We start from the raw sequence: 115,343 nt of genomic DNA, 5'->3' as shown, positions 1-115,343 counted from the left end.
ATCGGGCGCTGACGATCAATGCGGCCAGCTATTCCTCCGTCAGCACCATCCTCAAATCCGGCCTTGATCAAGCTCCACCAGCCGCCGAGCCGGTCAAGCCAGCCCCGCCGCATGGCAACATCCGCGGCAGTTCCTATTACCAGTGAAGAAAGGAAGACACTTGAATGCTCACACATCCAACCCTCGACCAGATGCACGCACTCGGTCTATCCGGCATGGCAGCAGCTTATCGTGAACTGGCCAATCGGCCCGAGGGCAGCGATCTCAACCGCGACGAATGGCTGGGTCTGATGCTCGACCGGGAGATGGCCGTGCGCGGTGACAAGCGCCTGACCAACCGGCTTGCAATCGCCAAACTGCGCTTCCTCGACGCTTGCATCGAGAACATCGACTTCGCCGCCCATCGTGGCCTTGACCGCAGACAGCTTCTCTCCCTGGCACAAGGCGAATGGCTCAAACTTGATCCTGACCGGACAAGCGGGAACCGGCAAAACCTGGCTTGCCTGTGCCATCGGCCGGCAGGCGGTCCGCCTCGATTATTCCGTTCTCTATGTCCGGATGCCTCGTCTCTTCGAGAATTTGGCCCTGGCGCGCCTCGACGGTCGGTTCCCTCGATTGGTCAACAAGCTCGCGCGTGTTCAACTGCTCATCTTGGATGACTGGGGAACCCATGCGCTCAGCGATCAGCAGCGGCTGGATCTCCTGGAAATCTTCGAAGAGCGCTACCGCAGGAAATCAACTCTGATCACCGCCCAACTCCCCGTGGCGCAGTGGCACGAGATGATCGGGGAACCAACCATCGCTGACGCCATCCTCGATCGCATCGTTCACAACTCTCACCGAATTGCGCTCGAAGGCGATAGCATGAGGAGGCAAAAGCAAACCTCGCTCTTGACCGAAACGCGAAACGCCGAAATCAATAACAAATGACATCAACCAGGCGAACGAAAGTCGATCCCGCGAGACTGTCCGCGATTTAGTGAAACGACTGTCCGGGATTTACCGGAAATCGCTGTCCCGTTAATCCGAAATCCGCACTCCGACCAGTGTTGACAATCTCAAGGCGGTGTTCACGCTGACTCTCACTATAGATGTCCATACCCGCAGTCAGCTATGTTTCAGGAGATCTCTCAAGGCGGCCTTCCACGTAAGCGTACTGAGCAACAGGAGTTTCTCCATGGAGAGTACATTGGAGCTTCTCACGATCAGGAAGTCTGGACGTGAGGTTCACGGGAATTGTTCGGATGAGGTTAAGGCGCAGATCATTTCGGAGAGCCTTCGGCCAGGTGCGATGGTGAATGAGGTCGCTGAGCGACATGGCCTGAAGCCGAACCAGCTGTCCATCTGGCGGACGATGGCTCGGCAGGGCAAGTTGGTTCTTCCCGCACCCGAGGATGCGGTAGAATTTGCAGCGGTCATCGTTGATCCACCCGTTTCGGAAAAGCCAGCCGTCCCGAGATCATAATCGGGTCCGTCACCATCCGCCTTGAAGAAGTGTCAATGCCGTTCGAATTTTCCCCAAAAGTGCCGAAGTAAAATTCCCCACTTACGCCGACGTAGACGGCACGAATGCGTGACCATTTTTCGGTGGCCGTCCCCGTGGTTTTTCTGGTGGCGCGAAAGCGGGCGGCGTGATGAGGGCTTTCGAGCGAAAAGGCTCTGGCATCAGTTCCGCATGTTGTCGCAGGCGGTAGCTTGATCCTTCGATCTGAATGACGACGGCATGGTGAAGGAGCCTGTCGAGCAGCGCGGTGGCGACGACGGGATCGCCAAAAACGTCGCACCACTCGGCGAAGCCGCGGTTTGAAGTCAGGATCATAGCGTCGCGCTCGTAGCGAGCATTGACGAGTTGGAAGAAGAGGTTGCCGCCGCCGGCGACCACCGGCAGGTATCCAATCTCATCGACGATGAGCAGGCTCGGCCTGCAGAAGAAGCGGACACGTTCCTGTAATCTGCCTTCCCGTTCAGCACGCGCGAGCGAGGCGATCAGATCGGCAAGCGTCGTGAAGTAGACGCTTTTGCCGGCCTTGACGGCTTCGACGCCCAGTGCCGTGGCCAGGTGGCTTTTGCCGATTCCGGGTGGGCCGAGGAAGTGAACAGCTTCATGGCGCTCGATGAAGCCGAGCTGCGCCAGCGTGAAGACGCGATCTCTATCGAGCGACGGTTGGCAGGTGAAGTCGAAGCCTGCCAAGGTTTTGATGGTTGTGAGCCTGCCCATCCGCAACGCCGTCTTGATACGGCTGTTCTCACGCAATGTCAGTTCTTCCGATAGCAGAATGTCGATGGCCTCCGGCGCCGCCAATCACGGCTCTCTTCCCGCCCACCTTCTGCGAGTCGAGGAGATCGTCGAGCCGGAAGCCTAGTCTCCTCTCGGCCGAGAATATAAAGGTCAAGTGATGCAGCCAATCGATAACACGATGTGGGAATAGAACAGCGCTTACGCTTTACGTGCGGTCCTGGTCGGATGGTCATCGTACGCTCGTCCGATCTCTGTTGAGAATGACGCCGAGAATACGATTGGTTGATCAACGGGAGTCGAGCTAGGCAGGAATGTCGATAAGATGCCGAAAATTCATGGTCGTGCTCAGAGTTGAGCCCGAAAAGAAGAGGCTCATCGTGACGCTAAGTCGTCACGGCACATGCATCCACCAAGAGGCAGTTCACTTGGGCATAAAAAATGTCCTCATAAAGAGGTGCTGCCCCATTCGACAAAGCTCGATGAACTGTATACTAAAATCGGGTCCGAGATGTGCTTTTTTGTTGAGTTCGCGGCATGATTCACGAGAGCTCTCGGCGCAAATGGCTATTGTTTGTGGGAAATCCGGCGGTCTTCAACTGGCGCCGTTAGAAGGATCTTGAATGCGTTTTCTTGGAACAAGCGTATCGCTGGTAGACCTGTCGGATCTAAGGACGCACTCTTGCCTGGTGGAAAGGACGTCGCCTGGCATTTCCTTTTTTGGGCTGTGAACTAGATGGACATTTTCCTGAAGAAAAGAAAAGCCAACCGCGGAGTCGCGTCACGAGTTGGCAACGCAATCGAGCGCGAGGCTGCTCGAATATTTGATAGCTCGTGGTATTTGGCCACATACCCGGACGTCGAAGGTTCGCATTTGGCTCCGTATCTTCACTACACCAAGTTTGGTTGGCGTGAAGGGCGTCAGCCAAATCCTCTGTTTGACGGACAATGGTATCTGGCCGCTAATCCCGACGTAAGAGATGCCGGGCTGGAACCGCTGGCACATTACGTCACGACAGGTTGGCGCGAGCACCGTCGACCCCACCCGCTCTTCGACGCGCAATGGTATCTCGCACATAATCACGACGTCGAGGAGGCAGGATTAGAGCCGCTGGCGCACTACTTGCAGTTTGGATGGCGTGAAGGGCGTCAACCAAATCCCCTGTTTGACGGACAGTGGTATCTGGCCGCTAATCCCGACGTAAGAGATGCCGGGCTGGAACCGCTGATGCACTACGCCGGTGAAGGCTGGCGCGAAGGTCGCCGGCCTCATCCGCTGTTTGACGCCGGTTGGTATTTTAGGGAAAATCCAGACGTTGCGCGCACTGGCGGAAATGCGCTGATTCATTATATCGAGTTTGGTTCGAGTGAAGGGAGGACCCCGCATCCCCTTTTTGACCGTAATTGGTACCTCGCCGCTAACCCCGACGTGAGCGTTGCGGGGATTGATCCACTGGCTCACTATCTCAAATTCGGGTGGCGTGAGGGACGTTCACCGCATCCGTTGTTTGACATTGAGTGGTATCTAGCGTCGAATCAAGATGTTGCTCAAGCCGGTCGTGAACCGCTGTCCCATTATACTGAATTGGGCTGGCAAGAGGGACGCGAACCACACCGCGTTTTTTTAGGTCGCCAATATCTCACAAAAAATCCGGATGTCGCAAACTCGGGTCGAGAGCCACTTTCCCACTATGTGGAGTTCGGTTGGCGAGAAGGACGCTCGCCACATCCCCTGTTTGATCTAGCTTGGTATCTTTCAGCGAATTCCGATCTTCGGATCGCCAACGTGGACCCCTTGTCCCATTACTTGCGCATGGGATGGACTGAGGGACGCAAGCCAAACCCCTATTTCGTACCTCACTGGTACAGATCGGAGTACCCCGCAGGAAACGTTGAGCCACTCTCTCATTACGCCTCAGTTGGTGAGGCGAATGACTACAAACCGTGCCCATATTTTGATCCTCGATGGTACCGTGAAAACTACAAAGACGTGGCTGTAGGGGCGCTCGAGCATTTTGTTGGGCAGGGGGCCTTGGAGCGTCGTCGGCCGAACGCGGCGTTTGACTCGGATTGGTATACGACAGAGTATCAACTCCCGTATGAAGTATCCCCGCTTCAGCATTTTATGGAGATTGGGGAGGTGTCAAACTTGCGTCCCAATCGCGTCTTCGACACGAGATGGTATAAAAGAGAGTTCGCCGCAGAACTAGCCAATACCGGATGTGCTCCATTCGAACACTACCTGTTGTATGGACGTATCAAGGGTGCTTACAGATCAGAGTTGGAAAAACTCGCCGGTCGCGAGCGAAGCGGAGGGGCGGATTATAGCCCACTTAATCCTATTACTCTGATCGAGGCAGCGGTAGAGAATATTGTGTCCCTCTACTTCGGCAGCGAGCCGTACATCATCTTCTTGTCAGTCGTTGATCCATTCACCTCTCCTTCAGGCGACGGATATGTGCAGCGTCTGCGCTCTATCGACTCCCGTTTCAAGGACTGGAACCGGCTGTATGTTTGCCAAAGTGGACAAGGCGATGGAGATAGCTTCGTAAAGCATGAAGAGGGTGTATTCGCCGTCTACTTGTCAGATAATTTTGCCGGGGAATTAGTGGAAGGTCTATCGAAAAGGGCGGCGGCTGTCTATGCGCATACGATCTTCCCGCTCCACGACGCCAATGCGTTTAAAGCGTTCTGCAGTTGCAACAAGCGGATTGTAGACTTGCATGGCGTAGTACCCGAAGAGTTAGAACTTCAAGGTGACCCGAGGAGAGCAACACAGGCCCATGAACTCGAGCGGGAGGTTCTTCTAATAGCAACAGACGTTGTTTGCGTCACGCACTCAATGAAGGATTGGATAGTAGCAAAGTATCCTATGCTTCAAGATACCGTTCTTTTGGTCGTGCCTATCATCATAGATTTCCCGCACCTTATGACTGTAAATGAAAGGGCGAACATACGTGATCGGCTAATTTATGCTGGCGGCGTCCAAGAGTGGCAGTGTCTGCCTTTGACAGTGGCTCACGCCGTCTCAATCGATCTTAGTGTAACGATTGTGACACAAGATATTGAGGCTGTGCAAAGTATGTTGCTGAAATATCCTGAACCCGAACGGGAGAATATTTCGGTAAAAAGCGCTGGAGGTATAAACGAGGTTTGGAAAGAGTATCTGAAAGCTGACTTCGGCTATGCGTTGCGAACGAACTCCGTCGTCAATCGCGTTTCATGTCCGACGAAGATCGTCGAGTACTGCGCAGCCGGGGTTATACCGATACTTCACTATGAAGATATCGGCGACTTTAGACGTTTAGGACTTGGCTATGTCACTCGCGAATCTCTTTCTAAAAGTCTTACGCAACAAGAGCGCATGGCGATGATGGAAAATAACCTGAAGGTATTTCATCAAATGCGCGCACAGCACTTTGAGGGGATTAGGCTCCTTATCTCTAACATAGTTGGGTCTTTTCATTGAAATCGGGATGCCGCGGACATGGTAGTCCCCCCGGCAATTAACGGACTTCAAAAGTAGATTTTTCTCGATATGATCGAAGAGATTTTGATGAAGACGAGAAGATTCAGCGAACCGCAAATCCTTGCAATCCTACGCTAGGCGGAGGGCGGCGTTCCCGTGCCTGATTTACGCCGGGAGCACGGGATGAGCACGGCGTCGTTTTATAAATGGCGAGCCAAATACGGCGGCATGGACGCGTCGATGATCAGCCAGATGAAGGCTCTTGAAGACGAAAACCGTTGGCTGAAGAAAATGTAATGCTAAGATGAGCATGCGGGCGGAACTGCTCAAAGAGGCTCTTGGAAAAAAGTGACGCGGCCATGTCAACGCCGGGAGATGGCCGGGAAAGCGGTGGCGTTACGCGGGGTGAGCATTGCACTCGCCTGCCGCACCTTTGGTGTCAGCGAAACATGCTATTGTTACAGTGCCAAGCTGAACGAGGAGAAAGAGCAGATCGCCGATCTCCTGATCGTGTTGACGCGGGCGAAGAAGAGCTGGGGCTTCGGCCTTTGCTTTCTCTACCAGCGCAATGTCCGGGGGCATCGCTGGAACCATAAGCGGGTATACCGCATCTATCGCGAGCTGGAACTGATACGGCCAGAGCATCCGGCTTCTCGCGCCTCAGCCGCTTGCGGGGTTTGATCCTGAAGTTACCGGAGAAACCAAACCTGGTCTGGTTATGGACTTCATGGCGCATCGTCTTGAGGATGGCTGCGGATTTCGGATTAACGGGACAGCGATTCCGGTAAATCCCGGACAGTCGTGGAATGCACCCCTCAACTGAGACATATTAAGTAGCGGACAATTTCTCGAATACAGGAACTGGAGATGGCAGGCAATTCCGCCTGTTGAACGTTCTGGATGCGTTTTCCGAGGATGCCGGACGGCTATTCCAATCTTCAGCGAGGCGCTCGACATCGTGCCGGCGGTTGTCCGGGTGAAACGGACGCTCCGGCCGCGCTATGCCTGCCAGGCCTGCGAAAGCGTCATCGTGCAAGCGCCCGTGCCGGCGCGTGTGATGGACGGGGGCATGGTGACCACGGCCTTCGCTGCCCATGTCGCCGTTTCGAAGTTTGCCTGGCATTTGCCGCTGCATCGCTAGGCCCAGATGCTTGGTAAGCGCGTAGGGACCCCCACGTATCATTTGGTCCGCTGATCGGGGATTTTCTGCATGAATCATGCGGAGAATCCTATGAGCGACAGTGTGAATCAGCCGCGAACATTCGAGGTTTTGACGGCGGCGCCGGTGGGGGCGCGACGCAAGCCGCGCGACTGGCCGGACGAAGAGAAGGAGCGCCTGATCGCCGAGACGTTGTTGCCTTGCGCCAATGTCTCGGCAAGCGCGCGTGCTGAGGGATTGGATCCTTCGCAGCTTTACGGATGGCGGCGCAAGGCACTGTTATCAGGCTTGGTTGCGCCCCTGACGGAAGCCGCGAAGGAGGAGGTCAAGTTCGCGCGCGTTGAGTCGGTGGCAAGCTCTACGGTGGAAATCGTCATCGGTGATGTCGTGGTGCGCGTCGCCGGCGATATCGAGTCGGATCACCTGGCGAAGATACTGCGGGCGGTCCGCAAGGCATGATCGCGTCCGGCGTCGTCGTCTACGTGTCGTGCCAGCCGGTCGACTTCCGCAAAGGTGCGGCATCCTTGATGGCTCTGGTCAGAGATGGCGGTCTCGACCCGTTCAACGGAGCGCTTTATGTGTTCCGGTCGAAGCGGGCGGACCGTGTTCGCATCGTCTGGTGGGATGGCAGCGGCGTCTGCCTCTAATCGAAAACGCTCGAGGAGCAGAGCTTTTGCTGGCCGGGCATATCGGCCGCCCGGATACGTCTGGACCATTCGCAATTAATGGCGCTTCTGGCCGGTCTGGATTGGAAGAAGATCCAGCCAACCAAGGTCAGGCGGCCGCTGCTGACGGGCTGATCAGGACTGCGGCAAGATGAATCATGCTGCTGTAATGATTGGGAAAGCGGCTGTTCTTGTGCTCTATTTGACCTCATGGATTTGCCCCTTAGCGACCTGCCGGACGACGTTGATGCGCTGAAAGCGATGGTCCTCGAGCTGGCGCGCGAACAGGCTGCGAAGGAGGCCCGGCTGAAGGCGGCCGAGGCTGAGATCGCGCGGTTGGAGGCGGTTGAGAAGAGCGCCAACGAGCGGATTGCCAACCTGACCTTGATCATGAAGGTTTTGCAGCGCACGCAAAATGGCAAGCGTTCTGAGCGGCTCCGCCTCGGGGTCAACGACGAGCAGGTCTCCTTTGCTTTCGAAGAGGTCGAAACCGGCCTATCGGCAATCCGCAGCGAACTCGACCGCGCGGCCAAAGACAAGCCGAAGCGAGCACCGCGTCCGCGCAAGGGTTTTGTCGCCCATCTCGAACGCATCGAGGAGGTCATCGAGCCGGAAATTCCGGCCGGGTGCGAGGGGCTGGTAAAGGTTCTGATCGGTGAGGACCGCTGCGAACGTCTGGACGTCGTGCCGCCGAAGTTCAGGATTATCGTGACGCGCCGTCCCAAATGCGCTTTCCGGGGCAGCGATGATGTGGTCCAGGCCCTGGCGCCGGCACACATCATCGAAGGCGGCCTGCCGACGGAACGGCTGCTCGCTTATATCGCCGTTTCCAAATACGCCGATGGTCTTCCTCTTTATCGGCAGGAAGCGATCTATCTGCGTGGCGGCGTCGAGATCAGCCGATCGCTGATGGCCCAACGGATGGGGCATCTCGGCTTCGAACTGCAGATGCTGGCCGATTATATCCTGGAGAGGGTCAAGGAGGGCGAAAGGATCTTTGCCGGCGAGACGACCCTGCCCACTCTTGCGCCCGGTTCGGGCAAAACCACCAAGGCCTGGCTTTGGGCCTATGCGCGCGACGATCGCCCCTATGGTGGGACCAGTCCGCCGATGGTGGCCTATCGTTTTGAAGACAGCAGAGGCGCGGATTGCGTGACGCGTCATCTCGCCGGATTCAGCGGTATCCTGCAAGTGGATGGCTACTCGGCCTATACCAATCTCGCCAAGACGCGGGCGAAAACCGGCAGCAACGAAACGATCCAGCTTGCAGGATGTTGGACACATCTACGGCGCAAGTTTTACGATCTGCACATTAGCGGTGTCTCTCAGGCCGCCACAGACACTGTCCTGGCAATGACCGAGCTCTGGCGCATCGAAGATGAGGTTCGCGGCAAGGATGCCGACAGCCGCTCCACGCTTTGCCCGGGAAAGTTTGCAGCCATTGTCGCCAGTCTCTTCGGTCTTTGGGAAAAAGAGCTCGGCAAGGTCTCCGGGAAGTCCAAGACCGCTGAGGCGATCCGCTACGCGCTCATCCGGCGCGAGGCGCTGGAGCGCTTTTTAGCGGACGGTCGCATCGAGATCGACTCCAACATTGTCGAACGCGCGATCAGGCCCCAGACAATTACGAGGAAGAATAGTCTATTCGCCGGAAGCGAGGGCGGTGGACGAACCTGGGCGACGGTGGCCACCGTCTTGCAGACCGCCAAAATGAACAACGTCGATCCGCTCGACTGGCTCTCGCAGACCTAGACCCGCATTGCTCAAGGCTGGCCAGCATCCGAAATCGAAGCCCTCATGCCCTGGAACTTCAGGTCAGACGCTGTCAGCTAACCGCTTACGATGCTTGCCTCCTGCGGCGTGATCATCGATCGCGGCACGCTCGGCGCCTGGGTGACGCGAGTTGCGTGGTGGCTCGAGCTCCTCTACGACGCTCTCCACCCTCATCCAGGCCGCCAAGATGAACGAAGTCGATCCACTGGCGTGGTTGACGCAGACGCTCGAGCGCATCGCGGCCGGTTGGCCGGCGAGCGATATCGACGCATTGATGCCCTGGAACTTCAAGAAATAACGGTCTCACATTCACATCACCGCTTACGGTAGACTCCTTCATGCCTGCCTTCATCGATGGCTTCTCCAAGACTCCAGGCATCATCAGCAATGAAAAGCTGGGGTGTTCGTCGTTCGTCGCGCTCACACAATGGATGGCCCAGGAGCGATATTGACGCGCTCATGCCGTGGCACTACGCCGCCTGACCGGCCCCAGCTTGTGGCTTACGGTGGAACTCGTTATGGCAGACGATATGAAACGCGGTCTATATTATCGGCCTCTCGACCAAGCGAAAATGCCTTCGCCGGACGCTCACAAATAAACAGCCCTGGAACCAAGAGAAGCGACGGCCTCACGTCACCGCTAGCGGTGGTCAGTGCAAAGCCAAGCCGAACGCACCGAGAATGCGATCTCGCCGATCCATAGGCTGGCGCAATTGCAGATGGCGCAATGCATGGGTAAGCTAGACGCTGTGAACCAACTCTATATCCTGCTATCTTTGATGCTCGCGAATAGTAGACACCCGATTCCCCATACGACCAATAGGCCCAAGAATACAACAAAAGTGTCCAGCACGGGCCTGGGTAAAAGCGCGCTTTCAGGTAAAAGCGGGGGGACCACAACGACAACGTACAATTGTTGCGCAATAATCCGTCTGCGAGCTTGTTCATAGTCCGAGCGCGCAAGCATGTAGATCTTCTCTGAAAACTCCTCTTGAAGCTTAAGGAGCTGATAATCTTTCAATTGCGAAGAAAGCGTGTCGCTAGACATTCCCGTCAATTTTTCTGAAAACTGTTGGATCTGGTCATCTATGACTTTTATTTTTGTCTCAAGGTATTTATCTCCTGGGCGCTCGTTTAACCCAGAAAGACTGCCTACGTCAATTTGAGCTTGCAGTTGTATTTTTTTCAGCGAAAGCTCAGTCACCGCGGACGTCATCTGCTTGACGGTCATCACCGGATCAATGCTGCCAGACTTCTGTTGAAAATTGAGGAGCGCCGTTCGGACGCCGGCAAGATCGGATGCCGATCGGGTGACCTCTTGGCGAGCGCGAAGTAAAGCGTCATTCTTTGTACGGTCCGAAATGCGGTTGATCAGCTTCTCGCTGTTTTCAACAAGTTTGAGAGCAAGATTGTAAGTATCGTCGTTGCTATATGCCCGAACGCGCATCGTAAGAATATTGGATACCGTATCTATAGACACCGTAATGTGTTCTCTCCAGTATTCCCAAATCTCTTCCTTATCTGCACCTGTCCCCAACCGTGAAAACCAATCGATGTCGCCGCGAGAAAAATACTCGCTCACGATGGGTTTCCCACCGAGATCTTCAATTACAATTCTACTCTTCAAATAATCAGAGATGATCTGAGTGTCTTGCCCAGACGAGAGTGACGATCCCAAATCAAGCTTTTTGAGGAACGAACTTGCCAAGGATGACGAGGCTTCCCCGGACGATGCTTCCTGCGATTTTCTGACCGTAAGCTTTACTTCGGTAACGTAAACGTTGGATGCTAGAGAAATGTAGTAAAAGAGTACCGCAGCGGTCGGTATGAGGACTACGAACAAAAACGATCGGAGCACCCCTCCAATACCGCCGGACCGCGTTGTGGAAGGGTTGCCCGATCCCGCGCTTGAGGCAATGTGGTTCTCACCGTTTCGCCGTTCTAGTACTTTGACGAACCTTGTCGTCGTCGCAGCAACTGCCGCACTTATTCCCGATGGGGGTTTGATGCCGTTCAACGTTGCAATTTTGTGTGAAATTTCACGCGGAAGTAATCTAAACATCGGCGTTCTCGGCGTTTTTCCATGCTTCCTTTGCGAACGAATAAAGCGCGACGTCTTCATCTAGTAGATCTAAGACCAGCCCCATTGTCGACAGACGTTTACCAAGTTCCAAAGCGGCCTGGAGTTCGTCTAAAGTTTGCGAGGGGGGGATAATGTTTCCTAGTCGCGCATTGACCATACCGGCAAACTGTTCGAATTGCTCTCTCGACCCAACAATGGAAAATTGAGCTAAATTGTCGAGCGCTACGCTGACATTGCGTCGCTGTATGTCTTCCTCCGGCAGGGAACCATAAAGCCTAGTCATAGGTGATCGAAAAACCTTTCGAATGGATGGCGACATCGTTCGAAAAGCCATGAGCAGCGATTTGTCGTCGGAGAAGTCGACTGCCGCTATTTTTGGAAGGACCTCTGAGTAACTGGAAAGCGCCGCATGGCTGCTAAGCGGGCTTTTCCCCGGATTCTTTGCTAAATGCCATAAGAATAGGAGCTTCTCGGCCAGTTCGTCAAATGGATCTCGGAGCAATGCGCACGAGACGAAATCTTGCTCTAGTGCAAGTGCCCCATAACGCATCCAGTTCAGGCTACCACTCACAAAAATTGAGTTGGAAAATCTGAGCGACAAAATTCCACTTAGTGTTTCGAGTGAGAGTCTTTCCGAAAGGGGATAGCTCATAGCGAAACGGTGCGACAACGCACGCATCAACTTCATTTGAGGAAGGAGACTTGAATCCGCGATTAAGAGTTTACCATCCTTGTGTTTTTCCGGATTAAAGCGCCGATAGATCGTAATTCCGCTGTCTGCCTCAACAACGCTTACATCTTCCAGCCGGCCAAGTTCGGGCACTGTAAAGCTATCAATGTGAAAACCAGCGAGACCTGTGCTATGCATTCCCAGATCACGTAGGTCAGTTCGCAGTACATTGGCTTTGAATTGTATGTCCTCTCGTGAAGCGACCTTAATGACCAACTCTGGGGTCTCTCCTGGATTGTCCGGTATAAGCCAGCCAGAGATCACCGAGCCATTATCAATATCGATGAAAAATTGCATAAAATTTCACCGAATTATGCCGTATGGTCGCGGGCTAACATTGCCGCACCAATGACCATAGCCCACAACACTGCCGTCGCAAGCGCGATTGTAATGACCATCAGGAACCGTCTGGGGTATAGCGCCTCCTGAGGTAACGATGGTTGCACGTGGGTAAGAATGTAGGATCGTTGCCGCTCCAATGTCATACGCGCTACCTCGAACACAGCCACGGATTTCTGGTATTCGGCCTGAGATACTTTCAGGTCGGTCTCGGCTTCGGCTAAACCCGCACCTCTGGAGGCAATGCTCGATTCGGTTGTTGAACCAGCAATCGATTGTTCGTACTTTTGAATCTGTTGGCCAATTGCGGTCGCCTGATTTCTAAGCGTCCCGAGCTGAGGAGCCCTCCCGGAGTCGCTGTCCTCGAGTGCGCTTATCTGAACATCTAATTTCGCTTTTTCGAGTCTCAGTTTTGTGAGTATCTCAGTATTAGCTGCTGCCGCTGAATTGACGTCGAGGATGCCGGTCGAGTCTCTCATTTCCTTGAGTTTCGATATGGAATCACTCAGACGACGCTTGGTCGTCTGTACTTCGGCTTCCGCCTCGCGCAGTGCATTCTCCTCCGTCCTTCGCGTTAGGCTGTTTACCATATGTTCTGCAACTCTTAGTATCTCTTTAGTAAGATTAAGACTATCAGTCGCATTGAATGCTCTGACTCTCAAAGTAGTCAATCCTGAGCTTCTTTCCACGGAAATGTCGACCTGCCCCTTCCAGTACTTAACAAGGTCTTCTGATGTCGGGTTCGCCTCAAGGCTGGCGATTGGGTCCCACCGCTCTGTCGTAAACAACTTAATCAGATTAAACGATTTGCCGAGCTGGCTGATGATTGCGCCACTTTTTACGTATTCAGCTATTATCGCTGCATCTGTAGCTTGGCCACCTCCCAGTAGAGCAGATAGACCGGCCATCGGACTCGAGCCAGATGTATCTGCAGAGCGGATCGAAAAGCGTGCTTCTGATACATATTGATCAGATGCAAAAAACGAATAGTACATTGCAGAAAGTGTTGTTGGAATGACGAACAACATTACAAGGGAACCGACAGCAAACAGCCTAAACAGTCGATCGCCTTTACGCGCTCTAAAGCCTCCGCCACCACTTACAATCGGTCGGGGTGTCCGTGCCTTCCTCGCTGCCTTTCGAAATTCAACTGATATAGCCTTTGCCCGACGAAGACCTTCATTGACGGCTAGGCGCCGTTCTTCTTCGACGGCAATATCTTGCATCATCTTAAACCTACTGGTTGAGTTTGTTGTACAACTCTATGGCGTCATCGACGTTCGAAAATTCATATGCAACGCCGTGCGCCAAGACGATAGCTCTGCTACAGTAATCGCGTATTGTTTCCATGGAATGAGAGACCATTATAACGTCGGATCTGGCTCGCCTTCGTGAGAACTCCTCATGGCATCTCGCCTGGAACCTCGCATCACCGACTGCGGTGACCTCGTCGATAAGGTAGCATTCAAAGTCGATGGCCATAGAAAGTCCAAAAGCAAGCCGTTGCGCCATCCCAGAGGAGTACGTGCTATAGGGTTCGTCGATATATGCACCAATTTCGGCAAAGTCTTCGACAAAGTCCGTTGCCGCCTTTGGGTCATGACCGTAAATCCTTGCGACGAAACCAATGTTTTCTCGCCCTGTCATTGCGGGATGTAGGCCCCCTGAGAAGCCGAGTGGCCACGAGATCCGTGCTGAACGCGTTATTCGACCGGAGTTAGGTAGCTCTGTTCCCGCAAGCATTCGCATGGTCGTGGACTTCCCGGCCCCGTTGATTCCTAATATTCCATACGATGTTCCGGATCGGAACGTCAGATTCACATGGTCCAGAATGACTTTCGCGCTACCGCGAATCCGGTAGTATTTGAAGACGTCGTCCAGCTGAATCATGGCGCTAACAACTTGCCTCTCAGGAAACGCTCTCCAAGTAAGCCTAAGAAGAAAGATACGGTCGCGACGGACAGGAGGTACGTTCGAGACAATGCATCGTCACCATAACCTTCATAGTAAGCTGACCTTAGCCATTCGACGCAGTGAAACAGGGGATTGAACCACATCAACTCTCGAGCGTCGGCCGTAAGGGCGGAAGGGACGGCAAAAACTCCCGCGGTCATATAAAGGATGATCATAATCATAACAAACGTGATGTTCCACATCCGAAATATTGAGGCAAGGACCACGTTGAGGAAGCCGAAGGAAAGCGATAGGTATATCGTAGCGAGTAGGCCCGACGCCAGGGTGACCTTATCAATTGGGGTCACATCCACAGATATCAGTGTGAGTGCTGCGTATGCTAAGATCACGACCACAAAAGCGGTCAAGAACTCAATCACAGCCCTCGAAACGATAACATCAAATGGCCGTACCACTGGAAAGAGGAATAGCGGACGGTTAACGTCTAGTGCCATCCCCATCATTCTAGCTGGATAAAGGCAAACTATATAAGGTAGTACCCCTGTCGATACAAACACGGCGGGATCGCCCCCAATCGGTGCGACTTTGTTCACGAATGCCATAATGGTCACAAGCACGGTTAGGTGTACAAACGGCCAAGCGATTGCGAGCAAGTAGCCAATATGAGAGCGCCCGAAGCGCGTTCTCATATCTCGTAGTATCAGTGCGCCGATAACGTTCATCCGCGATTGAATGCTGGTTGAAGGCATTGTACGAGCACCCAGCTGCTTTGCATGCATTTGCATCTCAGTATTTTCGGCTGGTGCGTGGTGGAAATGCAAGCGAGTAATCTTCGTACGCCAGCGTCAAGTTGTTTGAGTACCATGGGTCGTTAACGAGCCTTTCGCCCCATCGCTTGTGCATGTAGTTAACCTCCTTACGAAACCTCTGCACCTTCTCCGGCGTATTGTCTTTACCCCTGGTGAGGCTTTCATGGTGAACGAGCGTCGAAAATGGCGTGAAAACATTGCGGTAGCCAGCCTCGATGGCTCTAAGGCAAAGGTCAACGTCGTTAAATGCTACTGCTAAATTAGCCTCGTCGAGGCCGCCCACTTCTTCAAAAACTTTCTTTGTCATTACCATGCACGCGCCGGTGACGGCGGATACGTTCCGATGCAGGCGTAAGTTTGAGAAATACCCTGGGTGATTGCTTTTGTAGTATTTATATGGATGCCCCGCGACTCCGCCGATGCCTGTAACGACTCCAGCGTGTTGGATTCTGCCCTCCGGGTACAGGAGTTTAGGTCCAACGCAACCGACGCCGTCTTGCAACGCGATTGATACGAGTTCCTCAAGCCAGTCCGGAGATAGGACTTCAATGTCATTGTTGAGCAAGCATAATACGTCACCGGCCGCGATTTTAGCTGCATCATTGTTCAGTTTTGAGTAATTGAAGTCGCCCGGTTGGTTGAGTACGGTTGCCGCGCCATTACCTGACAAATAGTTCAAGTATGAAATTGCTTCTGTCGATGTGGATCCGTTGTCAACCAATATAATCTCATACCTATCGTACGTCGTATTGTGGAGGATTGAGTTTATACATTTCTTTAGAACGTCAATATTATCTCGTGTTGGGATAATTATGCTTACTAGAGGTCGGTGCGTCGGCAACCTGTGCCGCGTTCGATAATATGGGACATCGTCAAGCACCACCACCTGCGCATCCAAATTTAATCGCGAGATGTGAGCTTGAAGCGCGCGTTGGCCAGCAACAACCGCGTAGGCCTTGTTTTGGATGGAGTGGGCCGTTGAGCCGTTGGTTGCGCGCCAATGGTAAAGCACAAACGGAATGTGTATAATGTCGCGATCGGCTATACTTTCAACGATACGCAGATTCAGATCGTAATCCTGACTGCCGTCGAACTCCTTTCGCCACTTACCTACCCGGTAGATGTTGGCTGCTCTGTGTACGGTAAAGTGGTTTAAATAGTTCTGTGCCCTCAGCAGTTCGAGCGAGAAGTCTGGCTTAAAGTACGGCTGAAAGCGATTACCGCGTTCGCCGATCTTGTCTTCGTCCGTATATATCACTTGGACGCTCGGGTGCGCGCGTATGGTGCGGGACACTACGGCGAGTGCACTTTGGTGCAAGACATCGTCCTGATCCAGTAACCCAATCCATTCTCCAGTCGCGAGATCAAATGCCGTATTTGTTGCCTCGCTAATGTTTCCATTCTCGGACCGGAATGCGGTTTTTATGCGAGCGTCCGCCGACGCTAGCTCGGAAATCGCCTCTCGTACGCTGTGCGAACTGGAGCAGTCATCAACAATGCAGAGTTCCCAATTTCCATACGTTTGCTTGCGTACGCTGACAATTGCCGCCCTCAATTCCTTGAGGTCAGGGTTGAAGACGGGCATAAGTATCGAAAATAAAGGCGCATTTGAGGGGTGTTCAATTGAAGCTAAGTCCGGCTCTGTATCATACAATTTAAGCCAGTTTGAATATCGACCTCTTCGCCTTCGCAAGGCCCTGAAAAACAACTCTTTGTAAACACTGCAGTACTCGAGAAATTTCGTTAGGCAATTGCGATACATCTGAGCCATCATACATCTTACTTAGTTCTCCAGTGCGACGCTGGCGATCCCACCGGTTCGATTGCCATTGGGGTAGCGTGAAACGCGACCGGCTTCGGGGAGTTAGCGCTGTATAGCCTGGGTCACCGTTCCATTCAATGTCAGCTTGAGTTGAAGCAGAGCGACCCATCTGTAATGGCGCCATTGGGAGCGTCGTGAGTGAGTGGCGCAACGAAGTGCCGCGGCGTGCCATCTCGCTGCCGCACCAGCTTCCCGCTGGCTGTGTAGGAGGGCTGAGGCTCGAGGAGCTCAGTTGTAGCGGAACAGTAGTGTCCTGAACCCTCCTTGATTTGCTCATTGTAGCCGGTTTCGAGGCGCGCCTCGGAAAACCGGGGCGCGCTGTCACCGATACTCCGTCCGATGGCCGGGAGAGGGATTTCTGATCAAGATCCTGGAATGCCGGTGTCGTCGATCGCCGAGCAAGCTGGCATCGACCGTAAGACTGTTCGCAGATATACAAAGCGTGGCCAGGAGGCTCGCTCCTATGACCCACAGTGAGACCCGGTGGCTACGCAGCGGTGTAAGATTTCCTGATCGACGGGCAGCTAACGGCCAGACAACGATTTGAAGTCCGGTTTGATGCTCCGTCCAGGCACAGGTCGATTTCGCTGCGATCCATGTCCTTTCACGGGCGAGCCGATACCGCCGGGGACCGACTAGCTGCTCTCTATGGCGCTAAGAATAGCCACGTATCTGGGCACGTTTTGTTGTGCCCAGAACCTGCCGCTGTGCTTTGATACTAGCTGGTCGCTTTTGAAGCGATCGTCGGCACACCGAGGGGATACTCGACGATTGGATGAAGACGGCACTGATTCGCGAACGTCGGGAGTAAGATATCGTCTACAAAGCTCGTTCGCTCCAAAGCCCCGATCACGCCGCGAGCCTACTCGCCACGATGGAAGCCCGGAGGACGATCACCAAAAAATGTCACACATTGATGCCGCCTACGTCGGCATCTAGGGAGTGCGCTCCGCATTTAGAGTACGCCTTTACGCAAAGACGCGATCAGGGACGCACTCCCAGCTTTCGAGGAAACTTGAGCGGCGTTGATAGCTCTCCCATATTTCCTCTCGGAAAGGCGCCGACGGACTGAAGCGTGAACCGATCGCGCTGATTTTTATGCCGAGTGTCGCCCGGCCCCGGTCGCGGTTGGATATCGCGCCCCGAACCCAAGCAATTGACACCCCCGCCCATGCTCCCCTAGCATCCCTCTTGCCGAGGGGCGCGCAGTGACTGCGCTGAGATGGCGGTGAGCCAGACCCTTGAACCTGATCCGGATCATACCGGCGTAGGAACGGCGAGGGCCCTTCTGCTCACCAGCCGTCTTTGCGCTTGTCGACCGGATCTCCGTCCATTTCCGGGAGGTCGCTTTGCTCGTGTCTGTCCTTGACTCAAACCGAAAAGGCTCAGGCCTCAAGCAGGTGGGGCTATGACCGCGATCGCCGTCACCATCGCAGGCTCGGATTCCGGCGGCGGCGCCGGCATCCAGGCGGATCTGAAGACGTTCTCTGCGCTCGGCGTTTATGGCGCAAGCGTGATCACTGCGGTCACGGCGCAGAATACCCGTGGGGTTTCTGCGGTTGAAGATATCTCCCCGACTGTCGTTGCGGCCCAGGTCGACGCGGTGTTTTCGGATCTCGCCGTTGGAGCGGTGAAAATAGGCATGGTCTCGCGGCGCGAGACGATCGCGGTGATCGCGGCTGGTCTGAAGCGCTACGACCGGCTGGCTGTCATCGACCCGGTGATGGTGGCAACCTCCGGCGATCATTTGATGCAGCCGGACGCGATCGCGACGCTCAAGGAGGAGTTGCTGCCGCTGGCGCTCATTCTGACACCGAACCTGCCCGAGGCGGCGCTGTTGACCGGAGGCCCAATCGCCGAAACCGAAGCGGAGGTCGCGCGTCAGGCAGAGATGCTTCTGAAGCTCGGTGCGCGTTCGGTGCTGATGAAGGGCGGACATGCCAAGGGCAAGGACGCGATCGATATTTTCTATAGCGGGGAGGATGTCCTCAACCTGTCGCGGCCGCGGATCGAAACCAGGAATGATCATGGCACCGGGTGCACACTCTCGGCAGCAATCGCCGCGGGGCTTGCCAAGGGTATGCCGATTGACGATGCGGTTGTGGCAGCCAAAGCCTATTTGCATGACGCGCTGGTGGCGGCCGATGGCCTGACCATCGGCCAGGGGCATGGGCCGGTGCATCACTTTCATCATTGGTGGGGCAACGACAAAGAGTCGGGCGCCGAGGCTTCGAACGTAGCCGAAGCCCAGGGCGCTCTTGGTCGTGCTTGGCGATCTGGCTGAGCAGTGTGGGCTCCGGGCCTATCTCAGGCGACTGCGGCACTCGGCGCAGCCGGTTGCTCGCCCTTGAGCATTTTGCGGTAGAGCGCGACATGCTCCCGCGCGCAATCGACATGGCTCGTCGGTCGCCGCAGCGTTGCCCGCAGATTGTCCCACGCCCGCGGCGCGCCCAACACGTCGATCAGGCGGTCGGCCAGATCCTGGGCGCTGCCGGCGCGGAAGTGATAGCCGTCCAGCCGGTCGCGAACCTTCTCGGCCATGCCGCCGATGTCGGAGCAAATGATCGGCCGGCCGTGATGAAGCGCTTCCTGGATGACGACGGGCGAATTTTCCCACCAGACGGAGGGCATCACCACCCAGTCGACCGAGCGCATCAGTCGCGGCATGTCCTGGTTCTGGTAGGCGCCGTAGAAGCGGACGCGGCGACCGGCGTCCTCGATCAGTTTCGCCACTTTCTCCTGATAGTCCTTCGGCTGACGCTCGAGGTTGCCGCCGAAGATCATCAGCGAGGAATCATCGCCCCAGATGTCGTCGGGCACCCGTGATACGGCGTCGATCAACACGTGAACGCCCTTGAACGGCGTCATCTGTCCGAAATAGGCGAAGCGATTGCGCCGGGCCGTCGGCGACGGCAGTTCACGGGCCGGCGCCTTGTCGCCCATGACGATGCCGTTCTCGATGACGAAGATCTTTGCGGCTTCGAGCCCCCACTCGACATAGCGATTGGCGAGAAAGGCACTCGGCGCGATAAAGGCATCGGCGAGATTGAGCATGCCGCGCACGAACTGTTCGCGGCGAACGAAGCGCGACACCGGGATTTCGGGGAAGCACGTGTGACAACTGATCGGTGAGGCGCCGTTGCAAAGCTGGCCCGAAAGGCGTTTCACCATTTGCCCGTGATTGTGGCAGATCGGCAGATACTCGTGGAACGTCACGACGATGCGCGCATTGGGCAGGGCATCACGAACGGCGTAGAGCGCTTCCAGGCCGAAGCCGAGGATATGATGGAAGTGAACGACATCAGGCTTGATGTCGCCGACGAAGCGCAAGAGGTCGCGGCGGATCGCTTCCGTATCGCCGTTCGACAGGAAGAAGTGGTCGAAGTCTTCGGCGTGGTAGAGCACTTCGTCCATGGCGAGACGCAGGCTCATCAGCGCGGAGGCGCCATGGCGCGGAACCGGATTGCCGACGCGGGCGAGGTAGATCGATTCCACACCCGACAGGCCATTCAGCGCCTTGTGAAGACCATGCGAAGCGATTTCCGCACCTCCGAGCGAGTGGGTCGGGTGGCCATGGGAAACCACAAGTACGCGGAGTTTTTCGCTCATGCGTCAGTCTCCTCAAAGAATGTTTGGGCGGTTTCGGAGGCGGGCATCCATCGGGCGCGGAAGAGCGTCCGGTCGACACGCTCCACGAACCGGGCGGTGGCGGCAGAGCCCGCTGCGGGCACCTCGTCCGATCCGACCATCTGCAGGGAAGGAAGCCAGTAGGCTTCGTAGCCCTTTCCGCTGAGGCGAAGGGCGAGATCGAGGCCCTTCAGCGCTGCGCCGAGATAGGTCGGCGACAGTCCTGCGTCCTCCATCAGCGCTTCGCGCGGCAGGATGCAGCAATCGAGCGATGCGGATGCAACCTTCGTCAGCTTCAGACGATTGACGGCGCCGACGGGATAGCCGGCGTATCGGCTCGATTGCAGGTGGTCGGGACGATCGAGCGACGTGCTGCCGGCCCAGCGGATCGAGTGATCCTCGTAGGCAAGGGTCGGCGAGATGATGCTTCCCGTCTTTGCTTCGTAGGCGGCAACGAGTGCCCGGTACCACCCGGCATTGGCTGGCGTCAGCGACGCGGAAAGCAGAACGACCGCGTCGCCGTTCACGCTTTCGGCGGCCGCTTGCGCCAGGTCGCATGCATCGCCGGCTCCCTCGACGGAGACGAGCCGCAGCGGCAAGCGATAGAATTCCACGAGTTGACGGATGTGGACTGCGTGCCGTCGGAACTGCTCGGCCTGGAGCACGAGCGCGATCGGCACGCGACGCGTTTGGGGATCAAGTGCGAGCAGCCCCAAAAGCGGTGCGAAATCCGTCTCGGTTTCTCCGGCGACAAGAAGGATGGCGGTACCCTCGGTCTGGTCGAAGGGCCCGATGTCGACGGTGGTTTCCACAGTTGGTGCACTGCTCCGCGCCGCCGTCAGGAACGGGACGATCTGCCGGTCGATGATATCGGGCAGGGCCCAGCTTGTCGGATCGATCGAGCCAAGCAGCCGTAGGGCGGCGGCGCGTGCGGGCAGCCGCACCGGGAAAAGTGGCATATAGGCGCGGCGGGCATCGCGAAGGGTGAGTTCAAGGTGAACTGGTCCGTCCGCCTCGTCACCAAGCGCCTCGACCTGAGCGATAAAGCCATGGGATCGGCGGTAACCGAAAATCGCGCTGTTGAATTCCGGGCGATCGACGAAGGCCTCCTCCACGTCGGACCGATCGGTTCGGGTCCAGCTTGTGTCCAGCCGTGTTCCGCCACCCTGTCGGCAAAGCCGGACGCTTTCCACGTGGCCTTCCGCGTCCAAAAGCCAGCCCGAAATCAGGAAGGCACCATCCTCACGCTGGTAGAGGGCATCCACGCCAAGGCGGACAGGAACCGGAAGGCTTGAGATCGTTTCGGTGCCATCATATCCGCTCGCGGCATCGCGCAGGCGAAGCATGACTTGCGGCGAGCTCTGGCTCTGCAGCAGCATCGCGCGGATATGGCCGGGCGTCTCGAGCGGACCGGTCACGACCCGGCGTTCGTGGAGCCCGGCATACCGCCAGGCGCCACGGCCGCGATAGAATATGCCCTTGATGTCGCGCGCTCGGGGCAGGTCGTTTGCGGACAGGAGGCCGACAAAGCCAGCCGCACCGTCAGGCGCGTCGTTGCGCTGGAAAATGGCGACGTTGCAATCGGCCAGAAAGGCGTCGTCGCTCTTGACGATCGCCCGGCAGACGCCGGCGGGCAGGTCGTGCGCCCATCCTTTCAGGGCGATGCTGCCGTCATGCCCCTCGCCAAGGAGCTCGATGTACCCGTCGCTCGCAGCTCCCGTCTTGAGAAGGGGCGTGATGGCTGCGAGCCGTTGATCGGCATGTGGCGGCTTGATCAGCACGTCGACCAGGCGACCGAGCACGTGTACCAGCTGCGGACCGGCAAAATCCTTCAGCATCGCGGTCACTTCAACGATCGAAGCGGCGCGTGGCGCAACCATGTAGCGTTTGCCGTTACCGGCCGTGCCGAAGCGCAGGGTCGTCGGCAGACGATCAGAGCCTTCGAGCGGTAACAACGCGGCAAAGCCATGCGTGGTGGAAGACTGAGGTGCCGCCAGCCGCCAGCCGACGACCGACGCCGTCACCTGGTTTGACGCATCTTCGTTGATCTCGACCGACAACTGATCGGCCATCGGACCACCGGTGCCGACGACGAGCAACAGTGTTTCGTCGATCGGGCAGGCGATGATGCGACCACTGCGCGCGATGCGGCCAAGCGGAGCAGGGCTTGCGGAAAGGCTAAGTTCCGTACTGGGCATGAGATGCGCCTCAGGTCCGAAGGAAGACGGAAAGGATCGCGCCTGCCGCAAAGCCTGCAAGGACAAAGAGAAGCAGAAACGCCGGCTTCAGGTCGCCGTTCGAGCGCTGCTTCAGTGCGTTGAGGCTCTTTTCCATGCCGGCGATCACACCGTCCATCCGCATCAAGTGGACGTCTAGATCGGTCAGGCGTTGGGTGATCTCGCCGCGGAGGTTCGCGACATCGTCGCTGATCGCCGCAAGCCCAGGGCTCTCGGCTTCATCGCCGTCGTCAACTCTCGACCGCTGCGCGGAACGTTGCGAGACCTGCAGTTGACGCTGTGCCGCCATCAACACGTCGAGCTTGTCGAGCACCTTTGCAAGCGGCGCCGCAATCAGCGCCTCAGCGGCCTGTTCATCGGGTTTGGGAACACGAAGCGGCAGTTCGCCGCCTTTGCCGGTCGCCGCAAGCACGACGAGTTCACTGCTGCGCGCGCTCGCCATCTCAGGCAACGCGATTTCAAACGCGTGGTTGCCGTCGCCAATCCCGTTGCGCTTGAGATCGGGCCGGTTGCGGTCGGCGAGCGCCTCGGCGATCACCTTGCCGTCGAGAAGCACGCGAATGGCAAGCCGCTTCTCCGGGGTTTCCGGGTCGAAGGCCCACCCAAAGACGCGGCCCTGGTCGATCGCGTCCACGCGGCCCTTCAGCGGCTTTGCATTGTTCTGCTCCGGTGCGACGTCCGGTTTGTCGGCTGCTACAGACATGGTCTTCCCTCTAGGCGGCGACGGTTTCTCGGGGCTCGATCGCGTCGATGAGCGTGAGATAGCGCCGGGCCGTGGTATCGATATCGTTGGGCTTGCAGGCATTGGCCGAAAGGCGGCGCCGAAGGTCAGGGCTTTCCGCCATGCGACGCATGGCGGCGGCCAACGCACGCGGATCGTTCGGCGAAACGGTGATGCCGTTGACGCCGTCCCGCACCATTTCGGCCATGCCGCCGATATTGCTGGCGATCACCGGTTTGCGCTGGGACTGTGCCTCGCCAATGACGAGCGGCGCGTTCTCCCACCAGATCGAAGGCACGATGGTGCAATCGACCGCCGCAATGAGGTCGCCGATGTCTTCGCGCCTGTAGGCGCCGCGCTGCTGAACGGAGGGCGCCGTCTTCTTGAAGAGCCGGGCGATCTCGTCCTTGAAACTGTCGGCCTGGAAGGGGGCGCCCCCGTGCACCCGCAGCTCAAAACGCAGGCCCTCGTCGATCAGCTGCCGCGCAGCCTCGAGAAGCACGGACGTGCCTTTCCACGGATTGAGATTGCCGAAATAGCCGAAGACCGGCCGATCGTTCTCCGGCTGGCCCTTGCGCGACGGCGCGTCTCGCGGCGGCAGACCGTTGGCAATCACGTCGATCTGCTCGCCGTTAAGACCCCAGTCGATGAAACGCTGCCTCAAGAACTGGCTCGGCGAGATGAAGCGATCGACGGTTCTGAGCAACGCCTTCAGATGCTGTTCGCGCAGGACGAAGCGGTCGAGCGGAATATCCTTGAAGCAGCTATGGCAACGGTCGGGGCTGGACTTGTGACAAAGCTCCTTGCCGCTCGTGCGCACCATCAAGCCGTCGTGGTGGCAGAGCGGATAGTAGTCGTGCAGCGTCATCACGATCCGGCAGTCGGGCAGGGTGCGGCGGACGATGTGGGGAAACTCAGCGCCAAGCAGCAGCAAATGGTGGATATGAACCACATCCGGCCGGAAATCGCGCAAAAGCTCGGTAAGGTCGGGCACGACTCCATAGAGGTCGATCTGGCTCATGAAGAAGCGATCGAAATGGCCGGACCACAACAGCACCTCGTCGCCTTCGGGGCCGATCGCCTGAAAGCTCGTGCCGGGCCGCACCTGGCGGTGGGTCTGGTTGGTGGCGCCGAGGAAGAGCGCCTCGTGACCAGCCCGCTGATAGGCGCGGAAAAGGTCGTGCGCGAAAATCTCCGTGCCGCCGGGGTGGAGTGCGGGATGATTGTGCGCGGCGACCAGAATGCGCTTCTTCATCCGCTGACACTCCGGCGTTCGGCGACGAAGACATCCTGGTAGTGTCCGGCACTTTGGCCGCGCCAGTGACCGAGCGATTTCAGGACCGTCGTGAAGCCTGCCCGCTCCAGCGCCCGATCGAGGAAGCCGTCGTCGAAACCGACGGCGGCAAGCGGCGGCAGGCCGGGAACGAACCAGCAGGGGCCGTCGCCGCTGCGAACGAAGGCAAGACGGGGATCCCGCCGGCCGTGTTCGTCCTTTGCAGCGATGCTGTCGACCACGAAGGCGGTAACGAAGAGGCGTCCGCCGGGTTTCAGCATCCGGTTGATCTCGCTGAAATAGACGAGCACCTCGTCCGGCGGCAGATGGGTGACGATCGACGTCATGATGGCGAAGTCGAACTGGCGATCCGGGTAAGGCAGCTTCAGCGCCTTGCCGTTGATCCTGCCTGACGGGTTGTAGAGTTCGTGGGCGATGTCGACATGCTGGAAAGTGAAGTTCGGATAGACCGGCGTGACGGATTGACGGCACCAGGTGACGCCGCCTTCCACCGGGTCGATACCGACATAGCGCCCGTGATCCGCATCGAGATACTGCGTCAGCGGAACGGCCATGCGGCCGATGCCGCTGCCGATGTCGAGCACGCTGCTTTTCGGTTGCAATCCGCCCATGCGGATGAAGTGGCCGAGAAACTCCGCGCCGACAGCCCGGTAGTTGCCATCTCCAACGAAGACGCTGTTTTGGTCCGGCTGCGGCAGGAAACGATTGGTAAGAACCGTCTGAAGCATGCCTTCGATACGGTCTTCGTTCTGTTGCCAGGCCGGCTGCAGGTTGTCTGCGTGGCGAAGTGCGGGCTGGTTCATGCGGCGCTCCTGGCGGCAGGCTTACGGGTGCTCGGCGGTGCCGCCTCTTCGGCGCCGAGGTAGGATGGCATCAGGGTGGTAATGTCTTGGTTCCAGCGCTCGGTATGCAGCCATGCATTGTACTGGCTGGCGACGCCGCGCGTGTAATCCTGGCTGCGGCTGATCGAGCGCCGCTCCAGATGATAGAGACAGGCTGCAGGCTCATAGACGATGTCGAAGCCGGCCTGGCGGATCTTGAGGCAGAGATCGCTGTCCTCGTAGTCGCCGATCACGAAGTCCTCGGCATAGCCGCCGACGAGGTCCCACACCTCCTTGCGCATCACCTGGCAGGCGCCGGTGACGCCGGGCACGCTGCGCATTTGCTGCGCCGGCGCATAGGCGCCCGGCATGCCTTTGTAGAAATGGTGATTGAGCCAGATGTCCTGCTTGTTGCGGGCAAAATAGAGGCCCGCATGCTGCAGCGAGCCGTCCTCGAACAGCAGCTTCGGGCCGATGGCGCCGATCGACTTTTCCTTCAGCACCGGCAGCGCAAGCTTTTCCAGCCAGCCGGCCCCACAGGGCACGACGTCCGAGTTGAGCATGACGATGACAGAACCGCGGGCAAAGCGTGCGCCGGCATTGCAGGCGCGCGCATAGCCGCCGTTGCGGTTCATCACCACGAGCTTCATCGAAAGCCCGTGAAGCAGATGGAAGCCGCCGAGCAGATGCTCCGTCTCGTCGTGGATCTCCGGCGAGTCGAGCACATAGATGATCTCGGCATTGGCCGCGACGAAGGGGTCGGTCGCCAGTCCCGACAGCTGGAAGCGCAGGAAGTCGAGCACGCGGTAGAGCGGAACGACGATCGAGATGAGCGGCGCGGCCATCATCGGGCCGAAGTCCTTGGTCTGATCGACCCTGATCGTCTTGCCCAGTCGCTGCTCCACGTCTCTCAGCGCCGGCGCAAGGATCGTGCGGAATGCCTGGTCGTTGGCGTGCTGAGGTGGAACGGCGCGCAGGATGCGGTTGCGTTGCGTTGCCGGATCGAAGGGTTGCGGTTTCGGCACCAGCGGCTTGACCGCGCCGGACGCCAGCCGCAACTGGAAGCGCGGCTGGAGAAGGGGGCCAAGCGGGTCGCGCATCGGCAGCCAGCTGACAAAACCGGTCACGTCGGTCTTGGAGCCGTCCTCGGCACCGCGGGCCCAGCCTGGAAATTCATACCAGTTGCCATCGAGCGGCAAGGCCGTGCCGTCTTCCTGGAGATAGTCGATGCCGGCAAGGACGCCGTTTGCGTCGCGTGTCCAGCCGCCGACGAGCAGGCCTTCCGACATGGCAAGGGCGAGGTCGATCTCAGCACCCGGATGGACTGCGGATTTACCCGCCTGCTTTGCTGGCAGGGCTGAGCGAAGCTGTAGGTCGATCGCAAGGGCCGTGCCGCTTTCCGGAACCTCGCTCAAGGACCGCACGATGAACTCGCGCAAGCCCGGCGCTGCGCCGTGCTCGAGCCACCATTGCTGGAGGTTGGGATAGCGGGAGCCGCGCGGCGAAAGCTCGCGCACGGCGATACCGCGCTTTCCCATGATGATGAGCGAGAGCGCCTGCGGCGCGCGCGGCGATTCAAGAACGAAATGGCAGCGGCGCTGGCCGCGATCGGTTCGGCCGGTCACGCCGAATTGCTGCGGCAGCGGCAAGATTGCCTCGGCGCCGAGCGCATAGATCGCGTTGATCTCGCCGAGTTCGGCATTGACGGTCGTCTCTGCCAGGTAGCGTCCATGCGCGAGCCGACAGGCGATCGTTGCAGGGCGCTGCCCAAGGTTCAGGGCGTGGATGACGTCATCGACGAGGCCGATAAAGAACTCGTCACGCGACAGGCGAAACGCGCTTCGCCAGACCGTGAGCAGATTGTTGAGAAACTTGAGACGACCTTCGGGCTGAAGATCGGAAAGCTGTGCCGCCAGATCGAGGAAGGGGAGCTTGGCGGTCGGTTCCAGAACCACCGTCTGCAGAACCTCGCCGTCCGCTGCGATTTCGGCGAGTTCGCGCTCGTTTCCGGGGCGCATCGCCCAGAAGATCCGCTGGCCCCCTTGGGTGCGCGGAAGCGCCATGCTGACGAGAGGTACGAGGGACCGTGACGCGGAAAGGGCGTATTTGGTCTTCGCCGAGAGTTCGGAAGGTGTGTCCCAGATCAACACAGCAACGTCGAGGCCGAGCCTGAATGCTGCGGCGCTTGTGAAGTCGAGGCCGAAGCTTCTGATACGGTCGTCTGCCGTCACGCGCTACTCCTGAAGGACGAAAAGGGAGGGCGCCCCACGGGAGGAAGTGGGGCGCACCAGTCAATCTCAATGGATCGTGAAGTAGTGGTTCGGGTTCGCCTGGATGTCGTCGGCGTCCGCATTGACGAGCGTCAGCGTATCGCCATGGCCGAAGTCGATGACCACGTTGCCACCAACCTGGGTGACGCGCGATGCCAGATCTTCCGGCGACGAAATGTCGAGGCCGTTGATGTCCTTCGAAATCTGCAGAAGGTCTTCGCCGGGCGTGAAGTCGAGGATGACGTCGTTGCCGCCACCACCGTCGAACACGAACACGTCGCTGCCCTCACCGCCGGTCATGACGTCGTCGCCCTGGCCGCCGTTGATGATGTCGTTGCCGGCACCACCGAACAGAATGTCGCTGCCACGGCCGCCCATCAGCAGGTCGCTACCGTCGCCGCCAATGAGAATGTCGTTGCCGTTGTCGCCGTAGAGCAGGTCGTTGCCCTGGCCGCCGAACAGGACATCGTTCCCGTTGTCGCCATGGAGAACATCGTCGCCCCAGCCGCCGAACAGGGTATCGCTGCCGTTACCGCCGAACAGCATGTCATCACCTTCGTCGCCGAAAATGGTGTCGTCGCCATTGCCTCCGTTCACGAAGTCATCGCCACCACGGGCATGGATGAAGTCGTCGAAGCGTGAGCCAAAAAGGGCGTCATCATACGCGCCGCCTTCCAACGTGGCCATATGCTACTCCTCTTAGTTGTTGCTTACGTCATCTTGGTTGTTGCTTGCGCTCATCCCCGGTCTCAAACCGGTGGCGAGCGCGGCGACATTGCACTGCAAAAAAACATATGGCAACAGCAAAAAAGAAATAAAAACAGCTGTACTGTATTATTATATGCTACCTACGATGTATATCTTGTGTCAGTTTGATGATTATCCCTGAGATCTAAGGGGAGATAGTTTTGTTATTACTTAGAAATAAATTCAAAATTAGAAACAAATTGCCGGCGAAATTGAATTTCGCCGGCGCAGGTGGTGTTGGAGCTCTCTCGATCAGTCTTCGCGGAAGGCTCGATTGAGGCTCTCTGCAATCGGCGAGACCATGTAATCGATCGCCGAGCGCGGCTTGTGCACGATCAGCACTTCCGCAGGCATGCCGGGATAGAGGCGGATGTCCGGGTTGGCGGTGAGCGACGCCGGCGCAATGCGGGCGCGCGCCACGTAGTAGGAGACGTTCGACTTGTCATCGACCGATTGGTCGGCTGCGACGTAGCTGATTTCGCCGTCGAGCGGCAGGTGCGAGCGCTGGTTGTAGGCGGTCAGCCGGATCTGCGTCTTTGAGCCGATGCCGATGCTATCGATGTCTCGGGTGCCGACATGCATCTCGACGAGAAGCGGCTCGTCCTCGGGGACGATGTCGAGCAAGGGCTGGCCGGCAGAGACCGCGCTGCCGGGTGTACGCAACTGAATGTTGGTGACGATGCCGGTCTGCGGCGAGCGGATTTCGAGGCGGCTCAAGACGTCCTTGGCCGAGACGAGCCGCTGTCCGACATCGGCCAGTTCGAGACGCGCCGTCGTGATCTCGCCGGCGATCTCCGACTGGAAATCGTTCTCGATACCGGTCAGCCCGAGTTCCGCTCCGGCTTCCGCCTTTTCGGCCTGGGCCTTGTTGCCGGCAAGCTCACCGCGCGAAGCGGCAAGTTCGCTGAGCTTGGCATCGATCTCGATCAGCTTGGAGCGCTGGGCAAATTCCTTTGCAACCAGTGTCGCGATCGCGGTGCGCTGCTCATTGATCAGTTCGATCTGGCGGTCGGTCGCCCTGATCTGCTCGGCAAGCGACTTGGCCCTTTCCGAGTACTCTTCGATGGTCTTGCCCTGAACCTCGAGCCGGCCGGCCTTTGCTTCGCGCCGGCGGTCGAAGAAGTTTGTCTCCGCCTTCACCGCGTCGTCGGCAGCGGTTTCCGCGGTGCCCATCAGCTCGTCAGGGAAGTCTATCTGCGCGGCCTCCGTCTGCTCCGCCCTGAGGCGGGCAAGCTTTGCAATCAGACCAAGGCGCCGGCTTTGCAGTGCCTCAAGGTCGGACCGGGCGCGGGTGTCGGCAAGCTTGACCAGCGGCTGGCCGAGCGTGACGCGATCGCCTTCCTGGACGAGAAGGCGGTCGAGGATGCCGCCTTCGAAGTGGCTGACGGTCTTGCGCTTCGAATCGACCACGATCGTGCCGCTTGCGACCGACGCGCTGCTGAGTTCCGTCGAAAACGCCCAGCCGAAGAAGCCGCCGAAGGCGACGAGGATCGTCGTCAGGCCCGCAAGGACCACGCCGCGCAGCGGCGCGGTGGCACTGCTTTCCGCGTCCGCATCCAGCCCATGCAGCGGGTGGGGCCGCTCGGGGATCGCGGGCAGGTTCGCGCGGTCGTCCTTGGCCACGAGTGTGCGCGCCTCGCGAGAGGCTGGCAGGTTCTGTTTGTTCGTCATGCGGATACGCCTTCCCGTCTCGGCTCGCCGGGTGTCATGGATGCGACCACGTCGGTGCGCGGGCCGAACTGGGTGATGCGCCCGTTTTCAAGAACGAGCAGTTTGTCGGCGGCCTGCATGATCGTCGGCCGGTGGGCGATCATGATGACGATCGCGCCGTCGTTGCGCGCCCGCTCGATCGCGCGGATCAATGCGCGCTCGCCGATGGCGTCGAGATTAGCGTTCGGCTCGTCGAGAACGATCAAGCGAGGGTGGTCGTAAAGGCAGCGGGCAAGGGCGATGCGCTGGCGCTGGCCGCCCGAAAGCGTCAGATGCCCGTCGCCAACCGGGGTGTCGTAGCCGAGCGGCAGGCGCCCGATCATGTCGTGCACGTCGGCAGATCGCGCCGCCTCGAGCACCTTCTGGGGTTCGCCTTCCTCCATGCGCGAGATGTTGTCGCGGATGGTTCCCTCGAGCAGCGAAACGGACTGCGGCAGGTAGCCGGTCATCTGGCCGAAGGACGAGCGTTCCCACAGATAGACATTGTTGCCGTCGAGGAAGACGCCGCCGGTGGTCGGCTTTTGAATTCCGACGAGGAGCCGGGCAAGCGTCGACTTGCCCGCCGCAGAGGGGCCGACGATGCCAAGCACTTCGCCGGGCGAGAGCGAGAAGGAAACGCCCTTGATGATCGGCACATCGAGGCCGGGCGCTGCGTAAACGAGCTTATCCACAACAAGATCGCCCTGCGTGCGGGGCTGCGGCATCGTCTGGCGTACGGCCAGATCCTGGTTCAGCGCGGTCTCTATCCGGCGCCAGCTTGCGATGGCGAGAACCCACTGGCGCCAGTTCTCAATCATCGAATCAAACGGGGCGAGCAGGCGTCCGACGAGGATGGTCGTCGCCATCATGGCGCCGGGGGAAATCTCCTGTTTCATCACGAGGATAGAGCCTGTTGCCAGTGCCGCCGCCTGGATCATGAAACGCAGCGAACGGGTGATCGAAGCCATCGCCTTGCTACGGCTTCCGCTGGTCTCCAAAGCGTCGAGCGCGTGCAACTGCGCGGTGCGCCAGCGGCGGGCGAGTGCTGGCAGCATGCCCATCGCTTCGATCGCTTCGGCATGGCGCAAGCTCGAACCAATTTTCGAGACGGCCTCGATATTGGCTTGATTCGCCTCTTTCATCAGCCGGCGAGTCAGCAGGTCAGTCAGCAATCCACAGCATACGAGCAGAGCAATGGAAACGGCACCAAGAAGGCCGAACATCGGGTGCAGCGCAAACAGCACCCCGAGAAAGATCGGTGACCAGGCGGCATCGAGCGGGGCGCTGACGGCAGATGTCGTGAGGAAGCTTCGCAATTCGGCCAGGTCCCGCAGCGACTGGGTCGCCCGGGTCAGCCCTTGATCGGCGGCCGCCTGCACGGCGGCGGTCAGCACCGGCAAGTTCAGCCAGCGCACGACCGCACTGCCCATCGCCTGGAATGTCAGAGCCCTGATGTATTCGAGTATGCCGTAGATCACGAGCGCGCCGATGACGAGAATCGTCAGCATGGTCAGCGTGTCCATGCTCTGGCTGTTCAACACACGGTCATGAACTTGCATCATGTAGAGCGGTGTCGAGAGCTGCAATATGCCGATGCAAGCACTCAGCAGGGCTGCATAAATAAGTGCCAAAACGAACACGCGGCGTGCCTTCAAAATAAGCAGCCGTGGATCGTTTGCTCCATTTTGCGCCTTCTTTGGCCCAATTTGGTTCTTGCTAATCATATTGCCTCGTTTGCTGTCACGCGTGGCGATTTTCTGGATAAGTTCATTGGGGTCTTGAGGAAGCTATTTTGTTGGTTATCACTTAAATCACAGTGTTGCCGTGATAAGTGTGACACAATAATGGTGGAATGCTCAAGATAGTCGTATTCGGGGGGAGTAAAGGGGGCGAAAAATTGCTTCAAAATTTGAAGTAATTTTTGAATATCGTAGTAATGCTCAGTTGGAGAGAGGGATGAATCAAAGGATTCTCTATCCGTTCGCAGATTTTGGCGGCGCTGTTGCCATCCGCCCCGGGGATGACGCAGTTGGAAGTGCCCCTGAACATGACAATATTGACCAGGAGAGCGAAGCGTCCGTGGTCACATATTTCGAGCTGGCACGGATGATGGAACGGGCCAGCCGGCGCTTTACCGGCCTGTTGCGTGCCGAGCTGACGAAGCTCGGTGTCGACGATATCGGTCCGGCGCAGGCGATGGTCCTTCTGGCGATCGGCGATGCGGAAGTGTCGGTGGCGGAGCTTTTGGACCGTGGACACTATGTCGGCTCCAACGTTTCCTACTACCTGAAGCAGTTGGGCGACGGGGAGTATATCGACCGGGCTGCCTCCCAGCGCGACCGGCGCTCGGCCCGCATCAAGCTTTCGGACAAGGGCAGGCAACTCTGCGATGCCCTGCGCAAGGCGGCCGGCGCCTATGAACGTGTCCTCAGCCACGGCGAGCAGGACCGGCGCAATCTCGAAACCGCATTTCAAACGCTGCACCGGCTCGAGCTGGTTTGGGGGAATGCAACGCGCTACGGCATCTGAGATGCCCGCGCACAGGCTGTCCTTTCAACGGCTATAGGCAGGGAATATGCACGTAGCATTTGTACACCGGCGCGGCTTCTGCCAGTTCGCCGCTCTCGCGTCTCATTTGGCGCAGACGGGAAATGAAGTGACACTCGTGACGGAAACCGTTGATCAGCGGATTCCGTCAACGCGCGTCATTCGCCACCGAGCAGAACCCGGCCCGCAGGCCAATTCGCAGATGGCAAGGCACCTCGGTGTGCCTGACCATCATGTCCGGATCGGTCACCGGGTCGCCGAAACCTTCGATGCCATGGCCCGCCAGGGACAGGTGCCCGACGTTATCGTCGGGCACATCGGCTGGGGTGGTATGACCTTCGTCAAGGATGTGCTGCCCAACGTTCCGGCGCTCGGCTATTGCGAGTTTTTCTACCGCTCCGAAGGGGCCGATATCGGTTTTGCCCCTGACGACAAGCCCGACCAGGACACGCGCAAGCGGCTGCGGTTGCGCAACATGGCGCAACTCCTGACGCTGGATGCGATCGATGGCGGCTTCAGTCCGACCCAATGGCAAAGGAGCCTTTATCCGGCGGAACACCGCGCACGCATCGGCGTCTGCCACGAGGGCGTCGATACCCGCGTCTTCCGTCCTGACCCGTCGGCGTCGTTGAAGCTTCCGGACGGGCGGGTGCTGAAGGCGGGCGATCCGCCGATCGTGACCTTCGTCGCCCGTGATCTCGAGCCCTATCGCGGCTTCCCGCAGGCGCTGGAGGCAGCGGCAAAGGTCGCGAAGCGCCATCCCGACGCGCTCTTCGTTTTCGTCGGCGGCGATGGCGTCAGTTACGGCGCCCCGCCGCCCGGTGGTGGCTCCTGGAAAGACTACATGCTTCAGTCACTGGATATCCCGGCCGACCGGTTCCTGTTTCCAGGCGTCGTGCCGCACGGCGTCCTGAGACAGCTGTTCCAGATTTCGGCCGCCCATATCTATCTGACCTATCCTTTCGTGCTTTCCTGGTCCGTGCTGGAGGCCATGGCCTGCGGCGCGCTCGTCATCGGTTCGGATACGGCGCCGATGCAGGAGGTGTTGAGTTCCGGCCGCAACGGCCTGCTCGTTCCCTTCTTCGATACGGATGCGCTGGCGGAGGCGATCTCCGGCGCCTTGCAGCAGCCGGAGAAGTATTCCGAGTTGCGTGCAGCGGCCCGCCGCACGGTCGAACAAAGATTCCGCCTGGGCGATTGCATTGCGCGGCAGATGACGTTGCTGGATAAGGCAACGGGAAATCCCGGATCCACTCAAATATTACGGGTCTCATCTGCATAATACTTCAAAACCCGAAGTATTATTTCACGAAAAACGCAAATATAACTTATTGTGCAGTGCAAATAACCTTGATATGCTTTCTCTAGGTCGTTGAATTCGCCGGTTTATTTCGTATCGGCGGATTCAACTACAGAGAGAATTCGGTTGTATTGAGGGTGGCGCGTGCAAGGGTTGGTGTCTTCTGGCGTGAGGTATTCGCAGGCGAAGAGAAAGCTGGTGTTGGCCTCGGATCACGATAGGGCGAGTGTCCAGGGCAGTGGTATCGAGCACCTGGTTCATTTTCTTCCGGCAGGCGATCGGCCTGATGCGACCCTCGAAAACGTATTTCCGTTGATCGGGCTTGCTTTTTCAAGGGAGGGCGAGGCGGATCTCGCCGACGGCATCGTCTCGTTGCGGGCGCTTGGCACCGTCCCGGAGATCCCGATCAAGCGCTTGAGCGCCGAGGCCGTCAGCGAAAGTGCTGGGCTCATTCAGGCACTGGTCGACGGTGGTGTCGGGCGGCTTGCCCGGTTTTCGTCGGCAATCACCTCTGAGCTTGCGCTGCTTCGCCGTGAGCGCGAAACGCTGCTCGAAAACTACCGCGCGCTCGAAGATGCGTTCCAGGCACGCAACTGGGAGCCGGTCGCGGAAGTCTTTGCGCATGATCCCTATGTCGATCCCAAGGATGAAGGTATCGGCCATCTGATTGCCAATGCCTTTGTCGAGCAGCTCCTGCCGGTCTCGAGCCATGGCGTTGCCGGCATCGCCCTACACTTCAACTCGGTCCCGCGGGATGGCGGCGAGCTGGTCGTCGTCCTGAGTTATGTCGAGAGCGGCGAGGGGGTTGCCGAGTGGGCGGTGCCATTCTCGCAGCTCGTCCCAGGCTGGAACTTCTTTGCCCTGCCGCGCACCTGCGGGGGTGGCGCCAAAACATTGCGGTTGCGCGTTTCGACGACCGGTAGCGAAACGATCGGGCTTTCGCTCGGCTATCCCATCGCCAGCGAGCATTATACGGCACGGTCTGAGACCCGCCACGCCGACCTTGATCTGCGCCCTCTGGCGTTCCGCGTCTATACCGGCCTGCCCGGCGTCAAGCCGACGCGGATGCCGAACATGATCGCGCCGACCGCACTGCTCGACGGCCACTTCATCGAGGACTATCGCCTGTCGGTCGATCTGCTCAGCCAGATCGTCGACGTATCGGTGACGCCCGTCGTGCCGGAGTTCCAGACGGTACGCTTTCTCGAACACGAGCACGCCGTCGTCTGCCATCCGCTTGCAAATGGCGTGTCGGCCGGCGCCGTCGGTCGCGCCGTCGAGCCCGGCACCATATCCTTCTCCGCAAGTGCTGTGGTCGACCATCCCAAGGGCGCCCCGGCGGCCGTCAGCTTTCTGCTCGCTCCAGCGGGCTCGAACGCGCGCTCTGAAGTGGCCGAGCTTGCCCGCAAGGGATCGGTCAAACCTTCGGCCTTCTTCAGTGGTTGGCGCGAAGTCACCAATGAGCAGCCGATCAGCATCAATTTCCAGCTCGACGAGCCGGTGCGCCAGCCCATGGATCTGATGATCCTCAGCCGCGCGGTAACCGACTCGGTCGATTTCTCCTGGCTCAAGGTGTCGGGCTTCCGGATGGTCAAGCAGTCGGGTGGTGCGTCTCATGCACAGCAATAGCGATCCAAGGGACCTCGTTGCGATCGCCATGCCGCTCTATGGCCACGCGGCGCTGGCGCTCGAAGCGCTCGAATCCGCGCTCGCCTCGGATCTCGAGGGCTGCCGTATTGCCATCGTCGTTTCGGTCGACGGCGACCCGCGGCAGGAAACCTTCGATCAGCTGTTGCTTTATTCTGCGGCCCACCCCGATATCCATGTGGTCTTCGGGCGCAACGCCGGCCCCGGCGGCGCGCGCAACCGTGCCATCAACTACGTGCTTGAAAATCTGCCCGAGGCGAAGGCTGTCTATTTCCTCGACGCCGACAACCGCGTCCTGCCGGGCACGATCGAGACACTCTATCGGCGTCTGCATGAAAGCGGCGCCGGCTGGGTCTATACCAACATCGACACCTTCTCGGTGAGCTGGCGGGCCCACTACGGCAACCAGTATTCCAGGCTGGTCCACTGCATCACGGACAACATCTGCGACACCGGCTCGATGATTTCGATCGAAGTCTTCCAGGAAGGCGTTCGGTTCAACGACGACCGGCAGAACGGTTTCGAGGATTGGGAGTTCTGGCTTTCCTGCGTCGAGCACGGCTTCGTCGGAACGCCTTGCCACGACACGACGTTCGAATACCGCCTGCGCGCCGAAAGCCGTTTCAAGGAAGCCAACCGCGACCGCGCGACCTCCGTGAGCTTCCTCAGGAAGCGCCACAAGGCTCTGTTCCAGCGGCCGATGCTCGTCGATTTCGAGCATGAGGAGTGCCCGCGTTATCTCTTTGCGCGCACCGAAGACGCGGCGATCTCGTTCTTCACCGATCCGACCAAGCAACCGAAGCGACTGCGGCTCGACGACATCATCCCGGCCTTCTGGGCAAGTACCGGCGAGCCCGACAACGTGCACTTCCCGCCATTCGTCATGGCCGGCAGCGGTGCGACGATCGATTTGCTTTTGCGCTCGCGCATGCTGCCCAACGTGCTTTGCCACCTGGAGCGTTTGAGCGAGAAGGCCAATGTGGTCTTCGTGCATCTCGGCAACGACGCGACGCAGCGCAAGATCGAGCCGACATTCCTCGACGCCGGCGCCCAGCATCTCGGCCAGCCGGATCTCATTTTCATTTCGACGGCGCTCCTGCGTGACGTCATCCGCAACAACGCGCTCGACTGGTTCGCCTCGATCGGCACGCAGCAGGTCTGGCCGACCTCGGCGGTGCTCAATGTGCGCTTCCCGTTCCCGCGCGCCCTTCCGCGCCGCACGCTGATCACGCCGCAACAGGTGATGATCAATTGCGTCAACGCGATCGCCACCAGTCCGCTTCGCCGCACGGCCGGCCGTCGCTGGACCTGGCGACCCGCACGGCTCATGCCCTATTCCGACCTGCACAAGGCCTTGCGAACGGAAATCGGCGGTTCGCCGGTGCTGCCGCTCGGGCATAGTGAAGCCGGCAAGAAGACCGCGGCACTTCTCGTGCCGAACGCGTCCTTTGGTGGCGCCGAGAAGGTCATCTATGCCGCCTCGCGCGAGCTCAGGGCCGCAGGCTACGAGACGCATCTGTTCGTGCTCGGCACCAGCCGCATGGACGTGATCGACGAGTTCGATTCGAGCTTCGACTATGTTCACTTCTGGGATCAGGGCATCCCGGCCTGGGGCGGCTCCGGCTCGTTCCTCGGCCAGGATTTCATCGCCGACCACCATGAAGTCGACTGGGGTGCGCTGAAGGGCCAGCTTTCGGGCTTCGATCTCGTCATCAACAACCATGTGATGGCGATGCATCCGCTGATCGCGCGGCTGCGCTCGGAAGGCACGCGCACGGCCTGCTATCTGCACGTCGTCGACAACACGCCGTTCAAGCGCCCGGCCGGCCAGCCTTTTGCCGCCATCGCCCACGAACATTGCTACGACGCCTTTCTGACCTGCTCGGAACAGCTGAAGTTCTACCTGCACAGCTTCGGCGTGCCGCTCGAAAAGATCTTCGCCGTTCCGAACGGCGCAAGTTTCTCCGTGCCGCCCAAGGTGCTTGCAGACGTGCTGCAGGTGCGGCGGATCGAGCGCAAGGACGACCGGTTGCGTCTGCTCTACATGGGCCGTCTCGACCAGCAGAAAGGCATCGATCGGCTGGCTGCGACGATCTCCGAATTGCGCGCGGCACACGTGTCGTTCGACGCGCGGGCGATCGGTGGCGAGATCCTGGCGGACGCTTCGTTCTCCTGGACGGACCGGCTCAAGGAGTTGGGCGTCGACGTGCGTCCTCCGGTCTTTGCCAGCCGCGACCTGATCAAGGCGCTCGGCTGGGCCGATGTGCTGATCATGCCTTCGCGCTGGGAAGGTGCCCCGCTGATGATCGCCGAAGCCCAACAGCTCGGCTGCGTGCCGATCGCAACCGCGGTTGGGGCCGTCGACGAACTGATCGTCGATCGCGAGGACGGCATCCTGATCGACGCCTCCTCGGATCCCCAGGTCGTGCGCGACATGGTGAAAGCTATCGCCGAGGTCTCCCGCGATCGCAACCTGCTTGCGCCGATCATGGAAGGGTGCCTCAGAACCGCGGCCCGCCGCGGCTGGGTGAACTCCTTTTCGGAGTTCCTCGGCTGGTGCGATGGCGCCGTGAACAATTCCTCGCTTTCGCGCGCCAAGGTCATCCGGGCGCGTGAGATATCCAATACCGGCGTCGCAGCTGCAGGCTGATCGACCCGTACGACTTTTCAAAGAGAAGGGACTTACGCATGCGTCCAAGAATCCTCCTGACGGGTATTCCTGGTCATTACACGCGCCTCGCAAACGGCGCCAATGGCCTGTCGGTTTCCTATTCGGAACGGCAAAAACAGCCCGAATCCAAGGACGAGTTTCTTCAGGAGCTTCGCAACATCAGCAACACCGGCAACTATCTGATCGGTGAGGGCGCTCTGCGTGCTATTGCGCCCCACGCCAAGCAGATCCCGTTCTGGCATCTTTACAACGCCCACAAGAACGGCACCGGTTTCGATGAATTCAACAACAACTTCGACATCTGCGTGTTCACCTGCGCCAATCTGTTGCGCAAGGGGCTTTCTGCGGATGCCGAGGCTGATGTCTTGAGCAAGCTCAAGATGCCGATCGTCATGCTCGGCATCGGCCACCAGAACCGCAAGGACCTGGAAACAGGCCTGCCGGAGGGGACGAAGCGTCTGCTCGATGTTCTCAAGGACCGCGAGCACTATTTCCTGACCCGCGGCTACGAAACCGCCGGCTACCTGAAGGACCAGGGATTCAAATACGTCCGGCCAACCGGCTGCCCCTCGGTCTATTTCGCGCCGAACAACATGCGCGCCTCGATGAAGAAGTTGCCCGACGTCAAGATCGGCCAGGCAAAGACGATCTTCTCGGGCTATCTCGGCGCCAATCACGACTGCATCGTCGATGCGATCGCGCTCAACCCGGAAGGCGCCACGCCGCAATACATCATCCAGGACGAATTCCTGCACTTCGACATGAAGGTCGAGCCGGATGCCGATGGAAGGGTCTTCGATTCAAGCTCGGGCAAGATGCTCGGCGAACTCACTTTTCCGGGCGCCGAACGCCAGAAGGTGCCGTTCGATGTGCGCACCTTCTTCGATACCAACATGTGGCGCGCCTGGGCCTCGCACATGGACTTCAATTTCGGCCGTCGTTTCCATGGCTCGATCATTGCCATGCAGGCGGGCGTGCCGAGCCTGATGGTGGCCGTCGACGACCGCATGCGCGAAATGCTGGGCTTTACGGGCCTGCCGTCGGTCGACGTCCAGGAGCTCGAAAAAGCGGAAAACCGCGCGGAGTTCGTAGCCAGCCATCTGGCCGGGCTGAACGCCTCCGAGCTGGTCGATCGCTATTCCGATCGCGAGCGCAATTTCCGCACGGTGCTGCGCGAGATCGGCATCGGCCTCTAAACCCGGATGCCTTGGGCACGTTCGACCCGAGGCGCTCAATTCATGAAGTTCGGGCGGCGTGGTGAGGATTGCAGATCCGCTTCCTCGTGCCGCCCTCGCTCTTCCTCAACTCTGTCGGCCAGTCCACAAACCAGGTGTATCGATGCGTATCCTGCTCACCGGAATTCCCTCCTACCTCCAGCGTACCGTCGCGCGCGTTTCCGGTGCGACGGTCCATCACAAGCCCTATTTCGACGACATCCGAAGCAAGAAGGATCTGGTCGACCAGGTCAAGAAGATCGCCAACACCGGCAACTACCTGATCGGCGAGGGTGCAGCTTACGCCTTGCGCGGTCATGACGTGACCTATGTGCCGTTCTGGCATCTGGTCAACAGCCGCGGCGCCAACGACGTCTACGATGCCCTGAACAAGGAATTCGACATGTGCGTGTTCGCCTCGGCGAACCTGCTGCGTCCGGGATACTCGGCCGATCTTGAAGCCGACGTGTTCGAAAAGCTGAAGATGCCGGTTCTGGTGATGGGTATCGGTATCCAGAAGCGTGAGGGTCTGAAGGAAAACCTGCCGGCCGGTACGTTGCGGTTCCTCGAGGTATTGAAACAGAAGGAAAGCTTCTTCCTGACCCGCGGCTATTTCACCGCCGAGTTCTTGCGGGCTGAGGGAATGAAGTTCGTCAAGCCGACCGGCTGCCCCTCGCTGTTCTTCGCTCCCAACGAGATGCGCCACTCCTTGACCTCGCTTGCCAATGCCGATTTGGCGTCGTCACAGAAGCTCGCGCTCGGCGGCTATCTCGGCAGCGTTGCCGACACCATCGTCGATGCCCACGCACTCCTGAAGCCCGAGAGCGTGGCAAGCTACGTCATCCAGGACGAAATCGTCGCCTATAACCTGACGCTGCCCGTGGATGACAACGCGCCGGTCTATGACCGCTCCAGCGGCCGCATCACCGGCAAGACGGAATACAAGCATCAGGAAAAATGGCAGCGGCAGAACGAACTGATGGTGTTCTTCGACACCAACCAGTGGCGCGCCTGGTCATCGACCCGGGACCTCTGCATCGGCCGGCGTTTCCATGGCTGCGTCATCGGCATGCAGGCGGGCACGCCCTCGCTGATGATCGCCGTCGACGACCGCATGCGGGAGATGCTCGAATTCATCGGCTTTCCCTATATCGAGGCGGGGGTCTGGAATCGCGAGGCGGACAAGAAGGCGCATCTCGCCAGCTTCCTGTCGAAAATCGATGCGCAGGCGGTTACCGAACGCTATTCGGCGTGCGAGGCGAACTTCCAAAGTGCGCTGAAACAGGTTGGCATTTAATCGGCACCTGACCCGGGCAGCGCCGTTGGCGCTGCTCCTTGCCGCCCTGGTCTCCTGGGCGGCATTTTCGCATGGTGCTCCGGCGTGGGCGGCCGAGACTGCAGCTGCACGCTTCGGCGTCAACCGGCTCAATCTCGCCTGGCTGGAGCACGCGGATCAGGAACGCATCCTTCGCGAAATTGCCGACAGCGGCGCGACGCATGTGCGGCTGTCGCTGTCGCGCCCCGTCGACAAAAGCATCGACGCGCTGGAGATTGCCAATCGGCTCGGTCTGCGGATCCTGCTCGAGATCCAGCTGTCGAACAAAAGCTATTATCCGGACGGTGTCCGGCCGCGCACCGGCTTCGGGCGCATCTGGGATATCAACCGGTTGTCCGATCTGGATCTTGATCGTTACCGCGCCGGCCTGACGGCGGCGCTGCAGCGCATCGATGCCCTCGGCATCCGTCTGGATGCGGTAGAACCCGGAAACGAGATCAACCTCGCCGGCTATAACGGCGACCTCGCCGTCTACGAGAAGCCGGGCCAGGCGACGCCGCGACATCTCGGCGAACTCACAGATCCTGAGACCTTCGGAAAAGGTCTCGACAACTATGTCGAGGCGCTGAAGATCACCCGCGACGCCGTCAGAGCGAGCGCCAACAGCGAGGCGATCATCGTCTCCGCCGGGCTCTCCGACATGGGGCCCAAGGAAGCAGACCGGCAGGGGATGGAGCGGCTGGATCCGGGCGAGGTGATTGCGCTTTTGAAGGCGCGGGGCATGGACGCGCTCGTCGATGCCTATGGCATTCACATCTATCCGGCGCGCAAGGATAAGGCGGCGATCACGTCGATCGTCACCAGACTTCTCGATTTCTGCGCGCCTGCCGACCGGGGGCGGCCCTGCTGGGTGACGGAATGGGGGATTGCCAACACGGCGCGCAGTTGCCCCGTCGACGATCGTGAACGCGAAGGGGCGATGTCGGCCATGCGGACGGTCTTCGAGCGGTTTGCCGAGGAAAAACGCCTGGATGCCGCCTACTACTACGACTGGGACACCCAGCAGAATTACCGGTTATGGCGCTGCGGTGCGCTAAGCCCGGCCGGCGTGCTCGCGATCGAACCGGCCAAGGACGGTTGAAAACCGTACAGGTCGCGCGGGCCGAAGCGTTCGGTGTCGGATCAGCGCCGCGTTGCGCGGCTCGTCGCCGGCTCAAGCCCCTTCCCGCGGTAGGTGACGGGAATGCCGAGTTCCTCGTGGGTCCGCGCCAGCGTTTCCAGCCACGTCGCCAGTTCCTCCGGCACCTTTTCGTCTCCGGTCTCCATCGCCTCGATCCATGCCAGGTTGCAATGGAGGGCGCTTGCCAGATTGATCGGCGTCCAACGAAGAACGAGAAGGCATTGGGTGAAACGGGCGGGTGTCATCGGTCGTGCTCAAGGTTGCATGTGGAACGGATGAAGCAGGCTTTACACGTCAAAATAAGTCAAGGTGATGACTTGCCGCGGCCAAAAGCCGTGATCTTTTCGTGAGTTAGAATTGATTGGGCAAAATGCCGCAGCGCAGCATGCGTTTGGCGCCTTTCACACGGCATTTGCCGGGAACGCCTGGAACCGATTGCCACGCCCAAGAAGCCAAATCGGCAAAAATGCGGGACTGACTGTCGCTCAGCAGGGGGTTCTCTGCCCCGAACCGGTGCGAATCGCGCGCCTTTGAGGTTGAATGGCCGCAAATTCCGAGGACCGATTCGGTCCTGGACAAAGCGCTGAGGCGATCAACCGTTGCATGCACCCCTCTACCAGACCGCGATCAACATCGCCGCGAAGGCCGCGTTCTATCTGTCGCTCGCGATGCTGCTGCCGGCCGCCGTCGATCTGTTCTATGGCCACCCCAACTGGAGGGTGTTTGCCGGTTCGGCCTTTGCGACCGGCGGGCTGTCGCTCCTGGCGATCGCTGCCACGCAGGGCGGCTCGCCGCTGTTCAGCCGCAAGATGGGCTTTCTCGTCGTCAATCTTCTCTGGATCGTCGTCTCGCTGGTCGGCGCCATGCCCTTCTGGCTGTCGTCGCTGAAGCTCGATTTCGCCAAGGCCTTCTTCGAATCGGTGTCCGGCATCACGACGACGGGATCGACCGTCATCAGCGGCCTCGACCATGCGCCGCCAGGCATTCTTCTCTGGCGCTCGATCCTGCACTGGCTCGGCGGTATCGGGATCGTGGCGCTCGGGCTCTTCGTCATGCCCTATCTTCGGGTCGGCGGCATGTCCTTCTTCAAGATGGAGTCCTCGGACACTACCGAAAAGCCCTTCGCCCGCATCGTCACCTTCACGCGCGCCTTCATCCTGATCTATGTCGTGATGACGGTGACGTGCACGATCATCTTCTCCTATCTGGGCATGAGCCGCTTCGACGCGATCAACCACGCGATGTCGACGGTCGCGACCGGTGGCTTTTCCACCCACGATGCCTCGCTCGGCTACTTCAACAGCCTGCCGATCCTCTGGGTCGCAACCTTTTTCATGACGCTCAGCAGCCTGCCGTTTTCCGTGCTCATCCTCTTCATTGTCCGTGGCCGGCTCGACACGCTGAAGGATCCGCAGATCATCGTCTTTCTGTCCTATCTGACGGCCCTCGCGCTCGCTGCAAGCCTCTACCAGCGGATCGTCAACGGGGTGTCTGCGCACGAGGCGTTGGCGCACGGCTTCTTCACCGTCTCCTCCATCCTGTCGACCACCGGTTTTGCCAGCGACGATTACATGCTCTGGGGTGAGTTCATTGTCGCGCTTGCCTTTGCGGCCACCTTCATGGGCGGCTGCTCCGGCTCGACGGCGGGCGGCATGAAGGCCTACCGCTTCATCATCATCTTCAATTCGATCCGCGCCGGCCTTTTCAAGCTGATCTACCCGAACGCGATCCACACCGTGCGCTACGGAAAAACCTTGGTCGATATCGACGTGCAGCGCACCGTGTTCATGTTTTTTACGGCCTACATGTTCATCTGGGCTTTCGGCAGCCTGGCGATGGGCGCCATGGGTTACGATCTCGTCACGGCGGTATCGGCGGTCGCAACGGCGCTTTCCAACGTGGGCGCCGGGCTCGGCCCGATCATCGGGCCGGCCGGCAATTTCTCCACGCTGACCGACCCGGCGCTCTATCTCCTGTCGCTCATGATGCTGCTCGGCCGTCTGGAGATCCTGACGGTGCTCGTCATCCTGACACCGCTCTTCTGGAGGAACTGAGCGACAGGTCGAAACGAGGCGCGCCCTGTCAGGCGGCCTCGGTCTTGCGGCGCGTGCCGGCGCTTTCGATGTAGTACTTCTCGTAGCGGTGGCGATAATGCTCGGCACCGCCAAAGTCGCTGTACTTTGCCAGCTCCTGCATGTCGGTCTTGTTGATGATCACGCCGAGGATCTTGGCGTTGATCTGCGGTTCCGAATGCAAGAGGTCGCGCACCAGCCGCGACGGCGTCCGTCCCCATTCGGCGACGAAGAGGAAACCGTCCGCAAGCGGCGAAAAGGCCTTGGCATCGACGACCGGGGCGAGGGCCGCAAGATCGACGACGACGTAGTCGAACGACTTGCGGGCGTTGTCGATGAGCTCGGCCATGGCCGGCGACGCGAGCAGCTCATGGCTGTCATAGGGCCCGTTGCCGTCCACAGCTTCACCGCCGACCGGCAGGATCGCAAGTTTCGTCTGCTGGTCGATCTTGATGCCCGCCGGCCAGGATGCCTGCCCGGTCAACGCTTCAACCAGACCCGCCTTCGGCGGCGGATTGATCATCTTGCTCAGACCTGGCTTGCGGATATCGGCATCGATCAAAAGGGTCTTCTTGCCGCTTGCAGCGAGAAGCGCCGCAAAATTCGCGGCGATGATCGACTTGCCTTCATCGGGCACCGCCGAGGCGATGCCGATGACGCGCGAGCCGTTGCCGGTCAGCATTCTGTCGCAGGCGAGCTTGGCGTTGCGGAAGGTCTCGGTGAAGGAAGAGCGGGGAGCGTCGAGCACGATACGGCTGAGCCGCTCGAAAGACGGAGCCCCTTGTGTGACCGGCGGCGGCATCTTGTTCTTCATCAGCTTGGCGCGAACGAGATCCGTCGTTCCCGGATGACGCGGGCCGACCAGCGGAATGTAGCCGAACGACCGGTGACCGAGGATGGCGCGCACGTCGCCTTCGAGCCGGAACGTCCGCTCGCGGAATTCCTGGAACGCGGCAAACGCGCCGCCCGCCATCAGGCCGAGCACGGCCGAAAGCGCCAGCACCATGGTCTTCTTCGGGCTCGACGGCGAGGTCGGGACGCCGGCGCTGGAAATCACCCGCGCCTTCGCAATCGGGAAGGAGCGCTGCTGCGAGGCCTGCTCGTAGCGGTTCAGATAGGTTTCATAGAGCGTCTTCAGTGCGGCCGCCCTCTGCTCCAGTTCGCGCAGGTGCACGAGCGAGAGATTGGCGTTCGCGTTGCGGCCGGTGGTGCCTTCGATGTTTTCGCGCAGCGACGCTTCGCGTGAGCGCGCCACCTCGTATTCGTTGCGGTAGCTTGCCGTCAGTTGCTGCAGTTCCTGGAAGATCTGGCGGCCGACATCGGTCTTCTCCTTGCGCAGCGACACGGCCTGCGGATGATCGGCTCCGAAGCTCTGGCTCACATCCTGTTCACGCTTGCTGACTGCAAGGTAGCGCGTGCGCAGCTCGCGGATAACCGAGTTGTCGCCTTCCTTGGCGGAGATCGTCGCGTTCTTGACGGCCGTCTCCGGTCCCTGGTCGACGATCGCCTGGAACTGCTTGTAGCGCGCCGAAGCGCTTGCGCTATCGGCCTGGGCAATGATCAGCTGACTGTTGAGATCGGCCAGCTGCTGTTCCGACATGAGTTCGCCGCGCGCCAGCGTCAGGCCGTTTTCGCTGCGGTATTTTTCAACCTCGAGCGACGCGGTCTGCGTGCGCTGCCGAAGGTCTGCAAGACGTTCCTGCAGCCAGACCGACGCTCGTTCCGTCGCCTCGAAATTGGCGTTGAGCTGGTCGTTGAGATAGGCGTCGGCATAGGTGCGAACGATGCCAGCGGCGAGCTGCGGATCGCTCGAGCGATAGGCCAGCGAAACGACGGAGCTTCGCGTCACGCGTTCGACGGCCAGTCCCTGCTGCAGCAGGGCCGCTGCCTTTTGCCTCCGACCGTTACGGGCCATATCCTCGGAAATCTCCGGTCCGCTCGAGAAAATGCTCGTAACCGACTTCAGCCCGTCCTTGACGACGTCGAACGGCGAGCGCGGCGGATTGAGGACGGTATCGTTGTCGGCAAGGTTCATCTTGTCGACGACACGGAGGGCAAGTTCGCCGGATTTCAGGATTTCCACGGCGCTGGCAATCTGAGTGTCGAGCAGGGCGCTGTTTTGCGGCGGCGCCTGCTCTTCGGCAAATTTCGACAGGTTCTCGTCGAGAAGGACCTGCGTTGCCGATGTGTAGAGTGGTGTCGCGAAGACTAGGTAGGCGACACCGAGGGCGATGAAGAGCGCCACGAACAGGCCGACCATTCTGGCGCGACGCAAGACGACCGAAAACAGACGATCGAGGTCGATGAAGCCGTCGGGCTCCTCCACGTTGCGCGGTACGACACTGTTGAAGGGGAGACTTCTTTGGTTCATTGGGTCGCTCTGTCCGTTTCCCTTTGGTCCGAAGGCTGGCGCCTCTTCTTTTCAAAAGAGGCGCCGAAGCCAGTTATGCGGCGCGGATGCGGCCTTCGTGAGACAGGACCATGTCCTTGACCGAAGCATAGACCGCGTCGCCGAGATCGGAACGCGCCAGCGCGAAGGCGACATTTGCTGCGATGAAGCCTTCCTTGGAGCCGCAGTCGAACGTGCGTCCATCATAGGGATGGGCGTGAAACGCTTGATTTTGTGACAGTTTCAGCATGCCGTCGGTCAACTGGATCTCGTTTCCGGTGCCGCGCGGCTGGTGGGCGAGGATGTCGAAGATCTGCGGCTGCAGGATGTAGCGACCGTTCAGATAAAAATTGGACGGGGCTTCGCCCATGCGCGGTTTTTCGACCATTTGGGTGACTTCGAACCCATAGGGGACGGCGGCACCCTTGCCGACGATGCCATATTTCGAGGCATCTTCCGGAGCGCATTGCTCGACGCCGACGACGTTGCCGCCGGTCTGGCGGTAGAGGTCGACAAGACCGGCCATGCAGCCGCGTCCGCCGTGGCAAAGCATGTCCGGCAGGAGCAGCGCGAAGGGCTCGTCGCCGATGAGATCGTGAGCGCACCAGACGGCATGGCCGAGACCGAGCGGCGCTTGCTGCCGGGTAAAGCTGACGGAACCCGCGCGCGGCAGCATCTCCTCCAGTTCGGAAATCTGGGCGTTCTTGCCGGAGCGGGTCAGCGACGAGATGAGTTCAGGCGTGTCGTCGAAGTGGTCTTCGATCGCCTGCTTGTTGCGGCTGGTCACAAAAACGATGTGCTCGATGCCCGCCTCGCGGGCTTCATCGACCGCATATTGCACGACCGGACGATCGACGATCGTCAACATCTCCTTCGGTATCGCCTTCGTCGCGGGAAGAAACCGCGTTCCATTGCCGGCGACCGGGATCACAGCTTTCCTGACGGTCCTGATACGGTCCATGGTCTTATCCTTTACTTACGTGCGGGCTTCCGCCCGAGGTGGGTCGTTCGGCCGCCACCGTCGAGGTGGCAGGCGTCATGCGTGCGATTGGCGCAAGCAGCCGGCGCAATCGCACGGCGATCGGCATTCTGAGGTGCCGAAGCGCTCTGGGGTTGGTCAGAGCCACCCGGGTGGCTCCGGCCAGCGATCTGGATTTCAGGTGTTCGACGAGGCGAAGGAAGGCGTGCGCTTCCACGAGGCTTCTCTCGCGCCGGCGCTGCATCGCCATCGCCTCACCATCGAGCGTGTGCCTGGCTAGGAATTCCCGGTCGGCCGTCATCATCGCTTCGATGTGGCGCAGTTCGAGCACGCGCGAGATCGAGCCTTCTCTGATGTGATAGCAGTAGCCCGCGGAGGGATCGATGGCGCAGCGGCCGCCACGGGCAAGCGCCGAGGCGAGCAGGATGTAATCCTCGCCGATCCGGATCGTCTCCTCGAAGCGCAAGCGATGGTCGTTGAGGAACCGACGCTCGAAGATCGGCTTCATGTAGCCGAAATTGAAGGTCGAGCGGAAAAGTACGTTCGAACCGATGAAGGCCGCAAGCGTCAACGTCCGTCGGCGCTCAAGCTCGGCTTCGGGAAACATGCGCTCCAGCCGCCCATCGAGATTGAGGACGTCGATGTTGTCGACCACAATCGAAGCCCCGGTTGCGGAGGCGAGACCGATCATGCACGACAAGCGCTGAGTGCTGACAGTGTCGTCCGCGTCGAGAATGGCGATCCAGGTGCCGCGCGCCGCTTCTAGGCCGGCATTGCGCGCGCCTCCAGGCCCGCGGTTTTCGGCAAGCCGCAGCAGCCGCACGCGCGGATCAGCGAGTTCTTCGACGACCGTACAGGTCTCGTCCTTCGAGCAATCGTCGACGACGATCACTTCGACGTCGACCTCCTTCTGCGCAAGCGCACTGTCGATGGCGCGTCGGACCGTTTCGGCAGCGTTATAGGCCGCGATGACGAAGCTGACGTCGGGGGCGCGTTGCGTCATCAGGCGGTCGCCGCTCCGTATTGCTGCAGCTCGCGCACGCCGATGAGGCCGCTGACGACGCCTGCATGCATGATCGCGCGCAGCGCATAGCGCGAGCGGGCGACCGGCGAGCCAAGCAGCAGCAGACTGGCGACGGCGCAATAGCCTGATTTCGCCGTCGCGCGGACGATTTCGGCAACGCGGCTGCCGGCTTGGCCCGGTTCACCCAAGAGCCGGCCATGGGTCTGACCGGAACGGAAGCGCCGTTTTGCCAGCCAGGCAAGCCGCGCGCGTTTCTCCGGTACCGGTTCGAAGACCAGCGCATCGGGTGCATAGGCCAGACGCCCGCCATCCGCATGCATGTGGCGGAAGAACTCCGTATCCTCGCCGCCCGTCTGCCCGAGCGCCAGGTTGAACCGCCTGTTGAAGACGACTGGGCGGGTGAGATCGATGAGGACATTGCAGGTGTAGCCCGTGCGGATCTCGCCATCGACCCAAACCGGCCGGGTCGAATGAAAATCGCCGCGGCGCATCCAATTCGGGGCAGACAGCGCGTACTCGGCGCGAACCGGACCGAGCACCACATCGGCGCGGGTCGTCTGCGCGGTATCGAGCAATTGCATGAGCCAGGTCCTCGACACCGTCTCGTCATCGTCGACGAAGGCGAGATAGTGCCCGGTGCTGTTGTCGAGACAGGCGTTGCGGGCGATCGAAATGTTCGACGCCGGGCAATGCACGTAGAGGATCTCGCAAGGCATGGTCGGGCGCATCTGGTTGACGAGTGCCTCCGCACTCGGCGTCACGTCGTTGTCGGCGACGATAATGCGGATCGCAACATCTGCAGGCACGGTGATGAGCGCGAGGGAATGCAGCGTTTCTGCAAGTTCCGGCCGGCGAAACGTGCACACCGCTATGTCGATCTGCGTCGGCGCGACGGTGTTGGTCATCGTGCCACCCTCCGGTTACGTGTGGTCAGCAATTCCCGCCAGAATCCGGCCGACCAGGCAAAATGCATGACCATTGCCGAAACGGCGGCGAGCGGGCCGTAGGGGTTCTTTTGGCCGAGCGCCATCCACATGCCGTAGCCAATGCAGGCCGCAGCCCAGAGCACGACCGGAACGACCGCAAGCCAGCTGACGACCGCGAGCAGCGCGCCGACGGCGACCGGAGCGACGGCCAGCGGCAGCAGCTGCCTGAGGCTCGGCCAGGCGCGGTGCTTCAACACATTGCGCGCACGTCCGCGGCCATAGGCGAAATACTGGCGGAAGAGGGGGCCGACCTTGGCGCGGGGGTAGTAGACCATGCTGGTCCGGTCGGTCATCCAGATGCGGTAGCCTGCCTGACGGAAGCGATAGTCGAACTCCGCATCTTCGTTGTGGCTGAAGATCTCGTCATAGCCGCCGATCGCCTGGAAGGCGGAAATTCGCATCAGCGCATGGTGACCGTGATCGGCCCAGTGGCTCGTCGCGCCCAGCCGGTGCTTCGCTCCGCCATTGCCGAGCTTGGAATTCTGGGCGTAGGCCGTGGCCTTCTGGAAGGGCGTGAAGCCAACCGTCTGCATGGCGACGACGACCGAGTCCGCGCCGGTCTGAAGCGCCTCCTCGACGAGACGCTCGCAGTAATCGTCCGGATATGTGCCGTGCGCATCGATGCGGATCATGTAGTCGAAGTCGGCGCCGTGGCGCGCGACGGCGAGATTGATCGCCGCGCTCTGGATGCGTTTCGGATTGTCGAGCACCAGCACGGCCGTATCCTTCTCGGCCAGACGCGCCGCGATCTCGCGGGTGCCGTCGGTGCTGCCGCCGTCAGCGATCAGAATGGCACCGTTGAGGCGCCTTGCCGCGGGTAGCAAGGCTTCGACGAGGCCTTGCAGATGTTCGGCCTCGTTGAGGCAGGGAATGACGATGAGAATACGCATGCTCATGACAATCCACCTTCGTTTTGGGGCGTTGAGGCATTTTGATGTGCTTGCGGGAATTCCAGCGCGACGCGCGGCGGGGCGGCGGACGTAACGGCCGACAGGCGGCGCACGAGACCCTCGCAATCGCTGCGATTGAAGATCCAGGTTTCCGGCGCGCAGGCTGCGATCCGCCGGGACGTGGCGTCGTAAATCTCTGAGGTCATCGACCCCATGAGCGCGGCAAGTGCGGCGGGATCAGCTTCGTCGAGCAGCACGCCAAGGCCGCGTATGGCCAGGAACCGCGCGGTCTCGGTGCCGCGCAGCGCGATGGGCACCCGCCCAAAGCGGCAGCCTTCATAGAGCCGGTTCGGCAGCAGCCATTTGGAGTTCTGGCCTTCCTCGAAGAAGTCGATTGCCCAGGTGAAGTGCACGTCGGAGTAGATCGCGCCAAGCTCTTCCGGGCTGCGATAGGGGCCGTGGAACGTCATGAAAGGTTCGTTGCGGATGATGCCGTCGAAGTCGTCGAACTCGCGATAGGCCGGCCGGCCGCGAAGCACGATTTCGAAGCGGCCCTCCATGCGGCGCGAGAAGGACGCCAGCAGCGCCAGCGATTTGCGGCAGCGCAGAGCACCGAACCAGCCGATCCGCCACGGGCCATCCGTCGGCGCGGCGGCAGCGGTCACCGATGGCCGCGCATCGGTTTCGTCGAGCTCGAGCACCTTGTTCTCAAGCATCATGGTCGGCGCCGAGATACCCGATAGCGGGCGGAAATAGTTTTCGACGAATGCGGGAGAACTGGTGATCAAGAGGCGCGCGTCACGGCCGAGCACGCGCTCGCTTGCCCGCAATGCCTTGCCAGCGATGCCGGGGGAGAGGAGCAGTCGGTGAATGTCGAGGCATTCGTAGACAATCGGCATGTCACCGCCGAAGAGGCTGACGGCCTTTCTGGCGATGGCCAGCATGTCGAGGTTGCGGGCAATGATCAGGTCTGGACGTTCGACGCCGCGCAGCGCCTGCTTCAGCGAGATGCAGCTTTTCGCGATCGCAGCGACACGCTGAACGAACCGACCGTCATGCGTGGTGCCGAGCTCGACCGGTACGATGCCCTCGATCGTCGCCAGCGGGTTTGTGTCGCGCCTGAAGCCTGCAAGCGTCACCTTTGCGCCGCCTGCAAGCAACATCAGCACCCGCCGGCGAACGGCGGGGTCGGCAAGATCCTGTGCGAAGTAAAGTATCTTCAGCATGAACATCCAGTTTTCTGTCCGGCCGCGCCGGGCATGGTTCAAATTTCGCGCCGTGCAGCGGCGGGAGCCAGGCTGCCGACCGTGCTCCCGCTCGTCGGCTAGTTCGTCTTGCAGGCAATCGACTCAGGGAACTGGCAGTCGTCCCCCGGTGCGGTGAAAGCCACCCGGTCGACCTGCATCATCGAGGGACCCTTGTAGGCAAAGGCGCCCATCCAATCCGTCAGGGTGTCCGTTCCCCAAAGGCTGAAGAAAATCTTCTGCGGATTGGCCGGTATCTTTGCGGGGTCGGTGACCTCGTGGACCAGTTCGCCATTTACGTAATAGCGAATGCGCTCCTTCTCCCAGACGAAGGCGTAGTCGTTGAAGCCTTGGTTGGCGCCTCCCGGCACATCGACCAGCTTCTCGTTGCCGCCCTTGGCCGAGACGTATTGGTTGATCTGAACCTTTGCCGGGTTCTTGCCGAGCACTTCGAAATCGATCTCGTCATGCGGCTTCTTGTCGGCTGGCCCGATATAGGTGAAGAAGGCGGAGTTCAGCCCCGAGCCGTCGGCCGTCTTGATCCGCGCCTCGTAGGTGCCGTAGCTGAAGCGCTTTCGGGTCTGGATTTCGCCGCAGGCGTAATTGCGCTCGCCGAGTTTTCCTTCGGTAAACGTGAGTTCAGCGATGCCGTTGGCGACTTTCGCCTGCTTCTTTGACCAGGTGCAGTTCTGATGCCCGCCATTGTTCCACCCGTCCGAGACGTACCAGACGGCAGTGTCGAGCGTATCGAAATTGTCGATGAAAGAGGTACCCGTAGCGGTTCCTTCGGCCAGGGCCGGGCCGGCAAGGCCGGCGCCGAGGAGGGTGAGCAGGGCGAGGCGGTGAGGTCGTTTCGATCTCATGGTCAGGTCCTTTGCTGGGGGGAGGGACCGGCGCGAACAGCCCCTGTCCGCGCACGCATGTCGCGGGCGGAGCCGGTCCGGCTGCCGGTGAGAATGGCGGTGAGGGCGGGCAGCCAGCGCTCGGAAAGCGCGTAGGCGCCGGCGAGGAGGGCGATCGTGATGAGCGGAACCGCGCAGTAGAACGCCGGATAGTAACCGATGTCCGATCGGTTCCAGATCATCCAGAGAAGCACGAGCAGCGGAAAATGCGTGCAGAAGATCCAGAAGCTGAGGCCACTGCCGCGCGAGAGTGCCGCGCCGATGTTCGTGCGCACGAGCAGTGCGGAAACGGCCCAGGAGCCGACGATGCCGGAAATCGCAATCAGGCTGCGCAGCATTTCGAGCCACACGGGAAAGTTCGGCCCAAACTGAAAGAGCAGGACGGACAAGAGCACGGCTGCGCTCATGAACGCGATGGTAATAGGCCAGGAAAATCGATCGAAGCTGCGGACGTCGATGCGATGCAGGCTCATGTAGATGCCGGCGCTAAACCCGAAGAGGATCGACTTCTTCAGAAAGATGCCGTTCGGAACGGGCAAAACCGCATAGGCGAAGAGGACGGCGAGCGTCTGTGCCGGATAGCGCTTGATCAGCCAGGCGAGCACCGGCGAAAGAACGATACAAAGCAGGAGGTCGCGGAGGAAATAGAGCGGCAGATTGATCGGCAGATCCTCAAGCGCGAAGGCCAGGCTCAGCCATTCCCTGGGGCTGGCTCCGACGACCTCGGGCAGGTACCCCGAACTGATGTCCTTGGTCTGCGCGACGAAAACCAGCGCGAGAAACGCCAGGTTCCATAACAGGAATGGCAACAGAACGGTCCGTGCCTTGGTCTTCAACGTCCGGCTATAGTCGAAATTGTCGAGACCGCGGCGGAACAGGAGATAACCGGAAATCGCGCTGAGACACGGGACACCGACACGGAAGAGGCTGTCGCCCAGGAAAATGCGCAACCAGTCGATGCCGCCATAGGTGCCGACATACGGACTGGTCGCCGGATCATAGGGCACATGCACGAAGACAATGCCCGAGATCAGCACGATGCGCATCAGATTGATCCGCGAGGAGATATTCGCGTTCACATCAACGATGTCCGTCACCCCCATCTGGCAGCGCGTTTTGAAGCGGCCGTTTCAACAGAGCAGACCAGAGCCCGCACCCAGAAGAGTAGGCTCGGGCACGGATCAAAATATGGCGTCGCAACAAACGAATCGCCCTTGGTCTGCTGCAGTGCAACATTAGAAGGTTCGATAATGATAGGAAAATAGGCCTATAGACTCGCGTGGAGTGGGAAAAAACCACGACCTGGGCGTCAGTTGCGGAATATTACCAACGGCTGATTTTCAGATGCTTATGCTTGTTGAAGTGCATGTGTAACGCTGAGAAGTTGTGCGATTTTTCTTCAACTTTTCAGTAGAAACGATCACGCAAGCGTTATTCCTTGCCGAAATACGGCAAGGGTGGGGCAGGCTTTGGCGCTCTTCCAGCCGCTACTCGGCTGCGGCCGGCACAGAGGCCGAAGCACCGCGGGAACGAACCATATCGTTGAGCTTCGCCAACAGCGGCCGTTCGGTGGCGAGCACCAGCACTAGGTAGATCAGGCCACCGATCGCCGCACCGGCGAGAACCTGGAGCACCGCGCTTGGAAGCAGCGCGCCGTAGTTGTCCAGCAACAATCTGACGATGACAGCCATAATGAAGGCCGAGACCAGCGGCCTCACCGAAATCAGGAAGCCGCGCAGGAAGGGCAGTTGGTCGGCGCGAAAGACAACCCAGGAATAGCCGACGAGCGTCGCGAGGTTCACGAGGCAGAGCGCGATCATCGCCTCCACTAGCGATCCCCCGATCGCGCCATAGGCGACGGCGGCGGTGGTGGCGATCGCCCGGATCACCGCCCACCAGAAGAGGGTCGCGCCCTGGCCGATACCCTTGAGATAGGGAATGTAGGTGCTGCAGGGTGTCAGCAGGCCCTTCGACAGGGCGAGCAAGCCGAGCACCGGCCAGGCTGAAGCCCATTGCTGGCCGAAGAGCACGAGCATCGCCGGCTCGGCAAGCGCCCAGAGGCCGAACATCATCGGCGCGAGCAGCACGGTGGTGACCTGCGTGCTGAGCATCAGCGCCTGCGAGCGCCGCTGCCGGTCGTCGCCCATATGGCTGAAGGCGGGAAAGAGGACGCCCATGACCGCCGAAAGGACGATCTGGTTGGGAATGCTGGAAAAGCGGTTCGCCGCCGAGTAGGCGCCGGCATCCGAGAGACCGAGATAGCGACTGATGACGACCATCGGCGATTGGAAGGTGATGAAGTTGGCGATCTCGGAGCCCATCATGCCGAAGCTGAAGCGGCAGAGCGAAAGAACGCGCCGTGCCGAAAACACGAAACGCGGGACGTAGCCGGAGACGGCATAGAGCCCGGCAAGCCGGATGAACGCCGAAACGAAAAGCTGCGCAAGCAGCGACCACACCCCGAAGCCGAGAAGCGCGGCCCCAACCGCGACGAGGGCGCCGAGGATTTCCGAGAGCATCGTCCAGACTGCGTCCTTGCTGAAATTCATCCGGCGGGCAAGCAGCGCATAGGCGACATCGCCCGCAAGCTGCAGCGGGATGAGCAGGCTCATGATCTGCAGCAGATGGCTTGCCTCCGGTGCGCCGAGCAAGGTCGCGAGCGGTCCGGCGAAGACGAAAAGTCCAAGCGCCATCATCAGCGAGACCGCCAGATTGGCCCAGAATGCGGAGTGGATGAGCTCCATGTCCTCATCGCGCTGGATGACCAGAGCCGAGGCAAGACCGGCGCCACCGATCATCGCCAGAAACTGCACGACTGTGAGCGCGACGGCGACCGTTCCGAACTCTTCCGGCGTCAGGATGCGCGCCAAAATCGGCACGGTGACAAACTTCAGCCCGAATGTGCCTGTCTTTGAAAGGACGCTCCAGCCGACGTTCCGAGTCACAGACTTGGCGTTTACGTTTGAAGGCATGTGAGCATCCCGTGATGCCTTTGAAGGAATTCCGACAAAGGGCAAGCGCTAGATTAGAGGTCGCGACCCGGTGGGAGGAGACCACGCACTACTCTTTTAGAGAAACCCCAGGGGCGAAAAGATGGCGAAGCTGACTGTTATTATTCCCTACTACCAGAAGGAGCCGGGTATTCTTCGGCGCGCGCTGGCGTCCGTCTTTGCCCAGAGCTATCAAGACTTCCATGTCCTGGTGATAGACGATCAATCTCCTTACCCGATCGATGAGGAATTGAACCCGCTTGCCGATAGCGAGCGGGCACGCCTGACGGTGATCCGGCAGGAAAACAAGGGTCCCGGCGGTGCGCGCAACACCGGGCTCGACAACGTTCCGGCTGACTCGGCCTTTGCCGCATTCCTCGATTCCGACGATGTCTGGACCGTCGATCACCTCCAGAATGCGGTCGACAGCATGAGCCGATATGGCGCCGACTGCTACTGGGCGTCGATCACCGGCAGCGAGGCGTTCTACTACCATTTCGGCGTGGCCGATCTCGCAGAGAGCGATACGGTCGTGCGCCTGCAGGAAAGCCCGCTTGTCGTCGAAATTCCCGACCTTTCCAATGTCATGCTGCGGAACTGGAGCTTCCTGCACCTCTCCTGCATGGTGATTGGCCGCAAGCTTTTCGAGACGGTGCGCTTTGATGCCGAGCTGCGTCTTGCGGCCGAGGACGTGCTGTTCTTCTGCGACTGCATTCTGGCTTCCAGCCGCGTCGTGCTTTGCGATGCGGCCGGTGCCGTGCGCGGGGAGGGCATCAACATCTTCCACTCGATCGACAACGATTCGCCGCAGTTCCTGCAGCAGCAGTTCAACACCTTTGTTGCCCTTGAAACGCTGGAGCACCGGCTTTCGCGCAGGCCATCGGCCGTCGCGTCGATCCAGTCCTACCAGCATACGGCCCGGCGCCAGGCGCTCTGGAGCCAGGCGCGCCGTCTGAAGCGGCGCAAGTCGCCGCAGTTCCGGCTGCTGGCGCGTTGGGTCCTGCGCGATCCGAAGCTTTTGCAGAGCGCATTCGAGCTTGCCGTCGGCAAGTTCTCCCGTTCACGCTGATCCGGACAGAAACGCCTTTTCGGAGGAAGAACAAGGCCGCCAGGCGCGGCATAGAACCTATCTCGCATTCTGAAAGAAGGGACCGCCCATGAAGCCCTATTATTGGGAATCTCAGCACGGCAATTTCGGCGACGACCTCAACCTCTGGCTTTGGGATTTCCTGCTGCCGGGTTTTCGCGATGTCCATGACGACATCCTCCTCGTCGGCGTTGGCACGGTGCTCAACCGTGCGCTTCTGCCCGACGGCGTCCGCAAACTCGTGATCGGCAGTGGTTTTGGCTACGGCACCTTGCCGGACATGCGCGATGCCGCCGAATGGGATCTTCGCTGCGTGCGCGGGCCGTTGACGGCCGAAAAGATCGGCCTTGCGCCGGAGCGCGGCATTGTCGATCCCGCGGTCATGGTCGCCGACATGCCGGAATTCCGGGACCTGCCGAAACTGTACAAGCGCAGTTTCATTCCCCATTGGGAAAGCGCGATCGCCGGCATGTGGCCCGTCACCTGCGGCACTGTCGGCCTGCACTACATCGACCCCCGCGGAGAGGCCAAGAACGTGATCCGCGAGATCGCGCAGTCGGAGTTCATTGTGGCCGAATCGATGCACGGGGCGATTCTCGCCGACACATTCCGCGTTCCCTGGGTGGCGGTGACGACATCCGAAAGCATCAACAGCTTCAAGTGGAACGACTGGGCAAAAACCGTCGGGGTCGAATACCGTCCCCGTCATGTGCCGGTCTCCAGCCGTACCGAAGCGATGATCAAGGGCGCGCGTTTCTGGGGCATGGGCTTCGAGGCGCAGACCGTGCCGGAGGCTGCGAACCTGCGATCCGCTGACGACGAGGTGATCGTTGCGGCCAGAGAACCGCGTCAGACGTTCTTGCGCAGTGCTGCCAAGCAGGTTCTCGCGGCGCCGTCGACGCTGGCACTGTGGCAGGCGAGCCGGGCAGCGCCGCAATTGAGCAGCGACAGCCGGCTCGCGGAACGCAAGGAACGCTTCCAGGAGGCGTTGGCCGCCGTGCGGCGCGCCTACCTCTAGCACGTCGCAAACGCGCTCCGGACTGGAAGCCGGAGCGTTTTCCACCCACGATGGTTCGGCGCGGCGGTGACGCCGCCAAGCTTGCTGCTAGCGCGCGTGCTTGGCGCCGACGGGCAGAAGGTAACGCACAGACGCAGCGCTGTTCGGTGCCGCATCCTGGCCTGGTCTGAAGCGCTCCGTCTTGTCGGCGAAAATGCCGGCCGTCACGGCCGGTGCGGCGCCTGGACGGCGCATCAGGTAGCCGATTGCGGCCATTGCGCCGCGCTCTTTCTTTAGGTCGAGAAAGTGGCGGTGCTGGTAGCGGCCACGCACGTGACGCTCGTGCCGTCGCACGGCAGCCGCCGCTTCACCGTCGAGGTCGTTTGCGGCAAGGACGACGCGGTCGGCCTCGTAGAGGCGCTTGAGATCCTCGGTCCGGTGGCTGCCGCTCAGCGAATTGCCGCGCACGATTGCCGCATAGCCGCAGCTTTGAATGACCTTGTAGCGCGCGCCCTTGGCCAGCGCGCGAAGATAGAGGTCGTAGTCCTCCCCAAGCCGAAGCGCCTCCTGATAGCGGATGCCATGCTCGTCGAGGAAGCGGCGGCGCATCAGCGGCTTCAGGAAGCCGATCTCGCCACGTTTCACGCCCGGCCGCGAGATATTGCCCTCGACGAAATCAATGAGGCTGAGAAGGCGCGGCCGCGGCGGGAAGTCATCGACCCTTGGAGCCGCACCAGTCGCTGCGGCCTCGCCCATGAAGGCGATGTTGTCGGCGATGAAATCCCATTCGTCTTCTGCGAGCAGTCGGCCGAGCCTGCCCGGTAGAAAGAAATCGTCGGCGTCGAGGATCGCCAGAACCGGGGAGCGGCTGATGGCGATCGCATGGTTGCGAGCCGCTGAAGGGCCGCGATTGCTCTCGAAGCGTGCGATCGTCAGTCGGCCGCTATTGTCGTCGGCAGAACGTGCTGCAGCGACGGTCCGATCGGTGGACCCGTCGTCCACCACGATCACTTCGGCGGTTTCCGGTTCGGCCAGCGCCGACGCGACAGCACGGGCGATGGTCGCCTCGGCATTCTTTGCAGCAATGATGACGCAGACATCTGTCCGGGCGACTGTGGTCATGGGGGGCCTCCAGTATCCTGTCTCGCGGGCAGCGCGGCGCCTATCGGCCAAATGGACTGCACCAGTTCTCGATCGCTGCATGATGAAGCCGGATCATCGGTGACTGAGTTCATGCAGTGCCGGCATTGAATCTTGCCGTAACGGGCGGCACCATGCAGGGCGATCATGTCGCAACCGCGTCGAAAGAGATTTTTTTGAAGAATGGGAAGGCGGGCCGACCCGGCCTTGCGGTCAACGGTTGAAGTGGCCGGGGCGGTTCAGACGGTGGCTATTGCTGCCCGGCTTGTCGTCGTTGGCCGACTGCAGCACTTCAGCCTGCTTTTTTCCACGCTCGCGCGCCTTCCTCCAGATGAGGAAGACGACGGCGAGGAAGTAGCCGATCTGAATGAGTACCGCACAGATCGCCGTCTGGATCAGGGTGGATGTGAGCGAGCCATTGAGGAAATAGGTGACGACAGCAAAAACCGTTAGGGCGCCGATCATACTCACGAAGACGCGTGGTGCGTACATGGCACTAGCTCGCAATCGGTTCTATCGTTGCAGACGTCATCGCAAAATCGGCCTTTCCTCTGCAAATGTTAATATATTGGCGACGGACATCGGCTGCAACCGGCAATAGCCGCCGCTTTGCTCCATAGAAACAGGCAAATCTTTATGTCGCGTTTCGAACAGCGACGATCGAATCAAAATCAGTTGATTGGCCCCAAGCGCCATTGTGACGCGAGCCTACGTCGGCAGCTGATTTTCCACCTCCCGTCGGAAAGCGGTCGGCGCGTCGCCTGATGGTTGCCGCCGCACTCACGTGCTGATCAATTTTTATTACAAGTTTGAACGATGTTGCGAGCGTTTGTGTGCGCCGCAAAGACTTGGTGCGCCGCAACAAAATTTGCGAAATATCGGCTGCCGGCAATTTCGGAGCAGGGAAAATCACGCGCCCGAAGCTCAAGGAAAACATCGGCCTGCGAAGATATCGCTACTTCTCCGGAAATGTAATTTGGCATGTCGAAAACAATACAGGAATACGTGCCAGGTGATACTTTTTCTAGCAATAATATAACGGCAGCCGTCACGGGAAATATTTCATATTCGAAAGTGGTGATATACGCATTTTGGCTGCGGCGCTGATGCCCGCCTTTATTTCGCCTTCAAAAAGCAAATCCTTACCAAACGTTCATTATTCAAGATGAGCGCGCCTCAGCGTGGTCTAAAGGCCCCTTCTGGGGAGACCGACAAATCGCCAAACGTAAATGGAGTCACCTCTATGAAGTCTGCGACCAGATCGGCCAATTCGCCGTTTTTCAGTGCCGCAGAGTTTGCGGCAGTTCCGCCTGTGGGTGGTGTTTCGAAGCGTGGCTTCGACGTGCTTGCCGCTTCCCTCGCCCTCGTTTTCCTAAGCCCGCTGTTCCTGATGCTCATGGCGCTCGTCAAGTTTTCCGACGGCGGCAGCATCTTCTACGGCCACCGCCGCGTCGGCCACAGCGGCAAGTACTTCCGGTGCCTCAAGTTCCGCACGATGCGCCCTGACGGAGACCGGATTCTGCAGGACTATCTCAAGGCCAACCCGGCCGCCTATGAGGAATGGCGCGCGACGCGCAAACTGCAGGATGACCCGCGTGTCACGGTCGTCGGCAGCGTGCTGCGCAAACTCAGCCTCGATGAGCTGCCGCAACTCTTCAACATCGTGCGCGGTGAAATGAGCATCGTTGGTCCGCGCCCGGTGGTGGAGGACGAACTGGAACTCTACGACAGCGCCGCCGTCTACTACCTGCAATCCCGCCCCGGTCTCACCGGCCTTTGGCAGATCAGCGGGCGCAACGACGTTTCCTACGCAACCCGCATCGCGTTCGACACCCAATACGTCCAGAACTGGTCGCTGCTGAGCGACTTTTCCATTGTTGTCAGGACCATTCCCGCCGTTTGCCTTTCGCGCGGCAGCTACTGACGAAACAGCGCCTGGAAAGCCCGCGCGACCGGTCGCGGGACGGCGCCCCTTCATTCGGGAAGCCCAAATGAAAAAACACAATCTGTCGGGAAAGTCGCGCATGCCGCGTACGCTGCCCCGTTTCCTGCGTCGCGCCGCTCTCATCGCCGCGGCGCTCACTTTCGCGCTTCCGGCTTGGGCCGACGAGTACCAACTCGGCACCATGGACAGGCTGAGGATCCGCGTGGCCGAATGGCAGACTGCTGAAGGAGCCGTCCGCGACTGGTCCGTTGTCAGCGGCGAGTACACGGTCGGTCCGTCGGGAGCGCTCTCCTTGCCCTTCATCGGCGACCTGCCGGCAGCCGGCAAGACGACGACCGAAGTCGGCGAAGCGATCGGCGAGAAGATGCAGACGCTCTTCGGTCTGCGTGACCGACCGTCCGCCTCCGTCGAGCTTGCGCAATACCGCCCGGTCTATCTCGCGGGCGAGGTGCAGAAGCCCGGCGAATATCCTTTTGCGCCCAATCTCACGGTGCTGAAGGCCGTAAGCCTCGGCGGCGGTCTGCGTCGCTCCGAAAGCGGTCAGCGCTTTGCCCGCGATTACATCAATGCGCATGGCGATTCGAGCGTCCAGACGTCCGAGCGCAACCGGTTGTTGATCCGCCGTGCCCGCCTTCAGGCCGAGATCGCAGAAAAAGAAGGCATCGAGCTACCGAAGGACCTTCAAGGAGTACCGGGCATCGACAAGCTTCTCGCCAACGAGACGGCGCTGATGGCCTCGCGCGACAGGAAGCAGAAGCTGCAATTGAAAGCGCTCGCCGATCTGAAGTCCCTGCTCGAAAGCGAAATCCAGTCGCTGGCAAAGAAGACGGAAACACAGAATCGCCAGCTCGAGCTCGTCGTCGAAGACCGCGAGAAGGTCGAGAGCCTTGCCGAGAAGGGGCTGGCGCTCAGCCAGCGCAAACTGTCGTTGGAGCAGCGCGTCGCCGAACTGCAGGCTGCTCTTCTCGACATCGACACCGCTTCGCTGAAGGCGAAGCAGGATGTCAGCAAGGCGGGGCAGGACGAGACCAATCTTCGCAACGATTGGGACGCCCAACTGGCCCAGGACCTGCAGAACACCGAGGCCGAACTCGACACGCTCTCGATCAAGCTCGGCACCAGCCGCGATCTGATGGCCGAAGCGCTGTTGCAATCGGCCGAAGCCGCGCAGTCGAAGGACAATACGGCGGAGGCCACGATCGCCTATTCGATCATGCGCGAGCGCGACGGCAAGCCGACGGAGATCGCCGCCGACGAAAATACGCCTGTATTGCCCGGTGACGTGATCAAGGTCGAAGCCAACCTGGCAACGCAGTAGGACCGGCTGTGAAGATTTCGAAGGCGAGCCTGATTTCTGCCGATCGCAATGGTGTCTATGGCACCGTTGCGATCGCGCTATCGCTCTTCATCTTCGCCTATTCCTCGCGTTTCGGGCAGGCATCGATCCTGCTCTACTATGGCCTTTGGCTGCCGCTGGTGCTGGTCGATTATCGTCGCGTGCTCGGCAACTACGGCATCCGCCTCTGGGTTCTTGGCTTCGCGATCTTCGCCTGCCTGTCCGTCTTCTGGTCGGCAGCGCCCGGTATGACGGCGCGAACGGGAGTGCAGTATCTCTCCCACGTGATTTGTGCCCTGATTGCCATGCGGGTCGTCGGCATCAGGACGCTCGTGCGCGGCGCGATTGCAGGCACCGGCGTCGTTCTCGTCTACTCGCTGCTCTTCGGCGTCTACCACCTCGATCCGCTCGACGGCACCTACAGTTTCGTCGGCGCCTTCGCCTCGAAGAACCAGCTTGGCTTCTACGCCTCGCTCGGCATCTATTTCGCCTTCGTCGCGCCGATCGCGCTTGGTGAACGCGGCCTGTGGCTCGCGGCATCGGGCCTGGTTGCGATGCTGTCGGCCTATTCCCTTTTTGCCTCGCAATCGGCGACGTCGGTGTTGACCACCGTGGTCATCCTCGGGCTCTGGCTCGGCATGCGGGTCGTCGGCCTATTGTCGCCGGCACACCGCAAGGGTCTCTTCCTCGCAGCTACCGTATGCGCCGTCATGGTTGCCGTTGCAGGTATCTATGGCGGCGGCGTCGATCTTGTCCTTGGCCTTTTCGGCAAGGATTCCACCCTGACCGGGCGAACCTATCTTTGGCAGCAGGGCATCGAGGCCGCCATGTCGTCACCGCTGGTCGGTGTCGGCTATCAGGCCTATTGGGTCCAGGGTTTCTCGGAGCCCGAGCGTCTTTGGGAAGAGTTCTATATCGCCACGCGCTCCGGCTTCCATTTTCACAACACCTTTATCGAAGCGATGGTGGAGACCGGGGCAATCGGGCTCGTTCTCTTGTCCGGCATCCTGCTGATAACCGTGCTCGGACACACCAAGCGGCTGTTGACGCAGGACCACGACACGCAATCCTCGGTGCTTTTCGGCATAGCGCTGCTGCTGCTGGTGCGGTCCTTCGTCGAGATCGACATCATGAACCCCTATCATATCGGCTCGTTCCTGCTCTATTTCGCCGCCGGAAAGCTGACATTGCCGGAAGCGCGTACGCAGCAGAGCGTCGAAGATCGTCCCGCGCCGGCCGTATCGGAGATCCCGCTGCGACTGAGGTATCGATGATCAGCCCTCCGACGACGATCTACGGCATCCAGTATCTCCGGGCCGTCGCAGCGCTCGGGGTCGTCATCTTTCACGCCGCCGAACGCACCGGGCACCACTTCGCGATCGGTGCTGCCGGCGTCGATGTCTTCTTCGTCATCAGCGGCTTCATTATGTGGGTGATCAGCGAGCGGCGGCCGGTGTCACCGCTCGCCTTCCTGCGTGATCGCGTTCAAAGGATCGCGCCGATCTATTGGCTCGCGACCGCGGTGATGGTCATCGGCGGTCTTGCCGGCCTGTTTCCCAATCTCGTCTTGAGCAATGGACATGTGCTTTCCTCGCTGCTGTTTATTCCCGTGCGATCGCCAAGCAGTGGCGAAATCTGGCCGGTGCTGGTGCAGGGTTGGACGCTGAACTACGAGATGTTCTTCTATGCGGTCTTCGCCCTGACGCTGCTGTTGCCGCGGTCGAGGCGGCTGCTGGCGATCGCGGGCTGTTTCTCAGCGCTGGTGGCCATCGGCTTTGCCGTCGACAGCGACAACGCGCTTTTCGTCACCTATACGCGGCCGATCATTCTTGAATTCGTGGCAGGAATGATCGTCGCCGAGTTCTGGCTGAGAGGCAGGGTGCCGGGCGCAATGTCCGGCCTTGTGCTTTTCGCCGGTGCATTTTCGGGATTCGCGGCGGTTGCCGTGCTTCGCCTGCCTTTCGACGAGTTCATTCTCGGACCCTTGGCCGTCATGCTGGTTTTGGGAACGCTGGCGCTCGAGGCGCAGGGCTGGTTTCGCCCGCGCAGGCTGCCGATGATGCTTGGCGACGCATCCTACTCGATTTACCTCTGGCATACCTTTGCGATTTCGGTCGTGGTCAAGGCCTGTGGAATGATCGGGATTGGGCCGCTCGCATCGGGGTTGCTGGCGATCGCTGCCGGGACCGCGCTTGGCGTTCTCGCCTATGTTCTGATCGAGAAACCGCTGGCCACCCGTCTGCGCTCGGGCTTTTTCTCAAGGACGCTACAGCACACGGCCTGAGGCGTCGGAGCGATCCTGGTGCGGCGATGACAGCCGCACCAGCGCCACCAAAGCCTCAAACGCCCTGATTGCGGCGGGAATGCCAGTTCCAGGCCGTGCGCGTGATGTCGGTGAGGTCGTATTTCGGAACCCATCCCAGCACGTCGCGAGCCTTGTCGTTGTTGGCGACCAGTGTCGTCGAATCTCCCTCGCGGCGGTCGACGAGATCAACCTGGTATTCACGTCCGGAAACCTCGGAAATCGCCGTCAGCAGTTCCTTGACGGTCGTGCCGGTGCCCGTGCCGAGGTTGAGCTCGACGCTGTCGCCGCCGGCAAGCAGGTGTTCGACCGCGCGCACATGGGCGTCGGCAAGATCAAGCACGTGGATGTAGTCGCGTACGCAGGTGCCGTCGCGGGTGTCGTAGTCCGTGCCGAAGATCTTGAAGCTCTGCCGCCGGCCAAGGGCGGCGTCGATGGCGAGCGGAATGGCATGCGTTTCCGGCTCGTGCCACTCGCCAATGCGGCCTTCCGGATCGGCGCCGGCGGCGTTGAAGTAGCGCAGGATGACCGAGCGCAGGCCCTTGTACTGCCCATAGTCCTTCAGCGCCTGTTCGCACACCCACTTGGTCCGGCCGTAGGGATTGATCGGCGCCTGGCGGTGCTGCTCGTCGATCGGCACGCTCTCCGGCAGGCCATAGGTGGCGCAGGTGGACGAGAAGACGAAAGCTTCGACGCCGGCGGCAAGGGCAGCCGAAAGCAAGGTCAGCGTGCCGATGACATTATTGTCGTAGAAGGAAACCGGGTCCTTCACCGATTCACCCACCTCGATCATCGCGGCAAAATGCAGGATGGCGCGTGGCTTGTGACGGGCAAGGACTTCGTCGAGCCGCTTGCGGTCGCGGATATCACCCTTTTCCAGCACGCCCCATTTGACGAATTCCTCGTGGCCATTCGAAAGGTTGTCGTAAACGACCGGCTCGAAACCCTTGTTGGCGAGTTCGAGGCACGTATGCGAGCCGATGTAGCCGGCACCGCCGACGACGAGGACTTTGTTGCTTTCCATGATGCTTACGATCCTTGGGAGGTTCAGAGAAATTGCCAAGATTTTTCAACGGATGACGACAATGGTGTCAATGCCGCGCGCAATCAAGCACGTGTCCATGTCGCGTATGTGGCGGTGGTTACCAGCGTGCTTCTTTCCACACTTCTGTCGATCCTGGCCCGTCAAAATCGGTGGGAAAAATGCGGGAAGGGACAATTATCTCCCGGGCGACGGCGCGCTAGATGCTTCTTTCGGTTCGGGTAAAACATATAGCATATTAATTTACTAGATTTAATTGATTATGCCGGCCGCGGTCGTACCATAGCCTCCAGATTTCTGAAGGAAGGCTCTCATGACGACGAAACTGAAACGCCTGGCGCTGACGCTCGCCACACTTGCGACCTCTGGCCTGGCTCTGAGCGGCGCCCAGGCGCAAACGACAGATCCGGTCAAGGGCGGCACGTTGATCTATCTGGAGCAGCAGGCCCATACGAACCTCTACCCGCCGGCCGGCGGCTTCTATCCGAACGGTGGCATCCTCAACCAGATCACCGACAAGCTGACCTATCAGAACCCAATGACGCTGGAGATCGAGCCCTGGATCGCCGAGTCCTGGACGGTCAACGCCGATGCGACGGAATACACGTTCAAGATTCGTCCGGGCGTGACGTTCTCCGATGGCTCGCCGCTCGACGCGGCTGCCGTTGCCAAGAACTACGACGTCTTCGGCCTCGGCAACAAGGCGTTGAAGCAGCCGGTTTCAGAGGTGATCAACAACTACGAGCGTAGCGAAGTCGTCGACCCGCTGACAGTCAAGTTCTACTTCAAGAAGCCGTCGCCGGGGTTCCTTCAGGGAACGTCCGTGATCGGTTCGGGCCTGGTGGCCGCAAGCACGCTGGCGTTGCCTTTCGAAGAACTTGGTGACGCGACGAAAATCATCGGCTCCGGTCCGTTCGTCGTCGAGAGCGAGACGATTGGCAAGGAACTGAACCTGAAGGCGCGCGAGGAATACAACTGGGGCCCGGCCAAGCTCGAACACCAGGGCCGCGCCTATCTCGACGGCATCAAGTACATCATCACCGGCGAAGACAGCGTGCGCATCGGTGCACTGCTCGCAGGGCAGGCGGATTTCATCCGCCAGGTCCAGGCCTATGACGAGGGTCAAGTCGAGGCGCAGGACTATCAGATCTACGCGCCTTCCACCCGCGGGGTGAACAACAGTGTCGTCTTCCGCCCGGACAACCCGTTGGTGGCCGACATCCGGGTACGCCAGGCGCTGCTGTACGCGACCGACACCAAGGAAATCGTCACCACGCTGTTCTCGGCCAATTATCCGCAAGCCACTTCGATCATCGCGTCGTCGGCGCTCGGCTACAAGGACATCTCGGCCAAGCTCGCTTTTGATCCCGTAAAGGCCAAGGCCCTGCTCGATGAGGCCGGCTGGTCTGTCGGCGCCAACGGCCTACGCCAGAAGGACGGTAAGGAACTGGTGCTGACAGCCTACGAGTCCTTGCCGCAGCCGCAGAACAAGGAAACGCTGCAGCTGGTCGCGCAGCAGTGGGGCAAGGTGGGCGTGAAGCTGAGCGTTCTTGCCGGCGACAGCGGCAGCAAGACGGTGGATGATCTCGATCCGCTGAAGACGCCGGTGTCGCCTGCCATGGTCGGCCGTGCCGATCCCGATGTGATCAAGAGCCAGTACTATCCGAAGAACCGCGACGTGCTGCGCCAGAAGGGCGGGCTCAGCGACAAGGTCCAGAGCTTCGTCGATCCCAAACTGAACGGTCTGCTCGATGCGCTCGCCTCCGAGCCGGATCGCCAGAAGCGCCTCGCGATCGCCGGCGAAGTCCAGGACTACGTCGTCGACCAGGCCTATGCGATCCCGATCTTCGAGGAACCGCAGGCCTATGCCGGTGCGCCCTACGTCCAGGGCGTGGCCTTCGAGGCCGTCGGGCGTCCAAGCTTCTACAGCACCTGGCTTGCCGAACACTGATTGGTTCGGCGGCCACTGCAAGGCCGGTGGCCGCCGTCTCTGAAATCCGCCTGCGAGGATGGGATCATGTCCGCCTATTTGTTCAACCGTGTCGCTCAGGCCCTGTTTGTGCTTTGGGCCGCATTCACGATCTCGTTCGTGCTGCTGCAGGCCATGCCCGGCGACGCGATCCTCATCAAGTTCCAGAACCCCGAGCTCGGCCTGACCGCCGAACAGGTCGCCGAAATCCGCGCTTCCTATGCCGCCGACAGCTCCGTGCCGGTGCAGTACGTGCGGACCCTCGGCAACTTCCTGGCCGGCAACTTCGGCTACTCTGTTCAGGCCGGCGTTCCGGTTTCAAGCTTGCTCGCCGCGCATCTGCCGGCAACGCTGAAGCTCGCGGGGCTCGGCTTCCTGCTAGCTGCGGTCCTGGCGACCGTCATCGCTTTCCTCTCCAGTCTCGCGCCGTTTGCGTGGCTGCGTGGCGCGCTGCAGTCGGTTCCCTCGCTTTTCATTTCGGTCCCGACCTTCTGGCTCGGCATTATGCTCATCCAGATCTTCTCCTTCCGCCTGAAGCTCGTGCCCGTCATCAATCCTGGTCCCTGGCAGGAACTGATCCTGCCGGTCGCGACACTTGCCGTGCCGATTTCCGCGCCGCTGGCGCAGGTGCTCGTGCGCAACATCGATGAGGTGATAACGCGCCCCTTCGTCGCCGTGGCGCGGGCAAAGGGTGCCACCCACCTTTGGGTTCTCTGGCGGCACGTTGCAAAGAATGCGCTGCTGCCGACGCTAACGATAGCCGGTGTCCTCTTCGGCGAACTGATCGCCGGGGCCGTGGTGACGGAGACCGTCTTCGGGCTGAACGGCATCGGCGGACTGACTGAACGCGCGGTCGGCAGCCAGGACGCCGCCGTGCTTCAGGCGATCGTAGTGCTGTCGGCGTTCGCCTTCGTGATCATCAATCTCGCTGTGGACCTGCTCTATCCGGTGTTCGACCCACGGCTCAGGACCAAAACGGGAGCCGTTGCATGACGACCTTCGATACGCTTCACGATGACGCCGTTGCGGCGCCAAGGGCAAAGAGCGAACGGCGCAATGGCGCGGCATCGCGGCTGCGTCGCGTACCCCTAGGGTTGGCTTTTTCTTGGCTTATCCTTGGCACCGTGTTCCTCTGGGCGGTCGCCCCTTCGCTCTTCACAGGTTACAACCCAGTTGAAGGCGTCGGTGGCGCGCAGTTGCAGCGACCGAGCGCTGACCATCTGCTCGGAACCGATGCGCTCGGGCGCGATCTCTATGCGCGCATCGTCTACGGGGCCGTTCATTCGCTGACCGGTGCTTTTGTCGCCGTCGGGCTGGGCCTTGCCGTTGGCACCGGTCTCGGCGTCGTCGCCGGCTCGGTGCGGCGTCGCTTCGACGATGCGATCATGCGCGTCGTCGACGTGCTGTTGTCGATCCCTCCGCTGCTGCTTTCGCTCAGCATCATCATCCTGCTCGGCTTTGGAACCGTGAACGCGGCAATCGCGGTCGGCGTTACCTCGGTCGCAGGCTTTGCCCGGTTGGCGCGGGCGGAAGTCGTGCGCGTGCGTCGCAGCGATTATGTCGAGGCGGCCTTCGGCAGTGGCGGAACCTTCGCCTCGGTTCTGTGGCGCCATATTCTGCCGAATTCCCTGACCTCGGTCGTCGCCTTTGCCGCGCTGCAATTCGGATCGGCCGTTCTGCAGATTTCGACGCTCGGATTTCTCGGCTACGGCGCGCCTCCGCCGACCCCGGAATGGGGACTGCTGATCGCCGAGGGACGCAACTACATCTCGACTGCCTGGTGGCTGACCACCGCGCCCGGCGTCGTGGTCGTCCTCGTCGTGCTGGCTGCCAATCGCGTCAGCCAATCTTTCGGAAGGGCCGCAGCATGACCGTCATACCTGGACCGTTTCCGCCCGTTCTCGAGGTCGAGGGCCTCTGCATCGCCTATGCTGACGGTAGCGGCGAGCGCCGCGCCGTTCACGACGTTTCGTTTCGCATCAATCCAGGCGAGGTTGTGGCGCTTGTCGGTGAATCCGGTTCCGGCAAGACGACGACGGCCCAGGCGATCATCGGTCTGCTCGCTGCGAATGGCCGGGTGGAGCAAGGCAGCATCAAGCTGAATGGAACCGATATCGCCCGCTGGACGGATCGACAACTGGACACGGTGCGCGGCGCGAAGATCAGTCTCGTGCCGCAGGATCCGGGAAGTTCGCTCAACCCGGTCAAGACGATCGGCTCCCAACTCGGCGAGATCTTTCGCATCCACAGGGCACTGCGTTCCGACGAGATCGAGGCCCGCGTCATCTCTCTTCTTGCCCGCGTCGGGTTAAGCGAGCCAGCACTTCGAGCACGGCAATATCCGCATGAACTGTCGGGCGGCATGCGCCAAAGGGTGCTGATCGCGATTGCGATTGCGCTGAAGCCGCAGTTGATCATCGCCGACGAGCCGACGAGCGCGCTCGACGTCACGGTCCAGAAGCGCATTCTCGATCTCATCGACGAGCTGCGAACGGAATATGGTACGGCCGTGCTTTTGGTGACCCACGATCTCGGTGTTGCCGCCGACCGGGCCGATCGGATCGTCGTCCTACAGGGCGGCCGGATCCAGGAGCAGGGCGCGACGGGCGCTATTCTGGCCGCACCGCGCAGTCCCTACACAAAACAACTGCTTTCGGACGCGCCGTCCTTTACCGCCCCCGCGAGGCTGGCAACGGTTCGATCACCCGTTGCTGAGGCCCCGGACGATATCGTCGTCGTCGAGGGCCTTGTCCGCGAATTCGTTCGTAAGGACGGCGGGTCCCCGCAACGTGCCGTCGACGACCTAAGCTTCCGCGTCCGCCGGGGAACGACCCATGCGATCGTCGGGGAATCCGGGTCTGGGAAGACGACGACGATACGCAGCATCGTCGGCTTTGACAGGCCGACGGCCGGGCGGATCGAGATCGACGGCACCAATGTCTCGGGCCTGACGGGAGAAGGGCTTAGGCAGTTCCGCCGCAAGGTCCAGCTCGTTTACCAGAACCCCTACGGCTCGCTGGACCCGCGTCAAAGCGTGCTGCAGATCGTGACCGAGCCGCTGACGAATTACTCGGGTTTCCCACGTTCTGATCGCGAGGAGAAGGCAAGGGCGATCCTTGGTCGCGTTGGTTTGCCTGAGGAGGCATTTGCACGGCGGCCCCATGCGCTTTCCGGCGGCCAGCGCCAGCGCGTTGCCATTGCTCGGGCGCTTGTGCTCGATCCGCAACTGGTTGTGCTCGACGAAGCGGTTTCCGCACTCGACGTCAGCGTGCAGGCCCGTATTCTCGATCTCTTGGACGAACTGCAGAGCGACCTCGGACTCACCTATCTCTTCGTTTCCCACGACCTCGCCGTGGTGCGCCAGATCTCGGACGCCGTTTCGGTTCTGAAGGATGGGCGGTTGGTCGATGGCGGAACGGTGTCCGAGGTCTTCGAAAACCCTCGCAGCGATTACACCCGTGAGCTGATCAATGCCATTCCCGGGCGCAACCGCCGGGCTGCGGCCTGAAGCAACGGACTACAGACAGGACCAATCATGATTGAGACGACGCCACGCAAACGCCTTGGCTTTTTTACCCGGCTGCTCGACGACGTTCCGGCGGGCACCCGTTATTACTACGCAAAGGAGCAGATCGTCACCGCCGAGCGTTTCGGCTTCGACACGGCCTGGGTGGCGCAGCACCATTTCCACGCGGACGAAGGCGGCCTTCCGGCACCTCTGGTTTTCCTTGCCCATGTCGCGGCGGAGACGACGCGCATCCGTCTCGGCACCGGTGTCATTACGCTGCCGCTCGAAAATCCGATCCGGGTGGCCGAGGACGCCGCCGTTTTCGATCTGCTCTCCGGCGGGCGACTGGAGGTCGGGTTCGGGACCGGCGGCACGCCGTCCTCCTTCACGGCCTTTGGGTTGGAAAGCGCCGATCGCGGCGCGATCTTCGGCAGGCATCTCCAAACGGTTCTCGACGCTTGGGCAGGCCGTGGGCTTCCAGGCGGAGATCGCCTCTACCCGGCAGCGCCGCAACTGCTCGGCCGTATCTGGCAGGCAACCTTTTCGGTGGCGGGCGGCGAGCGGGCAGGGCGCGCCGGCGACGGCCTGATGTTGTCACGCACCCAACCGCGGCCAGAAGACAATCCGCACGCTTCGCTGGCGGAGTTGCAAAACCCGATCATCGACGCCTATCTGCATACGCTCCCTTCCGGCCGCGCGCCGCGTATCCTCGGTTCTCGCAGCCTGTTCGTTGCCGACAGCCGCGCCGAAGCGTTGCGACTTGCCGAGGTTGGTTTGAGACGGGGTGCGGAACGACTGATCGCTAGCGGTCATACGGTTCCCGGCAATTCACTTGCCGATCTGATTGCGGCCTTCGACGTGCATGTCGGCTCCGTTGACGACGTCATCGCCAGTCTCAGCGCAGACGAGACGCTGGAGCGTGTCACCGATCTGGTGTTCCAGGTTCATTCCGTTGATCCGCCGCACCCATTGATTCTGCGATCCATCGAGCTCATCGCCACCAAGGTCGCGCCAGCGCTCGGCTGGTCGCCACAGGAGAAATTCCATGCCCGGCGCTTCGGCGCTGTCGGTTGAAACGGATTGCTTTCCCATCTTGCAAAGGAGACGACGTCATGACCACTACGTCACCGGATATCATCGATCTGCTGGCCGGCATTACTGCCGGATCGGCGCTCGACCGCATTCGCGCCCAAAGGCCGGAAACCCGCGAACAGGCACAGAAGAGCTATCTCGCACTCTTTCAGTCGGCGGATTTCGGCGACGTGTCGGCGGCGGAGCGTCATGCGATCGCGAGCTTCGTTGCCGGCCTGCACCGTCAGCCCGACATTTTCGAGTTTTATAGCAGCCCGTTCGAGGAAAGTGGCGATGATCGCTGGCTGGTCGAGGTCATCAAGGCCGAGATCGGGGCAGGGCGGGCGACGGGCCCCTACGGCAACTATCCCGACGGTCCGCTCAAGGACGAGAACGAAACCGGCCCGCTCTACCGAGTATCGCAGCCAAGCCGCGAGGCGCTTGGCCCCAAGCTGTCCACCGCGCTGGAACACGCCCACCTGCTCGTGTTCCACTTGCGTGATGCCAGCCCGCAGGCATTGCAGGCCTTGCTCGACGCGGGCTGGACGACAAATGCTGTCGTGACCCTCTCACAGCTGGTTTCCTTCGTCGCGTTTCAGATCCGTGTGATCGCCGGCCTTGCATTGCTGTCGACCGCCACGAAGCGCGCTGCGGCTTAAGAACTCGAGAGGACGTGTGAATGACCGAACATGCCATCATCCCGATCGTCGAAAACCCGCCTGTTACGTTCACGCAGGCCGAGATCGGCTGGACACCGTGGCTGCAGCCATTGCCGGAGGAAGAGTTGACAGAGCGTCACTTCAAAGGTCTGGTTGAGGCTGGACGCGCAAAGTCGCCCTACTTCCGTCTGCTCGTGCGCGATCCGGAAGTGCTTGAAGCGCGCACGAAAACCGACAAGGACATCTTCTACAACACGCGCTCGGGCCTGCCGCGCGCCGAACGCGAACTGGCTGCGACCGCGGCGTCGCGATCCAACGGCTGCATCTTCTGCGCTTCGGTCCATTCGCGCTTCGCTTCGCATCACTCCAAGCGTAGCGAGGATGTGCAGAAGCTCCTCGACGAGGGCGTCGAAACCGATCTCGGCGAACGCTGGAATGCAATCGTCGCCGCTTCGGTGGCGTTGACAGCGACCCCGCCAGTCTTCGGGGAGGAGCACATCTCCCGACTTTCGGCAGTGGGCCTCGACGAACTGGAGATCGCCGACGTCATCCATGGTGCCGCATTCTTCAACTGGGCGAACCGGCTGATGCTCTCGCTTGGAGAGCCGACACCGGCAAGCTGAGCCGCCCACCCGATCTGCTGCAACCGGTACCAGACACAACCAAGCCCGCAAGGTCGAGAGATTTTGCGGGCTTTCGCATGTGCGTCACCCCACGTGTCTCCCGGCTGTGCGCGGGCGCAACAGATTCCGCGTTGGAGGTGAACCCTTGGGGCAGCATGCGGGAGGCAATGCAAAAGGACTGCAATCACGCAAAGCGCTCATGCTGGCTCTGGGCGAAGTAATCCGGCCTATCCTAAGTCTGGAACAAGAAACGGGGGCCGACTTTACTTTCGCCATAGAAAAAGCCCGCAACCTCTTGCGAAGTTGCGGGCTTCTTTCATCCGAGTTTAATCGGATTAGAAGTTACGCTGCAGACGGACGAAGCCCGAGACGTAGTCGCGGTCGGTCGTAGCCGTCAGGTCTTCCTTGTTGTACTGAACCGACACGCGGGTCGCCAGACCTTCGGTGATCGCGTAGTCGAGGGTCACGCCAGCGCGCCAACGGTCGAGGTCGCTGTTGAACTTGTAGTCGCCCCAGTACTGAGCGCCAGGGGTGATCTTCAGCTTGTCGGTTGCCTTGAAGGCGTACGAAGCTGCAACGGTCCACTCCGAAGCCTTCCAGTAGGCGTTCGGGTCCGAGGCCCAGATACCAGCGAGCTGGAACGTGCCTGGGCCGAGGTCAGCCGAAAGCAGGGCGCGGATCGCACCTTCTTCGAATTCGGTGTCATAACCGCCGAGCAGGTCGATGGAAACGCCGCCGACCGTAGCCGAAACGATGGCTTCAACGCCAACGCCGTTCTTCTTGGTGGTTTCGGTGCCTTCGAGTTCGTCGATGGCGATACCGGCCTGGAACGAACCGCCGTCATAGAGGTAGGCGATCGAGTTGAACTCGGTGTTGTTGCCGAGCGAGTCGGATTCGCCGTTCAGGCCCTTATCCCACCAGCTGTAGAAGAAGCCGGCCTTGAGGCCGCCGAGCTGGATGTAGGCTTCGTCAACGTCGATACGGCTGTCGCCTTCGTCGGAGTCGTTATCGGCGTTGAATTCACCAGCGAAGAAGCCGGTGAGCGTGCCGAACTCGGTGTCGCTCTTGGCGTCGAACGAAATGTAAGCGCGCGAGAACGAATCCCAGTCAGACGTGCCGCGGTTGCCCCAGCCCTGACGGCCGTTCACTTCGTCCGGACCAAACGAGGTCTGGAAGCGGATGAAGCCGCCGATCTTGAGGCAGGTTTCGGTGCCCGGGATGTAGAAGTAGCCAGTGCCGAAAGCGTCGCAAACGCGAACGTATTCCATGGGCTCCGGCTCGGCTGCGACGATGGCGTCGGCTGCCTGGGCGCCGGAAACTGCTGCGAGAGCAGCAGCGGAGCCGAGAAGAAGGCTTTTGATAGTCATTCGATCGATCTCTCTAATGGTTATCAAGGTCAACAAGGCCCGGCCCTGGTGTCCCCCAGAGATTTATCGGTTACCTCGCTCGCGCTGCTACGAAATGAACCACTGCGATGACTCGCAGCGGGCAGCGGCGTCACCGCTATCACAAAAAACAAGACAGTTATGCTACAAACGCGTTTTGGACGTTTGTTAATAGCTATTACTATAAACTGTTGCATATGGGCAACTATCATATATTTCTAAAATAAGATTATCTTACAAATGATAGTAATGAATCCGAATTATATTAAAGACGAAGTCTTCATATGACAAAATGCTCTCATAAAAACTTCACAGTTTGCAGATTGACGTCTTAAATTTGTTATTTTACGTAGAGCCGGCCTTTGAGAAGAGAGGCTTCCGGTGAAAGCGCCGTCAACTATCAACAGTTGGCGGCGCAATTATTTTCTAGGGGTGTGTTCGGAGGTTTTTGGGCTTCTCGGGCGCCCGGGAGTGGCCTTCGAAGATCTACTGCGTCGTCGCCGCAGCAGACGGCTCGGTGTTTCGCCTTACGACCTTGCCTTCCTCGGCCTTGTAGAAAAACTGACTTGAGACGAGCCAGCCCTTGAGGGGGCGAAGCGGCGGAATGCAGGTCAGCAGCATGAAGGGGCCGGTCACCAGCAGGTGTATCCAGAGCGGCGCGCTATATTGAACTTCCAGCCAGACGCCAAGAAAGACGCTCGGCACGCAGGCAAAGCAGATGACGAAGAAAGCAGGGCCATCGGCCGGATCGGCGAAGGAGTAATCCAGGCCGCAGACTTCGCATTCCTTGCGCATCTTCAGGAAGCCGTTGAAGAGGTGCCCTTGCCCACAGCGGGGGCAGCGACCGCGCAAGCCGGTCTGCATGGGTGGGATTGACGGCCAGTCACTATCGGAAGACATCTATGTTCCTTTCAGGCGTCCTTGTTGGCGCTTGGGGTTTTGCGCCGAAATTGCCTGGATAGGCGGCCAGCCTTTTCTCGGGGCCGTCTCAGGCTTGCCAAGATTAGGCGCCGAAAAACATACATTGTCAATTTATTGTATGCATACATATGTGCGACAATTTCGCCGCTGGCGTTTACACCACGAAGCTGGAAGCGGCCGGGGGATGGCCGATAAGGTCAGTGATGATGAGAAGGCTGCGGCGCAGCTCCGCGTGGCTGGCAGCAGCGCCGAGGCCGAGGCGGACGGCTTCCGGTGGCGAGCCGAGCGCAAAGGCGTCGCTCGCAACGATGCTGATCCCGGCCGCCTGCAATCGCGCGCTCAGTTCGCCGCGTGTCCAGGGGGATGGCAAGTGCAGCCAGGCGTGGAAGGCGTCCGGGTTCGTTTGAGCGACGTTGGCGGGAAGAAGCGCAGAGACGATGCGCTGTCGCGCCGCGGTCTCGCTGCGAATGGCTGCGAGCACGGCGTCAGCCGTCCCGTCCTCGATCCAGCGCGTGGCGATTGCGGCCGCAAGAGGGGACGCCATGCCGACCGTGGCGCGGATCGCGCCCTCGACGCGGACAGAGCTTCGGCTGTCCGGAACGACGAGATAGGCGATGCGCAAGGCGGGCGACAGGCATTTTGCAAGACCGCCGACATAGTAGACGAGGTCCGGCGCCAGCGCTGCCAGCGGGCGCGGTGCGGAAGCGGGAAGAGCGCCATAGGCATCGTCTTCGATGATCGCTACGTCGTGCCGCCTCGCGATAGTGACGATCGCCTGGCGCCGCTCAAGCGAAAGCGTCGTCGTCGTGGGATTGTGAAGCGTCGGATTGCAATAGAGCGCTTTCGGCGTCTCCGTTGCGCAGAGGTCCTCGAATGCTTCGGGCAAGAGGCCTTCGCGGTCCATTGCGAGGCCGTGCAGCCTGATGCCGAGGTGTGCTGCCAGCGCGCGGAAGCCGGGATAGGTAATAGCCTCGGCGCAAATCATGTCACCGGCTTTGGTGAGACTGCCAAGCGTCGCAAGAAGAGCCCCTTGCGCGCCGGCGGAAATCAGCACGCGCTCCGCCGGAACCTCGCCCAGCCTGGATTTCAGCCACGCGGCCCCTGCCGCGCGATTGTGCAGGGCGCCGCCCGGCGGCTGGTATCGCATCAGCAGTTCAAGGCCGTGTCCGGCCTGCAGCGCCGCCATGTCGTCCCAGAGACGAGTGGCGAGAATTGGGTCGTCGAACAACGGCGGCAGGTTCATGCTCATGTCGACGGGGCCGCCGGTCGGCGTGCCGCTGGCTCTTACACGTCGCGTTTTCACGTAGGTGCCCTGGCCGACCCGGCCTTCGACGAGGCCGCGATGTCGGGCCTCGTTATAGGCGCGACTGACTGTGGTGAAGTCGATCCCGAGCGCCTCGGCCAGCGTGCGCTGCGGCGGCAGGCGCATCCCTTCGGACAAGCGCCCTTCGCCGATATCCGCCGCGATGGCATCGGCGATGGCGAGATAGAGCGGCCCATCCGATTTGCGGATTGCCGGTTGCCACGAAATTCCCAAGCGCTCGTCCGCCATCGCGAATACCTCATGCTGAATTGTATGGATATTGCATGTGTTCTGCGGCTGAGGCAAGTGCTCGCAGCGGAGAAGGCAGGCGGCACGCCGCGACCAAGCGTCACCTAGCGTGACACGCTCGCCGTTGCCAGCAATACGCCGAAGCCGACGAGCAGGGCACCGAAGGCGCGATCGATCCAATGGCGAAGCGCAATCAGGCGAAGTCGTACTTTGCCCGACGAAAAGAACAAGGCGACGATCGTAAACCAGATTAGATGTGCGGCAGAGATGAACGCTCCGTAAGTCATTTGGACGGGCAGCGCCGTGGTCGGCTCGATGACCTGCATGAAAAGGCTGACGACAAAGATCGTCGTTTTCGGATTGAGCGCATTGGTCAGAAACCCCATACGCAGCGCGCCGAGATCGGAGAGCGCAGGAGGTGCGGCCATGGCGGCCTCTTCGGCCGGTTTCGCGCGCAGCATCTGGATGCCGAGCCAGATCAGGTAGGCGGCGCCGACGAGTTTCAGCAGGGTGAAGAGAAGCAGAGACTGGCGGATCAGAAGGCCGACGCCGAGCAGAGTATAGGCGATATGGACCCAGACGCCTGCGGCGATACCGAGCGCCGTCAGGACGCCGGCCCGTCGCGACAAGAGCAGGCTGTTGCGCGTCACCATCGCGAAATCCGGCCCCGGACTGATGACGGCGAAGATTGTAATGGTCACTACAGCTAACAGTTCGGTCATTGTCTTTCCCGTTCGTCTCTTTCATTACTGCTTCAATAGTTTGATCGATGAGAAACGACTAACGATGAGTTCTGACGATTTCGGTGAAATCTACTCACAGATAAAAGCGCCGCGGCTTCCGCCGCTTGCGGCGCTGCGGTGTTTCGAGGCGGCGGCCAGACTCGAGAGCTTCAGTCGCGCTGCAGACGCGCTGCATCTGACGCATGGCGCGATCAGCCGCGCAGTTCGCCTTATCGAAGACGATCTCGGCGTGGCGCTGTTCGAGCGCCGCAGCCGGCGTGTTTTCCTGACGGAAGCCGGGCGGAAGCTGGCGGCGGCCGTGCGCCAAGGCTTCGGTCTGGTGGAGAATGCTGTCAGGGAGATCAGGGACGTGGCGCGAACGCCGGCGCTGGTGGTCTCCTGCGAGCCGACACTTCTGATGCGCTGGCTGATACCGCGCCTTCCGGACTTCCAGGTGCTGCACCCGGATGTGTCCGTCCATCTCGTTGCGGGTGGCGGGCCGGTACCCTTGGGGCGGGGTATCGATCTGGCGATCCGTCGCGACGATTTCCCTTGGCCGGAGGGCACACATGTGGTGCGGCTTTTCCCGGAGCGAATAGGTCCGGTTTGCCGCGCAGACAAAGTCGCCGCGTTTTTCGAGGCAACCGAGGTCGGCTCCTCGCCCAAATTGCGGAAGGATGCGATCCCCTTGCATACGCGAACGCGACCAAAAGCGTGGGAGACCTGGGCGAAAATGGTCGGCTGTGCCGCCCCGGAGCAGCGCGGCCATGTCTTCGAGCATTTCTACATCAGCCTTCAGGCGGCGATCGCCGGGATTGGCGTCGCGATTGGGCCCTGGCAGCTTGTCCGCAACGATATCGACAATGGCATCCTGGCCGCGCCGTGCGGCTTTTTCGAAGACGGTTCGGCCTATCATCTGCTGTCGTCGGCACCGATCGGCGAGCGCGGACCGAGCGCGGCGTTGCGCGACTGGCTGCTGGACGTCTCGATCTGAAACGGACCGTTTTCATTTCTGTCATTTGCATAAAGGCGAGCAACGCCATACGTTTAACGAAGACGTGCGCATGACCGGCGATGCCAGTCGGCGGAAAGGCGCGCGAAACACCTGATATGCAATCGATTCGACCTTCGGGTCCTGGAGTGGCGCCATGAACATCCTCAAAATCAATCCCGGCCAGGAACGCGGTACACTGCGCCCGGTCCGCGCAACGGCATCGAGGATCTTGGCCGACGTCATGAAAGGACTAGTCGTTCCGGCGGCTGCCTTGGGCCTTGTCGCGTTCGCGGCGCCGTCGATGGCGCAAGCGGCCAGTTGCAAGGATTCGGCATCGCCCGGAGCCGATTGGACCGACTGCAACAAGAAAGCGCTTATGCTCGGCGGCAGCGACCTTCAGGGTGCCAATCTCGTCAACACCGACTTCACCTTGACGGATCTGCGCGGCGCGAACCTGACGGAAGCCAATCTGGAAAAGGCAACTCTGGTTCGATCCTCGATTGCCGGAGCGACGGCGAATGGCGCGAACTTCTCCAAGATCGAAGCCTATCGCTGCAACTTTGCCGGCGTGTCCGCCGAGAAGGCATCGTTCGTGAACTCCGAGCTGCAGCGGGCCAATTTCAGCGGCGCCCGCTTGACGGGCGCAAGCTTTGAGAAAGCCGAACTGGGCCGAGCCAATTTCGACAAGGCGGAGCTCACCGGAACCCGATTTACGCACGCCAACCTTTCGCGCGCGGACCTGACCAGCACGAGTTTTTCCGGCCCGATCGATTTCCAAGGCGCGTTCATGTTCCTGACGCGTATCGAGGGCGTCGACCTGTCGGAGGCAACCGGACTTGAGCAGGAGCAGGTCGACATGACCTGCGGCGACAGCTCGACCAAGCTTCCCGCCGGCATGAATACCCCGGCGGGCTGGCCCTGCGCCAGCGACTAATTCCTGTCACAAAGCCCCGGCTTCCGGCCGGCCGTTATGCCAGGTGCTGCTTGGCGGCAATCGCAAGACATTCCTTGAAGGCTTGCAAGTCGGTCAGGCGATCAGCCTCGGGTACTTCGCGCTGCACGAGCCTGCCTTCCCGTCGCAGAACGCCGCCGTCGAGCATCAGGTTGTCGGCCATATCGAAGTCTTCGATGCTGATCCCGTCCGGACCGGCCATGCGGCCGTCGGGGCGCAAGGCGGCCTTTCCGCCGTAGTGGTCACGCAGGATGCGCTCGTAGTAGCTGCGGGCGGTGTTCGTATAGGCATAGACGTTCTTGCCATGGCCGCACATGAAGCCGAGTTCGAACACTGTGCCGACGTCGGCGCTGATGCCGCGAAACGGTGTCAGGTTGGCGATGATCATGTCGGCGGCAAGCATCATGCCTTCGTCGACGGCGTAGATTGCAAGGCCGCGCTGATGCTTGGTCGGAGCCGGCGGGATCTCGAGATCGCCCGGCACCAGCGGCGTAAACCCGGCAGCGCGCGCCAGTTCCGCCTTCAGTTTCTGGATCTCAGCCGCATTGGGCAGAAACACTTCCGGGCCAGCGAGATAGACTTTCACGCGCATTCCTCCTCATATCGTCGAGCGGTCAATCTAGGAGAGCTTCAGCCAAGAACCTAGCCATGGACGTCAGCTTGCCCACGGATTTTTGGAGCGCGGGACGCCGGTGGCCCAGATCGCCTTCGTCCAATCCCGGGACGTGGAGAATGCCACACGGGCGAACTTGAGATCCAGGCGTCTCGAAATCTGCAGCCGGTATCAGCGCCGGCGGTGATCGCGACCCCTGCCACCAGTGCGCGCGCCTCCGTTTGAGAAGGTCACCCGCCGTTGCCGGCTCGGTATGCCCCGCCCTTCCGTGCAGAAACACACATAAACGCCAGTGTTGCCATGCGAATCCGGTTTTTGCGCCGATTTTGCACCGTGTCCGTGCGTGGCTTGCCTGCCGAGTCTTACCGGTTTCGATTCGCCCGACAGTTGCTGCGTTCCCTGAAATGTCCCCATGCCTTTGTTCGTCGACGAGCGGGTGTTTTCGCCGTCGTATGCGACTTTAAACAATCATGCATACAAAATTGTCGACAAAATAGTTGACATTGTCGCCGACAGCTTCAAATCTAGGGCAACTTGCTCACGAGTGGGTGAGGGCGCCTGCATATGGCGACTGATGAGAAAACAGAGGGAACGACATGAAACTGAGAAAGCATCTCCTCGCGGGGTTGGCATTTGCCTTTCTCGCATCCTCGGCCTCCGCCGAAACGCTGCGTTGGGGTAGCCCGCGGGATATCTTCTCGCTCGACCCGTATTCCTATGGCAGCACCTCGAACCTGGCCTTCCTCAACCACGTGTATGAGGGCCTGACCCGCTATACGCCGGAGTTCAAGGTCGAGCCGGCGCTTGCCACCAGCTGGGAGATGGTCAAGGACAAGGTCTGGCGCTTCCACCTGCGCAAGGGCGTGAAGTTCCATAACGGCGCCGAGTTCAACGCCGATGACGTCGTCGCCTCCATGGCCCGCGTCAGCCATCCGACCTCGCCGCTGCGCGGCAACATTCCGGCCTATGTCTCGACGACGAAGGTCGACGACTACACGGTCGACATCGAAGTCAATTCGCCGAACCCGCTGTTCCTCAACGACATGACCAACATCTTCATGTTCGACAAGGACTGGCTGGTCGACAATAAGTCCGAACTGCCGACCGATGTCGGCTCCAAGGTTGAAGGCTACGCCACCTACAACACCAACGGCACCGGCCCGTTCAAGGTCGAGTCGCGCGTGCCGGACAGCAAGACCGTTCTCATCAAGAACGACGGCTGGTGGGATACGCCGAAGCACAATCTCGACCGCATCGAATTCATGCCGATCACCTCGGCCGCAACCCGCGTTGCGGCGCTGCTTTCGGGCGAAATCGATCTGACCGACGGCGCGCCGGTGCAGGATCTCGAGCGCCTGAAGAGTTCGCCGGAGATCAAGGTCATCGAGCGTACGGACCTGCGCACTGTGCACATGGTCTTCAACCGCCACGAGACCTTTGCCGACGGTCGTGAGAACTTCTTCAACAACATCAAGGTGCGCCAGGCGATCGACCATGCCATCGACCGCCAGCTGATCTTCAAGCGGGTGATGCGTGGCAAGTCGCATGTCGCCGGCACCATGGTTGCTCCGGAAATCCCGGGCTACAGCGCCGAACTCGACGTGCCGACCGCCTATGATCCGGAACTCTCCAAGAAACTGCTCGAAGAGGCCGGCGCTGTCGGCAAGGAGTTCACGCTCGTCTGCATGAACGACGAAAGCGTCAACGAGGAAGACGTCTGCAGCGCGCTCGTCTCGATGCTGTCGCGCGTCGGCCTGAAGCCGACCCTCGACATCGGTCCGCGCGCCGTGCAGGCGCCGAAGCGCGCCGGCGGCAAGTCCGATGCCTACATGATCGGCTGGGCCAACGAGCCGACGCTCGATGCCTATTCGATCCTGGTTCAGGTTCTCTCGACCCGCGAAGGTGCGGCCGGCGTTGCCAACTATGGCGGCTGGTCCTATCCGGAACTCGACGCGATGGTGAAGAAGGCCGCGCTCGAAATGGATCACGACAAGCGTCTGGCGATCGAAACCGAGGCGCTGAAGTTCGCCAAGGATGAGGTCATCATGATCCCGTTGCATCAGCAGCCGATGGCCTGGGCAATGTCGAAGAACGTCACGGACGTGACCATTCGGGCCGACAACAAGCCGCGTCACTGGCTGACCCGTATCGGCGATTGAGTTTTCTTGCCCCGGCGGAGATTGCTCTGCCGGGGCTCCTCATTCAGCGAGAAACCCAATGATTGTCTTTCTCATCAAGCGGCTGGCCAATGCCGTGCTGGTCATGCTCGCCGTTGCGCTGCTCGCCTTCCTGATCTTCCGCTTCGCCGGTGATCCGGTCGAGCTGATGGCCAACGAGCAGATGTCGCAGGCCGACCGTATCGAGCTGCGCGAAAAGCTCGGGCTCAACGATTCCTTCCTCACCCAGTTCGGCCGCTTCGTCGGCAATGCCGCACAGGGCGATTTCGGCATCAGCTACCGCAACGGCCAGGACGTGATGAAGCTTATTGCCGAGCGCTTCCCGGCAACGATGGAACTGGCGCTGGTCGCGACCGTCCTGTCGCTTCTGATTGGTCTTCCACTCGGCGTCCTGACCGCAATCCACCGAGGGCGATGGTATTCCGAGGGGTTGCAATTCGTCAGTATCATCGGCGTCTCCTTGCCGAGCTTCGTCGTCGGCATTCTTTTGATCCTCGTCTTTGCCGTGACGTTCGGCCTCGTTCCCGCCTTCGGGCGCGGCGACGTAGTGCAGCTCGGTTGGTGGAGCACGGGCCTGCTGACGCCGTCTGGCCGGGCATCGCTGCTCCTGCCGTCTCTCGCGCTTGCGCTCTACCAGATCACCCTGGTCATGCGCCTGGTGCGCGCAGAAATGATGGAAGTGCTGCGCTCGGACTTCATCAAGTTCGCTCGCGCTCGCGGTGTGCCGCGGTGGCGGATCTACTTCCGGCATGCGCTCCGGAACTGTCTGATGCCTGTTGTCACCATGACGGCGATGAACTTCGGCTCGCTGATCGCCTTCGCGCTGATCACCGAAACCGTGTTCCAGTGGCCGGGCATGGGCATGCTCTTCATCCAGGCGGTGACCTTCCTCGATATGCCGGTCATGGCGGGCTATCTCTGCATCGTCTCCTTCATCTTCGTCACGCTCAATACGCTCGTCGATATCGCCTATGCGGTCATCGATCCGCGGTTGCGCGATGCAACCCGCTGAGGTCGTTGCCATGACAGATCACGTCCAGCAAACCACACCGGCACGCAAGCCTTCGCGGCTTGCCCGCTGGCGCCAGAGCGATCTCTGGTGGTCCTTCACCCACAAGCCTTCGGCAATCATCGGCGCGATCATCCTTACGTTCCTGATCGTGACCGCCTTTGCAGCACCTTTGATTGCGCCGCAGAACCCCTTCGATCCGGCCCAGCTCGAGCTCTGGAACTCCGAGCTGCCGCCGATCTGGGAAGCCGATGGCCAGTGGCCCTATGTGCTCGGCACGGACACGCAAGGGCGCGACATGCTCTCGGCCATTCTCTATGGCTCGCGCATCTCGATCCTGATCGGCGTCGCCTCGGTCGTGCTTTCGCTCGCCGTCGGGCTTAGCCTCGGCCTCGTTGCCGGCTATTTCGGCCGCTTCATCGACAACTTCCTGATGCGCATCGGCGACGTGCTTCTGTCGATCCCGACCATCCTGATCGCGATCCTCGTCAGCGCCGTCGCGCGCCAGATGCTGCCGCCGGAACTCAGGGATGTCGGCTCTGCCGCCGTTCTGGTGCTGGCGATCACGCTCAGCGCCTGGGTGCAATATGCCCGCACCGTGCGCGCCCAGACGATCGTCGAGCGCGGCAAGGAGTATGTGCAGGCCGCGCGTCTGTTGAAGACGCCGGCGCGGCGCATCATGCTGAAGCACATCCTGCCGAATACCCTGACGCCGATCATGGTCGCTGCGACGCTGAACTTCGGCATGGCGATCCTGACGGAAGCGACGCTTTCGTTCCTCGGCATCGGTATGCCGCCGAGCCAGCCGAGCCTCGGAACGCTGATCCGTCTCGGCAACCAGTTCCTGTTTTCGGGCGTATGGTGGGTGGTACTCTTCCCCGTCGTCCAGCTCTGCCTTCTCGTCGTCTCGGTCAACCTTCTCGGTGACTGGCTGCGCGATGCGCTCAATCCGAAATTGAGGTGAATGATGTCCAATCTCCTGATCCGTAACGTCAGGCCCAACGCCGGCGAAGCGACCGACATCCTGGTGCGCGACGGCAAGATCGCCGCCTTCGGCAAGGGGCTTGCCGCCGATGGCGTGGCCGTGGAAGACGGCAGCGGCCATATCGCAATCTCCGGTCTGATCGAGGCGCATACCCATCTCGACAAGTCGGTCTGGGGCATGCCCTGGCACGTCAACGCCAAGACCGCGACGCTGCGCGAACGCATCGATTTCGAACGCGAGAAGCGGCTTGAAATCGGCATCGAACCACACCGCCAGTCCATGCGCCAGGCGATCATGCTGGCCGCCAATGGTGCAAGCCACATCCGCAGCCATGTCGACATCGACACAACCCATGGCCTCCGGCTGATGGAAGGCATCATCGAAACCCGCCAGGCACTGAAGGATGTCATCGATATCGAGATCGTCGCCTTCCCGCAGTCGGGCCTCGTCACGCGGCCCGGTACTGTGGAACTGCTCGACCAGGCTCTGAGCAATGGCGCTGAAGTCCTTGGCGGCATCGACCCCTGCGGCATCGACCGCGACCCGAAGGGCCATCTCGACGCGATCTTCGGTCTTGCCGAGAAACATGGAAAGCCGATCGACATTCACCTGCACGAGCAGGGCGAGCTCGGCGCCTTCAGCATGGAAATGATGTTCGAACGCATTCGCGCGCTCGGGATGCAGGGCAAGGTGGCGATCAGCCATGCGTTTGCGCTCGGCGCGCCGGATTATCTGCGCGTCGGCGGCCTGATCGAACAGATCGCCGAACTCGACATTCGTATTGTCACGACCGGCTCGCCGTCCTCGACCGTGCCGTCGATCCTGCGTCTGAAGGATGCCGGCGTGAAGGTTGCTGCCGGTTGCGACGGTATCCGCGACACCTGGGGCCCGTGGGGCCAGCCCGACATGATGGATCGTGCCCGCATCCTTGGCATGAAGAACGGCCTTCGCCGCGACGTCGATCTTGAACACGCGCTTTACGTCTGCTCCAAGGGCGGCGCCGACGTCATGGATATCGAGGGTTATGGCCTCGAGGTCGGCTGTGACGCCGATTTCACCCTGCTTACTGGCGAGACGCTGGCGCATGCCGTTGTCGACGTCGCGCCGCGGCCTCTGGTCGTTAAGCGTGGCCGTGTCGTCGCGCGCAACGGCGTTGCGGAGGTTGCGATCCCATGACCAGCATCAAAGATCTGACGCTCGGAGAGCGCGCTGAAGGACGCACGCTTCTGACCGCGCAATGGGTGCTCGGGCACCGCGATGGTTCGCACCGGCTGATCCCGAACGGCGAAGTCGTCATCGAAGGCGGGACGCTGCTCTATGTCGGCCCCCGCTTCGAGGGAGAGGTGGCACGCCGCATCGATCTCGGCGCTGCCATGATCAGCCCCGGGCTGATCGACCTCGACGCGCTCTCCGATCTCGACACGACGATCCTTGCGATCGACCATCAGCCTGGCTGGGCCAAGGGTCGCGTCTGGCCGCTGAGCTACATCGAGCGCGGCCCCTACGAGATGTATACGCTGGACGAACTGGCGTTCCAGAAGCGTTTCGCCTTCGCGCAGCTTCTCCTGAACGGCATCACCACCGCGGCGCCGATCGCCTCGCTCTTCTATCGCGAATGGGGCGAGACCGTTGCTGAATTCGCGGCTGCATCCGACGCGGCAGGTGACCTCGGTCTTCGCGTCTATCTGAGCCCGGCCTATCGCGCCGGCGGCATGATGGTCACGGCGCCGGGCCAACTCGAAGCGATCTTCGACGAGGCAAGGGGCCTGAAGGGCCTCGACGACGCGATCGGCTTCATCCGCGAGCATGAAGGTCGCCATGGTGGTCTGGTGAAGGGCCTTTTGGCTCCCGACCGGGTGGAAACCTGCACCGAGAAACTGCTGGTGCGCACGGCCGACGCGGCGCGCGACCTCAAATGCCCGATCCGGCTTCACGCCGCACAGGGCACGATGGAAGTCGAAACCGTCCGCCGTCTGCATGGCAAGACGGCGCCGGAATGGCTGGCGAGCTTCGGTTTCTTGAGCGACCGTCTGATTGCGCCGCACGCAACGCAGGCGACCGACAACGATCTGCGTCTCTATGCCGAAAATGGCGTGAGCATCGTGCACTGCCCGCTGGTTTCGGCCCGCGGCGGCAGCACGCTGAACTCGTTCTGCTCGGTGAAGGCCCGCGGCGTGAACATTGCCATGGGCACAGACACCACGCCGCCGGACATGCTGATGAACCTGCTGGTCGGCCTGATCGCTGCCCGCGTCGTCGAAGGCGACCCGTCAGCGGTCAGCTGCGCCGATCTCTTCGATGCCGCGACACTTGGTGGCGCCAAGGCGCTCGGCCGCTCGGATCTCGGTCGCCTGGAAGCGGGCGCCCGTGCCGATATCGCCGTCTTCGATCTCATGGACCATCATATGGCGCCGGCGATCGATCCGATCACGACGCTCGTCGTCGGTGGTTCCGGACGTGTCACCAAGGCGGTCTTCGTCGATGGCCGTCTGTCGATGCGCGATGGCGAGGTGGCAGGTTTCGACATGAACGCGGCCCGCGCGCAGGCGCAGGTCCAGTTCGATGGCCTGATCGCCAAGTATCCGGAGCGGAGCTTCGGCCATCCGCCGGTCAGCGAGATCTTCCCGCCGAGCTACCCATTGGAGGTACAGCGATGACTGAACATGCCTCATCGGCCGTGCTCGACGTGCGCGGTCTCTGCGTCGAATTCCCTGGCCGCCATGGAACGGTGCAGGCGCTGTCCGACGTTTCGCTCAGCATTCGCCCCGGCGAAATCCTCGGCGTCGTCGGTGAATCCGGCGCCGGAAAGTCGATGACCGGTCTTGCCGTCCAGGGTCTGCTGGAGCCGCCTGGCCGCATTTCCGGCGGCGAAGTCTGGGTCGGCGGCCGCCGCATCGACCAGCTCGACGACAAGCAGATGCAGCAGGTGCGCGGCCGGCAGATCGGCGCGATCTTCCAGGATCCGCTGACGTCGCTGAACCCGCTCTTCACCGTCGGGGCGCAGCTAGTTGAAACCATCCGCCTTCACCTGAAGCTTTCCAAGGCCGATGCCAAGGCGCGGGCGATCCAGCTCCTGAAGGAAGTCGGCATTCCGGCGCCCGAGGCACGCTACGATCACTACCCGCATCAGTTCTCAGGCGGCATGCGCCAGCGCGTCGTCATCGCTCTGGCACTTGCCGCGGAACCGAAGCTGATCATTGCCGACGAGCCGACGACGGCGCTCGACGTCTCGATCCAGGCGCAGATCACCTCGCTGCTTCGCCGTCTTTGCGACGATCACGGAACGGCGGTCATGCTCGTCACCCACGACATGGGCGTGATTGCCGAGACGGCCGATCGCGTGGCGGTCATGTATGCCGGGCGTCTCGTCGAAATCGGCCCTGTGGCAGACGTGCTGAAAAACGCCCGCCATCCCTATACGCGCGGCCTGATGGGCTCGATCCCGGCGCTCGGCCGCCGCGTCGAGCGGCTGAACCAGATCGACGGTTCCATGCCGCGGCTGAACGCGATCCCCGCCGGCTGCGCCTTCAATCCGCGCTGCCCGGATGCCGGACCGCGCTGCCGCAAGGATCGGCCCGAACCGGCACCGGTCGGGACCGGCGTCGCCGCATGCTGGCTCAATGCAGGAGGAGTGCTATGAATGATGCCCTGACGGTCAACGACCTGACCTGCAATTTCGACGTTTCGGCACCCTGGCTGAACCGGGTTATCGAGCGCAAACCGCGCCAGTTCGTGCGCGCCGTGGATGACATCAGCTTTACCGTACCCATGGGCGGCTGTCTGAGCCTCGTCGGCGAATCCGGCTGCGGCAAGTCGACGGTGGCGCGGCTGGTCACCGGTCTTTATCGCGCCAGCGAAGGCGAGGTGCGGTTTGCACCGAGCAAGAACGGCGAGCCGCTCTCGGCTCAAATGATCTTCCAGGATCCCTATGCCAGCCTCAATCCGCGCTGGCGGGTGCGCAACATCATCGCCGAACCGCTGCGCGAGTTGAAGCTGCGCAACTCCGAAGCCGAGATCATGGAGCGGGTCGGCGAATTGCTGACCATCGTCGGCCTTGCGCCCTCGGATGGCGCCAAGTTCCCGCACGAGTTTTCAGGCGGCCAGCGCCAGCGCATCTCGATTGCCCGCGCGCTTGCCGGCGAGCCGGAGTTCCTCGTCTGCGACGAGCCGACCTCTGCGCTCGACGTTTCGGTCCAGGCGCAGATCCTCAACCTCATGCGCAAGCTGCAGGACGAGATGGGGCTGACCTATCTCTTCATCAGTCACGATATGAGCGTGGTGCGCCACATGTCGGATCGGATCGCGGTCATGTATCTCGGACGGATCGTCGAGGAGGCCGACACCGAGACGCTCTTTGCCAATCCGCGGCATCCCTATACCCAGCTGCTGCTGGAGACGATCCCGGACATCACCCATCCGAAGCGCGGGCGCAGCATTGCGGCAAGCGAAGTGCCGAGCCCGCTGAACCCGCCGTCCGGCTGCACCTTCCATCCGCGTTGTCCGTTTGCAGACGATCGCTGCAAGAGCGAGCGGCCCGAGATGCGCAGTTTCGCTGACGGCTCGCGTGCCGCCTGCCACCGCATCGAAGAAACGGTGAAGGCGATCAACGCAGCGTAACGCCGACCTCTTTCCCTGAAGCCTTGGGCTCCGTGTCGTGCCAGTCGCGGAGCCTCTTTTTTTGCCGCCGGCAAGTTTCAGTCTTTGCTCCGGGCAAATCGCACGCCCCTTTCGCACCGCTGTCGTGCGGCAAATGCTAGGCTGCTAACCGGAATTCAACGAAATAGACCGATGACCATTCCCGGGCTCCAACACTCACGTTAGGGTAGGGGCCGATGGCCGGACCGCATCCCGTTTGGGACATCTGGCCGGGATCGAAATGCGTTGATTTGAAGAGTTGGCCTATGAACACGACCTCCGACACCGATTTCCCCATCCTCAATGCCGTTGAAGCCCGCGTTCTCGGATGCCTGATCGAGAAGAAGGAAACGACGCCCGACGTCTATCCGCTGACGCTCAATTCGGCGCATTCGGCTGCCAACCAGAAAACGGCGCGCGATCCCGTCATGGCGCTCGAACAGGTCGAGATCCACCGCGCGCTCTCGTCCCTGGCGCAGAAGGGATTGGTCCGGCAGGCGTTTGCCTCGCGGGTCGAGCGCTACGAGCACCTCGCAGCCAACCGCTTTTCGCTCACGTCGCCGCAGATCGTCGTGCTCGGCCTGCTTCTTCTTCGCGGACCCCAGACGGCCTACGAGCTTTGGGCGCGTAGCGAGCGCATGGCGCGGTTCTCGTCGGTCGAGGAGCTGAAGGACAATCTGGATCTGATGATGGGCCGCCGGCCGCCGCTCATCGTGCAACTGAACCGGGGGGCCGGCCAGCGCGAGGACCGCTTCGCGCATCTGTTGTGCGGTGAAGTCGAGCAGCCTGCCGAAAGGGCCGTCGTGTCTTCGGCGCCGAGCGGCTCGGCTTTATCGGTCCTCGAAGAACGACTGGAAGCGCTTGAGCGGAAGGTGGCGACGCTCGAAGAGCAACTCGACGTCCTGACGCGCTGAAAGCGTCAAGCTTCGGAATATAATGTCACCGGCGCGCCATGTGCGCCCGGTGACATATTGGGATTCGCTCAGCCGGCGTCGACCAACCGGCAGGCCGGTGCTTCCTTGGCACGCGGATAGTCGTAGGCGCCCACCTTAGAGGTGGCATAGCCGCCGCCGACCAGCGCTTCGGCAAGCTTCACGGCCGCCGTTACGCCGTCGATCACGGGCATGCCGGTCCGCGCTTTCAGCCGGTCGCAGAGCTCGGACATGCCGGCGCAGCCGAGGATGATCGCTTCCGCGCCATCCTCCTGACGTGCTTTCAGGATTTCCTGAACCAGCATCTCCTCGGTGTGGGCAAGATCTTCCTCCAGCGCCAGCACGGGCATGTCGACCGAGCGCACCTTGCGGCAGCGATGGCCGGCACCATAGGCCTCGGCCAGATCCTCGATGATCGGCACGGAGCGGGGCAGGGTGGTGATGATCGTGAAACGGGTCGCGATGTTCATCGCTACCTGCACGGCCGCCTGACAGATGCCGATGACCGGACCGCGGGCAATCTCGCGTGCAGCGCCGAGGCCGGGATCGTCGAAGCAGGCAATCACATAGGCATCGACGCCGCGCGCTTCGCCCTTGCGGATCTCCCCAAGCATGGCCGGCACCGCCATCGCTTCGTCCGCATGGCCTTCGATGCTGGCCGGGCTCGATGTCGGGTTGATCGATTCGAGCTGGGTGTCGGATGCGGCGACGCGCTCGGCGCTGCGGTGCGCCTGTTCGGTCATCGAGCGGGTGGAGTTCGGATTGATCAGCAGGATGCGCATGGATCAGCTCGTCTTCCGCATGGCGTTTGCAAGGGGGGCGTAGGCGGTAATGTCGGGCGTCGGCATGACGAATTGACGATCCGATGTGATGTAGTTGTTGGCGTGCAGCCGTGCGATCGGCTGGTATTGGGACGGGTCGACGTAGCGGCCCTCCTCGTCGAGGCAATCCTTACGCACGTGCATATGCACGACCTCGCCGAGAACGATGACGCGGCGGTCGTATTCAATGAGCCGCTCGACCCGGCATTCCATCGAGCAGGGCGACTCGACGATACGGCGGGCCCCGACCTTGAGGCCGTCAGCCGCTGTCAGCCCGGCGATTGCCACTTCGTCGACATCCGGCTCGAAGGACAGGCCGCAGACCAGCATCTGGTCGGCGATTGCCATGTCCACCATGTTGACGACGAATTCGTTGGTGCGCCGGATATTGGCGACCGTGTCCTTCTCTTCCCCGTTCGGGCGGGTCTGGATACCGAGAATGACGATCGGCGGGTCGTGCGAGAAGACGTTGAAGAAGCTCATCGGCGCGGCATTGTCCTGTCCGCTCGGCGAGAGCGTCGAGACCAGCGCGATCGGTCGCGGGCCGATGAAGTTCGTCAGCAGGCGATAACGGTCCTGGGCCGGCAGTTCTGTGAAATCGAAGTCCATCGGAGCTCTCAATTGGCGCCGCGGGCCGGGTTTTCTGCCGGTCGCACGGTCGTGTTTAAGCGGTTGCCATTGCACATCAAGTTGCGGTACACAATATTGTCTACAATTTTGTAGTCAATATCTAACTGCAGCGGATGGAATTGACTTTGAGCGCCGCACGGCGAGAGTAAGCGAACGGCTAAGGGAGATTTCATGTATAACGCGGACGAAGTCGCCGGTGCTCCGACGGCGATCATTTGCGAGAAGATCTGGCTTGCGATTGCAGAGCGTCGGCTACGGCCGGGAACGCGATTGAAAGAAGAGCAACTTGCCGAAATATTCTCCGTCAGCAGGGCGCGCATCCGCCAGGCACTGACCGCGCTCGAGCGCGATGGCCTTGTGACGATCATGCCGAACCGTGGCGCCTTCGTCTCCGAGCCTTCGGTGGACGAGGCACGCGATGTCTTCGTTGCCCGCAGGGCGATCGAGCAGCGCGTCGTCGAGCGGCTTTGCGAGCGCGCCAATCCCAAGGATATCGTCCGCTTGCGCGCCCATATCGAAGAGGAGCGCATTGCCGGCCGGTCCGGCAATCTCTCTGATATCGTTCGGCTTTCCGGCGGTTTCCACCTGTTGCTTGCGGAGCTTTCGGGTTCTGCCTTCCTCTTCGGCATCCTGCGAGACCTCGTGTCCCGGACATCCCTGATCACAGCGATGTACCGGTCGAACCACCTGCACAATTGCGGGCCGGACGAGCACCTGGCCGTGGTCGAGTTCATCGCTTCTCGCGATGTGGCGAGCGCGATCAAGGAGATGGCCGAGCACCTGAACCACGTGGAAGCGGAACTGGATCTGGACGAGGAGAAGGACCAGCCCCGCGATCTTCGCACCGCATTGCTTTGATGCGGCGCGCGCGACCTATTGCACCGCACTTTAGAGGAGGCGGTGCCTGCCAGCAGACTGAAGGAAGATATGACCAACCGTAGTTACTATGCGCCGCATGGCGGCAACCCGCCCCAAACCCAACTGCTTTCGGATCGCGCGGTCTTCACCGAAGCCTATGCGGTGATTCCGAAGGGGACGATGATGGACATCGTCACCAGCTATCTGCCGTTCTGGGACAAGACCCGGCTGTGGATACTGTCCCGGCCGCTCTCCGGTTTTGCTGAAACATTTTCACAATATATCATGGAAATCGCTCCGGGCGGCGGTAGTGTCAAGCCGGAACTCGACGAGGGCGCCGAAGGCGCGATCTTCGTCGTCGAGGGCGAATTGACCATCACGCTCGACGGCAAGGCGCACAAGATGCAGCCGGGCGGTTTCGCCTTCATCCCGCCGGCGAGCAACTGGACCGTTCGCAACGGAAGCGAAGCGACGGTTCGTTTCCACTGGGTGCGCAAGGCTTACGAATATGTCGATGGCCTGCCCGTGCCGGAAGCCTTCTTCACCAACGAGGCGGATATTACCCCGTCGCCAATGCCCGGCACCGAAGGCAAGTGGGCAACGACCCGCTTCGTCGATCCGACCGACTTGCGCCACGACATGCACATGACCATCGTCACCTTCGAGCCCGGCGCGATCATTCCCTTTGCCGAGACGCACGTCATGGAGCACGGCCTCTATGTGCTCGAAGGCAAGGCGGTCTACCGGCTCAATCAGGATTGGGTCGAGGTTGAGGCCGGCGACTATATGTGGCTGCGCGCCTTCTGCCCGCAGGCTTGCTATGCCGGCGGCCCGGGCAAGTTCCGTTACCTGCTCTACAAGGACGTGAACCGCCACATGAAGCTGCGCTCGCGTTAAGCGAGCCCACGCTCGGACAGACAAAACCGCGCGTTCCAGGGAACGCGCGGTTTTTCTTTGCAATCAGATGACTATGGCGTCGCCCGCATCCCTTTGTTCGACGGAAGGCGCTTCCGCCTGTTCAGTCCACCAGTTGCGGATCTGCCGGCTGCAGGCTGCGTGGCTGGAGACGCCTGAGCGTGTTGCCGGTCGGGTTCTTGTCGAGGTGCAGCACGCGGGTAAAGAAGTCGCTGCCGCGCTCGGTGCGTCCGATGTTGACGATGGCCACGCCCTGAAGCTCGTCGTCCATGAATTTCAGGACGCGCTGGTAGGCATCATCTTCGAGCGTGTCGAGTGCTTCGTCGATGATCAGCCAGCGGGGCTTGTGCAGGCTGAGCCTAGCGATGGCCAGAAGCCGCTGCTCCGCCTCACTGAGGTTCATCTGCTTTCGCGCATCCTGTTCGAGCCGGCCGCTGAGCCGCCCAAGGCCGACCTTGGAGAGAACGGCGGCAAGTTCGCCCTTGCTGTAGGTATCGGGCGGGCTTGGATAGGCGAGCACTTCTCCAAGCGTGCCGGGCGGGAAATAGGGGGATTTCGGCACGAAGGCGAGGCCGTCGTCCACAGGCAGCGCGATGCGGCCGTGCCCCCAGGGCCAGAGCCCGGCGATTGCGCGGAAGAACGGCGCCTTTTCCACCTCGGGAGCGCCGGTGACGAGCACACGCTCGCCCGGATCGATGGTGACGCTCGGCTCGCGAAGCTTGATGCATCCGGTCGGCGAGACGATCTCGATGTTGTCGAAGCTCATCTGCGGCGTATCGGAGGTTTTGAAGTCGATGCGCTTGTCGCCCTCATGCCGTTCGTCGGTCATCAGGAGCGCGGAGCGGAAGGCGGCGACGCGCAGCAGCGTGGCGCGCCAGTCGGCGATCGCGCCGATATTGTCGACGAACCAGCGCAGCGACGCATGCACCTGGTTGAAGGCGCCGACGGCCATCATCAGCCCACCGAAGCTGAGGTCGCCGGCGAAATAGACCGGCGCGGCGATGACGATCGGCGCAACGACGGTGATCCAGCCATAGCCGCCGGTCACCCAGGTGAGCCGCGTTACCGCGCGCAGCAGGCCGTAGCTGATCTCGAGCACCGAGGCGAGATCGCGCTGCAGCCGCTTTTTCTCGTTGGCTTCGCCCGACGAAAGCGACACGGCCTCGATATGCTCGTTGACCCGCATCAGCGAGAAACGCAGCGCCGCCTCCCGGGCATAATGTTCGCCATTCAGCGCCACCAGAGGCCTGCCGACGAGCCAGCTCAGCCAGGAGGCCGTCCCCGCATAGAGAATTGCGGCCCAGACCATGTAGCCGGGGATGGCGAAGGAATAGCTCGCGACATGGAAGACGAAACCGTCCGATAGCGACCACAGCACGCCGATGAAGCTCACCAGCAGGATGCCGGACTGGAAGAGACCGATCGAAAGTCCGGCCGAGAGGTCGGTCAGGTGGCGCGCATCCTCATGGATGCGCTGGTCCGGGTTGATGCCGATGGCGCCGGCATTCGCCAGCCGGAACGCCCGGGTCGGGCGCATCCATTCGGTAATCAGGTCCTGGGTCAGGCCTTCCCGCAGGCGCAGCTTGATGACCTGGCCGAGCCAGGTTTGCAGAACGTTGAGGACGAGAAGGACGCCGGCGATCTGGGCGAAGACGACGAGTTGATGGAGAAAGGCCGGAAGGTCGCGTCGCTCGAGCGTGTCGTAGAACGGCTTGTACCATCGGTTGAGGATGATCTGACCAAAGGCTGTCACAACGATGACAACGATGATGCTTATGCTCAGCCAGATGATCTTGTTGCGCAGTGGCGAGGCCATGAAGGCCCGATGCATCATCCGCAATTGATCACCGAGGGATTGTTCGTCGCTAGGCTCTATCCGGCCACTAACTTCGCCGTTCGTCCGGTTCGACATCGGTGCGAATCTCTCCTTCCCGGTCTCCTCAATGAGAATATAGCCTGCCTTACCCTCTCTCCCTAGCGCGGATTGTCTGCGCCCACATGTAACCGCGGTCACTGCGCGCCCGGCAAAGCCCGATATGCTTCAAAATCCCTGCCTTCGCGGCACTGAGAAAGTTGATTTGTAACCGCGTGCAGAGAGTTCATAGTTTTGTGAACGAGGTCGAAAACGGCACTGAGGGAGGAACCTGCATGTCGGCGCATCTCGATCAAATCCGCGACCAACAAAGAGAGACCTGGGACCGCTTCTCCGCCGGCTGGAAGAAGTGGGACGCACTTGTGCTCGGCTGGCTTGCCCCCTTCGGCGAAGCGATGATCCGGCAGGCGGCGATCAAGGACGGCGATCAGGTGCTGGACGTTGCCGCCGGTACCGGCGAGCCGGGTCTGACGGTGGCCGCGTCGATCCCGAAGGGTCGCGTGACCGTTACCGATCTTTCCGATCGCATGCTGCAGGTGGCGACGGAAAATGCCTGGCATCGCGGTCTGACGAATTTTGAAACGAGGGTCTGCGATGCCGGGGCGTTGCCGTTTGCGTACGCGACATTCGACGCCGTCCTCTGCCGCTTCGGCTTCATGTTCTTTCCCGATGTTGCCGCGGCTGCCCAGCAGTTGACGCGGGTCGCAAAGCCCGGGTCGCGTGTTTGCGCCGCCGTCTGGGGCGCACCGGAAAAGAACGCCTGGGCTACGACGATCATGGCGACGATTGCCCGCCACGTCGACATGCCGAAACCACCCGCCGGCGCGCCCGGCCTGTTTCGTTGCGCGCCCGAGGGCCTCATGAAGGCCGTCTTCGAGGATGCAGGCCTGCGGGATGTCCGCCAGGAGGAGGTGACCACCACGATGGTCCACGAGACCCCGGAGGACTACTGGGCCTTCATGACCGAGATCGCCGCACCCGTCGTCGCCGGACTGGCGCAGGCGGACGACGAGACCCGCAGGCGCATCCGCAGCGAGGTTCTCGATCTGGCGAGCCAGGCGATGCGGGCGGGCAAGGTGGAACTGCGCTCGACGGCAACGATCATCGCCGGCACGCGACCATAAAAGAAGGGAACGACGGGAGGGGAGGTTTCCATGGACAAGCGGTCGGCAGCGTCCAGCGGGGTGGAGGAAACGCTCGACCCGAAAGACTGGGCTGAATTGCGGGCTCTGTCGCATCGCATCGTCGACGATGCGATCGACTATCTGAGCGGGGTCAGGGACCGGCCGGTGTGGCGCAACATGCCCGATACGGTACGCGAGAGCTTTTCGGCCCCGCTCCCCAGAGCGCCAAGGCCGCTTGACGAGATCTATGCGTCGGTTGCGAAAAACGTGCTCGGCTATCCCATGGGCAACATCCACCCGCGCTTCTGGGCCTGGTACATGGGATCGGGCAATTTCACCGGTGCGCTGGGCGAGTTTCTGGCAGCCGTTCAGGGATCGAACGTCGGCGGCGGCAATCATGCCGCCGCGCTCATGGACCAGCAGGTCGTCAACTGGTGCAAGGAAATGCTGGGGTTTCCCGCGTCGGCCAGCGGCAGCCTCGTCAGCGGCGGTTCCGTCGCCAACATTGTCGGCCTGACGGTCGCCCGCAACGTCAAGGCCGGCGTCGATGTGCGCGCGCATGGCATCGGCGATCGCTCACTTTGCTTTTACGGTTCCGACCAGATCCACAGTTGCCATCGCAAGGCGGTGGAACTGCTTGGCCTCGGCGACCAGGCCTTGAGGCGCATCGCGACCGATGCGGAATTGCGCATCGATATCGTCGCCTTGCGCCGCGCGATCGAGCAGGATCGCGTGGCCGGCCGACTGCCCATCTGCATCATCGCCAATGCCGGAACGGTGAATACCGGCGCCATCGATGACATCCAGGCTCTGGCGGATCTCGCCGCAGAGTCTGGCCTCTGGCTCCACGTCGACGGCTGTATCGGCGCTCTGCTACGGATCGCGCCCGAGAATGCCTGGCGCGTGGCCGGCATCGAAAGGGGCGACTCGATCGCGCTCGATCCGCACAAGTGGCTGCATGCGCCCTTCGAGGCGGGCTGCGTTCTCGTTCGTGATGCGGCCGCGCACCGCGGCACCTTCGCCGTTACGCCGGAATATCTGGAATCCACCGTGCGCGGCCTCGCCTCGGCGCCCTGGCTCTATGACTATGGCCTGCAGACGTCGCGTGGTTTTCGTGCCCTGAAAATCTGGATGTCGCTGATGGAGCACGGCATCGAGAAGTTTGGCCGCCTCGTCGACCAGAACGTTGCTCAAGGCCATTATCTGAGCAGCCTCATCGAGGCCGAGCCGCGGCTCGAGCTGGTGGCGCCGACCAACATCAACATCGTCTGCTTTCGCTTCCGATCGGAGGATATGCCGGCCGAAGGATTGAAGGCGTTGAACACGGAAATCATGCTCCGGCTCCAGGACGAAGGCACCGCCGTCATCTCCGACACCACGGTGCACGGGGAACATTGCCTGCGCGTGGCGATCAACAACCATCGGACGCGACGGGAGGATCTGGAGCTCTTCGTGCAGGAAGTCGTCAGGCTCGGACGGGAGATTGCCCCTGGCGGCGGCATCGGCTGACGCGTAGTCATGCATGCTGCAAGTGTCACCGCGTTGCGGCTGGCTCCTGCGCGGGCGCAATTTGTGGCGACGACGTGGCTTGAAGCAGTCGCACCATCTCGGCGATCGCGGCCTCCCGCTGCGGATCCTTGCCGGCCGCATAGGCAAGCGGCAACGCCACTTGTACGTCCGGCGCAATGCCAACCCCCTCAAGTCGCAGCTCGTCGCCGATGACCGCATCCGAAACCGCGACTTCCAGGAGACTGTCGTCCGGCAGGACATAGGCTCGGCCGGCAAGGAGGGCACCGGCCGTCCTCTCGCCGACGAGCGGGATCGCATGCTGTCGCAGCGTGTAGGCGAAGAGCTCGAGGCCGCTGCGGGTTCCCCTGTCGATCAGCGCGACAACTGGCTTTTGCCAACGGAAATTCGCAAGCGTGGCCTCTCCCCGACGCGGTATCAGCCGGAACGTCGGCGTGCCGCCGACCAGGAACTCGGCTGCGTCCGCCGGGCCGCCGCCCCAGCGGCCGCGCAGATCGACGACGAGCCCGTCCGCATCCTTCAAGCGGCCGCTCGAAAGCGCCTCGGCCACGAGATCGAGCCCGTCTCGCGTGGAAAGGGTCCAGAGCCGCACATAGCCGATCTTCCGGCCGCCGGTCTCGACCAATGCGATGCTCTCTTCGATCGCGCGCTCGAACATCGGGAGTGGCCGCAAACTCTCCACCGGAACCTGCAGCAACAATGGCTCCGCATCGCGGTGGCGGCGGAGCCGGATTTCGACCGATCGGCCGACCTTGCCTTCGAAGGACCCGATCTCCCGATAAGCCTGCTCGTCGACCGACAGGATCTCGTCGCCGACGAGCAGACCTGCGTTCTTCGCAGCCGACCCGTCATAGACATCGCTGACGAAGCGCTGACCGTTCTCAACCGTCGTCACCATACCGATGCCGGGATAGCGCGCGGCGCCATCCGGCGGAAAGAGACGCCGCATATCGTCACGGATGGCAAAGCGGAAAATGTCGGCGAGTTCGAAATAGTCGATCGTGTCGGTCTTGAAGCGCCCGGTGTGCGAAACCTTGAGACTTGCAAGGACGGACGTGATCGCCGAATCGACGCGCGAAGCCGGGCTCGTCCTCGATAGTGCCGTCACGGGATTCGCAATTTCAGCCTCCGCTGCGGCATTGAAGCGGTCGAGCGCCTCGCCGTCATAGAAGTTCGCATTCACCAGTTCGATCACCCGGTCGAATGTCGGCTCGCCTGAGCGCGGCAGCTCAGCGGCCCATGCCGCAGCGGCCATCGATAGGACGAGGCTGGCGATCAACGCTTTGCAACTTGGTCTCGCGCGCATGTGGGTGCTCCGGTTTCGTGCCGGCGATTATCGACAAAAGTGCGCGCAGCTGCCGGCAAAATCGCGTGATCACGCCGTGATGCCGCGCCTCGGTGCCCCGATCTGGCGAACCCGCTGCGGCCAAACCTTTCAGGTTCGTGTCAGGTTAGGGTGGCTTGTGTGGTGCATCAATCGCTCCGGGGACAGAGGCGATTGCCCTCACCTTTGGTGTGCTCCGGAAAAGAAAGGAAAATGCGAATGGTTGGCAAGGCCCCGCATCTACACGTGCACGACAACAGCCACCGCCGGGATGAGGTTTTCGCGGCACCGGACCAGAATGTCGGCGACTTCGCCTTCAATGCCACCGTGGCTGCCGTCTTCGACGACATGGTCAGCCGCTCGGTTCCCTATTACGGCGAAATCCAGCGGATGGTTTGCGAGCTCGCCAGCGACTTTGCCGAAGCCGACACCAACCTCTACGACATCGGCTGCTCGACGGCGACGACGCTGCTCGGGCTTGACGCTATGGTCGATCCTGCCGTGCGCTTCGTCGGCATCGACAACGCGCCGGACATGATCGAGAAGGCGAAGGAAAAGATCGCCCAGACAAACTCCAACCGGGCGATCGACCTCAGGGGAGGCGACCTGCACCAGGGCATCGAGATCCACAATGCCAGCGCCGTCCTGATGCTTCTGACCCTGCAGTTCGTGCGCCCCCTCTATCGCGAGCGGGTCATGCGCTCGATCTATGACGGCCTTAACGAGCGCGGCGCTCTGCTGCTCGTCGAAAAGCTGACCAGCGAGGACTCGACGTTCAATCGCCTGTTCATCGAGCACTACTACGACTACAAGCGCCGTAACGGCTATTCCGAGATCGAGATCGCCAAGAAGCGCGAGGCGCTTGAAAACGTCCTCATTCCCTACCGCCTGGAGGAAAATTTCCAGCTTCTGAAGGAGGTTGGCTTCCGCAGCGTCGAAGTGTTTTTCCGCTGGTACAATTTCTGCGGCATTATCGCGATCAAGTAGGACGGACAGACCATGATCGCGATCGGCAATTTTCTCTTCCGCTTCCGCAACCAGTTGTTCCCCGCGATCATCGTGGTGTTGTTCCTGCTGATGCCGCCGCCGGCATTGGTGTTGGACAATCCGCTGCTGACGCTGGCCAAAGACACGGTCGCGATTCTCGTCATCCTGGCCGGCCTGGCACTGCGCGCGACGGTCGTCGGCTACAAGTACATCCAGCGTGGCGGCCTGAAAAAGAAGGTCTACGCCAAGGACCTGGTGACCGAGGGCATGTTCGGCGTTTGTCGAAACCCGCTCTATGTCGGCAATATGTTGCTCTACTCCGGCGTCTTTCTGCTGCACGGCAACCCGCTGCTCATCGTGGTCGGTATCGGGCTCTTTGCCTTCATGTATCAATGCATCGTTTATGCGGAGGAGGCCTTCCTGCTTCGCACCTTCGGTGACGCCTATCGCGACTATTGCCGCGATGTGCCGCGCTGGATGCTGCGCCTCTCCAACTTCAGCCAGTCGACGGAAGGCATGACGTTCAACATCAGGCGCGTCGTCGGCAAGGACTATTCGACCGTCTCGGCGGCCATGATCGCAGTGCTCGCGACGGAGATGTACAAGTTCGCGACCTACGAGTCGTCTAGCCAAAATGCCGGCGTGCTGGCTGTTCTCGGCGGCGCGATGGCGCTGGTCGGGATCGCGACGGCTGTCATCAGCTACAAGAAGCGGCGCGGGGCCTTTCGCGATCCCGTCGCCTCCTGAAACCCTCGCTCTTTTGCGCCTCGAGGGCCGCGGCCGAGACGGGCCGCCGCCGCCGCATTTCGCCGCTTGGCGCTCAAGGACTTGACGCCCATCCCCGATCGACCCTAGGCAAGGACGAACAAGTGTCCGGTGATATCTTGAGAGTCCTACTAGTCGAAGACGATCAGGTTCTGGGGGAGGCGCTGCGCGACCATGTCGCCGCGGCCGGCCACGCGGTGGACTGGTTCAAGCGCGTCCTCGATGCGGTGGCCGCGACCGACACGGTAACCTACGGACTGATCCTGCTCGATCTCAGGCTGCCCGACGGCGATGGACTGATGCTTCTGCGTTCGCTGCGCGCACGTGGCGACCGCACGCCGGTGATCATCCTGACGGCGCATGACCAGATATCCGACCGGATCGAGGGGCTCAACAGCGGCGCGGACGACTATCTGGTCAAGCCTTTCGACCTCAATGAACTGACGGCCCGCATGCTGGCCGTTTCCAGGCGCTACACCGGCAACGCCGCGCCGACGGTCAAGCTGCCCGGTATCGAGATCGACCAGGTTCACCGCAAGATCGCCGTCAACGGCGACAGCCAGAACCTGAGCGCCCGCGAATGGGCCGTGCTGGACAAGCTGGTCGCACATCCCGGCGCGCTCGTGTCCAAGGCGCAGCTGCACGATGCGCTTTACGCCTTTGGCGCCGAGATCGAAAGCAATACGGTCGAGGTCTATATCAGCCGCCTGCGCAAGAAGATCGGGCCCGATCGGATCGAGACCGTGCGCGGCCTCGGCTACTGCCTCAGGTGATCGCATGTCCGACAAGAGGAGCATGACCCGCAGACTGGCGATTGCCCTTACCGGCATCGTTGCCCTCTTCTGGTTCGTTGCGCTCGGACTTGGCGTCTACGTGATGCAGGACGAGTTCACCGAAATCTTCGACAGCGGCGTGCAGGAAACGGCCGAGCGATTGCTGCAGATCGTCGCCGACGACGTTGCCAGGGACGCGGCGGACGGCGCGCCAAAAGCCTCCGTCGTGGCACCGGCGCTCAACGCGCAATATCTCACCTATCAGGTGCGCGACCGCGATGGCCGCGTCCTGTTTGACGACGGCGCGCCGGAGCCCTTTGCCGTTCCCCTTGCGACCGGCTTCTCGCAGACCGCCACCCATCGGATCTACACGGCCGGCACCACCGACGGGTCGCTCTACGTGCAGGTTGCCGATGCGATGGAGCATCGGACAGAGGCGCTCATGGAAGGCGGGACGGCGCTGCTTCTGCCGTTGCTCGTCCTGATACCGGGCAGCATCCTTGCGATCGTCTTCGTCGTCCGCAGCACGCTGTCACCCGTCTCGCAGCTGCGCGACGATATCCTGACCAAGGACAGCGGCAACCTGGCGCCGATCGACGAGGCGACGCTGCCACGTGAATTGCGCGCGATCGCCCGTTCCGTGAACCTGCTTTTGGCGCGGCTGAAGGCAGGCCTGGAGGCGGAGCGGGAGTTCACATCGAACAGCGCCCATGAACTGCGGACCCCGATTGCCGGCGCGCTCGCGCAAACCCAGAGGCTGGCGCGCGAAGTGCCGCCGGAGTACCAGCCGAGAACCGCCCAGATCGAACGGGCGCTGGTGCATCTGAGCCGGCTTGCCGAGAAGCTGCTGCAGATGTCGCGCGCCGAAGCGGAGATTGCCATTTCGGACGAACAGCACGATCTGCTGCCGGTCTTGATGGTGGTGATGCAGGACCTGGAGCGCTCGGCGCTCGGCGCCAACCGCCTGAATGTTCAGGTCGCCAAGGGCACCGTGCTCGAACGCCCGATCCGGGTGGACGCCTTTGCCATCGTTTTGCGCAATCTTCTCGAAAATGCGCTGATCCACAGCCCGCCGGGCAGCCGCGTCGATCTCCATGTCGACCCGATGGGTATCCGCGTCACCAACGAAAGCGCTGTCGTCGCCGCCGACGTTCGCGCCAACCTGACCAAACGCTTCGTTCGGGGCCCGACCGAGGCCTCCGGTTCCGGGCTAGGCCTTGCCATCGTTGAGCGGCTGGTCGAGCAGATGCAGGGCGAATTGCGGATCGCTTCGCCGGCGCGGGGCAGAACGCAGGGTTTTGAGGTGGAAGTCCGACTTTGAGGGACCGCCGGTGAACCCGGCGGTGTCTGAGCCAAGTGTTTCGTGGCTATCGATGACGGCGACGCGGTGGAAGGACGAGCAGCCGGGGCGCCTGGAACGGCACCCCGGTTGCCTCTAGACCTTACTGCTGGTCGAGCGCCCGGGTCAGGCTCAGCGCGGCGATCGTGCAGATTGCACCCGAAATCAGGTAGCCGCCGATGAAGATGATGCCGAAGCTGCTGGCAAGGCCGAGCGCCACGAGCGGCGCGAAGGCCGCACCGACGAGCCAGGCGAGATCCGAAGTCAGAGCGGCACCCGTGTAGCGGTAGTACTGGGTGAAGCGCGAGGAGACGGCGCCGGAGGACTGTCCGAAGGAAAGGCCGAGGATGGCGAAGCCGATCAGGATGTAGGCGTCCTGGCCCTTGCCGCCGGCATCGAGCAGGAAGGGAGCCGAGAAGCTGAAGATCGCGATCAGGATCGCACCGATCATCAGCTGGTTGCGGCGGCCGACCCGGTCGGCAATCACGCCCGAAAGGACGATGCTGATGGCACCGACGACAGCACCGGCGACCTGAACCCACAGGAACTCTGCGGCCGACTGGCCACCGTTGAGCGTCACCCAGCTCAAGGGGAAGATGGTGACGAGGTGGAACATCGCAAAGCTTGCGAGCGGCACGAAGGCACCGAGCACGACGTCGATGCTGTGCTTGCTCAGCATCTCGAAGATCGGCCGCGCCTCGAGCTCCTTGGCTTCCATGGCGGCGCCGAACTCCTTGCTGGCGACGATGCGAAGGCGGGCAAAGAGCGCCACGACGTTGATCGCAAAGGCGACGAAGAAGGGATAGCGCCAGCCCCAGGCGAGGAAATCTTCCTGCGAAAGGTTGCTGACGAAGTAGCCGAAGAGGATGCTCGCAAGCGCAAAGCCGATCGGCGCGCCGAGCTGCGGGATCATCGCGTACCAGCCACGGTGATTCTGCGGCGCATTGAGGTTCAGCAGCGATGCAAGGCCATCCCAGGCGCCGCCAAGCGCAAAGCCCTGTCCGAGCCGGAACAATGCCAGGAGCGCTACGGCCCAATACCCAATGGTGTCATAGCCGGGCAGGAAGGCGATCGACGCCGTCGAGCCACCGAGAATGACGAGTGCGATCGTCAGCTTCGTGCCGCGCCCGTAGTTGCGGTCGACCCACATGAAGACGAAGGAACCGACCGGGCGGGCGAGGAAGGCAAGCGGGAACAGCGCGAAGGACATCAGCGTCGCGGTGACCGCATTGGGCGCGAACGGGAAGATCAGCTTCGGGAAAACGAGGATCGAGCCGAGGCCGTAGACGAAGAAGTCGAAGAACTCCGAGGTTCGCCCAATGACCACGCCGATTGCGATGCTGCCGGGGGACAGAGGCTTGTCGTCCTCGTGAATGCGGCGTGCGTCCCGTTCGAGACCAGACGATGTTGGGTTAGCGACCGAAACCATGAATTTCTCCGACGAACGAACGTCTTGTCGTTAGAGTGTTGACCAATTGGCGTCTGATATCAAGAATGCCATGCACGTACATGCGCACATGCCTCATTCGAGTTCGTGCCTAACGTTCGCTGGAACCGCCGGCATCGAACCGACAATAAGCCTTTGCGCCCGTACAAACGCGCATAGAGCGATACGGTCCTCACTGCACTGCGGCAAAATGTTGCGCTGCGACGATGGACCTCACTTCCATGCGCGATCATGCCCGAGTAATGCCGACTAGACAAAACGCAAGTTGAGGCCGCAATGCCGAAGCCATACAGTTTAGCCGGACGATCGATGATTGCCGTCCTGTTGCTCTCCGTTCTCTCGGGATGCAACATGGTGGTGATGTCGCCTTCCGGTGACATCGCCGCACAACAGCGGGATCTGATCGTTATTTCGACGGTCCTGATGCTGTTGATCATCATTCCCGTCCTCTTCCTGACGCTGTTCTTTGCCTGGCGCTATCGCCAGTCGAACACGGCCGCCAAGTATGATCCGGAATGGCACCATTCCACCGGCCTCGAAGTCATCATCTGGTCGGCGCCGCTCGCCATCATCATCGCGCTCGGCGCGATCACCTGGGTCAGCACCCACAAGCTCGACCCCTATCGACCGCTCGATCGGATCGATGCGGCGCGCCCGGTGACCGAAGAGATGAAGCCGATCACGGTTGAAGTCGTCGCGCTCGACTGGAAATGGCTGTTCTTCTATCCGGAATACGGCATCGCCACGGTCAACGAGATGGCGGCGCCGGTCGACGTGCCGATCAATTTCAAGATCACCGCCTCCTCGGTGATGAATTCGTTCTATGTTCCCGCGCTCGCCGGCATGATCTATGCCATGCCCGGCATGCAGACCAAGCTGCACGCCGTCATCAACAAGCCAGGCGAATACGAGGGCCTTTCGTCCAACTACAGCGGCGACGGCTTCTCGCACATGCGCTTCAAGTTCCACGGTGTGGACCAAGCCGGCTTTGACGCCTGGGTTGCCCGGGTCAAGCAGAACGGCACGATGCTCAATCGGGACGCCTACCTGAAGCTCGAAAAGCCGAGCGTGAAGGAGCCGGTGCGCTACTACGCTTCCGTCGATGACGGCCTCTATGAAGCCGTTCTCAACATGTGCGTGCGCGAAGGCCAGATGTGCATGAAGGATATGATGCACATCGACATGATGGGCGGAGCCGGCGTCGAAAGCCATGAGAACCGGGCCAAGCTCGAGCACGACAACCGCCATGTCGGCGGTGTGACCGAAGCGGCCGCACCGGCTGCGACCTTCCCCGAAACCGGCAATCCCGCCAAGAGCGAGGAACCGGCCGAGGGCGTCAAGGAAGAGCAGCCTGCACCATCGGCAGAGCCGATGAACCACGACATGCACAAGACGCAGTAGGACTTTCGCGCGCTCGCAGGCTTCGATCCAGCGAGCGCCAAGGCCTTTTGGGCCGCAATTCGAGACATATTGGAAGACCCATGTTTGGTGACACCAGCCTCACGCAATTCATCTTCGGGCGGCTTACCTGGGAAGCGATACCCTATCACGAGCCGATCCTTGTCGTGACCTTCGCGGCCGTGGCCGTCGGTGGCCTGGCGATCGTTGCGCTGATCACGAAGTACAAGCTCTGGGGCTATCTCTGGCACGAGTGGTTTACATCGGTCGATCACAAGAAGATCGGCATCATGTACATCATCCTGGCGATCGTCATGCTTCTGCGCGGCTTTGCCGACGCGATCATGATGCGCCTGCAGCAAGCGATCGCCTTCAACGGCAACGAGGGCTACCTCAACCCGCACCACTACGACCAGATCTTCACGGCGCACGGCGTGATCATGATCTTCTTCGTGGCGATGCCCTTCGTCACCGGTTTCATGAACTATGTCGTGCCGCTGCAGATCGGCGCGCGTGACGTTTCGTTCCCCTTCCTCAACAATTTCTCGTTCTGGATGACGACGGGTGGCGCGGTCATCATCATGATGTCGCTGTTCGTCGGTGAATTCGCGCGCACCGGCTGGCTCGCCTATCCGCCGCTCTCGGGCGCGGACTACAGTCCCGGCGTCGGTGTCGACTATTACATCTGGGGCTTGCAGGTCGCGGGTGTCGGCACGACGCTATCAGGCATCAACTTGATTGCGACCATCGTGAAGATGCGCGCTCCGGGCATGACCTTCATGAAGATGCCGGTCTTCACCTGGACCTCGCTCTGCACCAACATCCTGATCGTCGCGACCTTCCCGATCCTGACGGCAACGCTGGCGCTCTTGTCGCTCGACCGCTACCTCGGCTTCAACTTCTTCACCAATGACCTTGGTGGTAATCCGATGATGTACGTCAACCTCATCTGGATCTGGGGCCACCCGGAAGTCTACATCCTGATCCTGCCGGCCTTCGGCATCTTCTCCGAGGTCGTCGCCACCTTCTGCGGCAAGCGTCTGTTCGGCTACACCTCAATGGTCTACGCCACCTGCGTGATCATGATCCTGTCCTACCTCGTGTGGCTGCATCACTTCTTCACGATGGGTTCGGGTGCCTCGGTCAACGCCTTCTTCGGCATCACCACGATGATCATCTCAATCCCGACGGGCGCGAAGATGTTCAACTGGCTCTTCACCATGTATCGCGGGCGCATCCGCTACGAACTGCCGATGCTGTGGACGATCGGTTTCATGGTCACCTTCGTGATCGGCGGCATGACTGGTGTCATGCTGGCCATTCCCCCGGCGGACTTCGTGCTGCACAACTCGCTGTTCCTGATTGCCCACTTCCACAATGTCATCATCGGCGGCGTGCTGTTCGGATTGATGGCCGGCGTCGTCTACTGGTGGCCGAAGGCCTTCGGCTACAAGCTCGATTATTTCTGGGGCGCGATGAGCTTCTGGTTCTGGCAGATCGGCTTCTTCTTCGCCTTCATGCCGCTTTATGTGCTCGGCCTGATGGGCGTTACCCGTCGCGTCAGCCAGTTCGAAGACCCGTCGCTGCAGATCTGGTTCATCATCGCCGCCTTCGGTGCGATCCTGATCGCCATTGGCATCGCGTCCTTCATCATCCAGCTTGTCGTCAGCTATCTGCGCCGCGACCAGCTGCGCGAAACCTCGGGTGACGCCTGGGATGGCCGCACGCTCGAATGGTCGACCTCGTCGCCGCCGCCGGACTACAACTTCGCCTTCACGCCCGTCGTGCATGACCACGACAGCTGGTACGACATGAAGAGCCGCGGTTACGAGCGCCCGCTCGAAGGCTTCAAGCCGATCCACATGCCGAAGAACACCGGCACGGGCGTCATTCTCTCCGGCCTCAGCGTCGTGCTCGCCTTCGCGTTGATCTGGTACATCTGGTGGCTGGCGGCGGTATCCTTCGTCGCTCTGATCGCCGTCTCCATCGGTCACACCTTCAACTACAACCGTGATTTCTTCATTCCCGCGGAAACCGTCGCGGCGACCGAAGACGCACGCTCGAAGCTGCTTGCGGAACGGATCTGAAACGATGAGCCAAACCCAAGTCCAAGAAACAGAAAAGCCGCAGTTCTACCTGAAGGAAGATCATCACCCGGAGCACAGCACCATGCTGGGCTTCTGGCTCTACCTGATGAGCGACTGCCTGATCTTCGCCGTTCTCTTCGCCACGCACGGCGTGGTTGGCCGCAACTATGCGGCAGGTCCGGCGCCGGCCGACCTGTTCGACCTCAACCTCATCGCCATCAACACGGCGATGCTCTTGTTCTCGTCGATCACCTACGGCTTTGCCATGCTCCAGATGGAGCGCAACGCCAAGATGGAGACGCTGTTCTGGCTCGGCGTCACCGGCGTGTTCGGCGCGATCTTCCTCGCGCTCGAGCTCTATGAGTTCTACCACCTGATCCACGAGGGTGCCGGTCCGACGCGTTCGGCCTTCCTGTCCTCGTTCTTCACGCTGGTAGGCACCCACGGTCTGCACGTCACCTTCGGCATCATCTGGCTGATCACGCTCATGGTGCAGGTCAAGAAACATGGATTGAATCCGGAAAACCGCCGTCGCCTGATGTGCCTCTCCATGTTCTGGCACTTCCTCGACGTCATCTGGATCGGCGTCTTCTCCTTCGTCTATCTGTTGGGAGTACTCGGATGAGTTCGCAGCATCCTGGCCACGAAAGCGCGTTCGAGCCTCACCACGCGCACAGCCATCCGGGCGACGCCGCCGGGCATGGTTCGCTCAAGAGCTACATGACTGGCTTCATCCTGTCGGTGATCCTGACGGCCATCCCGTTCTGGCTGGTCATGGGCGGCGTGCTCGACAGCAAGCTGCTGACGGCCGTGCTCGTCATGGGCATCGGCGTCGTGCAGATCGTCGTGCACGTTATCTACTTCCTGCACATGAACGCCCGTTCGGAAGGCGGCTGGACGCTGATGGCGCTGATCTTCACGATCATCATCGTCGGCATCGCGCTCGCCGGTTCGCTCTGGGTCATGCATCACCTCAATACGAACATGATGCCGATGACCCACGAGATGATGAAGAACATGCCCTGATCAGGGGCGGGCGGACGCGAACATGACCGGCGGCCACGACGTGAAAGAGGAGGGTGCGAAAGCGTCCTCCCGAGCCCGCTTCCGTCTGACGGGCGCGCTCCTGTTTCTCGCCGTCGTCTTCGTCGCGCTCGGGACCTGGCAGATCCAGCGGCTCTTCTGGAAACTGGACCTGATCGCTCGCGTCGATGCGCGCGTGCATGCGGCAGCAGTGCCGGCCCCGGCGCGGCCGGATTGGGACAGCATCACCCGGGAAAAGGACGAATATCTTCGCGTCACGGCGACGGGCACTTTCGACAATGACAAATCGGTGCTGGTGCAGGCCGTAACCGAGCGGGGTGCCGGATTCTGGCTGCTGACGCCGTTGCACCGCGAAGACGGCACGATGGTTCTCGTCAACCGCGGCTTCGTGCCTGCCGACCGGCGCGATCGGGCTGCGCGCGCGGAAGGCGAAGCACTAGGGTTGACCGGGGTTACCGGGCTTTTGCGCATCAGCGAACCGGGCGGCGCCTTTCTTCGATCCAACGATCCCGCAGGCGATCGCTGGTTTTCCCGCGATGTCGCGGCAATCGCGACGGCAAAAGGGCTGACGGATGTCGCCCCCTATTTCATCGATGCCGACGCGACGCAAAACCCTGGCGGCCTGCCGATCGGCGGTCTGACCGTCGTCAGCTTCCGCAACAGCCATCTGGTCTACGCGCTGACCTGGTATGCGCTTGCGGCGATGAGCCTGGCCGGCAGCTACCTCGTCATTCGAAGCCGGAAGAAACCGAGCGCGGAATAACGATTCTCTTCAAGACGCTGGCCGCCATTTTCGTTCACTCCTCCTGGGGTTGCCGGCATTGGGGTCGCCACTCGGGACGGGCGAAATGCAGCCGTCATCGGCGTCGAAAAGTGTGATCGATAAGCCACATGGCAACGGCCGACCGCATTTCCTCCGGCAATGGTGAGTTGTGCGATTGACTCGGCACCTTCCGCTTTATTAGCTGTCCCGACTGGGAGATGGGGCTAATTTTCCCGGCATATATTGGGGGTATTTATGGGGCTGCGGTGCGGAAGCGTCGCGGGCGGGAAAATTTTTTCGTCTGCATTCCAGCGTTTTTATTTCAGGACATTTTTCGCGGCGATTGGCATCCTTCTGGCGTCGGCCATTGGCGCCTCGGCGCAGGTAGTGACCATTTCGGCGAACCCGGCGACCTTCAATGCGGCTGGCGACACGATCAATTTCAGCTATGTGCTGAACCCCGGATCCTACAATATTCTCAGCATCGCGCCTGCGACCACTGCGAACAAGGGCGTCGTCGTTTCATGCCCGGCAATCCCGGGCGGCGGCACGACGTCCTCCGTGACGTGCACAGGCTCCTATCAGGTCGATTCCCTCGATGCGATGTCCGGCCAGTTTTCCGACTGGGTCACGTTCACCGGCACGCGGACCGGCGGCAACTACACCGCCAACAGCAACAACATCGTCGTCAAGGCTGCCTCCGGAGGGCCAGTCGTCGTCGATGTCGTATCCTCGCCACGTCCGTCGCTGCCGGGCGAACAGGTGTCGGTGACGGCAACCGTATCGTCGATGGGCTGTAATGCGGGACAATCGCCGCCCGGAAACGTGACGATCACGATCGGATCGCAGTCAACGACCCTTGGCCTGACGCCGACCGGGCCTGTCAGCACGGCCTCGTCTGCGACTTTCCAGACATCGTCTCTGCCGCTCGGCCAACACGCCGTCTCCGCCAGCTACGGTGGCGGCAGCGGCTGCAGCACCGGCACAGCGACCGGCGCCACCCATTGGGTCGACACCAAGCCGACAGTCACGATCAACCAGGCGTCCTCGCAATCCGATCCCAGCGCCAGGACGTCGATCGCTTTCGATGTGGTGTTCAACAAATCCGTTACCGGCTTTACCGCCGGCGACGTCCAGATTTCCGGCACTGCCGGCGCAACGACGGCAAGCGTCTCGGGTTCGGGCGCCAACTACACCGTTTCGGTCAACGGGATGACGCAGGCCGGCACAGTCGTGGTGTCCATCCCCGCCGGCAAGGCTACGAGCGTGGCCGGCTTTACCAACGACGCATCCACCAGCACCGACAATTCGGTCGGTTACGCACCGATCGCGATCTCGACGACGACGCTGCCAAACCCGGTCTACAACCAGGCTTACGGCGCGCAAACGCTGAGTGCCACCGGGGGATCGGGCACATTGAGTTATGCGCGGACCGCGGGGGCGCTGCCCGCTGGCATATCGCTGTCCAGCAGCGGCGTCGTTTCCGGCACGCCAACTCAAAGCGGTCCGTTCAATTTTACGGTGACAGCAACCGATCCCGAAGGCTCGACCGCCTCGCGCGCATTCTCCGTCACCATCGCCGCCCCGACAATCGTCGTCTCGCCAACGACGCTTCCCGATCCGACGGCTGGCACCGCCTATTCACAAACACTTATGGCGTCAGGCGGCGCAAGCCCTTACACATTCGCCGTCACGCAGAATGCCTTGCCCGCCGGAATGACGCTGGCGACCAACGGGGTCCTGTCGGGCACGGCAACGACCGGCGGCGCCGTGACCTTTACCGTGACGGCAACGGACGCCTATGGCGCGACCGGCAGCCAGGTCTTCACCGTCGACGTTGCGCCGACGGTCCCCGACGCGCCGACCATTGGCGCGGCCGTGGAGGGCGACGGCTATGCGGATGTGGAGTTCACCGCTCCCTCATCGAACGGCGGCGCGACGATCACGGGCTATACCGTGACGTCGAACCCCGGGGGCATGACGGCCACGGATACGACGAGCCCGATCAGGGTGACTGGCCTGACCAACGGCACGAGCTATACGTTCACCGTGACCGCCACCAACAGCGTCGGGACAAGCACCGCATCGGCCGCCTCCAATGCGGTTACGCCGCGATCCGCACAGACGATCACGTTCGCCAATCCGGGTACGCAGGCGTTCGGCACGTCGCCGACATTGACGGCGACGGCAAGCTCCAGCCTGGCTGTTGCCTTCACCTCGTCGACTGCCGGCGTGTGCACGGTCACGCCCGAGGGCGATCTGACCTTCCACCAGGCCGGTGGTTGCACCATCGCGGCGGACCAGGCGGGCGACGGGACATACCTGGCTGCACCGACGGTCTCGCAGACGTTTACAGTCGATGCCGTCGTGCCCGGCGCACCGACGATCGGAACGGCAACCGCCGACGTCTCTTCGGCCTCCGTCGCCTTCACCGCGCCGGCAAGCACGGGTGGCGCGACGATTTCCAGCTATACCGTGACGTCGAACCCGGGCGGTTTTATCGGAACGGGGTCGTCGAGCCCGGTCGTGGTGACGGGTCTCAGCAATGGCACCAGCTATACATTTACGGTGACGGCAACCAACACCGCCGGCACGGGACCGGCGTCTGCGGCCTCGAACTCAGCTACGCCGCGGGCACCCCAGACGATCACCTTCGCCAATCCGGGTGCGCAGTCCTTCGCCACCACGCCGACACTGACGGCATCGTCGGACGCGAGTTTGCCCGTTGCCTTCACATCCTCGACCGCGGCCGTGTGCACGATCACCCCGGGTGGCAGGCTGACCTTCCACAGCGCAGGGACCTGCGCGATTGCTGCGGACCAGGGCGGCGATGGCACCTATCTGGCTGCGGCGACGGTCACCCAGAGCTTTACCGTCAATGCGGTTGTTCCGGACGCCCCGACGGTGGCCACGGCGACGGCTGGCGATGGCGAAGTGTCCGTCACCTTTACCGCGTCGGTCAGCGCCGGCGGCGCCGCGATCACCGGTTACACCGTCACATCCAATCCGGGTGGTTTTGTCGGAACGGGCGCGGCGAGCCCGATCACGGTCGGCAGCCTCAGCAACGGCACGAGTTACACCTTCACGGTAACGGCAACCAACAGTGCCGGCACGGGACCAGCTTCCAGCGCGTCGAACGCGGTGACGCCCAAGGCGCCGCAGACGATCACATTCTCCAATCCCGGCCCGCAAGACTATGCAACGCCGGTGACGCTTTCGGCGAGCGCCAGTTCCTCTCTGCCGGTGACGTTCCAGTCGCTGACGGCGCCCGTCTGCGTCGTCACGTCAACCGGCGATGTCACATTCCGCAATGGCGGCACCTGCACCATCGAGGTCTCGCAGGCCGGTGACACCGCTTACCTGGCCGCGTCCAATGTCAGCCAGTCCTTCCTCGTCTCCGCGCCGATCTTCGCTTTCACGCCGGCGGCTGGCGGCTTGCCGATCGCAACCGTGGCAACGGCCTATAGCCAGAGCTTCTCGGCCAATGGCGGCACGGCGCCCTACAGTTACGCCGTGGCAAGCGGCGCGCTTCCGGCCGGACTTTCGCTCGACGCGGCCGGTACGCTGTCGGGCACGCCGACTGCGGACGGCAGCTTCACCTTCACGGTTCAGGCGACCGATACCCATGGCGCGACCGCAACCAGCGGCAGCTATAGTCTGACGGTTCGCATCCAGGCGCCGATCGCCAGCGCCACGACGACAACCGTTGCCGCCAACTCGTCGGCCAACGTGATTTCGCCCAATCTTACGGGCGGGGCGGCCGCTTCGGTCGCCATCGTAGCGGCCCCATCGCATGGCACGGCCACGGTGGCTGGAAACACGTTCAGCTACACGCCGGCGGCTGGCTTCTCAGGCGCTGACAGCTTCACCTATACGGCAACCAATACGACCGGCACATCCGCCACGGCGACGGTCACGGTGACGGTGTCGCCGCCGACATTCGCCTTCACGCCGGCTGCGGGTGCGCTTGCTGGTGCAACGGTTGCCGATGCCTATGATCTGACGATCACCGCTGCCAACGGAACCGCTCCCTACACCTATGCGGTGACCGGCGGCGCACTTCCGGCGGGGTTGACGCTCGCAGCCGACGGCCGCCTGTCCGGAACGCCGACCGCCGATGGACCGGCAACGTTCACGGTGACGGCGACCGACGCCAACAATGCGACGGGCGCGGCAACGTATAGTCTCGCGGTCGCCGTAGAGGCGCCATCGGCGGGCCCGGTCGGCGCCACTGTCGCTGCGAACTCCAGCGCAAATGCCATCGGCCTCAATCTGACGGGCGGGGCGGCGACGTCGGTTGCGATCGCCACGGCGCCAGCGCATGGCATGGCCACGGTGACGGGGACAACGATCCTCTACACACCGGCGGCCGGCTATTCGGGGGCGGACAGCTTCACCTACACGGCAACGAATGCGACCAGCACGTCGGCGCCGGCCACGGTTTCGGTTACGGTTTCGCCTCCGGTGTTGGTGTTGACGCCGGCAGGCGGGGCGCTTGCCAACGGCGTTCCCGGTGTTTCCTACAGCCAGAGCATTGCCGCCAGCGCCGGCATGGCGCCGTACAGCTACGTCGTCACGTCGGGTGCTCTGCCCGGTGGCTTGACGCTGGATGGATCAAGCGGGGCGATTTCGGGACGGCCGGCAGCCGACGGCGATTTCAGCTTCACCGTGACGGCGACCGATGCCAATGGTGCGACAGGGCAGGCGAGCTATCGGATCGCCGTGGCATCCGCCAGCTTCGTCTTCACCCCAGCGCCCGGCAATCTTGCCGACGCGATGGTCGGCGAGGCCTATTCGCAACGCATCTCGGCCACCGGTGGCACCGGCGCGCTGGTCTATGGCCTGAAGAGCGGCGCCCTGCCGAAGGGCATGGTGCTGAACATCTCGAACGGCGAACTGACCGGACCGGTTGCCGCCGATGCGGTGCCCGACAGCTACAGCTTCACCATTGGCGTGACCGACAGCCGTGGCGCCAGCGGTTCGGCCGCCTATACGCTGAAACTGAACGCTCGTGCGGTGACGGCGCCCAATGTCGTCGTCGAGGTTCCGGCCGGTTCGGCGCCGAAGGATGTCTATCTGAACGGTGGCGCCACCGGCGGTCCGTTCACCGACGCAGCGGTTGCTTCGGTCTCGCCACCCTTTGCCGGCACGGCCGAGATCATCGAGGGCGAGCTTGCCGCCGCCGGCAGCTTCACGCCGGTCGGCTTCTATCTGAAGTTCACGCCGAATCCGTCCTATTCCGGTTCGGCGGTGGTCAGCTACACCTTGAGAAGCGCGCTCGGCGCGTCCAATCTCGGCCGGGTGACCTACAGAATAGCGCTCGACCGTGTCGCAGCCGGCGAGGAGATCGACGGGCTGGTGCGCGATTTCGTGCGCAACCGCCAGAGCCTGTTGTCGTC

Annotated in this window: 88 protein-coding genes, 8 pseudogenes and 1 riboswitch (1 of these 97 running past the window's edge); of the genes and pseudogenes, 56 read left to right on the top strand and 40 right to left on the bottom strand. The window is 61.1% G+C overall.

Going from position 1 to position 115,343, the window contains the following annotated elements; all coding sequences use genetic code 11:
* The 3 genes and pseudogenes from istA to OKW20_RS30035 all read left to right on the top strand — a co-directional run.
* Positions 1-146, top strand: a pseudogene (gene istA / locus OKW20_RS30045) (IS21 family transposase) (it extends 1,396 nt beyond the left edge of the window).
* Positions 147-164: 18 nt separating this feature from the next.
* Positions 165-930 (top strand): annotated as a pseudogene (istB, locus tag OKW20_RS30040) (IS21-like element helper ATPase IstB).
* Between the two features lie 247 nt (positions 931-1,177).
* On the top strand, positions 1,178-1,465 hold the full coding sequence (locus OKW20_RS30035; RefSeq protein ID WP_429178136.1) for a transposase: 288 nt from the start codon (positions 1,178-1,180) through the stop codon (positions 1,463-1,465).
* An 81-nt stretch (positions 1,466-1,546) separates the two neighbouring features.
* On the opposite strand, the pseudogene istB (OKW20_RS30030) reads toward OKW20_RS30035, so the two are convergent.
* Positions 1,547-2,302, bottom strand: a pseudogene (istB, locus tag OKW20_RS30030) (IS21-like element helper ATPase IstB); the annotation flags it as partial.
* A gap of 670 nt (positions 2,303-2,972) precedes the next feature.
* Between istB (OKW20_RS30030) and OKW20_RS30025 the strand changes: the two are divergent.
* From OKW20_RS30025 to OKW20_RS29995, 7 genes and pseudogenes are all read left to right on the top strand, one after another.
* On the top strand, positions 2,973-5,705 hold the full coding sequence (locus tag OKW20_RS30025) for a hypothetical protein (RefSeq protein WP_429178134.1): 2,733 nt from the start codon (positions 2,973-2,975) through the stop codon (positions 5,703-5,705).
* Between the two features lie 87 nt (positions 5,706-5,792).
* Positions 5,793-6,471, top strand: a pseudogene (locus OKW20_RS30020) (transposase); the annotation flags it as partial.
* 174 nt (positions 6,472-6,645) lie between these two features.
* Positions 6,646-6,843: pseudogene (locus tag OKW20_RS30015) on the top strand (IS66 family transposase zinc-finger binding domain-containing protein); the annotation flags it as partial.
* 93 nt (positions 6,844-6,936) lie between these two features.
* Positions 6,937-7,323 (top strand): transposase, encoded by a 387-nt coding sequence (locus OKW20_RS30010; protein ID WP_043626845.1) that lies wholly within the window; start codon positions 6,937-6,939, stop codon positions 7,321-7,323.
* A pseudogene (tnpB, locus tag OKW20_RS30005) lies at positions 7,320-7,664 on the top strand (IS66 family insertion sequence element accessory protein TnpB). Before OKW20_RS30010 ends, tnpB begins: the two are co-directional and overlap by 4 nt.
* A 75-nt stretch (positions 7,665-7,739) precedes the next feature.
* Positions 7,740-9,359: pseudogene (tnpC, locus tag OKW20_RS30000) on the top strand (IS66 family transposase).
* A 94-nt stretch (positions 9,360-9,453) separates the two neighbouring features.
* Positions 9,454-9,597 (top strand): annotated as a pseudogene (locus OKW20_RS29995) (transposase domain-containing protein); the annotation flags it as partial.
* Between the two features lie 462 nt (positions 9,598-10,059).
* On the opposite strand, the gene OKW20_RS29990 reads toward OKW20_RS29995, so the two are convergent.
* From OKW20_RS29990 to OKW20_RS29965, 6 genes are read right to left on the bottom strand one after another with little or no spacing between them, the layout of a single operon-like run.
* Complete coding sequence (locus OKW20_RS29990; protein ID WP_429178132.1) at positions 10,060-11,421, bottom strand: hypothetical protein; 1,362 nt, start codon at positions 11,419-11,421, stop codon at positions 10,060-10,062.
* Positions 11,354-12,409, bottom strand: a complete 1,056-nt coding sequence (locus OKW20_RS29985) for a hypothetical protein (protein ID WP_429178130.1) — start codon at positions 12,407-12,409, stop codon at positions 11,354-11,356. Before OKW20_RS29985 ends, OKW20_RS29990 begins: the two co-directional genes overlap by 68 nt.
* A 14-nt stretch (positions 12,410-12,423) precedes the next feature.
* The gene (locus OKW20_RS29980; RefSeq protein WP_156134090.1) at positions 12,424-13,680 is read right to left on the bottom strand and encodes a hypothetical protein; all 1,257 of its coding nucleotides are present in this window, start codon (positions 13,678-13,680) and stop codon (positions 12,424-12,426) included.
* Positions 13,681-13,687: 7 nt separating this feature from the next.
* Positions 13,688-14,341 (bottom strand): ABC transporter ATP-binding protein, encoded by a 654-nt coding sequence (locus OKW20_RS29975; protein WP_043617272.1) that lies wholly within the window; start codon positions 14,339-14,341, stop codon positions 13,688-13,690.
* The gene (locus OKW20_RS29970; RefSeq protein WP_197067136.1) at positions 14,338-15,144 is read right to left on the bottom strand and encodes an ABC transporter permease; all 807 of its coding nucleotides are present in this window, start codon (positions 15,142-15,144) and stop codon (positions 14,338-14,340) included. Before OKW20_RS29970 ends, OKW20_RS29975 begins: the two co-directional genes overlap by 4 nt.
* Before the next feature lie 7 nt (positions 15,145-15,151).
* A complete protein-coding gene (locus OKW20_RS29965; protein ID WP_052201804.1) occupies positions 15,152-16,759 on the bottom strand; it encodes a glycosyltransferase family 2 protein in 1,608 nt (535 codons plus the stop codon).
* A 1,424-nt stretch (positions 16,760-18,183) separates the two neighbouring features.
* A riboswitch (TPP riboswitch) is annotated at positions 18,184-18,287 on the top strand.
* 117 nt (positions 18,288-18,404) lie between these two features.
* Here OKW20_RS29965 and thiD point away from each other — a divergent pair.
* A complete protein-coding gene (thiD, locus tag OKW20_RS29960) occupies positions 18,405-19,280 on the top strand; it encodes a bifunctional hydroxymethylpyrimidine kinase/phosphomethylpyrimidine kinase (protein ID WP_429178125.1) in 876 nt (291 codons plus the stop codon).
* A 23-nt stretch (positions 19,281-19,303) separates the two neighbouring features.
* On the opposite strand, the gene OKW20_RS29955 is transcribed toward thiD, so the two are convergent.
* The 9 genes from OKW20_RS29955 to OKW20_RS29915 all read right to left on the bottom strand — a co-directional run bounded on the left by OKW20_RS29955 (position 19,304) and on the right by OKW20_RS29915 (position 32,126).
* The gene (locus OKW20_RS29955; RefSeq protein ID WP_429178123.1) at positions 19,304-20,605 is read right to left on the bottom strand and encodes a glycosyltransferase family 4 protein; all 1,302 of its coding nucleotides are present in this window, start codon (positions 20,603-20,605) and stop codon (positions 19,304-19,306) included.
* Positions 20,602-22,821 (bottom strand): hypothetical protein, encoded by a 2,220-nt coding sequence (locus OKW20_RS29950; RefSeq protein WP_429178121.1) that lies wholly within the window; start codon positions 22,819-22,821, stop codon positions 20,602-20,604. The genes OKW20_RS29955 and OKW20_RS29950 overlap by 4 nt, the downstream gene beginning before the upstream one ends.
* A gap of 10 nt (positions 22,822-22,831) precedes the next feature.
* Positions 22,832-23,563 (bottom strand): hypothetical protein, encoded by a 732-nt coding sequence (locus tag OKW20_RS29945; RefSeq protein ID WP_429178119.1) that lies wholly within the window; start codon positions 23,561-23,563, stop codon positions 22,832-22,834.
* Positions 23,564-23,573: 10 nt separating this feature from the next.
* Complete coding sequence (locus OKW20_RS29940; protein WP_429178117.1) at positions 23,574-24,836, bottom strand: glycosyltransferase family 4 protein; 1,263 nt, start codon at positions 24,834-24,836, stop codon at positions 23,574-23,576.
* A complete protein-coding gene (locus OKW20_RS29935) occupies positions 24,833-25,678 on the bottom strand; it encodes a class I SAM-dependent methyltransferase (RefSeq protein ID WP_429178115.1) in 846 nt (281 codons plus the stop codon). The genes OKW20_RS29940 and OKW20_RS29935 overlap by 4 nt, the downstream gene beginning before the upstream one ends.
* Positions 25,675-27,927 (bottom strand): glycosyltransferase family 2 protein, encoded by a 2,253-nt coding sequence (locus OKW20_RS29930; protein ID WP_429178113.1) that lies wholly within the window; start codon positions 27,925-27,927, stop codon positions 25,675-25,677. Before OKW20_RS29930 ends, OKW20_RS29935 begins: the two co-directional genes overlap by 4 nt.
* A 66-nt stretch (positions 27,928-27,993) precedes the next feature.
* On the bottom strand, positions 27,994-28,653 hold the full coding sequence (locus OKW20_RS29925; protein ID WP_402322968.1) for a calcium-binding protein: 660 nt from the start codon (positions 28,651-28,653) through the stop codon (positions 27,994-27,996).
* A 312-nt stretch (positions 28,654-28,965) separates the two neighbouring features.
* Positions 28,966-30,384, bottom strand: a complete 1,419-nt coding sequence (locus tag OKW20_RS29920) for an HlyD family type I secretion periplasmic adaptor subunit (RefSeq protein ID WP_429178110.1) — start codon at positions 30,382-30,384, stop codon at positions 28,966-28,968.
* Positions 30,381-32,126: a type I secretion system permease/ATPase gene (locus OKW20_RS29915; protein WP_429178108.1), complete on the bottom strand. Its 1,746-nt coding sequence runs from the start codon at positions 32,124-32,126 to the stop codon at positions 30,381-30,383. The genes OKW20_RS29920 and OKW20_RS29915 overlap by 4 nt, the downstream gene beginning before the upstream one ends.
* Positions 32,127-32,358: 232 nt before the next feature.
* Here OKW20_RS29915 and OKW20_RS29910 point away from each other — a divergent pair, with 232 nt between their 5' ends.
* From OKW20_RS29910 to OKW20_RS29880, 7 genes are all read left to right on the top strand, one after another.
* Positions 32,359-32,931, top strand: a complete 573-nt coding sequence (locus OKW20_RS29910) for a MarR family transcriptional regulator (protein WP_043612747.1) — start codon at positions 32,359-32,361, stop codon at positions 32,929-32,931.
* A gap of 46 nt (positions 32,932-32,977) precedes the next feature.
* Positions 32,978-34,231, top strand: coding sequence for a glycosyltransferase family 4 protein (locus OKW20_RS29905; RefSeq protein ID WP_429178106.1), 1,254 nt, complete (start codon positions 32,978-32,980; stop codon positions 34,229-34,231).
* 174 nt (positions 34,232-34,405) lie between these two features.
* The gene (locus OKW20_RS29900; protein ID WP_429178104.1) at positions 34,406-35,878 is read left to right on the top strand and encodes a DUF6212 domain-containing protein; all 1,473 of its coding nucleotides are present in this window, start codon (positions 34,406-34,408) and stop codon (positions 35,876-35,878) included.
* Positions 35,865-38,546 carry a glycosyltransferase gene (locus OKW20_RS29895; protein WP_429178102.1) on the top strand — a complete coding sequence of 894 codons (2,682 nt, stop codon included), beginning with the start codon at positions 35,865-35,867 and terminating at the stop codon, positions 38,544-38,546. The genes OKW20_RS29900 and OKW20_RS29895 overlap by 14 nt, the downstream gene beginning before the upstream one ends.
* 38 nt (positions 38,547-38,584) lie before the next feature.
* Positions 38,585-39,763: a polysaccharide pyruvyl transferase family protein gene (locus OKW20_RS29890; protein ID WP_429178099.1), complete on the top strand. Its 1,179-nt coding sequence runs from the start codon at positions 38,585-38,587 to the stop codon at positions 39,761-39,763.
* A 142-nt stretch (positions 39,764-39,905) separates the two neighbouring features.
* Positions 39,906-41,078, top strand: coding sequence for a polysaccharide pyruvyl transferase family protein (locus OKW20_RS29885; RefSeq protein ID WP_402322954.1), 1,173 nt, complete (start codon positions 39,906-39,908; stop codon positions 41,076-41,078).
* A 31-nt stretch (positions 41,079-41,109) separates the two neighbouring features.
* Positions 41,110-42,198 (top strand): glycoside hydrolase, encoded by a 1,089-nt coding sequence (locus OKW20_RS29880; protein WP_429178184.1) that lies wholly within the window; start codon positions 41,110-41,112, stop codon positions 42,196-42,198.
* A 41-nt stretch (positions 42,199-42,239) separates the two neighbouring features.
* On the opposite strand, the gene OKW20_RS29875 is transcribed toward OKW20_RS29880, so the two are convergent.
* Positions 42,240-42,482, bottom strand: a complete 243-nt coding sequence (locus tag OKW20_RS29875) for a hypothetical protein (RefSeq protein WP_043612741.1) — start codon at positions 42,480-42,482, stop codon at positions 42,240-42,242.
* A 354-nt stretch (positions 42,483-42,836) separates the two neighbouring features.
* Between OKW20_RS29875 and OKW20_RS29870 the strand changes: the two genes are divergently transcribed.
* Positions 42,837-44,291 carry a TrkH family potassium uptake protein gene (locus OKW20_RS29870; RefSeq protein WP_043612740.1) on the top strand — a complete coding sequence of 485 codons (1,455 nt, stop codon included), beginning with the start codon at positions 42,837-42,839 and terminating at the stop codon, positions 44,289-44,291.
* 28 nt (positions 44,292-44,319) lie between these two features.
* Here the strand turns inward: OKW20_RS29870 and OKW20_RS29865 are convergent, their stop codons facing one another.
* From OKW20_RS29865 to OKW20_RS29825, 9 genes are all read right to left on the bottom strand, one after another.
* Complete coding sequence (locus OKW20_RS29865) at positions 44,320-46,680, bottom strand: polysaccharide biosynthesis tyrosine autokinase (protein WP_429178096.1); 2,361 nt, start codon at positions 46,678-46,680, stop codon at positions 44,320-44,322.
* A 73-nt stretch (positions 46,681-46,753) separates the two neighbouring features.
* Positions 46,754-47,659, bottom strand: a complete 906-nt coding sequence (locus OKW20_RS29860) for a UTP--glucose-1-phosphate uridylyltransferase (protein WP_429178094.1) — start codon at positions 47,657-47,659, stop codon at positions 46,754-46,756.
* Positions 47,660-47,663: 4 nt separating this feature from the next.
* Positions 47,664-48,680, bottom strand: coding sequence for a glycosyltransferase family 2 protein (locus tag OKW20_RS29855; protein WP_429178092.1), 1,017 nt, complete (start codon positions 48,678-48,680; stop codon positions 47,664-47,666).
* The gene (locus OKW20_RS29850) at positions 48,680-49,606 is read right to left on the bottom strand and encodes a glycosyltransferase (protein WP_429178090.1); all 927 of its coding nucleotides are present in this window, start codon (positions 49,604-49,606) and stop codon (positions 48,680-48,682) included. Before OKW20_RS29850 ends, OKW20_RS29855 begins: the two co-directional genes overlap by 1 nt.
* Positions 49,603-50,577, bottom strand: coding sequence for a glycosyltransferase family 2 protein (locus OKW20_RS29845; protein WP_429178182.1), 975 nt, complete (start codon positions 50,575-50,577; stop codon positions 49,603-49,605). Before OKW20_RS29845 ends, OKW20_RS29850 begins: the two co-directional genes overlap by 4 nt.
* 2 nt (positions 50,578-50,579) lie before the next feature.
* Complete coding sequence (locus tag OKW20_RS29840) at positions 50,580-51,803, bottom strand: glycosyl transferase family 1 (RefSeq protein ID WP_429178088.1); 1,224 nt, start codon at positions 51,801-51,803, stop codon at positions 50,580-50,582.
* Positions 51,804-51,901: 98 nt separating this feature from the next.
* Positions 51,902-52,684, bottom strand: coding sequence for a glycoside hydrolase family 16 protein (locus OKW20_RS29835; protein WP_429178086.1), 783 nt, complete (start codon positions 52,682-52,684; stop codon positions 51,902-51,904).
* 2 nt (positions 52,685-52,686) lie between these two features.
* Positions 52,687-53,802 (bottom strand): acyltransferase family protein, encoded by a 1,116-nt coding sequence (locus OKW20_RS29830; protein ID WP_429178084.1) that lies wholly within the window; start codon positions 53,800-53,802, stop codon positions 52,687-52,689.
* Between the two features lie 408 nt (positions 53,803-54,210).
* Positions 54,211-55,695, bottom strand: coding sequence for a lipopolysaccharide biosynthesis protein (locus OKW20_RS29825; RefSeq protein ID WP_429178082.1), 1,485 nt, complete (start codon positions 55,693-55,695; stop codon positions 54,211-54,213).
* A gap of 121 nt (positions 55,696-55,816) precedes the next feature.
* Between OKW20_RS29825 and OKW20_RS29820 the strand changes: the two genes are divergently transcribed.
* Together OKW20_RS29820 and OKW20_RS29815 are read left to right on the top strand one after the other, a co-directional pair.
* Entirely contained in the window at positions 55,817-56,782 is a 966-nt protein-coding gene (locus OKW20_RS29820; RefSeq protein WP_429178080.1) for a glycosyltransferase family 2 protein, read from the top strand.
* 88 nt (positions 56,783-56,870) lie between these two features.
* Complete coding sequence (locus OKW20_RS29815) at positions 56,871-57,818, top strand: polysaccharide pyruvyl transferase family protein (RefSeq protein WP_429178078.1); 948 nt, start codon at positions 56,871-56,873, stop codon at positions 57,816-57,818.
* 87 nt (positions 57,819-57,905) lie between these two features.
* Here OKW20_RS29815 and OKW20_RS29810 read toward each other — a convergent pair whose 3' ends face one another.
* The 3 genes from OKW20_RS29810 to OKW20_RS29800 all read right to left on the bottom strand — a co-directional run bounded on the left by OKW20_RS29810 (position 57,906) and on the right by OKW20_RS29800 (position 59,989).
* On the bottom strand, positions 57,906-58,919 hold the full coding sequence (locus tag OKW20_RS29810) for a glycosyltransferase family 2 protein (RefSeq protein ID WP_429178076.1): 1,014 nt from the start codon (positions 58,917-58,919) through the stop codon (positions 57,906-57,908).
* A 231-nt stretch (positions 58,920-59,150) separates the two neighbouring features.
* A complete protein-coding gene (locus OKW20_RS29805) occupies positions 59,151-59,429 on the bottom strand; it encodes an exopolysaccharide production repressor protein (protein WP_043612708.1) in 279 nt (92 codons plus the stop codon).
* Between the two features lie 299 nt (positions 59,430-59,728).
* Positions 59,729-59,989 (bottom strand): hypothetical protein, encoded by a 261-nt coding sequence (locus OKW20_RS29800; RefSeq protein WP_429178074.1) that lies wholly within the window; start codon positions 59,987-59,989, stop codon positions 59,729-59,731.
* Positions 59,990-60,180: 191 nt separating this feature from the next.
* Here OKW20_RS29800 and OKW20_RS29795 point away from each other — a divergent pair, with 191 nt between their 5' ends.
* The 4 genes from OKW20_RS29795 (at position 60,181) to OKW20_RS29780 (ending at position 64,502) form a co-directional block, all read left to right on the top strand.
* A complete protein-coding gene (locus OKW20_RS29795) occupies positions 60,181-60,861 on the top strand; it encodes a sugar transferase (protein WP_043612706.1) in 681 nt (226 codons plus the stop codon).
* A 67-nt stretch (positions 60,862-60,928) separates the two neighbouring features.
* Positions 60,929-62,200 carry a polysaccharide biosynthesis/export family protein gene (locus tag OKW20_RS29790; RefSeq protein ID WP_429178072.1) on the top strand — a complete coding sequence of 424 codons (1,272 nt, stop codon included), beginning with the start codon at positions 60,929-60,931 and terminating at the stop codon, positions 62,198-62,200.
* Between the two features lie 8 nt (positions 62,201-62,208).
* Complete coding sequence (locus OKW20_RS29785; RefSeq protein ID WP_429178070.1) at positions 62,209-63,492, top strand: O-antigen ligase family protein; 1,284 nt, start codon at positions 62,209-62,211, stop codon at positions 63,490-63,492.
* Entirely contained in the window at positions 63,489-64,502 is a 1,014-nt protein-coding gene (locus tag OKW20_RS29780; protein ID WP_429178068.1) for an acyltransferase family protein, read from the top strand. The genes OKW20_RS29785 and OKW20_RS29780 overlap by 4 nt, the downstream gene beginning before the upstream one ends.
* A 55-nt stretch (positions 64,503-64,557) precedes the next feature.
* Here OKW20_RS29780 and galE read toward each other — a convergent pair whose 3' ends face one another.
* Positions 64,558-65,544, bottom strand: a complete 987-nt coding sequence (gene galE, locus OKW20_RS29775) for a UDP-glucose 4-epimerase GalE (protein WP_429178066.1) — start codon at positions 65,542-65,544, stop codon at positions 64,558-64,560.
* A 331-nt stretch (positions 65,545-65,875) separates the two neighbouring features.
* On the opposite strand from galE, the gene OKW20_RS29770 reads away from it, so the two are divergent.
* The 7 genes from OKW20_RS29770 (at position 65,876) to OKW20_RS29740 (ending at position 73,392) form a co-directional block, all read left to right on the top strand.
* Positions 65,876-67,513 (top strand): TIGR04028 family ABC transporter substrate-binding protein, encoded by a 1,638-nt coding sequence (locus tag OKW20_RS29770; protein WP_429178064.1) that lies wholly within the window; start codon positions 65,876-65,878, stop codon positions 67,511-67,513.
* A 66-nt stretch (positions 67,514-67,579) separates the two neighbouring features.
* The gene (locus tag OKW20_RS29765) at positions 67,580-68,524 is read left to right on the top strand and encodes an ABC transporter permease (protein WP_429178062.1); all 945 of its coding nucleotides are present in this window, start codon (positions 67,580-67,582) and stop codon (positions 68,522-68,524) included.
* The gene (locus OKW20_RS29760; protein ID WP_429178060.1) at positions 68,521-69,402 is read left to right on the top strand and encodes an ABC transporter permease; all 882 of its coding nucleotides are present in this window, start codon (positions 68,521-68,523) and stop codon (positions 69,400-69,402) included. Before OKW20_RS29765 ends, OKW20_RS29760 begins: the two co-directional genes overlap by 4 nt.
* Positions 69,399-71,039: a dipeptide ABC transporter ATP-binding protein gene (locus OKW20_RS29755; RefSeq protein WP_429178058.1), complete on the top strand. Its 1,641-nt coding sequence runs from the start codon at positions 69,399-69,401 to the stop codon at positions 71,037-71,039. Before OKW20_RS29760 ends, OKW20_RS29755 begins: the two co-directional genes overlap by 4 nt.
* Before the next feature lie 27 nt (positions 71,040-71,066).
* The gene (locus tag OKW20_RS29750; protein WP_429178056.1) at positions 71,067-72,113 is read left to right on the top strand and encodes a putative FMN-dependent luciferase-like monooxygenase; all 1,047 of its coding nucleotides are present in this window, start codon (positions 71,067-71,069) and stop codon (positions 72,111-72,113) included.
* Between the two features lie 38 nt (positions 72,114-72,151).
* The gene (locus OKW20_RS29745) at positions 72,152-72,769 is read left to right on the top strand and encodes a CMD domain protein (RefSeq protein WP_429178054.1); all 618 of its coding nucleotides are present in this window, start codon (positions 72,152-72,154) and stop codon (positions 72,767-72,769) included.
* Between the two features lie 20 nt (positions 72,770-72,789).
* Positions 72,790-73,392 carry an alkylhydroperoxidase domain protein gene (locus tag OKW20_RS29740; RefSeq protein WP_429178052.1) on the top strand — a complete coding sequence of 201 codons (603 nt, stop codon included), beginning with the start codon at positions 72,790-72,792 and terminating at the stop codon, positions 73,390-73,392.
* A gap of 335 nt (positions 73,393-73,727) precedes the next feature.
* On the opposite strand, the gene OKW20_RS29735 is transcribed toward OKW20_RS29740, so the two are convergent.
* The 4 genes from OKW20_RS29735 to OKW20_RS29720 form a co-directional block, all read right to left on the bottom strand.
* Entirely contained in the window at positions 73,728-74,759 is a 1,032-nt protein-coding gene (locus tag OKW20_RS29735) for a porin (protein WP_429178050.1), read from the bottom strand.
* A gap of 504 nt (positions 74,760-75,263) precedes the next feature.
* Positions 75,264-75,677 carry a DUF983 domain-containing protein gene (locus tag OKW20_RS29730; protein WP_429178048.1) on the bottom strand — a complete coding sequence of 138 codons (414 nt, stop codon included), beginning with the start codon at positions 75,675-75,677 and terminating at the stop codon, positions 75,264-75,266.
* 175 nt (positions 75,678-75,852) lie between these two features.
* Positions 75,853-77,250 (bottom strand): PLP-dependent aminotransferase family protein, encoded by a 1,398-nt coding sequence (locus OKW20_RS29725; protein WP_429178046.1) that lies wholly within the window; start codon positions 77,248-77,250, stop codon positions 75,853-75,855.
* Positions 77,251-77,354: 104 nt separating this feature from the next.
* Positions 77,355-77,903, bottom strand: a complete 549-nt coding sequence (locus OKW20_RS29720) for a LysE family transporter (protein WP_429178044.1) — start codon at positions 77,901-77,903, stop codon at positions 77,355-77,357.
* On the opposite strand from OKW20_RS29720, the gene OKW20_RS29715 reads away from it, so the two are divergent.
* Positions 77,890-78,966 (top strand): LysR family transcriptional regulator, encoded by a 1,077-nt coding sequence (locus tag OKW20_RS29715; protein ID WP_429178042.1) that lies wholly within the window; start codon positions 77,890-77,892, stop codon positions 78,964-78,966. The two genes, OKW20_RS29720 and OKW20_RS29715, sit on opposite strands and share 14 nt — an antisense overlap.
* A 241-nt stretch (positions 78,967-79,207) precedes the next feature.
* Entirely contained in the window at positions 79,208-79,900 is a 693-nt protein-coding gene (locus OKW20_RS29710) for a pentapeptide repeat-containing protein (RefSeq protein WP_043621349.1), read from the top strand.
* 34 nt (positions 79,901-79,934) lie between these two features.
* On the opposite strand, the gene OKW20_RS29705 is transcribed toward OKW20_RS29710, so the two are convergent.
* On the bottom strand, positions 79,935-80,510 hold the full coding sequence (locus OKW20_RS29705) for a nucleoside 2-deoxyribosyltransferase (protein ID WP_429178040.1): 576 nt from the start codon (positions 80,508-80,510) through the stop codon (positions 79,935-79,937).
* A gap of 617 nt (positions 80,511-81,127) precedes the next feature.
* Here OKW20_RS29705 and OKW20_RS29700 point away from each other — a divergent pair.
* The 8 genes from OKW20_RS29700 to OKW20_RS29665 all read left to right on the top strand — a co-directional run bounded on the left by OKW20_RS29700 (position 81,128) and on the right by OKW20_RS29665 (position 90,251).
* Positions 81,128-82,690, top strand: a complete 1,563-nt coding sequence (locus OKW20_RS29700; protein WP_429178038.1) for an ABC transporter substrate-binding protein — start codon at positions 81,128-81,130, stop codon at positions 82,688-82,690.
* 58 nt (positions 82,691-82,748) lie between these two features.
* A complete protein-coding gene (locus OKW20_RS29695; RefSeq protein WP_043621316.1) occupies positions 82,749-83,720 on the top strand; it encodes an ABC transporter permease in 972 nt (323 codons plus the stop codon).
* 10 nt (positions 83,721-83,730) lie between these two features.
* Positions 83,731-84,681, top strand: coding sequence for an ABC transporter permease (locus OKW20_RS29690; protein ID WP_043621313.1), 951 nt, complete (start codon positions 83,731-83,733; stop codon positions 84,679-84,681).
* Positions 84,682-84,684: 3 nt separating this feature from the next.
* Positions 84,685-85,878 carry an amidohydrolase family protein gene (locus OKW20_RS29685; RefSeq protein WP_429178180.1) on the top strand — a complete coding sequence of 398 codons (1,194 nt, stop codon included), beginning with the start codon at positions 84,685-84,687 and terminating at the stop codon, positions 85,876-85,878.
* The gene (locus OKW20_RS29680; RefSeq protein ID WP_429178035.1) at positions 85,875-87,359 is read left to right on the top strand and encodes an amidohydrolase family protein; all 1,485 of its coding nucleotides are present in this window, start codon (positions 85,875-85,877) and stop codon (positions 87,357-87,359) included. The genes OKW20_RS29685 and OKW20_RS29680 overlap by 4 nt, the downstream gene beginning before the upstream one ends.
* On the top strand, positions 87,356-88,342 hold the full coding sequence (locus OKW20_RS29675; RefSeq protein WP_429178033.1) for an ABC transporter ATP-binding protein: 987 nt from the start codon (positions 87,356-87,358) through the stop codon (positions 88,340-88,342). The genes OKW20_RS29680 and OKW20_RS29675 overlap by 4 nt, the downstream gene beginning before the upstream one ends.
* The gene (locus OKW20_RS29670; protein WP_429178031.1) at positions 88,339-89,319 is read left to right on the top strand and encodes an ABC transporter ATP-binding protein; all 981 of its coding nucleotides are present in this window, start codon (positions 88,339-88,341) and stop codon (positions 89,317-89,319) included. The genes OKW20_RS29675 and OKW20_RS29670 overlap by 4 nt, the downstream gene beginning before the upstream one ends.
* Before the next feature lie 284 nt (positions 89,320-89,603).
* Positions 89,604-90,251 (top strand): YceH family protein, encoded by a 648-nt coding sequence (locus OKW20_RS29665; protein ID WP_429178029.1) that lies wholly within the window; start codon positions 89,604-89,606, stop codon positions 90,249-90,251.
* A gap of 68 nt (positions 90,252-90,319) precedes the next feature.
* On the opposite strand, the gene OKW20_RS29660 is transcribed toward OKW20_RS29665, so the two are convergent.
* Together OKW20_RS29660 and OKW20_RS29655 are read right to left on the bottom strand one after the other, a co-directional pair.
* A complete protein-coding gene (locus OKW20_RS29660) occupies positions 90,320-91,051 on the bottom strand; it encodes an aspartate/glutamate racemase family protein (protein WP_429178027.1) in 732 nt (243 codons plus the stop codon).
* Positions 91,052-91,054: 3 nt separating this feature from the next.
* Complete coding sequence (locus OKW20_RS29655; protein WP_192493642.1) at positions 91,055-91,699, bottom strand: flavin reductase family protein; 645 nt, start codon at positions 91,697-91,699, stop codon at positions 91,055-91,057.
* A 192-nt stretch (positions 91,700-91,891) separates the two neighbouring features.
* On the opposite strand from OKW20_RS29655, the gene OKW20_RS29650 reads away from it, so the two are divergent.
* Together OKW20_RS29650 and OKW20_RS29645 are read left to right on the top strand one after the other, a co-directional pair.
* A complete protein-coding gene (locus OKW20_RS29650; protein ID WP_052201955.1) occupies positions 91,892-92,578 on the top strand; it encodes a GntR family transcriptional regulator in 687 nt (228 codons plus the stop codon).
* A gap of 69 nt (positions 92,579-92,647) precedes the next feature.
* Positions 92,648-93,475, top strand: a complete 828-nt coding sequence (locus OKW20_RS29645; RefSeq protein WP_429178025.1) for a bifunctional allantoicase/(S)-ureidoglycine aminohydrolase — start codon at positions 92,648-92,650, stop codon at positions 93,473-93,475.
* 121 nt (positions 93,476-93,596) lie between these two features.
* Here the strand turns inward: OKW20_RS29645 and OKW20_RS29640 are convergent, their stop codons facing one another.
* Positions 93,597-95,405, bottom strand: coding sequence for an ABC transporter ATP-binding protein/permease (locus OKW20_RS29640; protein WP_429117436.1), 1,809 nt, complete (start codon positions 95,403-95,405; stop codon positions 93,597-93,599).
* Positions 95,406-95,641: 236 nt separating this feature from the next.
* On the opposite strand from OKW20_RS29640, the gene OKW20_RS29635 reads away from it, so the two are divergent.
* Positions 95,642-96,490: a class I SAM-dependent methyltransferase gene (locus OKW20_RS29635; RefSeq protein ID WP_429178023.1), complete on the top strand. Its 849-nt coding sequence runs from the start codon at positions 95,642-95,644 to the stop codon at positions 96,488-96,490.
* Between the two features lie 30 nt (positions 96,491-96,520).
* Positions 96,521-97,999, top strand: coding sequence for a pyridoxal phosphate-dependent decarboxylase family protein (locus OKW20_RS29630; RefSeq protein WP_429178021.1), 1,479 nt, complete (start codon positions 96,521-96,523; stop codon positions 97,997-97,999).
* A 25-nt stretch (positions 98,000-98,024) separates the two neighbouring features.
* Here OKW20_RS29630 and OKW20_RS29625 read toward each other — a convergent pair whose 3' ends face one another.
* Positions 98,025-99,323, bottom strand: coding sequence for a S41 family peptidase (locus OKW20_RS29625; RefSeq protein ID WP_429178019.1), 1,299 nt, complete (start codon positions 99,321-99,323; stop codon positions 98,025-98,027).
* Between the two features lie 237 nt (positions 99,324-99,560).
* On the opposite strand from OKW20_RS29625, the gene cmoA reads away from it, so the two are divergent.
* The 4 genes from cmoA to OKW20_RS29605 all read left to right on the top strand — a co-directional run bounded on the left by cmoA (position 99,561) and on the right by OKW20_RS29605 (position 103,187).
* Positions 99,561-100,328: a carboxy-S-adenosyl-L-methionine synthase CmoA gene (gene cmoA / locus OKW20_RS29620; RefSeq protein ID WP_429178017.1), complete on the top strand. Its 768-nt coding sequence runs from the start codon at positions 99,561-99,563 to the stop codon at positions 100,326-100,328.
* 12 nt (positions 100,329-100,340) lie between these two features.
* Positions 100,341-101,075 (top strand): methyltransferase family protein, encoded by a 735-nt coding sequence (locus tag OKW20_RS29615; protein WP_429178015.1) that lies wholly within the window; start codon positions 100,341-100,343, stop codon positions 101,073-101,075.
* 137 nt (positions 101,076-101,212) lie between these two features.
* Complete coding sequence (locus OKW20_RS29610) at positions 101,213-101,866, top strand: response regulator transcription factor (RefSeq protein WP_429178178.1); 654 nt, start codon at positions 101,213-101,215, stop codon at positions 101,864-101,866.
* A 4-nt stretch (positions 101,867-101,870) separates the two neighbouring features.
* Positions 101,871-103,187 (top strand): sensor histidine kinase, encoded by a 1,317-nt coding sequence (locus tag OKW20_RS29605; RefSeq protein ID WP_429178013.1) that lies wholly within the window; start codon positions 101,871-101,873, stop codon positions 103,185-103,187.
* A 121-nt stretch (positions 103,188-103,308) separates the two neighbouring features.
* Here OKW20_RS29605 and OKW20_RS29600 read toward each other — a convergent pair whose 3' ends face one another.
* Entirely contained in the window at positions 103,309-104,634 is a 1,326-nt protein-coding gene (locus OKW20_RS29600; protein WP_429178011.1) for an MFS transporter, read from the bottom strand.
* 327 nt (positions 104,635-104,961) lie between these two features.
* Between OKW20_RS29600 and cyoA the strand changes: the two genes are divergently transcribed.
* The 6 genes from cyoA to OKW20_RS29570 all read left to right on the top strand — a co-directional run.
* Positions 104,962-106,053, top strand: coding sequence for a ubiquinol oxidase subunit II (cyoA, locus tag OKW20_RS29595; RefSeq protein WP_156134191.1), 1,092 nt, complete (start codon positions 104,962-104,964; stop codon positions 106,051-106,053).
* A gap of 80 nt (positions 106,054-106,133) precedes the next feature.
* A complete protein-coding gene (cyoB, locus tag OKW20_RS29590) occupies positions 106,134-108,137 on the top strand; it encodes a cytochrome o ubiquinol oxidase subunit I (protein ID WP_043621268.1) in 2,004 nt (667 codons plus the stop codon).
* 4 nt (positions 108,138-108,141) lie between these two features.
* Positions 108,142-108,762 carry a cytochrome o ubiquinol oxidase subunit III gene (gene cyoC / locus OKW20_RS29585; RefSeq protein WP_192449924.1) on the top strand — a complete coding sequence of 207 codons (621 nt, stop codon included), beginning with the start codon at positions 108,142-108,144 and terminating at the stop codon, positions 108,760-108,762.
* Positions 108,759-109,163, top strand: a complete 405-nt coding sequence (cyoD, locus tag OKW20_RS29580) for a cytochrome o ubiquinol oxidase subunit IV (protein ID WP_043621262.1) — start codon at positions 108,759-108,761, stop codon at positions 109,161-109,163. Before cyoC ends, cyoD begins: the two co-directional genes overlap by 4 nt.
* A 22-nt stretch (positions 109,164-109,185) precedes the next feature.
* Positions 109,186-109,944, top strand: coding sequence for an SURF1 family protein (locus OKW20_RS29575; RefSeq protein ID WP_429178007.1), 759 nt, complete (start codon positions 109,186-109,188; stop codon positions 109,942-109,944).
* 387 nt (positions 109,945-110,331) lie between these two features.
* Positions 110,332-115,343, top strand: a 5,012-nt coding sequence (locus OKW20_RS29570) for a beta strand repeat-containing protein (protein WP_429178005.1), incomplete at its 3' end; no start/stop codon positions are given.

This window comes from Ensifer sp. LBL (assembly GCF_050435225.1).
Lineage (GTDB): Bacteria > Pseudomonadota > Alphaproteobacteria > Rhizobiales > Rhizobiaceae > Ensifer.
Note: the sequence above shows the minus strand (reverse complement) of the source record. Positions and strands in the feature narration are given on the sequence as shown.

What these genes read in the sequence shown, in the direction of transcription:
- OKW20_RS29895 (WP_429178102.1), top strand. Translation starts at nt 35,865, where the DNA reads ATGCACAGCAATAGCGATCCAAGGGACCTCGTTGCGATCGCCATGCCG.
- OKW20_RS29815 (WP_429178078.1), top strand. Translation starts at nt 56,871, where the DNA reads ATGAAGCCCTATTATTGGGAATCTCAGCACGGCAATTTCGGCGACGAC.
- OKW20_RS29840 (WP_429178088.1), bottom strand. Translation starts at nt 51,803, where the DNA reads ATGCTGAAGATACTTTACTTCGCACAGGATCTTGCCGACCCCGCCGTT.
- OKW20_RS29765 (WP_429178062.1), top strand. Translation starts at nt 67,580, where the DNA reads ATGTCCGCCTATTTGTTCAACCGTGTCGCTCAGGCCCTGTTTGTGCTT.
- OKW20_RS29700 (WP_429178038.1), top strand. Translation starts at nt 81,128, where the DNA reads ATGAAACTGAGAAAGCATCTCCTCGCGGGGTTGGCATTTGCCTTTCTC.
- OKW20_RS29755 (WP_429178058.1), top strand. Translation starts at nt 69,399, where the DNA reads ATGACCGTCATACCTGGACCGTTTCCGCCCGTTCTCGAGGTCGAGGGC.
- OKW20_RS29665 (WP_429178029.1), top strand. Translation starts at nt 89,604, where the DNA reads ATGAACACGACCTCCGACACCGATTTCCCCATCCTCAATGCCGTTGAA.
- OKW20_RS29805 (WP_043612708.1), bottom strand. Translation starts at nt 59,429, where the DNA reads ATGTACGCACCACGCGTCTTCGTGAGTATGATCGGCGCCCTAACGGTT.
- cyoC (WP_192449924.1), top strand. Translation starts at nt 108,142, where the DNA reads ATGAGCCAAACCCAAGTCCAAGAAACAGAAAAGCCGCAGTTCTACCTG.
- OKW20_RS29655 (WP_192493642.1), bottom strand. Translation starts at nt 91,699, where the DNA reads ATGGACTTCGATTTCACAGAACTGCCGGCCCAGGACCGTTATCGCCTG.
- cyoA (WP_156134191.1), top strand. Translation starts at nt 104,962, where the DNA reads ATGATTGCCGTCCTGTTGCTCTCCGTTCTCTCGGGATGCAACATGGTG.
- OKW20_RS29945 (WP_429178119.1), bottom strand. Translation starts at nt 23,563, where the DNA reads ATGTCTGTAGCAGCCGACAAACCGGACGTCGCACCGGAGCAGAACAAT.
- OKW20_RS29970 (WP_197067136.1), bottom strand. Translation starts at nt 15,144, where the DNA reads ATGCATGCAAAGCAGCTGGGTGCTCGTACAATGCCTTCAACCAGCATT.
- OKW20_RS29990 (WP_429178132.1), bottom strand. Translation starts at nt 11,421, where the DNA reads ATGAAGACGTCGCGCTTTATTCGTTCGCAAAGGAAGCATGGAAAAACG.
- OKW20_RS29710 (WP_043621349.1), top strand. Translation starts at nt 79,208, where the DNA reads ATGAAAGGACTAGTCGTTCCGGCGGCTGCCTTGGGCCTTGTCGCGTTC.
- OKW20_RS29875 (WP_043612741.1), bottom strand. Translation starts at nt 42,482, where the DNA reads ATGACACCCGCCCGTTTCACCCAATGCCTTCTCGTTCTTCGTTGGACG.
- OKW20_RS30025 (WP_429178134.1), top strand. Translation starts at nt 2,973, where the DNA reads ATGGACATTTTCCTGAAGAAAAGAAAAGCCAACCGCGGAGTCGCGTCA.
- OKW20_RS29635 (WP_429178023.1), top strand. Translation starts at nt 95,642, where the DNA reads ATGTCGGCGCATCTCGATCAAATCCGCGACCAACAAAGAGAGACCTGG.
- OKW20_RS29845 (WP_429178182.1), bottom strand. Translation starts at nt 50,577, where the DNA reads ATGCGTATTCTCATCGTCATTCCCTGCCTCAACGAGGCCGAACATCTG.
- OKW20_RS29975 (WP_043617272.1), bottom strand. Translation starts at nt 14,341, where the DNA reads ATGATTCAGCTGGACGACGTCTTCAAATACTACCGGATTCGCGGTAGC.
- OKW20_RS29780 (WP_429178068.1), top strand. Translation starts at nt 63,489, where the DNA reads ATGATCAGCCCTCCGACGACGATCTACGGCATCCAGTATCTCCGGGCC.
- OKW20_RS29680 (WP_429178035.1), top strand. Translation starts at nt 85,875, where the DNA reads ATGACCAGCATCAAAGATCTGACGCTCGGAGAGCGCGCTGAAGGACGC.
- OKW20_RS29705 (WP_429178040.1), bottom strand. Translation starts at nt 80,510, where the DNA reads ATGCGCGTGAAAGTCTATCTCGCTGGCCCGGAAGTGTTTCTGCCCAAT.
- OKW20_RS29905 (WP_429178106.1), top strand. Translation starts at nt 32,978, where the DNA reads ATGCACGTAGCATTTGTACACCGGCGCGGCTTCTGCCAGTTCGCCGCT.
- OKW20_RS29850 (WP_429178090.1), bottom strand. Translation starts at nt 49,606, where the DNA reads ATGACCAACACCGTCGCGCCGACGCAGATCGACATAGCGGTGTGCACG.
- OKW20_RS29645 (WP_429178025.1), top strand. Translation starts at nt 92,648, where the DNA reads ATGACCAACCGTAGTTACTATGCGCCGCATGGCGGCAACCCGCCCCAA.
- OKW20_RS29690 (WP_043621313.1), top strand. Translation starts at nt 83,731, where the DNA reads ATGACAGATCACGTCCAGCAAACCACACCGGCACGCAAGCCTTCGCGG.
- OKW20_RS29915 (WP_429178108.1), bottom strand. Translation starts at nt 32,126, where the DNA reads ATGATTAGCAAGAACCAAATTGGGCCAAAGAAGGCGCAAAATGGAGCA.
- OKW20_RS29575 (WP_429178007.1), top strand. Translation starts at nt 109,186, where the DNA reads ATGACCGGCGGCCACGACGTGAAAGAGGAGGGTGCGAAAGCGTCCTCC.
- OKW20_RS29950 (WP_429178121.1), bottom strand. Translation starts at nt 22,821, where the DNA reads ATGCCCAGTACGGAACTTAGCCTTTCCGCAAGCCCTGCTCCGCTTGGC.
- OKW20_RS29965 (WP_052201804.1), bottom strand. Translation starts at nt 16,759, where the DNA reads ATGCCCGTCTTCAACCCTGACCTCAAGGAATTGAGGGCGGCAATTGTC.
- OKW20_RS29985 (WP_429178130.1), bottom strand. Translation starts at nt 12,409, where the DNA reads ATGCAATTTTTCATCGATATTGATAATGGCTCGGTGATCTCTGGCTGG.
- OKW20_RS29600 (WP_429178011.1), bottom strand. Translation starts at nt 104,634, where the DNA reads ATGGTTTCGGTCGCTAACCCAACATCGTCTGGTCTCGAACGGGACGCA.
- OKW20_RS29760 (WP_429178060.1), top strand. Translation starts at nt 68,521, where the DNA reads ATGACGACCTTCGATACGCTTCACGATGACGCCGTTGCGGCGCCAAGG.
- OKW20_RS29660 (WP_429178027.1), bottom strand. Translation starts at nt 91,051, where the DNA reads ATGCGCATCCTGCTGATCAATCCGAACTCCACCCGCTCGATGACCGAA.
- OKW20_RS30035 (WP_429178136.1), top strand. Translation starts at nt 1,178, where the DNA reads ATGGAGAGTACATTGGAGCTTCTCACGATCAGGAAGTCTGGACGTGAG.
- OKW20_RS29770 (WP_429178064.1), top strand. Translation starts at nt 65,876, where the DNA reads ATGACGACGAAACTGAAACGCCTGGCGCTGACGCTCGCCACACTTGCG.
- OKW20_RS29860 (WP_429178094.1), bottom strand. Translation starts at nt 47,659, where the DNA reads ATGGACCGTATCAGGACCGTCAGGAAAGCTGTGATCCCGGTCGCCGGC.
- OKW20_RS29730 (WP_429178048.1), bottom strand. Translation starts at nt 75,677, where the DNA reads ATGTCTTCCGATAGTGACTGGCCGTCAATCCCACCCATGCAGACCGGC.
- OKW20_RS29955 (WP_429178123.1), bottom strand. Translation starts at nt 20,605, where the DNA reads ATGAGCGAAAAACTCCGCGTACTTGTGGTTTCCCATGGCCACCCGACC.
- OKW20_RS29940 (WP_429178117.1), bottom strand. Translation starts at nt 24,836, where the DNA reads ATGAAGAAGCGCATTCTGGTCGCCGCGCACAATCATCCCGCACTCCAC.
- OKW20_RS29935 (WP_429178115.1), bottom strand. Translation starts at nt 25,678, where the DNA reads ATGAACCAGCCCGCACTTCGCCACGCAGACAACCTGCAGCCGGCCTGG.
- OKW20_RS29865 (WP_429178096.1), bottom strand. Translation starts at nt 46,680, where the DNA reads ATGAACCAAAGAAGTCTCCCCTTCAACAGTGTCGTACCGCGCAACGTG.
- OKW20_RS29890 (WP_429178099.1), top strand. Translation starts at nt 38,585, where the DNA reads ATGCGTCCAAGAATCCTCCTGACGGGTATTCCTGGTCATTACACGCGC.
- cmoA (WP_429178017.1), top strand. Translation starts at nt 99,561, where the DNA reads ATGGTTGGCAAGGCCCCGCATCTACACGTGCACGACAACAGCCACCGC.
- OKW20_RS29835 (WP_429178086.1), bottom strand. Translation starts at nt 52,684, where the DNA reads ATGAGATCGAAACGACCTCACCGCCTCGCCCTGCTCACCCTCCTCGGC.
- OKW20_RS29925 (WP_402322968.1), bottom strand. Translation starts at nt 28,653, where the DNA reads ATGGCCACGTTGGAAGGCGGCGCGTATGATGACGCCCTTTTTGGCTCA.
- OKW20_RS29675 (WP_429178033.1), top strand. Translation starts at nt 87,356, where the DNA reads ATGACTGAACATGCCTCATCGGCCGTGCTCGACGTGCGCGGTCTCTGC.
- cyoD (WP_043621262.1), top strand. Translation starts at nt 108,759, where the DNA reads ATGAGTTCGCAGCATCCTGGCCACGAAAGCGCGTTCGAGCCTCACCAC.
- OKW20_RS29885 (WP_402322954.1), top strand. Translation starts at nt 39,906, where the DNA reads ATGCGTATCCTGCTCACCGGAATTCCCTCCTACCTCCAGCGTACCGTC.
- OKW20_RS29695 (WP_043621316.1), top strand. Translation starts at nt 82,749, where the DNA reads ATGATTGTCTTTCTCATCAAGCGGCTGGCCAATGCCGTGCTGGTCATG.
- OKW20_RS29630 (WP_429178021.1), top strand. Translation starts at nt 96,521, where the DNA reads ATGGACAAGCGGTCGGCAGCGTCCAGCGGGGTGGAGGAAACGCTCGAC.
- thiD (WP_429178125.1), top strand. Translation starts at nt 18,405, where the DNA reads ATGACCGCGATCGCCGTCACCATCGCAGGCTCGGATTCCGGCGGCGGC.
- OKW20_RS29910 (WP_043612747.1), top strand. Translation starts at nt 32,359, where the DNA reads ATGAATCAAAGGATTCTCTATCCGTTCGCAGATTTTGGCGGCGCTGTT.
- OKW20_RS29615 (WP_429178015.1), top strand. Translation starts at nt 100,341, where the DNA reads ATGATCGCGATCGGCAATTTTCTCTTCCGCTTCCGCAACCAGTTGTTC.
- OKW20_RS29980 (WP_156134090.1), bottom strand. Translation starts at nt 13,680, where the DNA reads ATGATGCAAGATATTGCCGTCGAAGAAGAACGGCGCCTAGCCGTCAAT.
- OKW20_RS29685 (WP_429178180.1), top strand. Translation starts at nt 84,685, where the DNA reads ATGTCCAATCTCCTGATCCGTAACGTCAGGCCCAACGCCGGCGAAGCG.
- OKW20_RS29650 (WP_052201955.1), top strand. Translation starts at nt 91,892, where the DNA reads ATGTATAACGCGGACGAAGTCGCCGGTGCTCCGACGGCGATCATTTGC.
- OKW20_RS30010 (WP_043626845.1), top strand. Translation starts at nt 6,937, where the DNA reads ATGAGCGACAGTGTGAATCAGCCGCGAACATTCGAGGTTTTGACGGCG.
- OKW20_RS29810 (WP_429178076.1), bottom strand. Translation starts at nt 58,919, where the DNA reads ATGACCACAGTCGCCCGGACAGATGTCTGCGTCATCATTGCTGCAAAG.
- OKW20_RS29855 (WP_429178092.1), bottom strand. Translation starts at nt 48,680, where the DNA reads ATGACGCAACGCGCCCCCGACGTCAGCTTCGTCATCGCGGCCTATAAC.
- OKW20_RS29735 (WP_429178050.1), bottom strand. Translation starts at nt 74,759, where the DNA reads ATGACTATCAAAAGCCTTCTTCTCGGCTCCGCTGCTGCTCTCGCAGCA.
- OKW20_RS29795 (WP_043612706.1), top strand. Translation starts at nt 60,181, where the DNA reads ATGAAGTCTGCGACCAGATCGGCCAATTCGCCGTTTTTCAGTGCCGCA.
- OKW20_RS29720 (WP_429178044.1), bottom strand. Translation starts at nt 77,903, where the DNA reads ATGGTGACGCGCAACAGCCTGCTCTTGTCGCGACGGGCCGGCGTCCTG.
- OKW20_RS29820 (WP_429178080.1), top strand. Translation starts at nt 55,817, where the DNA reads ATGGCGAAGCTGACTGTTATTATTCCCTACTACCAGAAGGAGCCGGGT.
- OKW20_RS29920 (WP_429178110.1), bottom strand. Translation starts at nt 30,384, where the DNA reads ATGACGAACAAACAGAACCTGCCAGCCTCTCGCGAGGCGCGCACACTC.
- OKW20_RS29750 (WP_429178056.1), top strand. Translation starts at nt 71,067, where the DNA reads ATGATTGAGACGACGCCACGCAAACGCCTTGGCTTTTTTACCCGGCTG.
- OKW20_RS29745 (WP_429178054.1), top strand. Translation starts at nt 72,152, where the DNA reads ATGACCACTACGTCACCGGATATCATCGATCTGCTGGCCGGCATTACT.
- OKW20_RS29740 (WP_429178052.1), top strand. Translation starts at nt 72,790, where the DNA reads ATGACCGAACATGCCATCATCCCGATCGTCGAAAACCCGCCTGTTACG.
- OKW20_RS29790 (WP_429178072.1), top strand. Translation starts at nt 60,929, where the DNA reads ATGAAAAAACACAATCTGTCGGGAAAGTCGCGCATGCCGCGTACGCTG.
- galE (WP_429178066.1), bottom strand. Translation starts at nt 65,544, where the DNA reads ATGGAAAGCAACAAAGTCCTCGTCGTCGGCGGTGCCGGCTACATCGGC.
- OKW20_RS29825 (WP_429178082.1), bottom strand. Translation starts at nt 55,695, where the DNA reads ATGCCTTCAAACGTAAACGCCAAGTCTGTGACTCGGAACGTCGGCTGG.
- OKW20_RS29640 (WP_429117436.1), bottom strand. Translation starts at nt 95,405, where the DNA reads ATGTCGAACCGGACGAACGGCGAAGTTAGTGGCCGGATAGAGCCTAGC.
- OKW20_RS29625 (WP_429178019.1), bottom strand. Translation starts at nt 99,323, where the DNA reads ATGCGCGCGAGACCAAGTTGCAAAGCGTTGATCGCCAGCCTCGTCCTA.
- OKW20_RS29725 (WP_429178046.1), bottom strand. Translation starts at nt 77,250, where the DNA reads ATGGCGGACGAGCGCTTGGGAATTTCGTGGCAACCGGCAATCCGCAAA.
- OKW20_RS29670 (WP_429178031.1), top strand. Translation starts at nt 88,339, where the DNA reads ATGAATGATGCCCTGACGGTCAACGACCTGACCTGCAATTTCGACGTT.
- cyoB (WP_043621268.1), top strand. Translation starts at nt 106,134, where the DNA reads ATGTTTGGTGACACCAGCCTCACGCAATTCATCTTCGGGCGGCTTACC.
- OKW20_RS29605 (WP_429178013.1), top strand. Translation starts at nt 101,871, where the DNA reads ATGTCCGACAAGAGGAGCATGACCCGCAGACTGGCGATTGCCCTTACC.